This is a genomic window from Zhongshania sp., assembly GCF_029212375.1.
GTDB lineage: Bacteria > Pseudomonadota > Gammaproteobacteria > Pseudomonadales > Spongiibacteraceae > Spongiibacter.
Genome location: NZ_JARGNU010000001.1, coordinates 1 through 115343 on the forward strand (window position 1 = coordinate 1; position 115343 = coordinate 115343).

Consider the following 115343-nt stretch of genomic DNA (forward strand, 5'->3'; position numbering starts at 1 on the left):
AACATCTGGCGTGGTCTGTTGGTCAGAATACCCGAATGCAAATATTTCGATGCGGCAAGCCGTTTAACCGCGTGTTGTATTCCAAACTTACTTTGTAGGGATCTGATGTTTGTAGGGAATGTCAGGCTGAATTGTTCCCTTATAAGGTGATTAATTCGGTATAAGTAAGTTTTTTCAGTACAGATATCCCTAACAACTGAATCTACTCATGGAGAGTGTTAAACATGAAAAAATTAATTTCAAATTTAAAGTCGACTCAAAGCAGCAAATTTTTAGTTGCGTTTTTTGTTATTGCTAGCGCAATGTTTGCCGTCACCGCTTGTGAGAAAGGGCCAGCAGAGAAGGCGGGTGAAAGTATCGACCAAGGTGTAGAAAACACCAAAGACGCCTACCAAGAAGGTGTTGAAGAAGTACAAGACGAAATGGACGACCACAGCTAAGCGTAGTTTGATCTGTTTCTCGTTTCGGCGTATTTGGATGCGCCGCTAATCTCGGGCTGTGTTAGGGCGTAATTGCTTAAAGCACAGCCCGATTTTTTTGTCTGTGATATTCTGTGCCCATAAATAATGTTTGTGGGGAAAAGAATGCCTAAGCTTATTAGCCTAGCCATGATGGTTTTACTAGTGGCATGCACCAAACTACCCAGTGGGGTAGAGGCCGTACAAGGCTTTGATAAAACCAAGTATCTGGGGAAGTGGTATGAAATTGCCCGTTTAGATCAGCGTTTTGAGGCGGGTTTAAGTCAGGTAACGGCTGAATATAGCCTGCGTGACGACGGTGGCATTCAGGTGGTTAATCGCGGCTATTCTGCTGCCGATGGTGAGTGGCGAGAGGCCGAAGGGCGGGCTTACTTTGTTGGCGAGGAATCGACCGCCCATTTAAAAGTATCTTTTTTTGGTCCGTTCTACTCTTCTTATGTCGCCTTTGAACTTGGCTATGACGAAGAAAATTCCCAATCAGAAAAATATCAGTACGCTTTTGTTAGCGGTTACAACAAATCTTACCTCTGGCTCCTAGCCAGAACTCCGATGGTTAGTGATGAGCTAATTAGTCGCTTTGTAAATAAGGCGCGATCACTGGGCTTTGATACTGGCAGTTTGCTGTATGTAAAACACCCAAAACCACTGGTGGAGAACTGAGTTGCTTGCACTGCTACGCCTCGGTAACAATGCTCGCCGCCCGAATATAAATGGCCGTATCTTTGTCATCGCATAAATCACGCTTAGACCGTTTTATTAGTCGCCAGACTGGCATAAAGCGCGGTGACATTAGGGCGCTACTCGCGCAGCGGCGGGTGAGGGTAGATGGGCAAGTGGCCACTGATATAGCGCAGTTAATCACCCAGTTTTCCCATGTAAGTTTGGACGAATGCGCCCTGCAGGCGCAAAAGCCCGTGTACGTGATGCTTAATAAACCCGCCGGTGTAGTGAGTGCGACTAAAGACGAGGAGCATACGACGGTTATTGATTTGCTCGCGCGCGAGGATCGTTCGCAATTGCATATTCCTGGCCGCCTAGACTTTAATTCGACAGGGCTATTATTGCTGACCAATGATGGTCATTGGTCGCGCCAGCTTAGCTTGCCAGAGCGCAATATTGAAAAAGTGTATACCGTTACGGTTGCTAAGCCGCTCACCGACGATTACGTGGCGGCCTTTGCGGCGGGTATGTATTTTGAGTACGAGAACGTCACTACGTTGCCAGCGCAATTACGAATTGTGTCTGACTATGTGGCAGAGGTGAGTTTGCGCGAGGGCCGCTACCATCAAATCAAACGCATGTTCGGCCGTTTCCAAAATGAGGTTTTAGCCCTGCATCGCCATCGCATCGGCAGCCTTGAATTAGATTTAAGTTTGGCGCCGGGCGAAAGCCGCGATTTAGCACTCAGTGAGCTTGCGGCTTTAGCTGCGAGCGAACTCGGTTTGTAGCATCTCCCGCCTCGCGTCAAGCGTGCTGCAAACTGCTTTATACTGCGACCTTAGAAAAGCCTGTAATCACAACTCGGAGCCTATGCCAAGCATGGCTAACTTACCTATTGAAGCCCTAATTCCCGATATTCGCCGCGTCTTAGCGAGCGCAGATGAATTAGTGCTGGAGGCGCCGCCCGGCGCCGGTAAAACCACGCGGGTGCCACTGGCTTTGCTGGCGGAACCTTGGTTAGCCGATCAGCGAATTCTGCTGTTGGAACCCCGCCGTATTGCGGCGCGCTCGGCGGCAGAACGTATGGCCGAGGTCTTGGGTGAGCGGGTCGGGCAAACCGTGGGCTATCGTATGCGCATGGACAGCGCGATAAGTGAGCGAACCCGAATCGAAGTGGTTACCGAGGGCGTGCTAACCCGCATGCTGCAAGACGATCCCTCGTTGGCAGGCATTGGCCTGCTAATTTTTGATGAATTTCACGAGCGCAGCCTCGATGCGGATTTAGGTTTGGCGTTAACACTAGAGGGGCGCAGCCTGTTTGGCGATTTGCGCGACCGCCCGCTTAAGATTTTGTTGATGTCGGCGACCTTGGATGGTGACCGTATTGCCGATCTTTTCAACACGGAAGCAGAGTCTGCCGCGACAGTGTTGCGCAGCGAAGGCCGTCAGTACCCAGTGAGTTTGCGCTACGCTGAGCCGTATCGGTTTGACCAAAACACAGTGGATCGGGTGTGTCGAATAGTTTTGGATGCACTGCGTGATGAGCAGGGCAGTATCCTCGTATTTTTGCCTGGTCAGGGCGAGATCCGGCGCTGCGCGATGAACTTGGCAAATAGCGTTGGCGACGATGTTATAGTCGCCCCGCTGTATGGCGATTTAAGCTTGGCAGACCAGCGCTTGGCCATTGCGCCGTCGCCGGCGGGCCATCGAAAAGTGGTATTGGCCACCAGTATTGCTGAAAGCAGTTTGACTATTGATGGTATTCGCGTGGTGGTCGACAGTGGCTTGGCGCGGGTGCCAGCGTTTGATCCTCGCACCGGTATGACGCGGCTGAATACCAAGCGCCTGTCCAAGGCCTCGTCTCAGCAGCGCGCTGGTCGAGCGGGGCGTTTAAGTGAAGGCGTGTGTTACCGGCTGTGGAGCGAGTCGCAGCAGCATGAGTTGGCGGCCTATAATGAGCCCGAAATTTTGCAAGCCGATTTAAGTGCGCTGGCTTTGCAATTGCTGCGCTGGGGCATCGCCGACCCCACGCAATTAACATGGTTAGATTTGCCGCCTGCCGCCGCCTACCAGCAAGCTTTGGACTTACTGGTCGACTTGGGCGCGCTAGTACAACGGGATGATCGCCTGCAAATTACCCCACACGGCGAGGCTATGGCTGGGCTGCCAGTGCATCCGCGGTTAGCGCATATGTTACTAAAGGGTCGTGAACTCGGATCGGCGCCCTTGGCCTGCGCTATTGCCGCCTTGCTGGGCGAGCGAGATTTTGGTCCCCGCGACAATGCCGATATGCAATCTCGCTTGGCAGTATTGCAAGGTGAGCAGCGCGCCGAACGCCAGCAGCAAGGTATTGTCGCGCGCTTAAAAAAGCAGCAGCAACAGTACGCCAGAATATTGGAGCGTAGCGGCGGGGCGAAAGGTGCCCCAGTGGATATTGATCCGGCGGTGCTGCTGGCCTACGCCTACCCCGATCGTATTGCTAAACAACGTCGCGAGCGCGGCCGCGACTATGTGCTAAGTAATGGCCGCGCCGCCAGCTTGAGTGAGGCGGATGCACTAAATGCTGCGCCATGGTTGGTGGTTGCCAGCTTGGGGGGCACGGCGGGCGGGCGCAGCGATTATATTCAGCTCGCGGCAGCGCTAAATCCAGCGCATTTTAGTGGATTATTGGCAAGTCGCGTACACGCGGTTGAACGGGCCGACTGGAATGATGCCAAGGGTCGCTTTATTGCTGAGCGCAGTCATTTAGTTGGCAGCCTAGTTTGGCAGCGAGAAATTCTGAGCACAATTTCACTTGAGCAAAAGACCGAGGCGCTACTTGCCTTTGTGCAGCGTCGAGGTCTAGTGGTGTTTGAGTGGCCCGATCACGTTCAGCAATGGCGGGCGCGAGTGATGTTGGCCGCGCAATTGAATTGTCCGCCCGGTGGCTGGCCTGATTTATGTGATGATGCTTTGTTGAGCACGGTCGCTGCGTGGTTGGCGCCGTATTTATCTGGCGTTAATTCATTAAATGATTTTAAGCGCTTGGATGTGGGTGAGATTTTGGCGGCGACGCTTGATTGGCCCCAGCGCAAGGCGCTGGATAGCTTGTTTCCCGAGCGCTTTGCGGTGCCGTCAGGTTCTAATATTCGAATTGATTACAGCCAGAACCCGCCGGTGCTGGCGGTAAAGCTGCAAGAGATGTTTGGCTGCACAGTGAACCCTGCGGTAGGTAATGGCCGCCAGCGTTTATTGCTCCATCTGTTGTCACCAGCGCGTAGGCCTCTGCAAGTTACTCAAGATTTAGCGGGGTTTTGGCAGGGTAGTTATCACGATGTTAAGAAGGAAATGAAGGGGCGCTATCCCAAACATCCATGGCCGGATAATCCGCTAGAGAGTTTGCCCACGGCGCGGCTTAAACCCCGCGGGACATAAACTAAAAAACCGCCGGATTAACGGCGGTTTTAAGACGTTGCATGGGATCGTTTGAAATTAGAAACGCACAGCGGCGCCGAGTAAAATGCCGTCGGCATCGGCGTCATTATTATTTTCTTCGATACTGGAGTCAAAAATCGACGCGTAAAGCTCGATTTGCGGGTTGGGGAAGAAACTAGCATCAATACTGATTGTGTCGCTAGAGGCGTCACCTACATCGGTGATGCCAGCGTTTACGCCTATACCGAACATGGTATTGAAGTAGTATGTGCCGCCAACAGCGATTTGATAGCCACTATCGTTGTCGGTGTCGATATAGCCAACAGCCACGTCATAGGCAACAGACGCGCCTTGGTTCAGGGGGTTCACGCCGTGAAAGGCGACGTCGAGGTAGTCTACGTCGGCGTTGTCGTCATCTTCTGTGGTGTAACTTACAACAACATCAGTATTGTCGTTTAAATAAGTACCCACACCGACGCGGATAGAATCTGCATCTGAGTTGCCAGTATCTACTGTAGTCCAATCGGCTTCGATAATGAGCTTAGTTGCAGTAACAAAGCGACCGCCAATATTGGTGGTTTCGATTTCGTCTGCATTTGCAAAGTCTGGTTCAATACTGAGAAAGTTGAAATTGACGAAAGAAGACTTGTCGAGGAAGCTGGCTTCTGCCAACGGGCCTTTGCTGGTATCAACTTTATCAAAATGGAATTCACCCGCGATGCCAAAACCGTCGTAGTCGGTGTTGGCTGCCTCGCCTTGGGTATACACCGCGCCGAGTTCAAATTGATAGTCGGCATAGGCGTGGCTGGTTGCCAAAATTGCGATGGCACTGGCTAATAGCGTCTTTTTCATTTACTACATCCCCGTTATGAACAGTTGTCCGCCAATGTAAACTTGGCTAATGACAAACTCTTTATGATTGTGTGACGTTTTAAACACCTCTCTTGCACCATTATTAAGCTATATTTTTGTTTTGCTCAATAATGGTGCAAGAGAGGTTAGCACAAGCTTTTTAATTTAAATACCGTCGTACCTTGGAATTTTGGGGGTTAAATTTTGGAGGTATTAGACCGCTTGTGAGGGGGGCGCAAATTTGACTTAATCTTGTTGGCTGTAGTCGGCATAGCGGCTTAGCACCTCAGCCATCTCCGCCTGATTAAGAATAATGGGTTCGCCACCTTGCAGGCTTAAATAATAGTTGGCGGCCAATTCTTCGATGTCTTTAGCAAGTGCCAAGGCGCGCAGCGGATCTGCTGCATAAGCAATTTGGCCGTGATTGGCCATTAGGCAGGCGCGGCGTTGTTGCAGCGCAGTGCTAACGTAGGCAGACAGCTCCTGAGTGCCATATGCGGCATATTGGGCGCAGGGAATTGAGTCGCCACCGGCGATGGCAACCATGTAGTGAAAGGCCGGAATGGCGCGACGCTGGCAAGCGAGCACCGTGGCGTAGCGCGAGTGGCAGTGAACAATACCACCAGCTTCGGGGTGGTCGAGGTAAACCTGCCAGTGCATGCGCCATTCGCTAGAAGGCTTGCGCTGATTCTTGGGGATTTCGCCATCACTGTCGATATAGACAAGATCGCCGGGGCGAGTATTGCCGGCTAGCTGGCCGCTGGCTGAGATTAGCATGCCGCCATCGGCGGTGCGCACCGAGGCGTTACCGCTCGCGCCAGGGCTTAGGTTGCTATTGCTCATGCCGTGTAGGGCGGCAACCAGCTGGGAACGCTCTACAGTGAAGGCCATTATTGGCCATTCCGCAGGGCTTGGATGCGTTTTTCGAGTGGCGGGTGTGAGCTAAATAACGCGGCCAAATCGGACTTGCTCTGGCTGCTTATACCAAAGGCGCTCATTTCGCCTGGCAGGTCAGTGGGCAGCCCTTGTTGGGCTTGCAGGCGCTGTAGGGCGGCGATCATATCTTGGCGTCCGGCTAGGCTAGCGCCGGCGGCGTCGGCGCGAAATTCTCGCCAGCGCGAAAACCACATCACAATGGTCGAGGCCAAAATACCCAAGACCATCTCGGCGATAAAGGTGGTGATATAAAACGCAATGCCGTGGCCGCGCTCGGTTTTAAATACCGTGCGGTCAACGGTGTGGCCGATAATTCGCGCAAAAAACATCACAAAGGTGTTCACAACCCCTTGGATCAGGGTCAGAGTAATCATATCGCCGTTGGCAACATGGCCAATCTCGTGGGCGAGTACGGCGCGTACTTCGTTGCGCCGCATTTGCTGCAGTAAGCCCTCAGATACCGCCACTAAGGCGGCGTTGCGGTTCCAGCCGGTGGCAAAAGCATTAGCCGACGGTGAGGGAAATATCGCGACCTCGGGCATGCCAATACCGGCCTTTTGAGCAAGCTCGGCCACGGTTTCTAGCAACCAGCGTTCGTCGTTGGTGCTAGGAGTTGTGATGACTTGCGCATGGGTTGCCCGTTTGGCCATCCATTTAGAAATTAGTAGCGAGATCAGCGAGCCACTCATGCCAAACACTGCGCAGAAGATCAGCAGCGATGAGAGGTTGAGGTCGATGCCATTGCTAGCCATGATGCTTTCTACACCGAGTAGGCTCAGCGTAATACTCGCAACTAAAACAATGGCTAAGTTGGTGGCAAGAAATAAGAGAATTCGCATCATGGCGCAGACTTCCGGTGTGTTAAGGACGACTATTAGATGGTGGCGGAGCGAGTCAGTTTCAAGCTATTGAGCGGAAATATCGTCTTGCCCTAAATTAAGCTGGTCAGCCGCTGCTAGCTCTGCGGTTTCGGCCACCGCAATGTCGCCATCCCTAGGCTCGGCAAGTGCTGGAATAGGCGGCCCAGCCTTTACAATCGGCTGTTTGCTGTCGTCGAGCTCGCATTCTAGGGGTTGTGCACGCAGGTAGATATCTTTACTGCTTTGCTCAAAAATCACATTGACCGCTTCATCGCGGTGAACGGTGCGAAACAGTAAGCGCCGGTCGCGGCCATCGAGCCACTGTTGCTGTTTGCCAAGGTAATGGCCGTGCTGATTTTGAATGACGAAAATAGTGGTCATTGAAGCCCTTGTCTGGAAATAACGGCGGGCGCTGATTTTACCGTGTTTGCCCGCGCGGGTGAACCTGCCGTTTCAGCGGCCGCGCTTGCCGAGCAAGACGTCTTTGGCGTCGTTAATCTGGCTGGCCAGAAAATCGTTGCCGCCGCGATCGGGGTGAAATTTCTGCATTAGCTTGCGATGAGCCGCAATAATCTCTTCATTGCTGGCGTCAGCGCTCAGGCCAAGTACCGCCAGTGCTTGGCTTTTGTTCATGCTCGTGCTGGGGCGCGGTGGTGGCGCTTGCTCGTCCTGTTGCGAGCCTTGCTCCCGGTTATTACTGCCGGCATTGCCATTCAGGCGATGGTATATATGCTTTAGAATATATTGGCGAACAAAGGGCAGGGCGCCACCTATAAGGCCGGCAATCCAAGGAACGCGGCCGGTTAACGACAGTAATACCAGTGCCGCGGCCGCCAAGCCAACGACCAAACTTACATAATATCCGCGGCGTTGATTGGCGGGTTTGTTTTGTACGGTTTTTACAAATTGATAAATGCCATAGAGAATTAGCACGGCAAAAAGCAAACGTATTATCATTCTAAGTCCTTGCTGGGGTGCATTTGCCGGTGCAGCCGCTACCCGCGATTTAAGCTGTGCTAAAGTATAAAGCCTTGTGGGCTCCAGACCCATCAATTGTATGCAACGGATTTTTTCATGGCTTTAGGATCTTCTCCTGCTCAGCGCTTCGTGTTGTTTCAATCTTTGTATCAGGCCAGTCAGTCCGGTGACAATAATTGGGATCAGGTGGTTGCGCTGTTGAGCAAGGGGCAGCGCACTGCCCAGCGGGCGCAGCTCGACGAGCTGGCCGAGCAGTTTGCCAGTGGCCAGCGCATCGTGCTCGCCGAATTGCGCGATGGCGGCATGTTTACCCGCTGGGAGCTGCAGTTTATGCAGCTCGGTTTGGCGGTGGGAAATTTGGCAAAAATCTATTTGCGCTTGGCCGAGCACTACCGTTTGCTGGCGGAATTTCGTCGCAATCTGCGCCGTCAGCTATGGCTGCCGCTAGCTATTGTTCTGCTTGTGGCTTGCGCATTGCCCTTGCTGTGGCTGAGTCGCGGGCTTATGGCGGGAGATGAAGCGCTGAATGTTGCCCTTGCATCTTTACTGCCTCTGCTCGCCGTGTATGGTTTGCTAAAAGCCTTGCAATACTCGGCGCCCTTGCAAACCCTTTGCCTGCGTATAAGTTATCGTTTGCCGGGGGTGGGGCGCGCACTGAGCCAGTATCAGAGTTATCACTATATGAATCATTTGGCCGACTGTATTGGCGCCGGTTTTTCGCTGCCTCAAGCCTTAAAGCAGTCGGCTAGGCGATTGCCGGACGCGCCGATCAATGGGCGTTATTATAAGTTGGCCAGTGACGTTGAAGCGGGGGGGCGATTTTCTAGCGCCTTGCTTAGTAGTGGAATTCTGAGCGGGGTGGCCATGCCGTCGACCTCGGAAATGCTAGATGCCAAACAGGTGCCAGCCCTATTGGGCTTGGCGATACATCGGGTGTGTGAGGAGCAATTGGTGTTTTGGGCGGGTAGCTTGCCGTGGTTACTGCTGGGCTTGCTACCCTATATGGTTGTGCTTAATGCATGGTTTCTCGGGCGCTAAGTTTTTCCAGTTCTTCAATATAGTGGCGACGTCCTGATAGTTCACGCTCAATTGCAAAGCGTTCGGAATTATCTTGCCACTCGGCGTTTTTTAGCAGTTCCCAAAGTTTGCGGCTGCATAAGTTTTTTACATTCACATCGTTATTTTGTTTGTTCATCATCATTCTCCATTGCGCCGTCTGCGCCTTCTTCCTTTGTCATTCGTGGTTACTAATTGTTGCTGCTGCTTGCCACTATCGCTGTTGCAAATGACAGGGGTATGACAGCTTTTCGTTTTTGACAATTTTTTTGTGAGTATGCCGCCGCGAATTTTTAGGCTTTAAACTAAAGCGAATTCTTAGATCGCGAGGTGTTGTTGCTCACCGAATAAATTGTCTGGTTTTGCCGATTTGACCTGCTGTTTCAGGTCATTGATCTGGTGTCAGTTCGCAAGCGGGCATAACTGCGGGCTTGCTAGCTGCTTTTCCGTACGTGGGTGTTTACTACGCGGTAAAAGCTAATCCTGATACGACTAATCTCAACTATTGATCGGACACATTGAAGCTAGCAAAGTTCAGGCCAGTTGGCAATTATTATTTTTTTGTACACGGAAAATCGGTGATTTAGCCGTTTATTTTAAAGAAAATGGGCCTAATAGCTGGCAACTACCGCTAATTATTGGCGTTTCTTTATGTGTGGGGTGTTTTCATCTGAAATGGGGTGAATTGCCAGTCTGCACAATTAATTGTTTGGTGTGCACCGTAATGGTGCTCTTTTTAGGCTCTGGGAATTCTATGTCTGGGGGTTTAGTCCTCTGGCGCTTGATAAAGCAATAATGCGCTCGCAGCGGCGGCCAGTAGCTGGGCTTCGTCTGCGCCGAGTGCGTTGTGTAACCACACGCGTCCTTGGTCGATGGTTTCCACCGCGGCGAGGATTTGCTGATTGCGGCTAATTTGGTAGCCGATCACGCCCATGTTAATACTGCTGTTATTTGCGCTGTGGATGCTGTGTATGTGGTAGCTGGCGTCGTTGCTGTAGAGGGCGCCGCGGCGGTGCGTTTCACCGCCGCGCTGCCCCATGGCAATATGCCACTGCGGGCTGGTGTTATCGCGCTTGATTTCACAGCCGAAGCGGTTTTCTGCGGCCAGTAACCAGCTCCATTCTCCGCGTTGCGCACTGCCAAAATTCAGTGATTCGCTATTGTTTTGATGTTGGCAGTCGATGCGCTGTTGCTCGCCGCGAGGTCCTTGCAAGGTGTAGCGAAAGCCGCCGTGGCGGTCGCTGCTTTTGTAGTTGGCAATTTGGAGTTCGTTGCTACTATCCCAGTCGCGGTCGACAACATCGGTGTGATAGGGGCCAAAGTTAAGCCGTTGGCGAATTAGCAGGCCCTGTCTGCCGGTGACCGGATAGACGTCAGCATTCGCGCTGAACGCTGGGTCGAGGTCTATGCTTAAGGCCGTGCATGCGCTAAGCAAAAGTGCAGTGAAACCCAGTAGTACTTTGCGCTTCAAGTTACTTATCTCGCTTAGCGATGTCGTGGCCATATTGTTGCTCAGTTATGCTTCGTCAATAACCGCGTCGACAAAGTAATGGTCGATGCCATTCACTTTCTCTTTAACCAAGCCGTGGCAGTCGGTTTCAAAGCCTGGGAAGCGGGAGTTAAAGTCGCGCACAAATTGCAGGTAGCGGACAATAATATTATTGAAGCGCTCGCCGGGAATGAGTAGCGGAATGCCTGGTGGGTAGGGCGTTACCAGCATGGCGGTAATGCGGCCTTCCAGCTCATCTATGGGGACGCGCTCAACCTTGCGGTGAGACATTTTGGCCCATGCGTCGGCGGGGATCATTGCCGCTTCCATTTCCGAGAGATACATCTCGGTGGTGATTCGCGCAAGATCGTACTCTTTATATACATTGTGAATGTCGCTACACAAATCGCGCAGACCAATTTTCTCGTATTTTGGGAATTTAGCGGCGAACTGAGGCATTACCCGCCACAGTGGTAGGTTCTGGTCGTAGTCGTCTTTAAATTGCTGGAGCTCGGTCACCATCGAGTTCCAGCGGCCCTTGGTGATGCCGATGGTGAACATGATGAAGAAGGAGTACATGCCGGTTTTTTCGATGATAATACCGTGTTCAGCTAAATACTTGCTGACGATAGAGGCGGGAATACCGATGTCATCGAAATTGCCGTCAACATCCAAGCCAGGGGTAATAATGGTCGCCTTGATCGGGTCCAGCATATTAAAGCCAGACTCGATATTGCCAAAGCCGTGCCAGCGGTCGTCGGAGTGAATAACCCAGTCGTCACGGTCGCCAATGCCTTCTTCAGCCAATACTTCCGGCCCCCAAACCCGGAACCACCAATCGTCGCCGTAATCGGCGTCGACCTTGCGCATAGCGCGGCGGAAATCCAGCGCTTCCATAATGGATTCGTCAACTAGGGCTGTGCCGCCAGGTGCTTCCATCATAGCCGCAGCCACGTCGCATGAGGCGATAATGGCGTACTGGGGGCTAGTGGATGAGTGCATTAAATACGACTCATTGAAACGGTGGGTGTCGAGTTTACGCTGGGTGCCGTCTTGGACCAGAATCTGCGATGCTTGAGAAAGGCCCGCCAAGAGCTTATGGGTAGACTGGGTGGCAAATACTAGGGTGTCGTCGGAGCGCGGGCGACCGGCGCCGATGGCGTGCATATTGTGATAGAAACTGTGAAAGGCGGCATGGGGCAGCCAGGCTTCGTCAAAATGCAAGGTGTCGATGGTGGAGTCGAGAATGTCTTTGATTTCTTCGACGTTATACACAATCCCGTCGTAGGTGCTCTGAGTAATGGTTAGAATACGCGGTTTTTTGTCTTCGGCGTGGCGAGCAAAGGGGTGATCTTCAATCTTTTTGCGAATCGCTGCGGGATCAAATTCGCTCTTTGGAATTGGGCCGATAATCCCGTAATGATTGCGGGTTGGCATTAAGAACACCGGAATCGCGCCGGTCATAATAATACTGTGCAATATCGACTTATGGCAGTTGCGGTCAACTACGACTATGTCGCCAGGGGCAACGGTGGAGTGCCATACCACTTTGTTTGAGGTCGAGGTGCCGTTGGTCACAAAGAACAGGTGGTCGCAGCCAAATATGCGGGCGGCATTGTTCTCGCTGGCGCTAACGGGGCCGGTGTGGTCGAGTAACTGACCGAGCTCTTCAACTGCGTTACACACGTCGGCGCGGAGCAGGTTCTCACCAAAGAACTGGTGGAACATTTGCCCAACGGGGCTTTTTAAGAAGGCAACGCCGCCAGAGTGACCGGGGCAGTGCCATGAATAGGAGCTGTCGCTGGCGTAATTCATTAATGCTTGGAAGAACGGCGGTGCGAGGGCCGACAGGTATTTATTGGCCTCGCGAATAATGTGCCGCGCCACAAAGTCTGGGGTGTCTTCAAACATGTGAATGAAACCGTGCAATTCGCGCAGGATTTCATTGGGAATATGGCGCGAGGTGCGGGTTTCACCGTAGAGAAACACCGGAATGTCGGTGTTGCGTTGGCGCACGGCGGTCATAAATTGGCCGATAGATTCTAGCGCTTGGCTCACGGTTTCGTCGCTGCCGTCGCCAAACTCTTCGTCGTCGATCGACAAAATAAAGCAGGAGGCGCGACTCGCCTGTTGTGCAAAGGCGGTAAGGTCGCCGTAGCTGGTCAAACCGATGACTTCCATGCCCTCTTTGCTAATGGCGTCGGCGAGGTCGCGGATGCCGGAGCCAGAGATATTTTCTGAGCGAAAATCTTCGTCAATGATGACGACGGGGAAACGAAATTTCATTTATACGGCCATTGTTGGTGTTGGCTTTTCTCGGAGAATCTCCGAGTCCTATCGCACAGCTTAATGAGTCAAGCTTGCTGCGCGGCTTTGTAATATCGCTTTTGACAGTGGTAATGATATTACTTTATTGACTGCCTACCCTAACAATAATCCATGACAGCTGTCAGTCAAATCGGGCTTATTTTGACGGATAAGACGGACGGACGCACGGAAAGTTTTTTGTGGGGTTGTTTTCTGAAGTTGGGCCTTTACCCGCCAGAGTGTGCTTGGCGGGTAAAGCCTCAGTTGATGCTTTCTAGCAAATACTGAGGAAGCGCAAATGCGCCGATATGCAGGGCAGGATTGTAGTAGCGGGTTTTAATGCCGCTGGCTGCAAACCGTGCTTGCAGCGTGTTTAAGTCTTGGCTGCGAGCGCTTGGCTCATTGCTGGCCCAGGCAAAGGTCATAATGCCGCCAACATAGCTTGGCACCGCCGCTGCGTAAAACGCCGTGTCGCTAAACAGTGGCGACAGACGCTGGTGGCTGGTGCTAACTTCATCGGGTTGCATAAACGCCACGCCATTCTGGGCAGCAAAAATACCGCCGGGCTTCAGGCAGCGCTTAATCCCTTCGTAAAACGGCGAGGTAAATAATACTTCGCCGGGGCCGATGGGGTCGGTGCTGTCAGACAGAATCACGTCAAACTGGCGGTCGCATTGCTTAACAAAGTCGATGCCGTCGCCAATCACAATTTCAGCGCGGGAATTTTCATAGGCGCCAGCCGAGTGGTTGGGCAGGTACTTAACGCACATATCAATAACGGCTTGGTCAATTTCAACCTGCACGGCGCTTTCTACTTCGGGGTGCTTGAGCACTTCGCGAAGTAAGCCGCCGTCGCCGCCGCCAATAATCAGCACATTTTTGGCATTGCCATGGGCAAATAGTGGGGTGTGAGCCAGCATTTCGTGGTAAATGAATTCATCGCGTTCGGTGGTTTGAATAATCCCATCGAGCGCCATGACCCGACCAAAACTGCCGGATTCAAATATAATCAAATGCTGATGTTCGGTCTTGCTTTCAAACAAGACCTCGCGAATATGAAAACCTTGGTGGTAGTCGCCGTGGAGGGTTTCGTTAAACCACTCAGACATCGTCCATTCTCCCGCGCAGGTTTTCGCCCACCTCAATACGAGACGGTGAAAAGGCCTTTTGCAGGATCTCTACAGCCAATTCTGGTTTTGCGTCGCCGCACATGAAAACATCAAATGCAGCGTAGTCGCGCTCTGGCCAAGTGTGCACGCTAATGTGTGACTCGGCTAATACGGCAACTCCAGAGATTCCACCGTTTGGGGTGAAATGATGCATATGAATATGCAACAGCGTTGCACCACATTCATTGACACAGTCAATAAAGGCTTTTTCCATACGGGGGAGTTCGTCGAGGTGGGAAGCGCCCCACAGATCGATAATTAAATGCGTTCCAGCGTAAGCTACGCCGTCACGGATAATGAAGTGGTCGAGATTTTCGTCGGACTGTGTAATCGGGTTACACGTGGCAGCGCCGGCCTCCAAAGAAGGCATATGATCTAGGCTTTTCATTTAGCATAAATCCTCCGCATAGGTGAAAGAGCCGGCGATTTAAACGTGTTTTACCCCAAATAGCAATAAAAAATCCTGTTAAAATCCCCGTGCTGGCCATTTGCCAAAGTCATTGAAGGGCTTAAGGTTTTATCACTTTCCGGCGCTGGCTTGCGGGTGGTAAATCAGGGCATAGTAGTCGACTGTTTGTGGAAACATATAAGGAGTCTGCGCCATGAGTATTTTTGATCGCCACCGCACGCCAGCCGTCATCCCCACCGCAGAGCAAGCGCTGCCCGGCCGCAGCGAGAAAATGCCGGTGCCAGCCGAGCACACGGTGTTAAAAACCCCAATGGTTGGGCCATTCCCAGCCGACTTTCAGCAACTGGTGTTTGGCCTTGGTTGTTTTTGGGGCGCAGAGCGAAAGTTTTGGCAGCAAGCTGGGGTGTATACCACGGCAGTTGGCTATTGCGGCGGCTACACCCCGAATCCGAGCTACCACGAAGTGTGTTCGGGCATGACCGGCCACAACGAGGTAGTGTTGGTGGTGTTTGACCCCGCAATAATCAGTGCGAAAAAATTGCTGACCGTGTTTTGGGAGAGCCACAATCCGACTGAGGGTATGCGTCAGGGCAACGATATTGGCACCCAATACCGCTCGGGTATTTATTGCTCAGACGAAGCCCAGTTGGCATTGGCAAAAGCCTCCGCCGAGCAATATCAACAAGCGCTAAGTAAAGCTGGCTTGCCAGAAATTAGCACCGAAATTGTAATGGCCGCTGAGTTTTATTACGCCGAAGACTATCACCAGCAGTATTTAGACAAGAATCCGGGCGGCTATTGCGGTTTGGGTGGCACAGGGGTGAGTTGCCCGCTGTAGTGAGATTCGTCCGACGTTAGACGTCGGACGTCTGACGATTAGTTACCCCGCCATTTGGTCTGATATAGATCGTGACGACGATCCCGCAAGTTCTGCACGGTGCCGCTATTGCGGGCGACTCTCAGTGCTTCTGGCCGTAAATCGGCAATGGCCACGGTTTCCACGTTGGGGGTGGTGTCGGCGGCGATGCCGTCACGGGCAAAGTGGAAATCGCAGGGGGTGAGAATACAGCTCTGAGCGTATTGAATGTCCATATTGGCGACATTGGGTAAGTTGCCGACGTTGCCCGACATAACCACGTACACCTGATTCTCCACAGCGCGAGCTTGGCAGCAGTAGCGCACCCGCATATAGCTTTGGCGCTCGTCGGTGCAGAAGGGCACGAATAGAATTTCTGCACCCTGATCTACCAGGTGGCGGGCCAGCTCGGGAAATTCGGAGTCGTAGCAAATTAACACGCCAATGGGGCCGCAGTCGGTGTCGATAACTTGCAGTTCATTACCGCCTTCAATATTCCACCAGTACACCTCACTTGGTGTGGGGTGGATTTTGGCCTGCTCGTCAACTCGGCCATCGCGGTGGAAGACGTAGGAGATATTTTCCACGCGGCCATTGGCCACGCGGGTGGGGTGGGAGCCGCCGATGATATTGATGTTGTAGCGCACTGCCAAATCTTGCATGGCCTCAACATAGCGCGGTGTGTATTTTGTTAGGGCTTCTATCGATTGAATCGGGGTTAATTCCTGATCTTCAATCGACAGTAATTGCAGGGTGATTAATTCGGGGAAGACCACGAAATCACCTTTGTAGTCGGCAACCACGTCTACAAAGTATTCTATGAACGACATGAATTCAGTGAAGGACTGCACGCGACGCTGCATATACTGCACGGTGCCAACCCGCACGGTGTCGGGTTGACGGCCGCCGTGGCGTTTGGTGTGGGCGGCGGCAGCGGCAGTTTCAACCTTGGGATTATTCCACACAAGATGCACGCCGTAGCCCAGCGAATCTTTGTCGGTGCTTAAGTAATTTGGCACCAAATCGATTACTTCAAAATCGTTATGGAGCTGGAACGATAGCACTGGATCGCGAGTTTTTTGGGTAACGACGGCGTCTAGGTAGTTTGCAGCGCTGCCGTATTTTTTCATGCGCTTTGACAAGCTGGGCAGGCGGCCGACAAAGACAATGCCTTTTAGGCCCAGCGATTCACACAGTTTTTTACGGGCGTTGTAAAGCCGTTGGCCAATGCGATAGCCGCGCACGCTGCTGTCTACGCAAACCTCCATGCCATACATCCACTCGCCTTCAGGGTCGTGGCGGGTGCCGTAGCCGTTGGCCGTAATCGCCGCCCAGCTATGGGGCTTTAAGCAGACTTCGCCACTGATCCGGAACGTAGCGCAATAGCCAACTATCTCATCTTCCAAGGTAACAACAAATTTACCTTCACCAAAATTATTGAGCTGGCCGCGTAATTCCGCCCGGGTATAGGGGTCGATCCCTGTGCCGTCGTAGACCCGCTTCGACAGCGCGGCAATGGCTGGAATGTCCTTTATCATTGCGTTTCTAACCCGCAAAACTTTGCCGGTGGAGGCAATTTTTTTACCACCAGTGGTGTTTTTGGCCATGATTTTAACTCTTGATTGGGGCTAGGAGATTAGTCTTTGTTTTTACTGCTGGCGCTGCGCCGAACTGGGCCGGACTTTACGCTGTCTGCTGCGCCAGAGGTAGTGTTTGCCGTTGTGGTTTTTTCGGTAGTTTTATCACTATTTGCTGTCGTGCTTGGTTTGTCGCTAGCCGCTTTGTCGGCGGATTTACGGTTGGTCGCCAAGCCGCCCAATGATTTAAGTACTCGCGCCGATAAGTCGAGGGTTTTCATACCTTCTGTAAAAGCGGTTTTGGCCATGTGTTGGATCATTTCGGTATCGCCTTCGCCAATGCGTTTGTAGACCGCATCCCATAATGGCTGGGCGTCTGGCAAGCCGACTAGGCGGCGGGCTTCTTCTGGGCTTATTTCGACTTCGAGATGAATTTTCATGTTTTACTACCCCGCATTGTATCCTGTGAGTATGCCATCCGCAGTTGCCGGGTCAATCATTAGCGGCAAATGCGGTGGCGCTATTTAGTTATTAAGCTGGCTGAGTACATATTGCAGAATGCCGCCGTGGCGGAAATAGGCGAGTTCCTCCTGAGTGTCAATGCGCAGGCGGCCCAGCACCTCGTGGCGACTGCCGTCACTGCGCGATAGCACAATACGCACGGTTTGTTTGGGCTTTAGTTGCTCCTCGCAGGGAATGATGTCAACGCGTTCATCACCTTGCAGATCAAGCATTGCTCGGGGAATTTCCTTGTCGAACTCTATCGGCATAACGCCCATGCCGACTAAGTTGGAGCGATGAATCCGCTCAAAACTTTCGGCAATAACGGCTTTTACACCGAGCAACAAAGTGCCTTTGGCGGCCCAGTCTCGGCTTGACCCAGAGCCGTATTGCTTGCCCGCGATGATGACCAGTGATTTGTCTTCTTCTAGGTATTTCATGGCCGCTTTGAATATGGGCAGTACGGTTTTACCGTCAGGCGCGAGGGTATAGCCGCCTTCGCGGTCCACCAACTTGTTGTGCAGGCGGGTATTCGCAAAGGTGCCGCGGCTCATTACTTCGTGATTACCGCGCCGTGAGCCATAGGAATTGAAATCGTTGGGCGCAACGCCAAGGCTTTGCAAATAGTGCCCAGCAGGGCTGTCGGTGGCGATTTTGCCCGCTGGTGAAATGTGGTCGGTGGTAATAGAATCGCCAAAGACGCCCAGAATACGGGCGCTGCGCAACACGGGAAAATCCTCGCCAGCCAGCTGTGGCTTATCAAAAAAGCTGGGGCAGCGAATATAGCTTGAATCGACCTGCCATTGATAAGTGTCGCTTTTTTCAACTGCAATGGCCTGCCATTCCTTGGTGCCAAGGTAGACGTCTTGGTAAGCCTCGCGGTACATCGCGCCACTGACCGTTTTGCGAATCTCGTGAATTTCGGCGGTGCTTGGCCACAGGTCTTTGAGGAAAACTTCCCCGCCCTTGCTGTCGGTTGCGATGGCTTCTTCCTGTAAATTGAGCAGGGTCGTGCCTGCTAACGCGTAGGCAACAACCAAGGGTGGCGAAGCCAGCCAACTGGCTTTTACTTGGGGATGGATGCGGCCATCAAAATTGCGGTTGCCAGACAGCAGGGCGGAAACCACCATGTCCTTGCTGTCGATGGCCTTGGCGATGGGTTCGCGCAGCGGGCCGGAATTGCCAATACAGGTGGTGCAGCCATAGCCTACTAAATCAAAACCTAATGAATTGAGGTCGTCTTGTAGGCCACTGTCGGTCAAGTATTTACTGACGACTTTAGAGCCGGGCGCCAGTGACGTTTTTACCCACGGTTTTACCCGTAAACCTCGTTCCCGCGCTTTGCGGGCGACCAACCCCGCCGCAATCATAACGTCGGGATTTGAGGTGTTGGTGCAGCTGGTAATGGCGGCAATAACTACGTCGCCGTGGTGAAGGTTGAGCTTCATTTCCTCAATATTGGCGGTCTCGTTTAAATCGCGCTCGCTGGTAGCGAGATAGTCGCGCATGGCATTGCCTAGATCGCTAACCGCGACGCGGTCTTGGGGGCGGCTGGGACCGGCTAGGCTAGGCACCACGCTTGCCAAGTCCAAGGTTACGCTGTGGCTGAATACTGGCTGGTCGCCGGGGTTTCGCCACAGACCTTGGGCTTTGCAATACTGCTCGGTCAGGGCAATGGTTTGCGACGGCCGACCGGTTAGTTTTAGGTAGGCGAGGGTGGCTTCGTCTACTGGGAAATAACCGCAGGTTGCGCCGTATTCCGGCGCCATATTGGCGATGGTGGCGCGGTCAGCCACACTGAGTTCGGCGAGCCCGTCGCCAAAAAATTCTACAAATTTACCCACCACGCCCTCGCGGCGCAGAATTTCTACTACGCTGAGCACCAGATCGGTGGCGGTAACGCCCTCCAATAATTTGCCGCTCAGTTCAAAGCCAACAACGTCGGGCAGCATCATTGAATAGGGCTGACCTAGCAGTGCGGCTTCGGCCTCTATGCCGCCCACGCCCCAGCCGAGTACACCCAAGCCATTTACCATCGGTGTGTGGCTGTCGGTGCCAAGCACGGTGTCGGGATAGGCCATTTTACCGTCTTCGCTCACCCACACTACTTGCGCTAAGTATTCCAAGTTTACTTGGTGGCAAATGCCGGTGCCGGGCGGCACTACATTGAAATTATCAAAGGCGGATTGACCCCATTTCAGAAAGCGATAGCGCTCTTCGTTGCGCTCCATTTCCTTTGCCACGTTTTCGCCAAAGGCTTGGGGTGAACCGTATTGATCTACGGTGACGGAGTGGTCTATAACGAGGTGTACTGGGATTTTGGGGTTGATTGCGGTCACATCGCCGCCCCGCTTGGCAACGGCATCGCGCATGGCGGCTAAATCTACAATCGCAGGTACGCCGGTAAAATCTTGCATCAATACCCTAGCGGGTGAAAAATTGAGGTCTTCGCCGCTGCTGGCGTTGTCTAGCCAGCGCGAGAAAGCAACGATAATGTCGGCATTCACCGTTTCGCCGTCGAAATGGCGGAGTTGGTTTTCTAGCAAAATTTTGAGTGACTTGGGCAGCTGCGCCAAGCGCTCATCGCCCAATTTTTGTAAATCGTAATATTGGTAGCTCTGCTCGCCGCAAATCAGCTCTGAGAGCAGGTGTTTTGTGGACTGCATGGGTGAACTCCTTTGAGCTTAGTCGTGTGTGCATCGCTCACCCTAGCACAGACAGCTGAAAAAGCAGGTTTCTCCCAACGATAAAGTGCGCAATGGCGGTGGCATTCAATAGCCTTCGCCGTAAACGCCAATTATTGGTCGAGCTTGCGGCGCTCGGGACGACACTTAAATTATGCGCTATAGCGCCATTTTTCTAGTGAATTCTTAATCCTGCTGTGCTGTAATCGGTTCCGATCACGGGGTGTCGGCCCCGCTACAGTCCGGCACCTCGCTACCCAATAAATATAAATTAAGGGGGCGAATTGAAAGTTACTAATGTTAGCGACGCCGAGTATTTTCACAAGGTTGTCGATTGCCAATATGCCTGCCCAGCCCACACGCCGGTGCCAGAATATATCCGTTTAATTGCTGCGCAGCGTTATACCGACGCCTATATGATTAACTGGGAATCCAATGTGTTTCCAGGGGTCTTGGGTCGCACCTGTGATCGGCCCTGCGAGCCAGCGTGTCGGCGGGGGCGGGTGGAGGACGAACCCGTTGCGATCTGTCGTCTGAAACGAGTCGCGGCAGACAATAAGGGCGACATCAGCGCTCTAATGCCCATCATTCCTAAGAAAAAGAACGGCAAACGCATCGCCTTGATTGGCGCCGGGCCAGCCGCGCTGACGGTGGCCCGAGATTTAATGCCGCTGGGCTATAGCGTAGATTTATACGACGACCAGCGCGCTGGCGGCGGTTTTATGCGCAGCCAAATTCCGGCGTTTCGGCTACCGGAATCGGTGCTCAATGAAGAGGTTGATCGCATTCTCGACATGGGGGTGCTCACCCACTTTAATCATTATGTCGACAGCCTAAAAGCGGTGCTGGATAAAGACTACGACGCGGTGTTTGTGGGCAGCGGTGCCCCTCGTGGGCGAGATCTCGACATTCCCGGTCGCCAAGCTGCGGCGGCCAATATCCACATTGGTATTGATTGGCTGTCCAGTGTTGCCTTTGAACATATCGAGACGATTGGCAAGCGGGTCATCGTCTTGGGTGGTGGTAATACCGCCATGGATTGCTGCCGCACCGCAAGGCGTTTGGGTGGCGACGAAGTCAAGGTAGTGGTGCGCAGCCCCTTTGCAGAAATGAAAGCCTCGCCCTGGGAAAAAGAAGACGCCCAGCACGAAGGTATACCCATTCTAGACAATCACGTTCCTAAAGAATTTGTGTTGGAAGATGGCCGCCTTGTGGCCATGGCCTTTGATGAGGTTGAAGCCGTATATGACGCCGCCGGTCGTCGTAATTTGGTGTCGACTGGGCAGGCGCCCGTTATTGTGCCCTGCGACGATGTGCTAATTGCTATTGGCCAAGAAAACTCCTTTCCGTGGATCGAGCGCACAATCGATATTGAATTTGGCAAATGGGATATGCCGGTTGTCGATGAAGTTACCTTTCAGTCTAGCAATCCCAAGGTGTTTTTTGGTGGTGATGCCGCCTTTGGCCCTCAAAATGTGATTACCGCCGTGGCCCACGGCCACCAAGCGGCAATCTCGATAGATCTGTTTTGCCAAGGCGAATCGGTGACCAAGCGGCCACCGCCGGGCGTGACCCTCGTAAGCCAAAAAATGGGAATCCACGAGTGGAGTTACGACAGTGAAGTGGCTGCGGATGTGCGTTATCACGTGCCCCAAGCCGAGCTGGAAAAATCCCTAAGCAATCGCAAGCTTGAGGTGGAGTTAGGCTTTGACGCCGCCACCGCGTTTCACGAGGCCCAGCGCTGCCTAAACTGCGACGCGCAAACCGTGTTCACCGAAAAACTCTGTATTGAATGCGATGCCTGTGTCGATATTTGCCCCACCGACTGCCTCAGTATTGTGGTTAATGATGTGGACGAGGCGGAGCTGCGGCACAAGCTGAAAATGCCCGCTAAAAATACCGAGCAAGCCATTTATGTGTCGGCAGATTTAGCCACCGGCCGCGCCATGATTAAAGACGAGGATATGTGCCTGCACTGCGGCCTGTGTGCCGAGCGCTGCCCAACGGCGGCGTGGGATATGCAGAAATTCTACTATACCGTGAGCAAAGCAGGGCAGGGCGTTTGAGATGAAACGAATCGAAGCAGTTAACGACTTTGTTATTAAATTCGCCAATGTAAACGGCACCGGCTCGGCCAGCGCCAATAATATGTTTGCCAAGGCGGTGTTCCGAATGGGCTTGCCGGTTAGCCCTAAGAATATCTTTCCCTCTAATATTCAGGGCCTGCCCACATGGTATGAAGTGCGGGTCAGTGAAAAGGGCTATCTCGGTCGCCGCGGTGGCGTCGATATGATGGTGGGCATGAACCCCCAGAGTATGGCCAAGGATATAAAGGAGATTGATAGCGGCGGCTATTTTTTTTACGACTCCAGCAAGCCCCTCGATTTGCGCATGATGCGCAGCGATGTTCACTTTATTGGCGTGCCCCTTAAAGACTTGTGTCAGCGCGAGTTTAGCGATCCCCGTCAGCAGCAGTTGTTTCGCAATGTGATCTATGTTGGCGCCCTAGCCGCGCTGTTAGATATCGAATTTGATGTGCTCAGGGGCTTGGTGTCGGACCAATTTCGTGGCAAAGAAAAGCTTATTACCCCCAATGTGCGCGCCTTGGAATTGGGGTATCACTACGCTAGCGAACACTACAGCTGCCCGCTGGGTATTCGCTTAGAGCGCCGCGATGCGGTGGGTGAGCAAATTCTGATCGACGGTAATACGGCGGCTGGCCTTGGCGCTATTTATGGCGGCGCTACTGTGGCGGCGTGGTATCCCATTACCCCATCAACCTCGGTTGTCGACGGTTTTGATAAATACTGTAAGCGTCTGCGGATTGACCCTGGCAGCGGCAATAAAAATTACGCCATTGTGCAGGCCGAAGATGAGTTGGCGGCGATTGGCATGGTGATAGGTGCCAGCTGGAATGGCGCGCGGGCCTTTACCGCCACCAGCGGCCCCGGTATTTCGCTAATGAGTGAGTTTTTGGGTTTGGCCTATTTTGCTGAAATCCCAACGGTGCTGATTGATGTGCAGCGTGCTGGGCCGTCAACGGGTATGCCAACCCGCACTCAGCAGTCTGATATTTTAGCCTGTGCGTACGCCTCTCACGGCGACACCAAACATGTTTTGTTGTTTCCCGCCACGCCGCGTGAATGCTTTGAAATGACGGCCCAAGCCTTTGATCTTGCCGAGTCATTGCAAACGCCGGTGATTATGCTCACGGATTTAGATTTAGGCATGAACGACACGATGTCGCCGCCACTGGTGTGGGACGACACGCGGGAATACCAGCGCGGCAAGGTATTTAATGAGGAGCAGTTAGAGGCAATGAGCGAGCGCTTTGGTCGCTATCTGGATATTGACGACGACGGAATTCCCTACCGCACTTATCCAGGTACCCACCCCAGCAAAGGCGCTTTTTTTACGCGCGGAACCTCGCGGGATGAATACGCGGTATACACCGAAGACGGCGATGCCTACGAGAAAAATATGCAGCGTCTGCTTAAAAAGTGGGATACCGCCAAACAGCGGGTGCCCGCGCCTGAGCTGATTAAGGCGGGCAAGGGCAGCAAAATTGGCGTGATTCATTTCGGCACCAGCCGCTGCGCCACCCTTGAAGCAATCGATAGCCTGCAAGCCGAAGGCGTCGCAATAGACACTTTGCGCCTGCGGGGCTTTCCGTTTAATAAAACCGTGGATGCCTTTATCGAAGAACACGAAACCGTGTTTTTGGTAGAGCAAAACCGCGACGCACAAATGCGTACCTTGCTGGTGAACGAGTGCCTAATTTCACCGCGGCAATTCATTCCGATTTTAAATTACAACGGCACCCCGATAACGGCGAAGTATATTCGTGAAGAAATACTGTTGGTTGTGCGCGGCGACAATGTGCGCCCGTTGCGTAAACAACGCTCAGTGAAGGAGTCTGTGTAATGAGCTATATTCGTCCGGTCTTTCGTCACCCAGATTTACCTCGCAATGCCTTGGGCTTTACCCGCAAAGATTACGAAGGGGCTATCTCAACGCTTTGCGCCGGTTGCGGTCACGACTCGATAAGCGCCGCCATTGTGCAAGCCTGCTTTGAGTTGGCGCTACCGCCGCACAAAGTAGCCAAGCTGTCGGGTATTGGTTGTTCGTCAAAAACCCCGACGTATTTTTTAGGGAATTCCCACGGTTTTAATTCGGTACACGGCCGTATGCCTTCGGTGGCAACCGGCGCTAATTTGGCTAACCGTGAGTTAATCTATATTGGTGTGTCTGGCGATGGCGATACCGCATCTATTGGCATGGGTCAGTTTACCCACGTTGTCCGTCGCAATTTAAATATGATGTACGTGGTCGAAAACAATGGCTGCTACGGGCTGACCAAGGGCCAAGATTCGGCTACTGCCGATATTGGCTCGGCCAGTAAAAAAGGCGAACCCAACCACTTTGAGCCTATCGACTTGGCTAGCGTGGCACTGCAATTAGGGGCAACCTTTGTGGCGCGCAGTTTCTCGGGAGACCGTGCGCAATTGGTGCCGCTGATTAAAGCGGCAATTAGTCACCGCGGTTTTGCCTTTATCGACGTGATCTCGCCCTGTGTTACCTTTAATAACAACCCAAAATCCACCAAGGGTTATGAACATGTGCGCGAGCATTTAGCGGCAACGGGCACCGTGGATTTTGTGCCCTTTAAAGAAGAAATTTCGACTGAGTATGAACAGGGCGAGTCTAAGGAAGTTGCCTTGCACGACGGCTCAGTGGTGCATTTGCACAAAGCTGATCCTGAACTTGATATCACCAGTCGCCGCTCGGCGCTGCGTTTGATTAAAGACTACAAAGCCAAAGACCAAATTCTTACCGGCTTGCTGTATATGGATGAGAACTCCCAAGACCTGCACGAGATTCTGGGCACCAGCAAAACGCCTTTGCGGGATCTAGCCGCGGCGGAGCTCTGCCCAGGACAAAAGGTGTTGGATAAATTAAATGAGAGTTGGCGCTAGCGCGAGATAGCTCGGCATTGCGCTGGCCGTCCCAAGTTTCTGTTATATAGCTCAGCGCTAAAACACCTGTTACCGTAGGTTTAGCGCTGGCTCATTGCTTTTGCTACCGAGTTAACAGGCGCCGTACTCGGCCCATTGTTAGGGCTTCCTCGCCGCGCCTTTCTAGTAGTGGCGGCATCATCTCATTTATTGCATCAGCCACCTGCTGGCGAAGACTGACCATGGTCTTTTGCGCGAGTCGCTTGCCTTTATATTTGCTTAGGTCGAGGGGTGGGGCAAACTGGATATAACACTTCTGGGGTTTTGGAATTAAAGTGCCAAAGACACCGACTGGGACCGGCCCGAATAGATCGCTGCGGGTATTTTCGTTGATAATGCCTAGGCGTTTTAAACCGCGGCCAATAAGCGTGTTTGGCAGATCTGCGCCCTCAATCAGGTGGCCATAAAATTCTTCTGGGCCAACAATCGCCGTGGGCACAATGGTGTAACCGTGCTTGGCGGCGAGCTTTATAAAACCGTAGCGCTCTTTCCACATGAGCTTGTATTTGTCTTCAGCTGATTTGGTCGCTTCGTGGGCGCCGCCGGGGAAAACCAATAAATCGCTGCCGTTTTCCATTAGTGCAGCGCACACATCGGGGTGGCCAATAACAATGCCGTTATTGAGCAGCAAATTCTCGTTGAGCGTGTTCCACAGAAATTTGTCGCTGAGCGGTCGCAAAAAACGCTGTTGTTCGGTCAGCATTGGCAGGCCAATAATGGGGCCGTCTACCGCGTACATAGCGTGGTTGGCGATGAAAAGGCAGGGCTGCTGGGGGATGTTGTGGGTGTCGATAAGCTTAGGTTCGAACATCCGTTTAATTAGTGTGTCTAGCAGCCTTACCATAGTTGATGCTGGGGGCTTAACTTGCACGGCCTTATTAATATAGCGAACAAGATCGTCGCCGCTGTAGGGTACAGCGGTTTTATCGGTAAAAGCCATGAAATGATCCTGCTGCATAAATGGGCGCGAACCGCCATATTAGCAGAGCAGGGAAATGAATAGAAATTTAGCTGCGGACTAACTCAGCAGGCTGGGTTTCGAATGGCCGAAAGCGGCGTAGGGTGATTAGGCCGCGACATTTTTGACCAACACATACTCGCAATAGCGTTTTAGTGAGCTGAGGGACTTTTTGATATCAACAACCTCAGGGGTAACCAGCCATTGGTAGATAAGGCCGTAAATGCGACTATAGTAGTCAATCACAAATTGGGGGATATCGATATCGGCAGGGAAATCACCGCGCCTTACACCTTCCTCCACAATTTTAGTTAGCCCTTGTTGGGACTCGGTGTTGTAACGCACCAGCTCGTCGCTTAACACCGAGGGATGGCCCAGCGAGTCAAACCACAGGGTATACATTACTTTAACGTTATCGGCTTCGTTAATAATAATATGTTCAACGGCGTCAACACGGGTGCGTATCGCGTCGATGCCTGATTTGCCGTCTGTTTCCTGTAGGTAGCCATACCACAGTTTTCGGTGTTCGATGAGAATGCGTTTAAAGAGCTCTTCTTTAGAGCCGAAGCGAGCGCTGGCTAAACCGCGGCTGTAGCCAGCGCGTTCACCGACTTCTTTTAAGGTGGTTTTTTCCGTTCCGATTGCCAAAATAAGCTCATTCGCGACTTGCAGCATATTCTCGTCTGACTTGGCGACGCGTTCTGCTTGGGTTAGTTTTTGTTGGCTTTCGGGCGCTGTCATATACGTGGCTTGTTAAATGTGCAGTAGATGAAATTGTAAGCTGCTTCCGTCTTTGCGGCAAGATACTTGTTTGTTTTAAACAAATATCTTACCACGCTGGCATTATCGCGTACTAAAAGCTATACCTTTAGAGCATTGCTGGTTAGCGCTATGGGTAGTGGCGCCTAGCAAGAATGGCAAGCGATGTCCATATAACAGAATATTTAATTACAGGAGTTTTATATAACAAATTAAACTTGTTTGTTTCAAGCAAATAAGTTTACAAGGCAGTGTGCTAATAGTTAGTATGCGTAGTAAGAGTGAGACGAAGTGGTGGCAAATTAGTAATTGCTGTCACTTTTGTGAAGGTGGAATCGCTCTGGCTTCGAGTGTGAAAAATAAAATCATAAAGGGTTATTTATATGAAAAAATCATTAACGAAATTGGGAATTCTCTGCTTAACCATTCCTGCTGCAACACAGGTTTTTAGTGCGCCACGTGAAAGCACAATGCTCGAGGAAGTGCTCGTGACGGCCGAAAAGCGAAGCCAGAGCATTCAAGACATTCCTGCAAGTATATCGGCATTTGACGAACGCGCAGTGCGCGACGCGGGTATTGTTGACGTGTCTTTAGTTGCGCCGCGTGTTCCCGGTTTTTACGCGGGTGGTTTTGGTACCAGTCGGCCGCAGCTTTATATTCGCGGTATTGGTACACGTCAATTTGATCCAGGTTCAGAGTCATCGGTAGGGGTGTTTGTTGACGAAGCTTACCTCGGCCGCACCGGTGGGGTTTTGGGCACCCTGAAAGATGTTCAGCGTATCGAAGTGCTTAAAGGCCCTCAGGGCACCTTATATGGCCGGAATGTGATTGGTGGTGTTATAAATGTTGTCACCAAGGGGCCGAGCAACGAATTTGAGGCAGAAGCTGAAGTCGGTGCGGGTAATTACAACAGCAAAAATCTATTCGGCGCGGTGTCTGGGCCGTTAATTGAAGATAAATTGTCTGGTCGTGCGGCCTTGTGGCATAGCTATCGCGAAGGCTATATGACGAATTTAACGACTGGCGAACATCCCCAAGGTTTAGATAATAGTGGCGGTCGTTTCCGCTTATTGTTCACGCCAGCCGACAATCTTCGTATGGATTTGATTGCAGATTTTGCACGGGATACCGGTGACTCATTCCAAGGCGAAAGCATTGGTTCTACGGCTAACCCAGATGGCATTCTTTTGGGCGGCGGTGGTACGCCAAAGAAATCAGGCGATAAATTTAAACAGTTCTATACAACGGATACTGATTACAGTCGCGATGTTGATGCCTTAAACGCAAAAATTGAATACGACCTTGAATCTGGTACCTTAATCTCTGTGTCGACTTATCGCGAAATGTCTTACTCAGACGATCGGGATTTCGATAACACCAGCTTGGATGTAATGCGTCAAATCTCGGTAGAAGACTCAGAGCAGCTAACACAAGAAATTCGCTTTGTTTCAAGCCCAGACGGTCCGCTGTCCTTTAATGGTAAGGTCGATTGGATAGCAGGTATCTATTACTTTAGTGACGAAAGTTCGCATTTCGACACCTTTAAATATGGTCCCGATTCAGCAGTTTACGCGCCAACCGCCGATGGCAGTTACCCGACCGACGTTACTGGCGGCCTATTTGATACCACCAGTAATGCCTATTTTGGTCAGGCCACAATCCTCTTAACCGATCAATTAGATTTAACCTTGGGTTTGCGCTACACCAAAGACACCAAAGAGGCCGTATTGTCGGGAACAACAACAGATGCTCGGCCATTGGTAAGTGCAGATTTTACCGTTGTTAATCCGTCGCAAGACTTTACCTCAACGGATCCTAAGGCGGTGCTTAATTACCGCGTAAATGATGATCTGAGTTTTTACACCAGCTACAGCCAAGGCTTTAAATCGGGTGGCTATCAGTACACTTCATTAAACGCGTCACAGGCGGGCATTGTATTTGAACCAGAGGAGCTTGAAGCCTATGAAATAGGCTTTAAATCACAATGGCTGGACAGCTCACTGACATTTAATGGCGCTGTGTACCAGTTTAATTACACCGACATTCAAGTATCACGTGTGGTTCAACTTAGCGACGGCAGCACGCCATCGCTAATTGATAACGCGGGTGAAAGTGAAATTCGCGGCTTGGAAATGGACTTGTTATACCGGCCTACCGTGGCACTCACCTTGAACTTTGCCTATGCCTACACCGATGCCAAGTATCTTGATTATGTGGCAAGTAATGCCGTCGATTATTCAGATACTCGTATGGTTAGAGCGCCAGAGAACTCCTTCAACATTGGTGCGGAATACATTATTCCCCTCAAAGACGAAATGGAGCTGATTCTGCGTGGCGACTATTCCTATAACAGCGAGTTCTTTCACGAGCCAGGCGAAGCTGATGCTAAATACGGCACCACGGCGCCTTATACCAAAGAAGATGCTTACGGCTTAGCCAATGTGAGAGCAACGGTCAACATTGACAGTAACTGGCGCGCCAGCGTGTGGGCTAACAATGTGCTCGACGAAGAGTACCGCAGCACGATACTCGCCTTGCCTGGTCAGGTTATCAATATTTACGGTCTGCCAAGAACCTTTGGTGCCACCGTGGCGTGGACTTACTAAGTCCTGTCGGACCTATTATATAAGTCTAATGTTGCTAAGCAGGGTGCGTCGTTCTTTAGCGCACCCTGCTTTAAAACCGCTGTTTTTTTGGAATATTCAATAATGAAAGATAATTACCAATTTCTTAGCATTGAGCGCCGTGGGGATATCGATATTGTTAGCCTCAATCGGCCCGAGGCGCTTAATTCGCTAAATAAGCAATTGTTCAGCGATTTATACAATTACTTTCTCGGTTTGCAAAGCAATTACCATACTCGAATTGTGCTGCTCCGCGGCGAAGGTCGCGCGTTTTGCGCCGGTGCCGATTTAGATTCCAGTGCATTTGCCTCAGGTGAGGGCCGTGAATCTCAGCAGTACGAAGTGCAGCGCCAAGCATCGGCATTAATTAAATTAATGCGCAGCTGCTCGCAACCAATTATTGCTTTATGTCACGGCCCAATTTGCGGCGGTGGCTTTTCATTGGTGTTAGCGGCAGATGTTCGCTTAGCCGCACCCTGTACCAAGATGAACGCCGCGTATATCAAAGTAGGTTTAACGGGTACCGATATGGGCTCGGGTTATTTTTTACCAAGAATTATCGGCTTTTCCAACGCCGCCATGTATTTGTACACCGGGCGCTTCATTACTGCTGAGCGTGCGCTGGCCATGGGCTTGGTGTCGGAGTTGGTCGAAAAAGACCAGTTGCTCGAGCAGGGCTTATTACTGGCCGACGACATGTTACAAGCATCGCCCCTTGGCCTGCGCTTAACCAAAGAAGCGCTCACAGCAACAGTCGATTCACCAAGTTTAGACGCGGCGGTCGCCATAGAAGATCGTCAGCAAAACCTGCTGATGGGCACTGCAGATCATCAAGAGGCAGTAACAGCCTTTAAAGAAAAGCGTCGCCCAAACTATAAAAACACCTGATTTAAAGAGAAGAACCCTATGCAAGGATTAATGATGGACGTGCCGATGCTATTGTCTCGGCTCATCGACTACGCCGCAGACCACCACGGTGAAACCGAAGTGGTGTCGCGTCAAATCAATGGCCGTGTTGAACGCAGCAATTGGCGGGCCGTGCGCTCGCGCAGCAAGCAACTCGCCAAATCCTTGCTGGCCGCTGGCTTTAATAGCGACACCCATTTCTCGTCCCTAACGTGGAATACCATTAATCACCTTGAAGTATTTTACGGGGTGTTGGGCATAGGCTCGCCGCTGCATACGCTGAATCCACGGCTAACCGTGAATGATCTGTGTTACATGATCGAACTGATGGCAGATACGGTCTGCTTTTACGACGCAGATACCCAAGCACTGGCAGAAGAGATAGATCGCAATACCGATTTTATCAGCCAGTGGATTTACCTCGACGAAGGCGAAGCGCTGCCCGCAGCTAGCCTCAGAAAATACGGTTCTTTAAGCGCATTGAAAGACGGTGTGGATGATCAATTTGAATGGCCGGTATTTGATGAGCGCGATGCCGCGACGGTGTGTTTTACCTCAGGCACCACGGGTCGGCCCAAAGGCGTGGCGTATAGCCACCGCAGCTTAACGCTTTGCGCCATGAATATGACCATGGTGGATATGTACGGCAGTGCCCGTAATGGCGAATTGGTGTGTGCCATGCCCATTGCCCCCATCTTTCACGCTAACGGTTGGATGATGCCGTTCTCTGCGCCCATGAACGGCCATAAGCTGGTATTGCCAGGCCGGGATTTCTCGCCCGCTGGCGTCGTTGAATTAATGGCCCAAGAAGGCGTAACCATTGCCGGTGCAGTACCTACCGTGTGGAGCGATATTATGGCCACCGCGGATCGCAGCGAAACAAGCCTGCCATCGCTAAGTACCGCCTTGGTTGCGGGCACGGCCATACCCGAAAAGCTTTTTGATTTATTAGAGGGCCGCGGTATTGGTGTGCGCACCACATGGGGGATGACCGAAGTTCCCGGCGCGACCCGCGCGAGCTTGCCACCAACAGCCGGTGAAGCGAATAAGGCCGACATCCGTAAAATCGCGCTCAGTCGCCAGGGCCGTGTTGGTTTTCAAGCCGATTTACGCATTGTGGATGAGGAGGGCAATCGCCTTGCTCACGACGGTATCGCCTCGGGTATTTTACAAGTGCGCGGCCCAATCGTTGCCGCCCGCTATGTAGGTGAGAGCGAAGATCAAGCCGTCGAGTGGCTAGACACCGGCGATATCGCCACCATCTATCCAGACAGCACAATTCAAATCGTTGATCGGGCTAAGGATGTTATTAAGTCCGGCGGTGAATGGATAAGTTCACCACAGTTAGAGGCCGCTGCTGCGAGCCACCCTGCAGTCAATTTGGCGGCAGCGGTGGCGGCGCCCCACCCACGCTGGCAGGAGCGGCCCTTTTTATTATGTACCCTAAATGCGAACCAAGAAGTCTCGGCAGACGCGCTGCGTCAACACATGGCCCAGACTCTCGCAAAATGGTGGTTGCCCGAAGACATAAAATTCATTGAGGAAATGCCGTTAACCGCAACGGGTAAAATTAATAAAGTGCGTTTGCGCCAGCTGTATGTGCAAGCAAGCACCCTTGAAGAGAAGGGCTAAGTGCGATGCTATTAACCGAGCTTCAACAGCAAATAGCCGACGCGGCAAAGGCTTTTTCATTAAAAACGCTACTGCCAGAATACCAAGCGCGAGAGCGCCACGGCGTGCTAGATCGCGATCTTGTTAAACAACTTGGCGACTTAGGTTTTCTTGGTGTTGATTTGCCAGAGGCAGTTGGCGGCATGGGCTTAGATGCTTTATCGGCCGGTGTGCTTGCCGAGCAGATGGCCTACGGCGACTTTAATATCAGCGCCTTGCCAGTAAATGTGTCTTTGGTCGGCTCAATTCTAATGCGTTATGCCCATCCCGATGTTGCGGGGCAGTGGCTGCCAAAAATGGTAGCTGGCGAGGCGATTGTCGCTATTTGTTTAACCGAGCCCAGTGGCGGTTCCGACGCAGCAGCGTTAACAATGCGGGCTAGGCGCGATGGCGACGACTATATTTTAAGCGGCGAAAAAGCGTCTATTACCTTTGCCGATTGCGCCGATGCCTCCTTGGTATTTGCCCGCACCGGCGAGGGCGACAAGGCCGCTGGCGTAACGGCATTTTTTGTACCCCATGACTGCAAGGGTGTCAGCCAAACTCGCTATGACGACTTGGGCAGCGCCATTATTGGCCGCGGTTCGATCTTTTATGACGAGGTGCGCATACCCGCTAGCCATCGTGTTGGCGATGCGGGTAAGGGTTTTAGCCAAGTTATGCAGGGTTTTGATTACAGCCGCGCCCTTATTGGTTTGCAATGCTGCGGCGCCGCTCAAGCTTCATTAGACGAAGCATGGGCCTATAGCGTAGACCGTGAAGCCTTTGGTCGTCCTATTGCCCAGTTTCAAGGGGTCACTTTTCCCTTGGCAGAAGGCGAATCCCAAATCGCCGCCATTCGCCAATTGTGTATGCACACCTTAAGCCTGCGCGATGCCAATTTGCCCCACACCTCAGAAGCCGCAATGTGTAAGTGGATGGGGCCACGCTACGCCCGCGATGTTATCCATCAATGCCTGCTGACCTTTGGTCATTATGGTTGGAGCAAGGATTTTCCCCACCAGCAGCGTCTGCGCGATGTGATGGGTCTAGAAATTGGTGATGGTACCGCCGGTATTATGAAATTGATCATCGCCAGAGAGCGCGTGGGTCGTCATGCCGTGCAGTACGCATCTTCGTAAATACGATAAACCGAATTGAGTGAAAATTTATGGCCTCATTAGCTAATTTGTATATTCCAACCGCCGCCGAGGCGCCTAGCCCTGAGTATCAAGATCAGGATGATTTACGTCATCGGCCATTGCCTGGCGGAAAAATGCGCGACTCCCTGTTCTGGGAAATGATCATGCCTGACGAGAAGTTAGGCTTTCAGGCCTATCTTTATTTGGCGGGCACCGGCCAAGCGGGTTTTAATTTTGTGGTGTGGGGCGAAGATCAAGAACCCTATGTGCTGGACCTTGGTCATGGCGAAGTTGCCGACAGCATGGACTTTGATAACTTCTCCTTGTCGGGTTTGAGCCTGACCCAGCCAGACTTACGCAAGACGGCAGTGCTCAAGTACGAGAGTGACAATCTTAAATTGGAATACAATTTTACCGCTATTCACGATGCCTTTAGCTATCGGCAAAACCCCACCGGTTTACCCGAATGGTTTGCGCTAAATCGCTTTGAGCAGACCGGCCGCGTTACCGGCTTCTTAGAATTTGGCGACCGCCGCATTGAATGGGATCGCATTGGTCATCGCGATCACTCTTGGGGAACCCGCAAATGGGGCGTGCCTCATCATTGGAAATGGCTTATTGCCTACACCCCAAATGGCCGTCATATCGTCAATGCCTGGATCTATATCGCCAAGGGTGAAATGGGCGTTGCCGGCTATGTGGTTAAAGACGGCGAAGTGGTGCCGATCGACACCATTAAACATCACGCCAGCTACGACGATGATATGGGCCAGCGTCAAGTAGAAGCGGCGATCACCGATACTCGTGGTGGTGTGACCCATCTGCAAATGGAGCGCTTTGGCTTAGTGCGTCTACCAACCAATGACAAAATGGATACCATGATTATGGAGGCCGCCTGCACCGCGACCATTGACGGGCATGCAGCGGCGGGGCAGTTTGAAACCCACTGGCCTAAATCCTATGTTAATTACCTTGCTTCGCTGAATAAAAAATCATGAGCTGGGACTGGTGTGAAGCGAGTTTGGGGCGGCTACAGAATTTCCTTGCCGAGCAAGGCTTAACTGATGGCCCCCTCACGACGACGCGTATTGGCGATGGTCACTCCAATCTGACGTATTTGGTCAGCGACGGCAAGCATGAGATGGTTTTGCGTCGGCCGCCGCCGCCACCTTTACCGGTAGGTGCTCATGACGTTCTGCGTGAGGCGCGGTTGATTAAAGCGTTGGAAGACAGTGGCGTGCCCGTCGCCAAAGTACTGGCTGTGGAAGATGGTTTACAGGTTCTAGATGTGCCGTTTTATATTATGGAATACCTCGCTGGTGAAGTCATAACTGATGTAACACCGGCCAGTTTAGCGATTCCTGCCCAGCGTCAGTTTATGGCGGAAACCTTGGTCGATACGCTTGTTGCGCTACACAAAGTAGATTGGCGCGCCCGAGGTTTAGAGGGGTTTGGTAAACCAGACGGCTTTAATGCTCGGCATTTTAAGCGCATTAAGTCGTTGATCCCCGATGATGTAAATTTGTCTCCCGCGTTCGCGGAGTTGTCCCAGTGGCTTGCTGCGAACATTCCTATGGAGTCCGATGCTTGCATTGTGCACAACGATTTCCGCATTGGTAATGTGATGTGGAAGGCGACGGCGCCAACTCAGCTCCTCGCCGTTTTAGACTGGGAGTTGGCAACCCTTGGCGATCCGCTATTCGACCTTGCCTATTTTATTAACTGCTATCCCCGCCATGGAATCCCCCGCACGCCAACCCAAGACTTGGCCGCCGCGGTATTGGAAGACGGCTATCTAGAGCCAGCCGAGTTAATTGCGCGCTATGTGGCGGGCAGTGGCCGCGATGTGTCGAATTTAAAATGGTATCAAGTATTCGTCGATTGGAAACTGGCAATATTGTACGAATACTCTCGGCGTCGCGGTGGCGATGATTATTATCAGCAAGCTGGTTTGGTCGATAGGTTTTTGGCAGCGGCGACAAACACCATCGCGTCTTGAATTACGAGGAATAGAAAAATGGCAGAGATGGAAATAATTCCCGAAGGCTTTGAGCAGATTATGCCAGCGCCAGGTTTTGATGAGCACATTGGAAAAATTTACCAGAAGCAGCTAAGCGGAAGCAAAATTTTGGGTTTCCGCGTTCGCGATATTCACCTTAATAAGGCAGGCAGTTGCCACGGTGGGGTACTTACTTATCTTGCCGATATGCAGCTCGCGGCAGTTGAGAAGCAAATTCGCAGCAAGATTTTTCATTACCCAACCAAAAATTTGAATGTCGATTTTATCGCGCCGGTGCCTAAGGATGCCTGGGTAGAAGTCGAAGCAGATTTAGTACGAGAAACCAAAAGTACCCTCTATTCACAGGCCTTAATGAAAGTGGATGGTCGTATTGTGGTGCGCACCACGGCCTGTTACCACATTGCGCAGTAGTCGCTGCAAAGTAGAACACTAACTAAAAGTAATAAAGATAATATTGTGGAGTTGTGATGAGTCTTGAAAGCGCTAATGTAAGATCTGATGGCTATAGTAATAGTCGCTACCGCTATTACGCTTTAGCGCTGTTGACGACCTCCTATATGTTTAACTTTGTTGATCGGCAAATACTGTCGATTTTGCAAGAACCAATCAAGGCCGATTTGGGCTTGTCAGATACCCAGCTCGGTTTGTTAACGGGCTTCGCCTTTGCGGTATTTTATATTGTGATGGGTCTGCCTATTGCGCGCTGGGCAGATAGAGGCAACCGCAGAAACATTGTCGCGTATTCCGTCGGGCTATGGAGCATGATGACCGCCGCCTGCGGCTTGGCGCAAAATTACTGGCAATTGCTGCTAGCGAGAATTGGTGTAGGCGTAGGTGAAGCGGGTTGCAGCCCACCGAGCCACTCAATGATCTCAGATATCTTCCCCATGAAAGAGCGGGCAACCGCCATCGCGACCTATAATAGTGGCGTCAATATCGGCATGTTGGTCGGCTTTTTAATGGGCGGCTGGATTCAGGAATATTTCGGCTGGCGCATCGCCTTAATGGCGGTGGGCATTCCCGGCATTTTATTGGCTTTGGTCATTAAGTTTACGGTTAAAGAACCCCAGCGGCAGGTGGCTAAAGCACTGGAAAATCAGGCTGCAGAAGCCCACCCGACACTGCTGGAAACCATCACATTATTGTGGTCAAAGAAAACGTTTCGTTACATGGTTTTTGCTGGCGCACTCGCTTCATTTAGCGCCTATAGCTTGTATAGCTGGACGCCGTCGTTCCTGATTCGCAGCTTTGGTATGAGCACCGGCACCGTCGGTAATTGGCTGGCCCTAACCATTGGCGTGGGCGGCGCACTTGGCACTTTTTCCATGGGCTATGTGGCAGACCGCTTGGGCTTAAAAGACCGCCGTTGGTATCCTGGCACCATCGCACTGGCCTACGGCTTGCCGCTGCCTCTGGTGGCGGCAATGCTACTGAGTAGCGACGGCACCACCGCGCTGCTGTTCTTTATCATTCCCGCAGCCTTACAAGCGACTTACCTTGCGCCGCTGATTACCGTCACCCACAGTTTAGTAAAACCGAGTATGCGCGCGGTGTCCTCGGCGGTGGTGTTATTAATGGTCAACTTAATTGGCTTGGGTTTTGGTCCGGTGCTGGTCGGGGGCCTAAGTGACTATTTAGAGCCGACTTACGGGAATGAAAGTCTGCGCTATTCACTGTTGTTTTGGGTAAGTGCTGCGACTTTGGCGTGTTTGGTCTTGTGCGCATTAACGGCTAAGCATATTCGTAGGGATATGCCAGAACAGCTTGATTAAAAAATGCGGAAATCTTGCGGAGGTGTGGCTATTGCTTTTTGCAATGGCGCGCCGACGTTTTGCAGTTGCGTTATGAGTCGAGAGCGCCATTGTCGGCAAGCTTAGCGCAAGGCCATAAAGCCATTATTTAGCACAATTTGCTGGCGTTCCTTTGAGGAGGCGCGAAAGTGTATTCCTGCGGCGCTGCGCCAGCCTTCAATGACGAGGGTTTCGCCGGGGTATACCGGTGCGCTAAACCGCAGCCCAAGTGAGGCGATGCGGTTTACGTCGCCGTCTATGGCGCGGGTTAGTGCAAGGCCGGCGACGCCATAGGCGCAGAGACCGTGAAGTATGGGTTTGGCAAAGCCGGCTTGTTTGGCGATGGCGGGGTCGACATGCAGTGGGTTGCGGTCGCCATTGAGCCGATAAATAAGCGCGGCGCGTTCATCTATTGCAATTTCGCTAACGATGTCTGGCTCGCCGCTTGGCACGGCTGCGAGCGCGGCGGGTGCCTCGCCAAAGCTGCCACAGCCGCCATCGCCACGCAGTAAATAGCAGGCACGCACGGTGCACAGTAGTTCGTTATTGGCGGTGTTGTAGATGTCTTTGTCGAAATGCATAAAGGCGCCTTTGTCTGGGCCTTTATCAATAATCGCCGAAACGCGGTATTCGGCCCTGATTTCGCCGCTTGGTGGAATGCTGTGATAGAAGTCGATGCGCTGTTCGGCGTGCAGCAGTTTGACGAGTTTGATGTCAAATTGCGCGGCGGTCATCCACAGGCCGGGATGGGCTAGTACTGCGGTAATGGTGGGTAGGCACACCAGATTTTTCTCGTAGACTAGATTTAAATCTTGCTCGAGATGCGCGGGGTCGCCTGCACCTAGGCTTAGGGCGTAGAGCATGGTGTCGCGATCATTGTAGCTGACCGTTTTTGCGTCAAATTTATGTGTCAGTAGGGCTTGTAAGTTCATGCGGGAATGCTCTTGTTAATAATCTAAATTCGAGTGTGGCTCTTGGGGCTAATTATCTTATGCCAAAGGCGGTTCTATTGTCTGCAAAGGCGCTAATTTAGCGCGCTGTTTTACGTGTTAGAGGGCCGCAGTACGGCAGTGTTCTTGCCTATAAGGTTAGTATGCGTAATAAATAATCGGTTTTCCATCGTTTAGTTAGCCTGTCTTTAATCGCGCTATATATGTGCAATATCATGGTCTTTTTGTTGAATCACAGCGGCGCAGCTAGACAATATCTCTTAAAATACTATAAGCTAGATAACAATTAGCAATGTAACTTAATATCCATCGAACTACCAGTCTGCCTATAGCGCTGGTAAACGATAGCCAGCGTGGGAGTGAACATGCCAGATTTACTGAAGGATAAGGTCGTTATTGTTACCGGTGCAGGCCGCGGTGTGGGGCAGTGCATTGCCGAGTATTGTGCATTACAAGGTGCCAAAGTGGTGGTTAACGACTTGGCCAAAGATGACAATGGCGTCGCGATTGCCGAGCTGGTTGCCGAGAGCATCCGCAAGGCGGGCGGTGAAGCCATTTCGTCTACGGATAATATTGGCTTGATGGCCGAGGCCGTGAATTTGGTCAATATCGCCATTGAGGCTTGGGGCCGGGTGGATGGCCTAGTTAACAATGCCGGTATTCTTCGCGATCGTATTTTTCACAAAATGTCCGAAGAAGAGTGGGATCTGTCTATTCAGGTCAATCTCAAGGGCTGCTTCAACACCGCGCGTGCAGTTGCGCCGTTTATGAAAGAGCAGGGCAGTGGCGCAATGGTGCATATGACGTCAACCTCGGGCTTGGTTGGCAATTTTGGTCAGGCAAATTACGCCGCGGGCAAAATGGGCTTGGTTGGTCTGTCTAAGTCGGTAGCCCTCGATATGCAACGCTTTAACGTGCGTTCTAACTGTGTGGCACCGTTTGCAATGACGCCAATGGTGATGAACGGTATTCCCCGCGAAACCGAGGAAGACGAGGCGCGCTGGAAAGTCATTGAGCGTATGGAGCCAAACAAAATAGCGCCGCTGATTTGCGCACTTATCTCAGATGAAGGCGCCCACGTAAGTGGTCAGATTTTTGGCGCGCGCGCGAATGAAGTGTATTTGTTCAGCCAGCCGCGGCCGATCCGCACTGCCCATATTGGCGACGAAGCCGGTATCAGTGCCGAGGCGATTATTGACCGCGTGTTCCCGATGTTTAAAGGCGATTTCTACCCCCTTGAGCGTTCGATGGACGTGTTCAGCTGGGATCCGGTGTAAGCCAAAATCTAAAATTGGTTTAGGCGTGCGGCGCAAATATTAACGCCGGCGCCTAGCGCTAAGTCCAAATGAATACCCACGTCTAAGATCAAATTTAAGACCAGAAATGCAGATCGCCCTGTTGGCCATAGTCGCTGGCAGTGTCTTTGGAGAGATATATGAGTACAGCAATCGGGATTCGCTCCTTTGGAGCCTATATTCCAGCACGACGGATGCAGCGCAGTGAAATTGCCAAGGCACATGCTTGGGCGCTGCCCGGCTTGCGTGGTTTAGGCAAGGGCGAAAAAGCCTTCTGCTCTTGGGACGAAGATGTCATCACCATGGCGGTTGAAGCCTCGCGGGATTGTATGCGCGGCCAAGATGTAAACGCCCTGGCGCGGCTTTGCTTGGCCAGTACTAGCGCGCCATTTGCCGATGTGCAAAACGCGACCTTGATCGCCAGCGCCCTGGGTGCGCCGCGCAATGTGGCAACGAGCGATCAGACTGCATCAACCCGCGCTGGCCTGAGCGCGCTTAGTCACGCTTGCCAGAGCGGCGGTAGCCAGTTATTGGTGGCCGGCGAAAAACGCCGAACCAAGCTTGGCAGTGCTCAAGAAATGTTATTTGGCGATGGTGCTGCGGCGTTATTGCTGGGCAGCGGCGACGATTTGCTGGCCACGTATTTGGGTAGCGAATCTTTGTCTGTGCCTTTTGTAGATCATTTTCGTGAGTCGAATTCTGACTACGAATACGCTTGGGAAGAGCGTTGGATTCGCGATGAAGGTGTTGGCAAATTGGTGCCCGAAGCGGTAAACGCATTGCTGCAGCGCCTAGGTAAAACCGCTGCCGATGTTGGGCATTTTGGCTTGGCTGGCGGTGGCCCTCGCGCCGATGGTTTTGCGGCGAAAATAATTGGAATTGCCGATGCGTCCGTGCTGCCAGACCTGCGTAATAACGTGGGCGACACCGGCGCAGCGCATTCCTTGCTGCTGCTGACCGAAGCCCTAGAGCGGGCACAGGCCGGCGACTTAATTATTATTGCCGCCTTTGCGCAAGGCTGTGAAGTGATCGCCTTTGAAATGGGCGCCAAGGGCAGTGATACCGGCCGCAGTGGTTTGGCCGGTAATTTGGCGCGCCGCCAAGAAGAAACCGCGTATATGAAGATGCTCAGTTTCTCTGGCGAAATTGAGGTTGAGTGGGGCATGCGTTCGGAGACGGACCAAAAAACCGCACTGACTCAGCAGTATCGCGTGGCCGATCAAACCTTTGAATTTGTTGGCGGCAAATGCCGCGACTGCGACACCATTCAATTTCCGCGCCTGCCTAACTGCGTTAATTGCGGTGCCTTCGACACGCAATCGCCCGCGCCGCTGGCCGACGAAAAAGCCAAGGTACTCACGGTTACCGCTGACTGGCTGATGTTTTCACAATCGCCGCCGCTGTATATGGGCTTGTCTCAGTTCGACAATGGCGCGCGGATGTTAATGGAAATTGTTGATGTTGGCCCCGAGGGCATCGATGTTGGCACCCCGCTGGAAATGACCTTCCGCATTAAAGAGCTAGACAAGATGCGCGGTTATCGCCGTTATTTCTGGAAAGCACGCCCCATCGTTAGCGCCGCAGGAGAGTAAACATGGCAACAGGAATTAAAGACAAAGTCGCAATTATCGGCATGGGCTGCAGCCAGTTTGGCGAGCGCTGGGACGCCGGTTCTGAAGATCTCATGGCCGAGGCGTTTAACGAAGCGCTGGCCGACGCGGGCATAGAAAAGGCGCGTATTGGCGCGGTTTGGTATGGCTCTGCCGCAGACAAAATTAATGTGGGTAACTCCGCGATTCCGCTTTCTACCGCTCTGCGCTTAGACGGTATTCCGGTAACCCGCGTAGAAAATATGTGCGCTACTGGCACCGAGGCCCTGCGCGGTGCAACCTATGCGGTGGCATCTGGCGCCGTGGATATTGCGCTGGCGATTGGCGCTGAAAAATTAAAAGACACCGGCTACGGTGGCTTGCCACATATGCCTAAAGGCACGTTCAACGATTTGTGGATGCCTTATGGCTCTGCACCAGCGGGCTTTGCTCAGCTGGCGGCGGGCTATCGCACCAAGTACGGCCTAGAAAAAGACGTGCTAAAGCAGGCGATGGCGCGGGTGTCTTGGAAGAGCCACCAGAACGGCGCTAAAAATCCCAAGGCTCACCTGCGTAAAGCGGTAAGCATGGAAACCATTCTGAATGCGCCGCTGATTGCCGATCCACTCGGTGTGTTCGACTGCTGCGGTGTATCTGATGGCGCGGCCTGCGCGATTGTCACCACGCCTGAGATTGCCCGTTCGTTAGGTAAAACCAATTTGGTTACCATCAAATCTTTGCAGTTGTCGGCCAGTTCGGGGCGCGAGCAGGGCTTTAAAGATTGGGATGGCAGCTATGTGCCAAATACCCGCAACGCCGCCAAGGCAGCGTATAAAGAAGCGGGCATTACCAATCCTCGTAAAGAGCTTAGTGCGATAGAAGTACACGACTGCTTCTCCATTACCGAACTAGTCACCATGGAAGACTTGGGTGTTTCAGCAGACGGCCAAGCTTGGCGCGATGTGCTCGACGGTGTGTATGATGCCGACGGTGAGTTGCCTTGCCAGATTGACGGCGGCCTAAAGTGTTTTGGTCACCCCATTGCGGCATCGGGTTTGCGCATGGTGTATGAACACTATTTGCAAATGCAGGGCCGGGCGGGAGATCGCCAGTTGCCGAATCCTAAGCTAGGCTTAAGTCACAATCTTGGCGGCGTACCCTATAACGGGGTGTGTGCAATTAGCATCGTCGGTTTAGAAGGCGTGTAATCAGCATTATTATTGCGGCACACTGAGCGAGCTTGGAGAAAAGGGTATGACGGCTGTTTCTGTTGAGGCGCTAGCAAGTTTAATACGCGCCGGCGACAAGGTGTTTGTTTCTGGTAGCGCGGGCGAGCCCATTGCGGTGACCGAGCTGCTGGCTACTACGCCGGAGCTTGCCGCGGGCGCAGAGTTTTACTGCAGCTTTATTCCTGGGGTTAACCCGCGCAATTTGGCCAACGAAAACCGGCGGATGACCGTCGGTTTTATGCAGGGCGGATTCCGTAAAAGTTTGGCTGCAGGCCATGTGCGCTTTGCGCCCATGTCTTATACCGCTACGTTGCAACACTTGTGCAGCGACGGCGTAATTAACACCGTACTGGTACAGGTGTCGCCGCCAGATAGCGATGGCTATTGCTCGCTGGGCTTGCAAGGCGAGTTTTTGCCCCAGTTACTTAGCCGCAAGCCCCGTGTGTTAGCGGTTATAAATTCTAATATGCCAGTGCTGGCCGGCTCGGCTAAGTTGGCCATGGCCGACATTGACGCTTACTGCGAGAGTGATTTGCCACTGGCGACCTACGATCCTGGTAAGCCCAATGCAGGCGCGCAGGCAATAGCGGAACATGTTGCGGCCTTAATTCCCAATGGCGCTGCGCTGCAGTGTGGGCTGGGTAAAATTCCAAATCAGTTGATGGCGGCACTTGCTGATCATCGCCGGCTGCGTATTCATAGCGGTATGGCCAGCGACGGCATTGTGTCTTTATTAGATGCGGGGGCGCTGGACCTTGATGCTGCGGTAACCAGCATTGTCGCTTTGGGCAGCAATGAATTTTATCGTCGCTTGCCAGAATTCAAAAAGCTGAATATATGCGGCGTTGAAGCCTGCCACAGTGCACAGGCATTGGCGCAAGTGCCGAAGTTGTTTGCGGTGAATTCATCAATGGAGCTTGATCTGTTTGGTCAGGCTAATGCCGAAATGCTGGGCGGGCGCTTTGTTAGTGGCCCTGGTGGTTTACCCGATTTTGCCGCCGGTGCCAGAGCGCAACACGATGGCTGTTCGATCATCGCCCTGCCAGCGGCCGATCCAACTGGCGAGCAATCGCGTATAGTTGCGCGGTTGGATAGCGGTGTGCCCGTTTCCGTGCCACAGTATAATGTGGATGTGGTGGTTACTGAGTATGGCAGCGCTTATTTGCGCGGGGCCGATATGGTGACCCGTGCCGAGCGCTTGGTGGCGATTGCCCACCCGAATCATCGTGACCGACTTTATACGGAGTTTGAGCAGCGCTTTTTGGTGTGACGTAAACCGAGTGGCGGGACGGGAAAATCCAAGCACATTATTCGCAATAGAACGATATACATGCTAACATTATTCGCATGTATGATTACCAATACGATTGTTAAAGAGAGGCACAGGCCGTGGATATAAATCTCACTGATCTGCACAAAGAAATTGACGAAAGCGTACGTAAGATTTGCGCAGAATTTACCGATGATTACTGGATGGAGTGCGATGAAGAAGCGCGTTTTCCAGAGGAATTTTACAGTGCAATGGCCAAGTCTGGCTGGTTGGGTATCACCATGCCAGAAGAGCTGGGTGGTGCAGGCCTAGGCGTAACCGAAGCGGCAATTATGATGCATGCCGTGGCGGCAAGCGGCGGTGGTCAGTCTGCGGCCTCGTCAATCCATATTAATTTGTTTGGGCCTCACGCTATTGTGGTTCACGGCTCCGAAGAACAGAAAAAGCGCTGGTTAGTGCCCCTGATTAAGGGCGAGCAGAAAGCCTGCTTCGGCGTAACCGAGCCAGATGCTGGTTTGGATACCACCAGTATTAAAACCTTCGCGAGAAAAGTGGAAGGCGGTTACATTGTTAACGGTCGCAAAATGTGGACATCTACTGGCCAAGAAGCGCATAAAATTGTGCTGCTCACGCGGACTACGCCAAAAGAAGACTGCAAGCGCCCCACCGATGGCATGACCTTGTTCTATGCCGATCTCGATCGTACCAAAATCGAAGTTCGCCGTATTAAAAAGCTGGGCCGCAACGCGGTCGATTCTAATGCGACTTATATTGATGACTATTTTATTCCAGAAGGCGACCGTATTGGCGAAGAGGGCAAGGGCTTTTACTACCTGCTCGACAGCCTTAACCCAGAGCGGATCTTGGTCGGAATTGAAGCGATTGGTATTGGTCGTTCAGCACTAGACAAAGCTGCCAAATACGCCCAAGAGCGGGTGGTATTTGGCCGGCCCATTGGTCAAAACCAAGGTATTCAGCACCCACTTGCCGAAGCATGGACTTATCTCGAGTCGGCTTACTGGATGTGTTTGCGCGCTGCGGATTTATACGACAAAGGACAGCCCTGCGCGGCCGAAGCCAACGCCGCTAAGTTCCTCAGTGCCCGCGCTGCCTTTGATACCTGTACTAAAGCAGTACTTACCCACGGCGGTATGGGTTATGCGCGGGAATACCATGTGGAGCGCTTGTTGCGCGAGTCGGTGCTACCGCGGATTGCACCGGTTACCGAGCAGATGATCTTGTCGTATATCGGCGAGAAAGTGCTGGGAATGCCTAAGTCATATTAATTTTATAATTGCGTACTTTTTGCAAGTGCGCCGGTGATAGCCGATACAGCTTTCACTATTAGCAAAAGTTTACAAAGCGGCAAATCTTAGCCACTCACACTGGTAGGTTCCAGGGTGTGAGTGGCTTTTTTTATTGTGTTTTTCACTCCGTGAATCCCGCGAAAATAAAACGTGATCCCTGTACATCAGAAAGTCATTTATTCGCTTCTTTACGTTCTAACCTATTGCTGGCTAAAATCCGCCTAACAACGATTGTTGGTGATTCTAGGATGCCCCTGTCACCACGATATTTCGGTATATTGCTGTCGATATCTGTCAATCTCGTTTTTCCGGTGATATTTCGGCTCACTATGCTCTAGTAAAATTCTACTTCGCAATCGCAAGACTCTGTTCTTTAGTACGGTTTTTTCGCTGAGTTTTTGAACGACAATTATTCTCATGTTTTAAGGAGAATAAAAATGTCTAGTAAGAATAACTGCAGTGTGGTGCTAATGGCGTCAATGGTTGCATGTATGAGCAGTCAACTTCATGCCGATGAAAATCCCGAGAAGAAGAAAGGAAGCCGCAATAGATTACTCGAGGAGGTAGTCGTTACGGCCCAAAAGCGCGAGGAGGACTCTCAAGATGTCCCCATTGCAATATCGGCGTTTAGTGGTGAAAAGCTCGAGGCTTTTGGTATTCAAACTACCGCTGATTTACAAAAGATAACGCCAGGGCTGACATTTACCTACAGTTTTGGATACACCGTGATTTATTTGCGTGGCGTGGGAAGTGACGCATTTTTGCCTAGTGCTGACCCTTCAATTGCAACCTATATTGACGGTATAAACATTCCCGCATCACGAGGTAAAAATGATTCTCTTGGCCCTATACAGCGTATTGAGGTTTTAAAAGGCCCCCAGGGAACCTTGTTTGGTCGAAATGCCACCGGTGGTGCCATTAATATCATTACAGCCGACCCACCAATTAACGGTGAGCCTATAGCCGGTAGCTTGAGAGCTGATATCGGTAACTATGGGCGGAGAAAGTATCAACTGTATGCTGCAAGTAATATTGTCGGTGGCTTAGGCGCAACCATCTCTATGTTTCAAAACAGTGGAGATATCATCATGCCCAACTATATTAAAAATATTAGGGGTGAGGAGATACCTGGTCCTGAGCGTGAAGATATGGACGAGGGTGCCCGTATAAAATTGAAATGGGATATTAGTGATACCCTAAGTGCAGGCTTTATTGCATCTTACGTTAACCAGTTTAATGCCAGTTCACTCGCGATGGAAAATACTCGTCCGTCATTATTGGCAGGGGGAGATGGCACAGAAGTTGAGCCTGATCGACGTCTAGAGAATGATAGAGAAGGCGGTAACGCCATGATGAATTTTATCTACGGCGCAAATCTCGAATGGAGTCCAGGGCCAGTTGATTTGAAATTTACTGCTTCGAGCGTCGAAACTGATACGGATTGGGGGCAGTGGGATTTGGATGCCACGCAATCTAATCAAGCAAGTATGAGCGTGTACAGCGAGCCCTCTTTGCAAGATACTTTTGAATTTCAGGTTACTTCTAATCAAGATACTTGGATGAGTGACAAGCTGGAATGGGTGGCTGGTGTATATCATTTGACTGCTTCCTCGGGTTTTGATCGATTCTTTTTGACTGTTAATACAGGGTTAGCGACGTCTCTACTAACGAGTAGGTTGCCAGATGCATTAGAGGGGCCAATTGTTGCCTTGTTAACGGGTGCAACCGCAAATAATGATGTAACACTGGAATCAACAGGCATTCTAGATACCACTTCAGATTCGGTTTACTTTCAGGGTACATGGGAGTTTAACGAGAAGTTTAATCTGACCCTAGGCGCGCGATATCAGCAGGAAAATCGCGAGATGTCAGATACCTACGTAGATTTAGTAAGAACAATTCCTACAGTTCCTCCCCAAGAATATTACGAAGGCAATGACTATTCCAGAAATACTCGGCTATTTAGTTATGAGGGACAGGAAATCGACTTTGAGGCTACGTCTTGGCGTATAGCAGGCCAGTATTTCGCTAGTGATTTGGTTCAACTCTATTCGTCTTTGTCGAGAAGTTATAAAAGCCCAACGTATAATGTTATCAATTTCTTTACTCGCGCTGATGCCGTTAAGGCAGAAGAGGTAACCGCGTTTGAGCTGGGTGTTAAATCAGAAATGTGGGATGGCCAGCTTCGCGTAAATGGCGCCATTTTCAGATCAGTTACCACAGACTTTGTAACGGCAATTGTTTCACTGACTTCTGGCGGTGTTGTCCGGTTCTCTAATGCAAATGAAGCGATATCTGATGGTGCCGAAGTAGACTTTCAGTGGCAGCCAATGCCGGATTGGAACCCAGGTTTAGCTATCAATGGTGGTGCCACCTACCTTGATGCGAAATATACGGATTACAAAAATGGCGCTGGCTTTGATGATGATACTGGCTTGTATTTTGGTCCAGACAGCCTAACAGGTACGCCTTTGCAGGCTCCTCGCGATTTCACTGGTAATGCAATAGTGCGCACGCCAAGGCTCAGCTCCACCTTATCATTCAATCAATTCCTTGAATTTGAAGATTTTGGGAATTTGGAACTTGCTGTCGACTACTCCTATAAGGGTAGCTACAACGTCACACCGCAAGCCTCGCCTTACTATATTCAAGATCAGTTTGAGGTTTGGGGCGCTCGAGCCACATGGTTCTACGATCCACTAGGCATCCAAGTAACGGCTTATGTTGATAACGTTAAAGACAAAGATTATTACTCAACGATTTTGCAGCAAGATTTTGGCCGGACGGCAGCCCTAGCTAATCCGCGTTTTTACGGTGTTCGTCTGAAGTGGGATTACGGAATGATGTTTGAATAAGTGCATAGCCCATCTTGGCGCCGCTTATAAAGACTAGGCGCCGAGATTTTTTGGGCCGCGTTTAACCTAAATGTGTATCAATTTTGTGAGGAAAATAATGATGAATATACATATAAAGCACCTGTCGCTTGCCGCAGGTTTAGTCGTAGGAAGTGCACTTGCTTCAGCACAGGTACCGCTTGGCAGTTTACTGGGTAACGATGGTATTTTGGGGAATCAGGTTCTTGCGCTGGGCGATGTGTTAGGTGACGGTACTTTAGATGGCCTGCTAAATGTGACTGGCCTGACGTTATCTATCGCGCAAGGCCAAGTGCTTAGTGACCCTTTGGCCTTGGTGCCGACAGGTATCGAGATAGGATTAGTATATGCCTTTGTCCCAGTACTGGATGTGTTGTATAGGGATCCCTTGGGAATAGTTGATTTCCTGCTTACAGGAAATTCAATACTCTCTGAGTCTTTGTTTGTCGTTCCGGCTATACCGCTAGTGTCTTCGGACTTAGATCTGGGGATTCTAAATGCCGTGGATATCTTGGGTGTCGGCGACTTAAGCGTAGTTGGCTTGGCTGGGCTCAACGGTATTGGTGTGCTGTCACCGGCAGAGTTGCTACCTCAAGTACTAATTCCAGTTACTAGTTTAGGGATTTAAAGGCGGAGATCGAACTTTGCAATAAGGCGCATCTGCTGTAGTTTTTTGGCGCAAGGCGACATTTATAATGTTTTGTTAATTAATTTGTCGCCGGCATCAGGGTAAAACATTTAAATTTCTCGCTTTTGCTAAGGCAGCGGTGCGACTCGACACCCCAAGCTTGCCGTACAAGTTTTGTAAATGCCATTTAACGGTGGTTAGTGATACGTCAATACGATCGGCGAGTTGTTGGTTGCTCAAGCCCGCGGCAATAAAACTTAAAAGTTCGAGTTCGCGAGCGGTGAGTTTGCCAAGGAGTCGAGGCGGCTCATTGATTGCACTAATATCGCTAACGTCTGTGGCTTCATCATTCGGTAATTTACGGCATATTTCAGCGAAAAGCTGTCGTTCTTGATCAGACACAAAGCCCCAAGCCGAGGCTTTGCTCGCGCTGATGACGGCGTGCAATACTTCGACTTGATCAAGAAAAGGTCTGAGGATGCGTCGGCTTGCGGCTATACGAACGGCGCGGGTTATGTGGCGCACGGCCAAAGTATAATCTTGGCTCTGGGTGGCGATAACAGCGCTATTAAGCTCAAGTTCGACCTGTCTCGCATTGCAGCTCTGCTTTTTGGCACGCTTAAGGTCTTGGTTAATTAAGCTGGCGGCGGGCTTAAGACGGCCGAGCGCCAATTCGAGTTCGATCAGGGCACTGTTTATTAGGGTGTCTAGTAAAGGAATGGCCATTGCCTTTGTACCGCGTAGTTTTGATGTTTCTGCCGCACGTTGCAGGCCGGCGCGCTCGGCCTCGGCGCGGGCTTCATCAATGTGGCCCAGCACAATAAGGCGCTTAATAAGGAAGCACGATAGCATTAACGATAGGCGAGTAGGGTAGGCGTTGGCAACCTCCCACATGCTGCTTAAAGTTATGGTTTCGTCGCTGTGACCCTGCCAGAGTAATACTGCGGCATCTAGCCCACTGGCCGCCGATTCGAGAAATCCATGGGTACGGGCGGTTTTCATACCAAAGGCGAGCAGTTGATGGGCGTCTTGGTCTAGCCCCATGCCGACTGCACAGCGGGCTGCCACTAATGCCATGGTGCCGCAAATGCCGGATTCGTCGCCAAGTGCACCGCGGGTGGTGGTAAGTGCAGAGACTATCTCGGTATAGGTATTGGCGTAATTTCCTTCGTGTATGCCAACTAAAGCAGTGTAAGCGTACACCCAGCCGTCGACATAGGTGCTATTGGTTTGATACGCCGTTTCTTTAGCGGCCTGAAGGCACTGCCGAGCATCGCTGAAGTGAAAGGTGTTCATAAAATAGCACGCTACGATGCAGTTGGCGGCGGTTAAATTAAAGGAATCACTGCTGTCGCATTCTGTGTTTGCCAGCCATTGTTTGGCGCCAAGGTAGGCATCTTCGAGTTGGTCGCTAAGGCTGTCGATCGAGGTTCTTAATATTGCAATGCGACGATGCAATTCAGTTTCGCCAGCGGAGTTAGGCTTGCGCTGCTGGCGTTGCATGCGCTGGAAAAGCATGCTGATTTGCTTGCGCGCGTACTCGTAGCGGCGGTGAAAGGCCAGCGCCCACACAAACCAGTATTCGGCTTCTAAACTGACTTGCTTGCCTTCGTCGTGGAGAATTTCGATCCAGCGAATATATTGCAATACCGCGCCGCGATCGCGCACAAACGAGGGTGCGATTTGCTCCAATATCGGCATGGCCGTGCTGCTAGATTCGGCATCTAAGGCGTAGTTAATGGCGTCGCGCCAATATTGATTGCGCTGGCACCATGCCGATGCCCGCAGCTGAATGTCTTGGCGGTCTTGTTTGTTTAGGTGAAGGCTCGCTTCGCGTAGTAGGTGGTCGCGGAATAAGCCATGTAAGCGGTACCAGCTGCGATTGCGATCCAGCGGAATAACAAACACATTGCGTTCAATTAAGTCGTTCAAGTGTTCAGCTACGTGATCGCCGCCAATGGCGGCGCTGCACAGCTCCATATTAAAGGTGCGCAACTGAGATACAGCGAGCAGAAATTGCCGGAGCTCGGCCGAAAAGCCGGATAGCACCTGACGGTTTAAGAGTTGCGCGAGTGATTCGTCTGAGCCAGAAAACGCCGCGAGCGCGCTTAGTGGCTGTTCCGCTTGGCTTAATATAATTTGCGCCATGCGCACCGCGGCCGGCCAGCCCTCGGTTTTACGGGTGACCTCGGCAACACCTTGTTCACCAATTTGGCTTGTTAGTGAATCGCCGAATAGGCTAGTAACGTCTTCTTGGCTAAAGCTTAATTCTTTGGGGCCGATTTGTTGAACAAGGCCTTCGAGTTGCGCGCGGGGGTAGTCTAAGGGTAAGTCTTCGGTGCTGGATAATACGATCTGGACATTTGCGCGGGTTTTAAAAAGTAGCTGATCAAGAAAGAGGCCTAGGGATTCGTCGCGACAAAAATGCAAATTATCAATAAAGAGCGTGATGGCGAGGGGGTGGCTATTCAGTATCGAAAGCAGTTTGTCGATGCTGGTGTCGCGGGGCTCGTGGCCGTGAAAGAGCGCTTGGGTAGGGTGGGCCTGATTTTTGTCGCCGCGCAAGATCGAACCAAGTTCGTTTATTAGGCTCTCGACGGTATTGTCGCGTTCGTCGAGTGACAGCCACAGACATTGTTTACCCGCGTGGCGAAGATCGGCGAGTAGCATCGACATAAGTACGGTTTTGCCGTAACCAACGGGTGCTACTGCGCTTAGGCATTTGGCGCGCAAGCCGCTTGGCGTTTGTATATTGCTTAAAACGGGAATGCGCAGGCTTTGAAACAGGAAATTTGGCGGCTCATTGCGGCCTATTTGCTGGTCGATATGCTCGGCAGTGCGGCGAAATTGGGCAGCTTTATTGGGCAAGACTCTATCCTCTTATTATTGTGCGTGCATTATGGCCAAACAGGGCGCTTTTGATCGTGGCGGCCTTTTTTACTTCGCCATCGTGCATTTTGCGCCCACGCCCCATCCTTTATTATTTGGTCTTTAGCTAGGCCCTCCTAAAGTACGGCTTATGGTAATTAAAGCTGCCATAGACTGCGAGCTTAATCACAACTGCGTTATTTACGTGTCGGCGCTTACGTTGCTCGGTTCAAAGACCCCAGATGTTGTTGGCGACGCATTTGCTCGTGTCAGCGCCGAGACTGCTTGATAGCGCGCTGTTGCAATCGCTTTCAGCTGAACATGCGCAGAATGTTGAGAATATTTTGCGCAGCCCGTCCTTAGGTACGGGTTAGCGATCAGATTTCGCCCATAGACTGATAAAAAATAAAGGCGCGGTCTACCAGCCGCCAAAGGAGTACTGATATGAACGCCAATACATTAGATGCTGAACTTGCCAAATCACTGCCGCTAGAAGATTTTGATGTTAGTCAAACTGAGCTATTTGCACGCAATGGCCTGCACCCTTACTTTGAGCGTTTACGCCGCGAAGACCCAGTGCATTATTGTAAAGACAGTATTTATGGGCCCTATTGGTCAATAACCAAATACCGCGATATTGTTGATATCGACACCAATCACAAAGTGTTTTCGTCGGACGTGAGCGTTGGTGCTTTTGTTCTTGATGATACCACCCTCAATGCAGTAGACGGCGCAATGTACCTGCCCAACTTTTTGGGTATGGATCCGCCAACCCACGACGTTCACCGCATGGCGGTAAGCCCCATTGTGGCGCCGCAGAATTTGCTGCGCTTTGAAAAGTTGATTAGGGAGCGCACCAGCGAGGTATTAGATTCATTGCCCATTGGCGAAGAGTTTAATTGGGTTGATCTGGTCTCGATCGAACTCACCACCATGATGTTGGCCACGTTGTTGGCCTTTCCGCTTGAGGATCGCCGTAAGCTGACGCGCTGGTCAGATATTGTTACCACTCGTCCGGGTTACGGCTTGGTGGATTCTTGGGAGCAGCGTGAAGCGGAGTTGCTTGAATGTTTGGCTTATTTTCAGCGGCTTTACGACGAGCGCAAGGCGCTGCCGCCACGGCCAGATTTGATCTCCATGTTGGCACATGCACCAACGATGCAAGACCTGACCGCCACCGATTTTCTCGGTATGTTGGTGCTGCTTATTGTGGGCGGCAACGACACTACGCGCAGCTCTATGTCGGGCGGCGCCTTGGCCTGTCATCTTTATCCCGATGAATTTACCAAAGTTAAAAATAACCCGAGTCTGTTAGCGAGCATGGTGCCAGAAATTGTGCGCTGGCAAACCCCGATTGCCCATATGCGCCGCACCGCATTAGAAGACGTAGAGTTTCGCGGCAAGCAAATTCGCAAGGGCGACAAGGTGGTGATGTGGTATTTGTCGGGTAATCGCGACGACGAAGTTATTGATAGGCCAATGGATTTTATCGCCGATCGGCCTCGCGCTAGACAGCATTTGTCATTTGGCTTTGGTATCCACCGCTGCCTAGGCAATAGATTGGCCGAGCTACAGCTTAAAGTGCTCTGGGAAGAAGCTACTAAGCGCTACTCCCGTATTGAAGTGGTTGGTGAGCCGACCCGTGTGCCGTCTAATTTAATTAATGGTTTTATTGATATGCAGGTGCGCTTACACGTTTAACGTAGTGGCGCGCAGCATATTTTTTAACATTGCGAATAATGATACTGACTGGATTTAATCTTATGCCAAAGCTCATTTTTATTACCTCAGACAAACAAGAATACGCCGTAGAGGCCCAAAGCGGCGTGTCTGCGATGGAAGCGGCGCTAGATAATTTAGTGCCGGGGATTGATGGTGATTGTGGTGGCGTTGCCGCCTGCGGCACCTGCCATGTTTATGTGGATCAAACGTGGTTGGCGAAAACCGGCGCGGCTCAAGAAGGCATAGAGCAAGATATGCTGTCTTTAACCGACAATGCCGGCGCAAGTAGCCGACTTTCTTGCCAAATTATTATGAGCGACGAACTGGACGGTTTGGTGTTGACCATGCCCGAGAGTCAGCACTAATTAGTGTGAATTAGGCTTGTTGTCTTTGTAGCTTTGCGGCCTTGTACTACAGGAATACTAATAATGAATTTTACGCCGGACTATATCATTGTGGGAGCAGGCTCTGCAGGCTGCGTATTGGCTAATCGGCTGAGTGCTGACCCTGCGGTAAATGTTGTGCTGCTGGAGGCTGGCGGCAAAGACAGTAATCTTTTATATAGAATGCCCGCCGGATTTTTCCCCTTGATGAAATCTGGGAAGGGAAATTGGAATTACGAATCCATCGCCCAGCCGGGTTTGGGCGGGCGCACCATGTACTTTCCGCGGGGTAAAGTTCTCGGCGGTTCTAGCTCAATTAATGGCTTGGTGGTGTCGCGGGGCAATGCCGGCGACTACGATCATTGGGCCGATTTGGGCAATGAAAATTGGTCGTATGCAGACTGCCTACCATACTTTAAAAAAGTCGAGCGCATGCCGGGCGGTAATCCTGAGCAGCGCGGCTTAGATGGCCCCGTTGGCGTTACCGTTACACCCATGGACAGCATGAACCCGAGTTCGCGGGCGTGGATAGACGGCGGTGTGCAAGCGGGCCATCCTTTTAATAAAGACATGAATGGCGGCGATCCGCACGGCATGGCGCAAATGCAGGGCAATTACGCCGATGGCCTGCGGCAGAGCGCCTCGGCCTGTTATTTAAAGCCAGTATTATCCAGGCCCAATTTAAACGTAATTACCGGTGCTTTAGTTAAGCGGGTGGTCGTTAGCGATGGTCGCGCCACTGGAGTGGAGTATGTTCATCGCGGTCGAACTCAGCAACTCGCCGCGCGCCGCGAAATATTGTTATGCGGCGGGGCAATCAATAGCCCGCAAGTTTTGCAGTTATCGGGGATTGGTGATCCTGCGGATTTAGCGCCTCATGGAATTGAGCTCAAGCTGCCGTTGTTAGGGGTGGGTAAAAACCTAAAAGATCATATCGCCATTGCCGTTAAACAGCGCAGTACCAAGCCGTATTCACTATTGGCCGACTTAAAGCCGATGGCGATGATTTCTGCCTTGAGTAAATACCTGTTGTTTCGTTCTGGGCCGACTTCTGTTGGGGCGCTGGAGGCGTGGGGGCATCTTAAAACCTCGCCGGATTTAGCCTATCCAGATTTGCAAATCTACTCGGTGCCGATTATGTATAACGATCATGGCCGCGACATAATACAAGAAGAAGGCTTTATGGCGGTGATGAACGGCTGCCGGCCCCGCAGTGCAGGCACGGTAAAAATACAATCTGCCGATGCGAGTGTAGCGCCAGCCATTGATCCTCAATATTTTACTGACCCAGACGATTTGCGGGTGTTGCGCGACGCAATTAGATTAACGCGCAAAATTATTGCGCAGCCAGCTTATGATGATTTTCGTGGTATTGAATACGGTCCTGGTTCGCATTGCGATGATGAGCAGGGCTTAGACCAGTATATTCGCCAGCACGCTAACTCGCTCTACCACCCTGTGGGCACCTGCAAGATGGGCAGCGACGACATGGCGGTTGTCGATGCCCAATTGCGAGTTCACGGGGTGCAGGGGCTGCGGGTTGTTGACGCGTCGATTATGCCTGAGATTATCAGCGGCAATACCAACTTCCCGACAATGATGATTGCCGAAAAAGCGGCCGATATGATTATTCGTGGCGCTACTGCTTAACCGATAAGTAAATTGACTAAGCAGTTTAACTAAATTCAGCAGTGTCTTGAATGCCCTTGCTTGGCCACTTTGAAAGTGGTCCTTTTTGCGTTTTTTATCAATTCCTTAAAAGGCTTTACGCCACGCAACATCAACTGACGCGAGCTTGTTGCTCAAGGTAATTTGCTGCCCGCTAGCCAGCGGGTTGTTGCCGTTGATAGTTTGCTTGGGGACATAGTTAAACGTGAGGTCGATAGTATCTATCTTGTTGAAAGACCAGCTGATCCCCGCATTGTAATGCTCGTCAAAAACCGCGGTTGAGATCAGATTGTTAATTATCTCTTGTTGGTTTAGGGGCTTCTTGTGCACATCGCTATAGCCAAACCGCAGGGTGATTTGTTCGTCTACTCGATAATGTAGGCCCAACTTCAGTACGCTTAAATCACTCCAGCCAAAGCCGGGGCCGTTATCGTCGCCGTAGAGGCCTGGAGCGCTCCCAGAGTTGGCGTAGGCTTTAACCTTGGAGAAATAAATGCGCTGATAATCAACGAGTACGGTCAATGAAGGGTTCGCTTGCCATGCGAGTCCGTAATGAAGGTAGGGGGCAATATCTAAATCGCCTTGCTCGGCTAATAGCCCGCGATACTCTTGGTGCTTTTGCATATAGCCTTTGGATTGCAGGGTAAGGCCGGCAGTTAATTTATTGTTTATTGCCAAGCTTGCGCCTGCCTTTATACCGTAACCAAAACTTTGGGAATGGCCATTGTTGCTGAGTTTATCTGGTGCAGAGGAGGCTGGTGAAAATAGTTGAAAGCCGTTTACTTCTATCGTTTGGTAAATCAGCTCGGGGCTGATGCCGATGCGCAGTCGCTCATTCAGTTGATGTGACCACGTGGGGGCAATGAAAATTTGGGCGATATCAGATCCAGTGTCGCCGAAACACAAATAACCTTGTTGCGGCGTATTTGCTGGGCAGTTTGGATTGTCAAAGGCCTTGTAGTTGATATTGATACCGCCGTTGCCATAGACAGCAAGGCCAATTGCATTACGTTCATCTACTCTGTGATGTATTGCGCCAAAGGGAACAGGGAACACACCGTGAACCTCGGCGGGCACATCGGGCTCGGCTCTGCGTTGACCTGGGGCGAATACAAAGGCGCCGTTGGTTTGGCTATTAGCTGCAGGCGTATTTGCGTAAGCGGTTTGTCCAGCAGACAGAAAAATACTGCCCAGCACCCAGCCGTCTTTCTCTAAAGATAAAATTCCAGCTGGATTCGTTGCAATTACCATACTGTCTTCGGCAAAAGCGACACCAGCGCCAGACAATGCGCGATTCGTTGCACCGGCACCATTTAAATAACTGCCGAGTCCGGCGTGGGTGCTTGCGCTAATAGCAAGGAGTTGACAGCTGAGCAAAAGGCTCAGTATTTGTGTTGTTCTTGTCATGGGTGAATTCCTATTTTATTTTTTTAGTTTTTTTATAGAGCTTAGGAGCTTAGGTGTGCCGCTATCTGATGCAAAAATACCTTATTTAGAAATGACAAAAGGGCAGCCAATTGGCTGCCCCGCAAGCGTGGGTAGTGTTTGGGAATACTTAGGCGCCAGACATCTGCGCTTGAGTAGGATTGCTTTCGCGGTCAGCAAACCAGTCGGGCCAGCCAGCTTTACGATTTTGCTCGCGAGCAAGTTCTTGCTCTTCGGCGCTGGCAAAGTTGAGATCCCAATCTTTTAGCGCAGGCATGATGATCATGCGGTGCCAAAGTGGTGGAATTAAGGCAGTGAGGAAGCAGACAAACACATTAGGCAATACCACTGCAGAGGTGTCTGGCTTTAAGCGGTAAAAGGGGATGTAAGCATCCAAGTGGTGGTCGGCGTGATTGGTGATTTCAAACGCCACTACGCGGCTAATGGGGTGCAAGTGATTCCATACGTGGCGGCGACCAATTGGCTTGCCGGGTACGCGCACTTGGCCGTAGTGCTGAAAGTAGTTGAAGGTTTCTACCCAAAGCCGTGCTGCTGCTGCGCCGCCAAGACCAAATGCTAAGGCTGGTAAACCGCCAAGGGCGAACATGGCCAGTGCAAAAACGGTTAATGCGATTAAACCTTTCCACAGCTGGTGATGAATAGACCAGCGGCCATAGCCGCGTTTTACAAGGGCTTCGCTCTCTAGGCGCCATGCGGTTTTGGTGCTTTCGTATACGGCGTAGGGTGCAAATGAGTACAGCGTTTCACCGCGCGCTGCGGTGTCGCAATCATCTGGGGTGCCAACGTCGAGGTGGTGGCCAACCATGTGCGCAATATTACGGGTGGCATCAAGGTAAATAACTTGGCAATAGGTGCCCACAAACTTCATGAGACTGCCTTGTTTGTGATACAACTCGTGGGTGGTGGGTACGCCGATAATTACACCCAGCCACGAGGCAGACAGCGCGCCGCCAAGCATGGCCATAAAGCTCATATCGCCTTTGCCGATCTGCCAAGCCAGAATCATATACAGGCCCACAGAGAAAACGGCGCCCAACCAAACCGGAATTAGGGCAAGAGATGCATTTTTAATACTGCGTTGTTTGGTGTCGCGGGGCAAAACGCCGTCGATTAAAGCAAACAGCAACAGTGTAGATAGGCCGGTCCATGCGTAGATGCCGCCAGCACAAATGCCTACGGCTGCAGCGATCTGCGCCAATGGGCCTGTGTAATATCGTAAGTAATCAAACATGAGCAATCACCTTCCTGCATCAAATTATTGTTAGTGAATGGCGCAACGGAATGGCATGTGCGCCGAGCATTGTCGCTGATGACCAGTATGGAACTGTACAAAAATTAACACAGGTCATTTATTGCCAATATAAGGTCATTTGTTGCCAACCTGTGTTAATCGCGTAACAATCCAGTAATTGAGGTGCGTAATGGCAGCCACTTAGTGAGGGTGAGGATGGAATTTTCTGACAGTACCATGACAGTAGCGGGTATCCCGATGACCTACTCGCGGGTGGCGGCCAGAGCGCTGGGGCTTAGTGAGCGGCAGTTAGATGGACTCATGGCGGGGTCGGGAATGTCGGGGCGGGATTTGCTGCGCGATGATCTCTATCTCAATGGTCGTCAACAGGTGCAGATACTGAGCAATGCTTTGGATATTGCTGGCGATGAGAGCTTTGGTTTGTTTTATGGTCAGCAAATTACGCCATCTACGCACGGCCCAATGGGCTTTTTGGTGAATAGCAGCCCGACGCTCTTGGAAGCGCTAGAGGGTTTTCGCGATTATTTACCGTTGCGCATGAATCTCACGGCGGTGTCGGTGCGCAAAAAAGACGATTGGCTGGAGTGCCGCCTAGGGGTGAGCCCTGGGGTGACGCAAAAGGTCTATCGCTTGTTCATTGAAACCCTCAGTCTCGGGCTGCTTGCCATTGCTGAATCCATTTTGGGGCGGCCGCTATCAGAGGGGCGGCTGTGGCTGAGTTACGAGGCTCCCGCGTATAAAGACCAGTACCAAACGGCCTACCCCTGCGCGGTGAGTTTTTCAGCGAGTGAAAACCTGCTGCGCATTCCGGCGGCGCTGGTCAATACGGTGAACGCGTCATCAGACTCTCGAAATTATGAACAGGCGCTGGACCAGTGCCGGCAATTATTGCAGCAAATGACCACTGATCGGCACAGCGTGGCAGGTCAGGTGCGTCGATTATTGCTGTCTAGCCCAAATCACCAGCTCGTGGAGGCGAGTGTTGCTGCGGCGCTGTTTGTCAGTAAACGGACTTTGGCGAGGCGGCTGGAACAGGAGGGAACGGGCTTTCGAATTGTGCGTGATCAGGTGCTGTCGTCACTGGCCGAGGGCTACCTCCAGAACACTCAGCTGAGTGTCGATGTAATTGCCACGTTGCTTAACTACCACGATAGTTCAAATTTTCGTCGCGCATTTAAGCGTTGGCACGGTATGTCTCCAGACACCTTTCGTAAGCGTGTTAATTAGCCTGGCTCGTAGGTTTGTGCTGCGGCTAATGTGGTTCGTTAGCTGTGGCTTGGCTTAATGGCTTGATTTTGTTACTTATCCTACTTGCAATGGCGCGGCGGGAAGCCCCGTATTTAGTAGTTTTTAATAGGAAAATAGACATACATTTAGCTTGGAAATTGTTACTATATGAATAGTTAAAATTTAAGGTGTTTTAAGTGCCGATGAAGCGGCAAATTAGGGGTCTGTGATGGCAAAGGTGGCAAGTTCTAAAGGGTATGACGAAGCGTTATCAGGTGACCTGCAGGTTTCTGATGAAGATGCAAAAATTCGTCTGGGATTTTTGATTCACGACGCTGCGCGTTTGCGCCGTATTGTGATTGATGAAATTTTTAAGCCACTGCGTGTTACGCGCTCGCAGGCTTGGGCGCTTGCCTATCTGTCGCGACGCGACGGGCTTACCCAGTCAGACTTGGCTGACGACATGAATTTAGGCAAGGTCACCTTAAGCGGTTTGATTGACCGTTTGGAAGATGTCGGCATGGTTGAACGCCGCGCAGACCCTGGCGATCGCCGTATTAAGCGTATTTTTATCACCAAAGAAGGTCGGCGCGTTATTAAAGAAATGCGCATCCTTACCTTGGACTGCAATGAGCAGATGTTAGACGAGATTAGTCATGAAGAGGTGGTGCAGGTGGTTGATGTGCTGCGTAAGCTGAATCGCAATATCAAAACCATGAAAGCCAATATGGCGATTAAAGACAAGTAGCGCTTGCTCTCGCACCCCAGCAAAGGCTTTGCTGGGGTGGTTTTTTTGACTGCCGTTCCGGTGGTCGACGCTCCCTGCGAGTGCAATTCCCTTGTTTCGTGTTTCTCCTGTCTGTCCGCTGTGGCTGTTTGGCCTAGTATTCCTTTCGATCCCCATGTTATTTCTGAGCTTTATTCCACATAGCGACTGTTTTCGGTAGTTCGGCAGCGTTTGGTCTGCGGTTTCGCATCGTGGTTTATACCTAGTTTACGTGTAGAAATTTTAAGCGCTAGCTGTTGACAGAATTCTCAAATATAAATACAGTGCGTTTACACGGTTTGTTTGTGCCTTGTGTTATCGAGGCCTCAACCCCAATAATTAAAAGGGCAGATATCCATGCATGTTCCATTTTTGTATCGCCAGCTCAGTTACGTTGCTCTGAATGTAAGCGATTTGTCCCGTTCAACCAGTTTTTACTCAGATTTACTCGGTCTTGAATTGAGTGCTGAGCAGTCTGGCGAGTGCTCCGCTTTGCGCTGCGACAGTCACGCGGCAAGCTTGCTTTTGTACCAAGCTGACGAGCCGGGCCTGCGTCGGGTGGCATTTCAGCTGGCGTCGCGGGCCGATCTGGCGGCGGCCGCCACGCATTTTGAGTCTCGCGGTTATGAGATATGGCCAATTCCCAGCGAAGAGCTACCGTTTTTGCGGGTTGCCGGTGGCTTTCGTCTCTATGAGCCAACAACGCAGGTAACATTTGAGTATTTTGCATCGGTAATGGATTTGGGCAAGGCATATCAGCCAACGGTCGCCAATATTCAACGTCTAGGGCATGTGGTGTTGCGAGTAGTCGATTTAGACGGCTGCTGGGAAGTGCTCGAGCGCGATTTCGGCTTGCTTAGTTCAGACTTTGTTGAAGACAAGGCGGTATGGGCGCGGTGCTACCCCAACCCCTTTCATCACAGCTTTGCCTTGGTAAAGAGCCCCGAGAATGGCTTACATCATGTGAATTTTATGGTTAGTGAAATTGATGATATTGGCCGCGCCCGAAATCGTTTGATGGACGCGGGCGTGGATATCGTATTTGGCCCCGGTCGCCATAAACCCTCGGGCAGTGTGTTTCTCTATTTTCTTGATCCCGATGGTATGACCGCCGAGTTTAGTTTTGGCATGGAAGAGTTCCCCGAAGAAAATGCGCGAGAACCGCGTATGCTAGAAAACTCCTCAACTACAATGGATCTTTGGGGTGGCAAACCAAAACCGACGTTTTCTAGCGCTGGCGTTATTGCCGGCAAGGATCGCTAAGCATGGTTATGCAATCTTTATCGGGCAGGCTTGCCATCATTACTGGCGCCTGCAGTGATATTGGCAAGGCAATAGCGAGCTGCTTTTTAGAGGCCGGCGCAGATTTAGTTCTGGCCGATCTCGATATTAAAAAATTGGCTGATCTGCAGGCCAGTCTCGCCGTGCTCGCAACGGCGGAGCAGCGCATTGCGGTGAAAGCCGGTGACTTGTCGCTGCAGGCGGATGCCGAGGCCTTGATTCGCGTTGCCGAGGAGTTGGGCGGCGCCGCAATACTCGTGAATAACGCCGGTGGCGGCATAATTAAACCGTTTATTGAGCACACGCCAGAAACGCTTACCCAAACCGTTAACCGCAATTTGTGGACGGCGCTGTGGTGTAGCTGGAGTGTATTGCCTTTTATGAAGGCGCGGGGCTTCGGACGAATTATTAATATTGGCGCTGATTCAGTGCGCAATGGTTTGGCAGATCACGCGGCCTACAATGCCGCTAAGGGCGGCGTTCACGGTATGACCACTGGCTTGGCGAGGGAGTTTGCGCGCGACAATATCACCGTGAATACGGTAGCGCCCTGCGCGGTTCAAACTGCAGCGCTCGCGCATTTTCTTGAAAAAGATCCCGCTACTGCAGAAAAATTTCTCAATGTTATTCCCATGGGGCGCGCCGCGAAAACGATTGAGGTTGCCTCTATGGTGCGCTATCTCGCCAGTGACGATGCCGCGTTTGTAACGGGCCAGGTGATAAGTGTAAACGGTGGCTCAACAATGCTATAAGCATGATTGAGCAGTTTGTAACCGAATTGGAGAAATATTATGAGTAGTGATGTTATCGCTAAAGACGATCATCAAACTGAGGAGTGGGCTTTTATCTGCAAAGTGGCGGATCTGCCGCGCGGCGATATTGGTACCGCTAAGCATCCTGGTGGCCGTTTGGATTTAGCGATTTATCAGCTCGACGGCGAAATATATGTAACCTCAGATCGTTGCACCCATGGTGCCGCTTCATTGAGTGAAGAGGGCGAGCAGATGGGACATATTGTGGAGTGTGCTTGGCATAATGGTCGTTTCGATGTGCGCACTGGCGAGGCATTAACGATGCCGTGCCGCGCGCCGCTACCATTTTTTGACGCCAAGGTGGTCGATGGTGATATTTTCATAAATCCCAAACCTAAGCGGTTTAAAAAACCTGAATAAGCACTCTTAATCTTTATTCAAAAATAAGTAATTTAAATTATTCGGTGGAGAAAAGCATGAGCGAAACCAATCCAGAAATCGGCAAACGCGCAGAACTACGTGGTGGCTACGGCGCAAATTATCTAGAGGCCGGCGACAAGAGTAAGCCCTGTGTGATTTTGCTGCACGGCTCAGGCCCCGGCGTGACTGGCTATGCCAACTGGCGCCTATTACTTCCTGAATTACAAAATGATTTCTATGTGTTGGCGCCAGATGTGGTGGGTTTTGGTTACACCGATCACCCAGAAAATTTTGAATACAACATGGATAATTGGCTGAAATTCATGTGCGACTTTATGGATGCGGTTGGCGTGAGCAAAGCGCACTTTGTGGGCAACTCCTTTGGTGGCGCCCTCAGCTTGGCAATGGCCGCGCGCCATCCAGAGCGGGTTGAGCGTTTTGTAATGATGGGTGCCGCGGGAATTCACTTCGAAATTACCGAAGGTCTGCGTTTGGTGTGGGGCTATAAGCCCTCGGTAGAAGCGATGGCCGGACTGATGTCGGTATTTGCGTACAACCAAAATTTAGTGAGTGACGCAATTATTGAGTCGCGCTACGAGGCCAGTATTCGTCCGGGTTATCAGGAAGCATACGAGCAGTTATTCCCTGAGCCAATGCAAGAAAAGCTCAACGGTCTGTGTATTCCCGAAGACGAAATTCGTTTGATTAGTCATGAGGCGCTGGTCGTTCATGGTAGAGAAGACGTCATTGTGCCAATGGAAAACTCCATTAAGGCACACCGTCTTTTGAAAAACTCCGAACTGCATACCTTCGGTGAGTGTGGTCACTGGACTCAGGTGGAAAAGCCGCGCGCCTTCGCCGATCTGGTGCGTAATTTTTTGATGCGGGTTTGATCTCCATACAGGGTAGTAAAATATGTCGTTAAAACAACGTGCTGCAATCATTGGATCTGGGAATATTGGTACTGATCTGTTGATGAAAATGTCCCGTTCCGAGTGGCTGGAACCCGTGTGGATGGTGGGCATAGACGCTGCTTCAGAAGGCTTGCAGCGCGCCGCTGCAATGGGTGTTAACACCACGGCAGATGGTGTTGATGGATTGCTCGAGGCAGTAAAGCGCGACGGTATTACCATCGCCTTCGACGCCACCTCGGCCTACGCCCACGCCGAAAACAGTCGTAAATTGACCGAGCTGGGGGTAACCATGATTGATTTGACGCCCGCAGCAATTGGTCCGTTCTGTATCCCGCCGGTAAATCTTGCGTCCCTTGCCGGAGCGGGTTTAAACAATGTGAATATGGTGACCTGCGGCGGCCAGGCAACTATTCCGATGGTAGCTGCAGTGTCGCGGGTACAAGCGGTGAGCTACGCTGAGATTATTGCCACGGTCGCGTCAAAATCGATTGGCCCTGGCACTCGAATGAATATCGATGAGTTTACTCGCACCACAGCCAGCGCGGTAGAACAGGTTGGCGGCGCGGCTAAGGGCAAGGCGATTATCGTCGTTAATCCCGCTGAGCCACCACTGATGATGCGGGACACCGTACACTGCTTAGTGGAAGGTGAAACCAAGCAGCAAGAGATTATTGACTCGGTACACGCCATGGTGGCTGAAGTTAAAAAATACGTGCCGGGCTATAAATTGGTAAACGGTCCGGTATTCGACGGTAAAAAGGTATCTATCTTTTTAGAAGTTGAAGGCCTGGGCGATTTCTTGCCCAAATACGCAGGCAATTTAGACATTATGACGGCAGCAGCACTGCGCACTGGCGAAATGCTGGCACAGCAACGTGCGTCCGGTGCGCAAGAGGGTGGAGAATAATATGCAATCATCATCAGTAGCAGTAAAGCTCCACGACATGAGTCTGCGCGACGGCATGCACTCTAAACAGCACCAGATTAGTCTAGAGGAAATGGTCGCGGTATCCACCGCATTAGATGATGCGGGAATGCCGCTCATTGAAGTAACCCACGGTGACGGCCTTGGCGGCGCATCCTTAAATTACGGTTTTCCTGCACACAGCGACGAGGAATATCTCAACGCAGTGGTGCCTAAGATGAAGCAGGCCAAAGTGTCGGCGTTGTTATTGCCTGGCATTGGTACGGTAGATCACCTGCGCATGGCAATAAATTGCGGTGTGAGCACCATTCGTGTTGCCACCCACTGTACCGAAGCCGATGTGAGTCAGCAGCATATTCAGTTTGCTGCTCAGCAGGGCTTAGACACAGTTGGCTTTTTAATGATGGCCCATATGGTGACGGCCGAGCATTTGCTGGAGCAAGCTAAGCTCATGGTTAGCTACGGCGCAAACTGCATATACTGCACCGACTCAGCGGGCTATATGTTACCCGCCGAGGTCAGCCTTAAGATTAAAACCCTGCGCGATGCACTACCCGACAACGTGGAGATTGGTTTTCACGGTCATCACAATATGGCCATGGGCGTTGCCAACTCTATTGCCGCTATTGAAGCCGGTGCGCGCCGTATTGACGGTTCGGTGGCAGGCTTGGGTGCCGGCGCGGGCAATACGCCTTTAGAGGTGTTGGTGGCAGTTATGCATCGCATGGGCATGGCGACGGGCATTGATCTGTATAAAATTATGGATGTTGCCGAAGACCTTATTGTGCCCATGATGGATCACCCGATTCGTATTGATCGGGATGCGCTCACGCTTGGCTACGCCGGTGTTTACAGCTCGTTTTTGCTATTTGCTAAACGCGCCGAGCAGCGCTACGGCATTTCGGCTCGCGATGTATTGGTTGAATTGGGACGGCGCGGCACGGTCGGTGGTCAAGAAGATATGATCGAAGATCTCGCCTTAACCATGGCTCGCGAAAGGGGCACCTTGACTGGGGCCGCGTCGTGAGCGGCGCGCAGGCGCCGTTGATACTCGCCGACCAGCAGCGCAAGCTGCGTATGGCGGCGCGGGCGCTGAGTCGGGCGGGTTTGGTACACGCCTTTGGACACTGTAGTTTTCGCGAAAATGAAGACTATTTCTGGGTGGGGCCGTCGATGCCTTTGGGCTGTGTGCCAGTTGGCGCTGAAAATCAGCGAGTGCCGGTGCGTGGCCCGTTGCCCGATGGGGTGCTGGGCGAAGTGCGTATTCATCAATATCTATACGCATCCCGCCCCGACGTTAACGCAGTTGGCCGTATTATGCCGCCGGCGGTAATGGCGCTGTCTACCCAGGGTTTAACACCGCGTTGCCGCCACGGTCTGAGTGCCTATTTTGCAAATGACATTCCGTTGTGGCGCGATCCACGGTTACTGCGCAATGACGATGCCGCAAAAGCCTTGGTAGAACTCATGGCTGAGCGACCGGCCTTAGTGATGCGCGGCAATGGTGTGGTGGTTGCGGCTGCGTCACTAGAAGAAATGTTGAGTTACGCTTGGTTTCTTGAAGACACCGCACGCCTAGAATTACAGATTCGCGCAGCCAATTTTGCGCCTGAGCAGGGCTGTTTAGATAAAGACGAAATACGTGACCGTCACGTCACCACGGGCAATGTTTTTGGTCGTATGTGGCAGTATCTCACCTTGGGTGATCCGGAGTATGTTGCTTAATAATAAGCAGCTTAAAATTCCATATAAATGCATACACAAACATAAAAAGAGGATGAAGAGTCATGAGTGATCCGCTAATTATTGACGATCTTGAACGTGGCCAATTTAAAGTGGCAAGGCGCAGTTTTACTAGCCAAGCCATTTTTGAACAAGAGCGCGATAAAATTTTTCAAAATTGCTGGCTGTACCTCGGGCATGAGTCTGAACTGCGCGAGCCAGGTGATTTTGTTAGCCGCACGGTAGCAAATCAAAACCTGTTGTTTGTGCGCGGTCGCGACAATGAAATTCGTGCCTTCTTTAATGTTTGCCCCCATCGTGGCGCCACCGTTTGCCGTGAGAAAAAGGGTAAAGCCAAAAGTTTTCAGTGTATGTATCACGGCTGGGTATTTAAAAATACCGGCGAGATCGCTCACCTTTCTGGCGAGCCTGCTTACGCCAAAGATTTTAAAGACGAGGGCAATTGCAATTTGCGCTCACTGCCGCGCCTAGATCAGTATGCCGGATTCTATTTTATAAGCTTTAAGCAAGATATTGAGCCGCTGCCTGATTATTTGGCGGGCGCTAAAGACTATCTTGATATCGTTGCCAATCAATCGTCTGCCGGCATGGAAATTGTTGGCGGCACGCAAGAATACTCGATTCGCGCCAATTGGAAATTACTGGTGGAAAACAGCGTAGATGGTTATCACGCTGAATCAACCCACGCAACGTATCTTGATTATTTAATGAATACCAATGGCAGCTTGTCGGCAACAAGGCTTGCCGGTAAAGGCTACGACTTGGGCAATGGTCATGCGGTGATTGAATACAGCGCGCCTTGGGGGCGGCCTATCGCTCAATGGATTCCCATGTGGGGCGAGAAGGGGAAAGAAGAATTAGATCAGGTATACGCCGAACTTGTCGAGCGTCTTGGCGAAGATAAAGCCAAGCAAATGGCGACGCTGAATCGCAATATGATTATTTTCCCTAACTTGGTTATTAACGACATTATGGCGATCACGGTACGGACTTTTTACCCCACCGCGCCTGATGAGATGATGATTAATGGCTTTGCACTTGGGGTGGCGGACGAAAGTGAATGGCGTCGCGAATATCGCCTGTCTAATTTCCTTGAGTTTATTGGCCCAGGTGGTTTTGCAACCCCCGACGACGTTGAGGCCTTGGAGCATTGCCAGCGCGGTTTCCAAGCGGCGGCCAATGCGCCGTGGAATGACATTTCTAAGGGCATGAAAGCCAAACAAGCGTCCTTTGACGACGAGTTGCAAATGCGCGCATTTTGGCGAGAGTGGAATCGCAGACTGAGTACCGAGGAGGGTGTCGGCCATGAATAATATTGCATCCCAAGCTAATTTAATGCGCTTTTTTCAAGTGCAGCAATTTCTAAACTATGAAGCGAGTCTGATCGATAGTTGGCAACTTGATACTTGGTTAGATTTATTTACAGAGGATGGTAGTTATTTTGTACCGCCCACCGATGTGGCTGCCGATGAGGCCGATCCAACCAAACATTTGTACTACATTGCCGACAACCGTGGACGTTTGCAGGAGCGGGTAATCCGCTTGGAGAAGAAAACCTGTCACGCGGAATTTCCGCGCTCTAAGGTCCAGCATTTAGTAAGCAATATTTTGCTCCTCGGCGAAGACGAGCAGGGCCGCGTTTTGGTCTCAGCGGCGTTTCTTGTTTACCGAACCAAGAATGGGCACAGCGATGTGTTTGTGGGCAATTATCGCTATGTGCTGGAAGAGCGTGACGGCGATTTGAAGATTGCGAGTAAGACTTGCAATCTTGCCCTAGACGGGCTTCGTCCCCAGGCCAAGATCAGCATCATCCTGTAATCAGCCTGCATACTCAAAACGAAAAAGCAAAACGGAAATACATAATGGAACAGCAAGCGTTAAAAAAAATAAGTGATGAGTTGTATCAAGCGCTGCGCACAGGCGTGGCGGTGTCGCCATTAACCGAACGTTTTCCGGCAATCACTATCGACGATGCTTACAAGGTGTCTTTGAATATGCTGGCAATGCGCGAGGCCGATGGCGAGCGCTTGATTGGTAAAAAAATTGGCGTCACCAGTGAAGCCGTGCAAAACATGCTCAATGTTAGGCAGCCAGATTTTGGTTTTCTTACTGACAAAATGCAGTTCAGTGAGCGCTTGTCGCTAACAGGTATGATCGCGCCCAAGGCTGAAGGCGAAATTGCTTTTTGTTTAAAAAGTGATTTAACCGGTCCAGGAGTTACTGAGGCGCAGGTGTTGGCGGCGACCGACTACATTATGCCCTGTTTCGAAATTGTAGATTCGCGCATTGCGAATTGGGCAATCAAAATTCAAGACACCGTGGCCGACAACGCCTCATGTGGAAGTTTTGTGGTGAGTGAGGCCAATAAAATCGACCCGCGCCAACTTGATCTGCCAGCGTTAGAGATGAAAGTCTACAAAAATGGCAAGCTGCTTAGTGAAGGCCTTGGCGCCGCGGCCCTGGGTAACCCACTTACCTGTGTGGCGTGGCTGGCCAATACCTTGGGTGAATACGGCATTAGCCTACTTGCCGGCGACATCATTTTATCGGGGTCATTGGTGCCACTGGAACCGATAAAGGCGGGCGATGAAATGTCGCTGGAAATTTCGGGGGTCGGTTCGCTGGCGGTTGTTTTTGAGTAAGGGAGAATAATAATGAATATGCAGGAAAATATTGCGCTTTGGGAAAAGGCAGCCAAAGCTATTGATTGGTTTCATTCACCTACGATTACCCTCGATGACAGTCGGGCACCGCTATACCGCTGGTTTAGCGACGGCCAGTGTAATACCAGTTATAACTGTCTAGATCGGCATGTGGCGGCCGGTCGCGGCGATCAAACCGCACTGATTTACGACAGCCCAGTTACCGATTGTGTGGAGCACATTAGTTACGCGCAATTGCTAAAGCGAGTAGAGCATTTTGCTGGCGCATTAAAAGCCCTTGGCATAGAAAAAGGCGACCGCGTCGTTATTTATATGCCTATGGTGCCAGAGGCCGCCGTGGCGATGCAGGCCTGTGCGCGCATTGGCGCTGTTCATTCCGTGGTGTTTGGGGGCTTTGCCGCTAATGAATTGGCCTCGCGTATCGATGACTGCGAAGCCAAGCTGGTGATTTCGGCGTCTTGCGGCATCGAGCCAACTCGCCTAATTGCTTACAAACCGCTGTTAGACGAGGCTATTGAATACTGTAAGCATCCGCCAGAAAAATGCATCATCCTGCAGCGACCACAGTTGCAGGCGGATATGAAGGCCGGTCGGGATTTGGATTGGCACGATTGTGAAAACAATGCAGCGCCTGCAGAGTGCGCTGTGCTGCAGGCCACTGATCCGCTGTATATTATTTATACCTCCGGCACCACCGGTAACCCCAAGGGTGTTATTCGCGACAACGGTAGTCATTTGGTTGCGATGGACTGGAGCTTGGAAAACATCTACGGAATCGATCCCGGTGACGTGTTTTGGGCGGCCTCGGATATTGGCTGGGTAGTGGGCCACTCTTATATTGTTTACGGCCCGCTTATTCGCGGCGCAACTGCGCTGATGTTTGAAGGCAAGCCGGTGGGCACGCCAGACGCGTTTAGCTACTGGCGCTTGATTGAACGCCATAAAGTGAAGGCAATGTTTACCGCGCCCACAGCGATTCGCGCCATTAAACAACAAGATCCCGAGGGCCACGGCCCAGAAGACTTTGATCTTTCCAGTTTGCAAAACCTGTTTTTGGCGGGGGAGCGAGCTGATCCCGATACTATTCAATGGGCTGAAAAGCAGCTGAATATTCCTGTAATTGACCATTGGTGGCAGACCGAATTAGGTTGGCCTGCAGTGGCTAATTGCGCTGGCCGTGGCTTATTCCCCGTTAAATACGGTTCATCGGGCAAGTGTGTGCCGGGTTTTGATGTAGTGGTACTCGACGAAGCGGGTGACACTTTGCCAGCAGGTGAGATGGGCGCGCTGGCGATTCGCCTACCGCTGCCGCCAGGGACATTGCCGAGCTTATGGAAAAACGATCAGGGCTTTATCGATAAATACCTGAGTCACTATCCCGGCTTTTACAACGCCGGTGACGCAGGCTATATCGATGAAGACGGTTATGTGTTCATTATGAGTCGCACCGATGACGTGATTAATGTAGCTGGCCATCGTCTTTCGACAGGCCGCATGGAAGAAGTGCTCGCGGCCCACCGCGACGTGGCAGAATGCGCGGTATTTGGTGTGAATGACCCTATGAAAGGCCAAGTGCCGGTGGGCTTATTGGTATTGAACGCCGGTTTAGCGCGAACAGCAGAGGATGTGGAGAAAGAGGCAGTTGCCATGGTGCGCGACCAAATTGGTCCTGTGGCCTGCTTTAAACGTGCGGTTGTTGTAAAGCGTTTGCCTAAAACACGGTCTGGCAAGATATTGCGCGCCACTTTGCAAAAAATGGTTAACGGCGATGCCTTTAAAATTCCGGCGACCATCGACGATCCAGCAATTCTTGATGAAATCAGTTTAGCGTTAGGCTTGTCGATACCGGAAGGCAGTGACGATGATTTTCCGGAGTACTACTGGCATACGATGTTTGTTTGATTACTGAACAGTGAAATAGGTGCAGTAATAACCGGCGTTAATGCAGTTAGTTTTTATGCATAATGCCGGTATTAGGGCATAAAGTCGTGGTCAGCGGCCCTAGAGTCTTGTTTGTCGAGGTCAATTTCCTTGGCAAGCTAGGCTCAGTGTCGTTACGAATAATATCGTTTTTGGTAAGGGGCTTGACATAGGCGTGAAATAGTACAAAAATAGTTTCTCAGTAAATTACTTATAAACTATAAGAGCGGCGCTAGGCGATGCCAAGATGAGTAATTGAGTATGAATTTTTGTATTAAGTTTTTCGTCAAGCACTCACCCTTGCTGACGGTTCGGCCGCCTTGGTGTTTGGAGGTGGTCTTTTTTAATTAAATGGCTGAATTTGAAGGTGTTGTTTTACGTTACACGCCTAAAATATCAGTGTGAGTCTATAGTTATCTTGGCTTGACGGCATTGTGATTTCCCCAATACCATTACCAGTTTGCTAAACAGCGAAGAATTGGAATTGGGAGCGCGTTGGTGAGAGGAATAGATAGGCTGCGGTCAGTGGAGCGTACGACTGAGCCGCTGACAAAAGCACTGCCTGAGTTGCCCAAGCAACAGACAATACTGGTGCGTTTAGTAAGAATCGCCGCCTATGGGCTGGGTGATTACTTTACGGGGGTATTTAGTGAGCTTGGCCTGACTGAACACAGCTACCATGCTTTGTGTGTTCTGGTTGCGAGTGACAAAGGCCGAGCGTCTCCTAGTGAGCTGAGTGAACTGGTGGGTACGAGTCGTCCGAATATGTCAAAGGTCATCGTTACCCTAGAAAAGGCCGGTTACGTTTGCAAAGAGGCGGGAAAATTAGACGGCCGTCGCGCGGTAGTCGCGATTACTAAACTCGGTAGGCAGGTGGTTAGCAAGGCCACCCCGAGTGTTGCAGGCCCAGTGAATAATGCCTTTTCAGGGCTCGATGCTGATGAGCAGGCAGAGTTAGATCGATTATTACGAAAGGCAATTGTGTCTTTTGATGAGGCCAAGTTTCGCTAGAAAGAGCTGAGCTTGGTGTTATTACAACAAGCGAGGTATAGAGCGATGGATGAGAAAACCGCCTTTCGGCATGAATTAATTAGCGCATGGTGCGGCCCAGCCTTCTTAATTAGCTTTATTATTTTTTGGGTTATTCTTGGGCAGAATTTCCCTAACCCTTCACCGGCCTTAACGGCTGACGCACTGCAAGCGCGCTATGCAGAAAATCTTGGCTCTATTCGGCTTGGATTTATTATCTCGATGATTATTGTGGTTTTTTACCTGCCATGGACCGCCTTACTCAGCACCCAAATGGCACGTATAGAAGGTCGTTTCCCAGTAATGGCCTACCTCCAGTTACTTGGCGGTGGCTTAACCGTGATGGTGGTTTCTTTTAGCGCGTTTTTCTGGGTGGCGGCGGCATTTCGTCCCGATCAAGACCCAGCTACCACACAAATGCTAACGGATTTAGGTTGGTTGTGTATTGACCTTCAATACGCCTGTACCACCTTGCAGATGATTGCAGCGGCCTTGGTTGGCTTGGCCGATAAGCGTGAAGTACCACTTTTTCCAAGATGGGCATGTTACGTCACCATCTGGTGCGGTCTTAGCTTCCTGCCTGCGAGTTTGACGGGGGTTCTTAAGACCGGCCCCTTTGCTTGGGACGGTATACTGAGTTACTACATTCCTTACGCTTGCTGGCTTGGCTGGTACACAATTGCCAGTACTTACATGATCAAAGAAGTGAACCGCCGTATAAAAGCAAGTGAAGGTGCTGCTGTAACTAGCCCGAGTTTGTCTCGCGCGTAGTAAAATCTGCTGGCTCGGTAATTCTATTAATTTAAAGAGTTTTCCGAGCTACCGATCAGCTGCTGATTAGAATAAATATCCGTTCGTGGCTGATCGGGATCCTTGATCTTAAATAAAGGGAGTAGTGCGTGAGCGTTTCTACTATTGAAAAAGAAAGAGCGCCGGCTGTAGAAGAAGGCATCTTAATATTTATTTTTGCTGATATGTGTATGTTCGCCTTGTTCTTCATCACCTACTTGATGGAGCGTAATGCTGATCCTACAGTGTATATAGCTTCGCAAGCGAAGCTAAATCAAACCTTGGGTGCAATTAATACACTCATACTCTTGCTTAGTTCTTGGTTTGTGGTGCTGGCGGTAAAAGCACTTAAACGAAATGCTCAGCAGGCTTGCGCTGTATTTCTTGCGTCAGCATTTTGTTGTGGTGCAGTTTTTATTGTAAATAAGGCGATGGAATACAGCGCGAAAATTCAAGATGGCGTGACCATTCTGAGCAATGATTTCTTTATGTTTTATTACATTATTACCGGTATTCATTTGGCGCATGTGGTCGGTGGTATGGTGATTTTGCTGGTACTTTTTATAAACACTCGGCGAGGTAAGTATAGCGCTAACAATATTGCTGCCGTTGAAAGTGGTGGCGTTTATTGGCATATGGTTGACTTGCTGTGGATATTTATTTTTCCGCTAATCTATTTTTTGGGAGCGTGAATATGGCGCTGTTTCGCGATAATAAAAATCTGGTCGCCATGGGTTTGTTGCTGGCAACGATTGTGTCGTGGTTCACATTTGAAGAATTTCATGGCTATGTGATTGCATCGGTAGTGATAATTTTGATCTCTACGGTCAAGGTTAAGGCGGTTATGAGCTCTTTTATGGAGATAGAGGCAATGCCTGGGCCATGGAAATACATGATGAACGGCTGGTTGGCGGTGGTTTGTCTGTCTATGCTGATAGCCGAGTTAATGTAATGAATCCTGCGTAACTCATTGATTTGTAGTACTTATATAATAAAAGTAAAAGTGTATTGATGCGCGCCTGTGGAAATTTCTGTGAATTGTGCAGAGTATCCCATGAGCTTAACTGCTTTGTTGTTGTTCAAAATTACCAATCAGTAACCTAGTGCTTGCAAATACATAGTTTCGTGGTAAATTATATTGAAATTAGTTAGTTTGCGAAATATGGTTTTGCGAAGTAGTTATAAAAATAATCTTGGGGTTCTAGAGAGGATTTATATATGAAGAAGATTGTAGCCCTTGTTGGGGCTTCCCTGTTGAGTAGTGGCTTTTCGTACGCGCAAGATGTGAATACACCTGCGCCAGCGGTTAAAAAAAGCAGTAATAGATTACTTGAAGAGGTTACGGTTACTGCTCAGAAGCGTGAGGAAAACTCGCAAGATGTACCTATTAGTATTTCTGCTTTTAGTGCCGAAAAATTGGACGCGTTTGGTATTGAAAGTACCGCAGATTTAGCACGTATAACCCCAGGTTTAACGTTTACGTTTACCTACGGTTACACCTTGATTTATTTGCGTGGTGTCGGTACCGATGCATTCCTGCCCTCGGCTGATCCAAGTGTTGCAACCTACATTGATGGTATCAATATTCCGTCTAGCCAAGGTAAAAATGACACCTTAGGTCCAGTTGAACGGGTCGAGGTATTAAAAGGCCCGCAAGGCACACTGTTTGGTCGGAACTCCACCGGTGGCGCGATCAATATTGTTACTGCAAATCCACCAGAAGAATTCGTAGGCTCGATTAACGCGGAATACGGCGTTTACGATTTAGATAGTATCGATCAAACAGTAGACAAAAAATCGTATAGCTTATATGTGGGTAGCCCTATTACGGAAGATGTGGGCTTTACCTTTGCCTACTTTGAAGAATTGCCAATGATCATGGGCAAGAACACCACCGATGTTGGGGTTCCAGCGCCTGAGCGTAAAGACTTCACCAAAGGTGGTCGTTTGAAGTTGCGCTGGGATATAAGCGATACCTTTAGCGCAACGCTAATAGGGTCTTATATTCATCAGTTTAACGGTAACTCGTTGGTTAACGAAAATACCCGCCCGTCTGGCCTTGTTACTGGCGCCTATGAACCCGATACGGCCGATCGTAATTGGCACAATGACGTTCAAGGCGGTAACGAAACCGAAAATGCTATGTATGCTGCCGTTTTGGAATGGAGCCCAGGTCCGATAGATATGAAGTTTATCTATGCAGACAACTCTATCGAAATACCCTTTGCTGCGTATGATTATGATTCAACCGAAAATAATCAGGTAACCTTCTTTACCTTCGATGGCCAGTTTAACGAGCAGAAGACCTTCGAACTCCAGTTTACCTCGAATTCAGAGACTCCAGGCAGCGATAAGTTTGAATGGGTAACGGGTTTATATAGGCTTGAAGCGGAAGGCGGCTTCGATAGCCTGTTCTTTACCGTGGGTGGTGGCGGTTTTGCGGAAAATATCTTGCCGATTGATTCTTTGGTGGCCGCTGTTCCGCTCCTAAATGGAATACTGTCTGATCCTGCGCTTAATGTGACGCTTGAGGCGGGCTCAGTGTTATATACCGACTCAAATTCGGCGTTCTTCCAAGGTACGTATACGTTTAACGAAGAATGGAATCTGACCCTTGGCGCGCGCTACCAGTCTGAAACCCGTGGTATTCGTGATTCGTTTCTTGACGTTGTGCTGGGAACCAGTGGTGACCAGAATGATCCTTACTACCGCAGCAGAAGTCGGGAAAATAACCAGCGAGTTAGTACCTTTAGCGTTCCGGATGTTAAAGAGATTACGATGTCGCCGCGGATAGCGGTGCAGTATTTGCCGAATGAATCGACCCAAATTTATGCGTCGGCTTCGCAAGGTTTTAAAAGTCCAACATATAACACCATTAACTTCTTTTCTGATCCAGATCTAGTAGGCAAAGAAACCGCAACGGCAGTTGAGCTTGGTATTAAAACTGATTTGCTTGACGATACCTTGCGTTTAAATGCGGCTATTTTCAAAACCAGAATTAAAGATGTGTTAACCGCTATTGTATCGTTGACGTCCGGCGGCATTGTGCGTTTTCAGAATGCTGGGCAATCTGATATCGAGGGTGCTGAAATGGACTTCCAGTGGCAGCCTATGTCAGATATCAACCCTGGTCTAGCCGTTACTGGCTCGGTAACGCTTTTAGATGCTAAATATACCGAGTACACCAATGGTGCAGGCTTTGACGATGACTCCGGCTTGTATTTTGGACCAGACAGCCTTGTTGGCGACACCGCGCGGGACTTTTCCGGCAACGATGTAGTGCGTACCCCAGACATTAGTTACACGCTAGCGGCGAACCAGCGGATTAGCTTGGGTGACGCTGGCGATCTTGAAGTGGGTGTTGACTACTATTACAACGGTGGTTACAACACTACACCACAAAACTCGCCATTCTTTGAACAGGAAGCTTACGGTCTTTGGAATGCACGGCTAAGCTATTTTTATGATCCCTATGGCCTGCAGCTAACAGCTTTTGTAAACAATGCATTAGATGAAGAGTATTTTGGCACAATATTACAGCAAGACTTTGGCCGCACCGTTGTATTGGCGCCACCGCGCTTGATGGGTATGCGAGTGAAGTGGAATTTTGACCAGATGTTCTACTAATAGAATGTCATTGGTAAAAACGTCTTGGCTTTTATTTGCGCGAGTTTAGGTTTAATGACATATATTGGCATAGTAATAGTGTTAGATGATAAGGGTTTCACAGAATCCAGTCTTTCATAAGTGTAACTTTGCTATGCCAGTCTTTGCTTGTTTGACGAAATAAATTACTTTTAGGAGTATGAAATGAAAATAAAATCTTTGGTAGTGTCTACTTTACTTGCGGTCTCCGGTTTATATGCCGGTGCTGCAACTGCACAAATTGGGGGCTTGCCAGTTGTTGGTATTCTTTCTGGTGGTTTAGGGGGCGGTGGTATTCCCGTGCTCGGCTCACTGAGCGGGGGTGGTATCCCAGTGTTGGGTTCACTAGATGGTGGTATTCCAGTTTTGGGCTCACTTGGCGGAGGTGGCATTCCGGTGTTAGGTTCGTTAGATGGGCTCCCTCTTATGGGCAATCTAGACGGCGTTGTGCCTGAATTACCAGGCTTGGACGGCATAATAGATGTCGCAGCGGTGCCAAATATTGTTCCTGGGCTGCTTGCGGATTTACCGCGTAGTTTAGGCCGAAATGCGGGAGGGGTTTCTGGTGTAGTTGGACTGGTAACTCAGCTTAATCCATTGCAGTCTTTCGGTACGGTTGCTGGTATCGGCGGTAATCTGGGTGTGGGTGCTTTATATAGTCTTGTGCCGGTGATTGACGTAGTGGTAAACGATCCCTCGAACATTGTTGAATATCTTTTGGGTAATGGCACTATTCTTACCCAGTTTGGTATTTTAGGCGATCTGCCCGATATACCACTTGTTACTGCGCCCCTTGGTTTGGGCTATGCAGAGGGAATTCCGGTTTTAGGCGGCTTGTAATTGTTATGGCAGTTTTGACTTGTGAACTGCCTTAATAACTCGTTACTCTAAAAAGCGTGCACTTTAAAAAGTATACGCTTTTTTTATACCCCTAATTTCATGCATAGTAGATCACCCGTAACGGACTTCAGGTTATTTATATGATTACTCCAATAATGAATAATACAAAATCATCGTCCCCACCAACTGATAAAAAAATATTTTGTGGCGTGTGTGAGTCCTCCTGTGGTTTAGTGGCCACCATTCAAAATGACGAACTCATAAAACTCCGGCCTGATCCTGACCACCCAAATTCAAAAGGTTTTGCTTGCTCTAAAGGTCTTGCCTTTGGTGCGGTTCGGGACGATAGCGATCGCGTATTGCGTCCTTTAAAGAGAACCGATGATGGTTCTTTTGTTGCGGTCTCTTGGGAGCAGGCGCTAGACGAAATTGGCGAGCGCTTAAATGCCATTATTAAAGTGCATGGCCGTGAATCTATTGGCTTGTATCAAGGCAATTCTGTTGCTTGGAACTTCGGTGCCTTTCTCAATTTGTTTGGCATGGCGGGGGCTTTAAAAACCAAGCATTTGTACAGTGCCGCCTCTATCGACATCAATGGTTATTGGCTGGTCAGTCAATTGCTTTATGGCAGTAATTTTTTAAACCCAGTACCCGATATAGCCCGCACCGATTTTATGTTGTGCATTGGCGCTAACCCCGCGGTGTCTCATGGCAGTATGGCGAATATTGGTCGCTTCCGAGACACCATGCTTGGTGTAACAGCGCGGGGCGGTAGGGTGGTGGTTATTGACCCACGGCGCTCAGAAACCGCAGAACTTTTCGAGCATCTACCTATTCGCCCCAATGGTGATGCTTGGTTGCTCGCGGCTATGTTAAAGGTTATTTTTGATGAAGGTTTAGCAGACCTCGCTGCATTACAGCGCCAAACTTCGGGTTCTGGAATTATAGCGGATTTGTTAGCGCCGGTTTCATTGGCGCAAGCGTCCGATGCAGCAGGAATCCCTGTTGCTGAAATCCAGCAATTGGCGAGGGATTTTGCTGCCGCCCCTTCGGCCTGTGCTTACGGGCGCTGCGGTATGTCAATTGGGCCATTTGCCACCTTAAGCAAATATCTACTTGATGTGCTTAATATCGCCACCGGCAATTTAGATCGCGAGGGCGGCTGGTGTTTTGCTCGGCCATTTATTGACCTAGAAGCGCTGATGCATCAGTTGAAATCAACGGGTTATGATCGCTGGCGCACTCGGGTGGATGGCTTTCCCGAAGTGGCAGGCACGGCGCCGGTGGTAAGTATTCCTCGTGAAATTACCACCCCAGGCAAAGGGCAGTTGCGGGCAATGATGGTCATTGGCGCGAATCCGGCCACCAGTAGCCCGGCTGCTGGGGAGTTGCGAGATGCCTTTAAACAGCTCGATTTACTCATTTCCCAAGATATTTATATTACTGAAACCAGCCGTATGGCGGATTATATTTTACCGCCAACCACGTGGTTAGAGCGCGAAGGCTTTCCTATTTTTACCCAATCGCATTCTGGTGTACCCCACGCTCAATGGGTGGGCCCTACTCTAAAAGCGCGGGGCGATGTTCGCGATGACGCGTGGATTATGGATGAAATATCTAAGCGCATTGGTATTGTGCCGGCAGATTTTCCCGGTGCTCAGCTATTGGGTAAATTAGGGCTTAGACCCAGCCCCGCATTTTTGATGGACGTGGGCTTGCGCACTGGGCCGGAGGGGGATTGGTTTGGCTTGCGACCCTCAGGTTTGAGTCGCAAAAAGCTGCTAGGCAACGACGGCGCAATTAAACTTGCCGATGGATTGCCCACCGGTATTCTGAAAAAGCGGATGTTTACCAAAGACAAAAAAGTCAATCTTGATCATGGTGTGTTTAGAACTGAAATGACGCGCTTATTGGCGAGCTCTTTTGCGCAGGATGAAAACTATCCGCTAAGCCTTATTAGCCAGCGGGAGCTGCGTTCGCAAAATACCTGGCTGCACAATATTTCAAAATTGGTGGTGGCCGACCGTGTTCAGCGTTTGCGTATTCACCCCAGGGACGCCGCGCGCTATGGTATCGAAGAGGGCGATCCAGTCGAAATAAGTTCGCCCTATGGGCAAATTCGGGTGCCGGAAGCGCGTATTAGCGACGAGATGATGCCCGGTAGCTTGGCGCTCCCTCATGGCTGGGGTCACGAGGGCGGCTGGCAGCGAGCAGTTGCGGTGGGCGGTGCTGGCTACAATCAACTTACCACTAATCGTGCAGACTCGGCAGACTTGCCCAGTGGCAATGCCACGGTTAATGGGATTAGCGTGCGCATTCGTTCTCTGCGCGATGTGGTGGAGATGGCGTCATGAGCTATGTGATTACCGCGCCCTGTGTGGCAGATTATTCATGCGTTGAAGTGTGTCCTGTGGACTGTATTAGCCCTATGCCTGATGATTCTGGGTTTGACGCAGCAACGCAGCTCTATATCAACCCTGTGCTGTGTGTCGATTGCGATGCTTGTAGAGAGGCTTGCCCTGTAAACGCGATATTCGCCGAAGACCAGCTCCCAGAAAAATGGCTGGATTATATCGGCATTAACGCCGCGCACTTTCAATCCCATACTCAAACCGTTGCGGAGGTTCGTCATGATAAGTGAACGCCCCCTACGCATTGCTATTGTGGGCAGCGGCCCAGCGGGAATGTATGCCGCTGGGCATTTATTGGAAGGCCCTGGCGGCACCTTTATTAATGGTGGTTTAAACCAAATTGTTCGGCGCCCCGTTGAGGTGGACGTGCTTGAACGGCTGCCTACCCCTTGGGGCTTAATTCGCTCTGGCGTTGCGCCGGATCACCCCGATAAAAAGCGCATGGCCGCGATTTACGACAGTATTGCTAGGCGCCAGGGCTTTCGGTTTATTGGCAATGTGCAGGTGGGTAGGGATGTTAGTCCCGCAGATTTAAGCCAGTGGTACGACGGCGTTATTTACGCCGTGGGCGCAGACGATGAGCGTCGCTTGGGTATTACGGGTGAAGATCTGCGCGGCAGTGATTCAGCTCGTGCGTTTGTGAGCTGGTATAACGGCCACCCCGACTTTAGTGATTTACAGTTTGATTTACGTTGCGAGCGCGCGGTGCTGGTTGGCAATGGCAATGTGGCGATGGATGTGGCCAGAATTTTATTTTCGCCCATTAGCGCTTTGCATAATACCGATATTGCCAGCCATGCGCTGGACGCACTTGGCAAAAGTCAGCTCAAGGAAATTGTCATTCTTGGCCGTCGCGGGCCGGAGCACGCCGCATTTAACTATCCCGAGTTAATGGAGCTTGGTGAGCTTGCCGATACCGCGATAAGTGTTGAGGGCGCTGATTTATCCTTGACTCCAGAAAACGCGGACTATGAAACCCAATTAAAAGTGGCCGCCTTAGCGAAGCTGTGCAAGGAAAAATCTCAGGGTAGCCGTAGAATTGTATTTCGCTTTAATGCCGCGCCAACCGCCATTGTTGGTGGGGGGCAAGTTGCACAAATTAACGTTGTAGATAGGCGTGATCAGTCTGAGCAGGTGTTAAACGCCGGCTTGGTGCTGGCGGCGATTGGCTATCGCGGTTTGGCAATTGATGGCCTGCCTTTTGATGACGTGCGAGGTGTTATCCCCAGTTGTGACTCGCGCATTGTTGATAATGGCATTGCGATTGCTGGCGCTTATGTAACGGGTTGGATCAAGCGCGGCCCTAAAGGCATTATTGGTAGCAATAAAAAATGCGCGCGCGATGCTGTGACGGCGGTGATGGTCGATGTCGACAGTAATTTATTGCCTATGGAAGGAACGCTGTCGGCGGCGCAAGTACTTGAGGCAATCAATGCGCGGGTGAGTGTCACGCTTGGTTTTTCTGGCTGGCAGAAAATAGACAGGCAGGAGCAGTCTGATGGCCGAGCACAAGGCCGGCCCCGCCTTAAAATGACGGCGACCGGCGCTATGCTTGGTTTAGTCACTGCGGGCTAGGCTTGTTCTCCACGGCGGGCCTTTAAGGCGTTTATAAACGCGATATAGCCCGCCATATCACCTTCGATAGCATCTTTAGTGAGGCCAAATTCTTCAAGCGAATATTTAAATTTACCCTTGCTGTGGATGGGGTTGTTGTCGTTCCAGCTGTGCACTTTTTGTTGCGTAGCGTCAGTAAAACTTATACCAGCGAAACGGTAGATTTCTTCAATAACGGCGCCAGTGTCTTGCACCACGTCTTCAAAGGGGATGTCCAATATGGTGATGTTGGCATGCTCTGTACGGTTGTGTAGATGGAGCTTTAGCAGTTCAGCTAAATTCCCTTGCAGACCAATAGGGTCTACCCGCGCATCGTCAAAGGGCATGTGAAAATATTCTAATAATTTACAAATCGACGGCACGGTGGCTAATGGTGTGCGGTGGGTCATGACGAGCTTCGCATCGGGAAACACGCTCAGTAACTCCGGTTCAAATCCGTAGTAGGTCGGTGCCTTTAATCCCCAAGGTTTGTCGGGGCTTGCCAGCCCCTGCCATTGCAGGTATTTCAATACGTCTTTTAGAAACTCAAAATTGCGAATCATGCCCTGGCTGCCCAGTGCCATAAACCACGCCATATAGCTGGGTACTTCTGAGTAGGCAAAGAATGACGGCGCCACAAAACACTGCTCGGTAAGCAGCGAGTCCTCCTCGGCGGCAAAGGTCTCGAAGCTGTGGCCGGTTTTGCTCTCTGGCGCGGCTTGATCTAGCCAATGGAGGTAACTGTCGGCGGCGTCTATTCTCGGCTGGGGTGATTCGCTGGGGTCGCCGCTAAACAAGGCGGGATACTGTACCTGCCAGTAAGGCATGTAGTTAAAATCGCCGGTACTGGATAACACGCGATGAGTTTTAGTGGTGCCGCTGCGAGCCATGCCTAAGACAAAAAGCGGATTGTTAATTTTTTGATCGGCAATTTCTGGGTGGGCGGCAAAGTCGCGCATCATTCGCAGCCGATTGCATAATAGGCGTAATAATTTGCCTTGCATGGCGAGGGCGCCAGTTTGGTGTAAGCGGCTTTCGGTATTGAGGGAGTAAAGCAGTACCTCGAGTGGTTCACGTACCTCGGTGTCGATAATATCAATACCGCTGAGGCGCCGTGCCTCGACCAGTAACTCATTCATGCTCAAGGGAATGGGGTAGTGAGTAGTCATTGGCAACTTCCTTATTATTGTTGGTGGGGTGCACTGCTGCGCAGCGGCCCCATTTCTGAGATCAATACAATACCTGGCTTGGCGTTTATGACATCGGGAATACGGTTGAACAGGCAGCCCGCGGTGGTCAGGTCGCTGTCTTTGCGATTGTTGCGAAGTTCATTGCGGGGACTGCCGTCTACCGCCCAATAGACATGCTCTTCCTCGCCATCTTTGAATAACCGCAGTTCAATATTGAAATGGGCGCTAACACCCTCTTCGGTATGCGTGGTGCCAGAAATTCGGGTGCCTACCGATGTACCGGCGGGGATTGCCTCGTTGCTCCACGGGTTGGTGATCGGCCTGTCATACAGTACCGGCGCTATGCTGACTTCGCTGCGGCTAACGGTGTAGCCAACGGCGCTAAGCACATGCTCGCAAATAGTTTTGTAAGAGTTGCCGAAAGGGGCTTTGTGCAGGCCCCGTTCATAGAACGTGGCTTCGCTAATGCCGATGCCGACAAAGGCGGCTTGCTCAAAGCTACTAACTTGGCCGTATACGTCGGTAATACTGCTGTGCTCAAGCGACTTTATTTGGGTGCAGGGGCCGAGCAGTAAAATACCACTCCAAATACGCGACATATCCCAGATACCGCCGCCGCTAAAGCTCACCTTGTTTTGCTTTGCCAAGGTGTTGAGACGGGCGGCGATAGTGGGGTCGCAACCGTAGGGGTAGTAGGATTCAGAACCGTGGCACAACACATTTATACCGGCGCCAAGTAGGCGTTGATGAGCGCTAAAATTAACGCTGAGTAAATTGCTGACGGTGACAATACCAATATCCGCATCGAGATCAGCGTAGCTAGCGGTGTCGCAGTCTTGAATAATAACACCGAGCTCGCGACCTAAACCCGCCACAGGGCCGAGGTCTTGGCCTACTTTATGGCCGGCTCGATTAAAGGCGGCCACTATGGGCCAGCCGCGTTCAGTCGCGAGTTTGGCAATATGGCAGCCGTACTGGCCGGTGCCGTAAATAACGATACGGGGCGGTGGTTGTTTGGGCGTGGTCACGGCGAAATCCCTTTGCCAGTGCGCTGATTAGCAAAACCCTGCTAATCGCTTTTGGCTATTATTGTTCGATAGCGTATTTTCATCACAAGAACAGATTGGGGTCAAGAGCTACATTGGTGAGAGCTGGGGCTTAAAAGCGGATTTTGTGGCGGGGCAGCAATGTTCTTGCTTATCGCTATTCTAGGTTTTGTAGCGAGTGCCGCTTACAGGCAGTATTAAGTGGATACCGCCTGTAAGCGGCCTTGGCTAGATCTTGACCGTGGCGCTAACCATACTTTTCCAACGTTGTACCAAGCGCCGATATTGCTTGGGATTTTCGCTGATGAGCATTTTAACCACATAGCCTCTAACCAGACAAAAGCTGATATTGAGGATGTCCTCGGCAAGTTCCTTTTCCCAGCCGAGATCGACTAGCTTGTCGATCCAGGCTTTTTCGACTAGTGAGCGGCTGCTTACGGCAAGCTGGATCTGTTGCCCGCGCAATTCTTCATTTTTGCCGCCGGCCATTAAAATATCCAGTGCAACCATGAAATAGTCAGACATAAAAAAGTCTTCAGCGTCTTTCATTGCGGCGTCAATGGGATCGTCATTGGGCTTAAAAGCGGCGATATTGCGGGTAAAAATGCTATAGGATTGCTCGTAAGCATACTGCATTGCCGCCAAAGTCAGGTCATTTTTGGTGGGGTAGTGGTGTAATTGCGCGCCCTGAGAAACGCCGGCTTGCTTGGATACTGCTGAGGTGCGGAAATTGGCAAAGCCAACATCTTTGATAACGTCGAAAGCGGCTTTGGCCAAACGATAGCGCATGATGGCGGTGCGCTGTGTTTGCGGAACCCTCGCTTTTTTGGGGATTGCGGTCAAGATTGGTGTCCTCGCCATACTGCTAAAGGCTGCATTTTTTTATAAACCCTAATTGTTGTCAAACCCACGTTGTTTAAGCCAGTAGTCGCTCTGGATGGCACAGTATACTAAAAATAGTAGTGCTACTGGGTGGGTGCGCGCTAGGGGGTGACCTTGGGGGCTTTTGGCGCGTTATTGACAGGTTACGCTAGTAGTTGACGACTAGTTTAAAATGAAACTACACTGAATGCTAATTGTTAGCTAGGTAATAAAATAATAGTCATGAACGCATTTTCTAGCCATCAGCATCAATTCGCACAAGATATTATGGGTCGCTCTGGGGCAAATAATTTTTGCCTGTTTCTGTTCTCGGCGCGGCCAGCGCAAGCGGGTGTTCATTTTTTTTGCCACTACGGCATGAGCGCACAGATTAAAACAGTCTACAGTCAGCGCTTGTGGGCACATGATCCATTTTTGAATCATATAAAGCAGCAAGGCGCGAATACTCAGGCAACGGTATTGGATCGCGGCCAGCTTGAAGGCAATGATAACCAAGGCGACAGTTATTGGAACTATATTAATCGGGTCGGATATCGCGATATTGTGTCGGTGATACATCCATATACACCTGAGATTTTCTTGGTAGGCGGCCTAATGGGGCAAGATCGCGGTCGGCAATACGGTGAAGTAACTGCCACACACAGCGTGATCGACGACTTGGATAATTTTGTGGGAGAGGCAGCGTCGGAATTAATCTCGTCGCTGATCGCGCCCATGCTCACTATTGAACCTGTTGGTGCCGCCGCAGGGCTCGCACTAACGTCAAGGGAGCGGGATGTGATAAAGGCTCTGCAGGTGGGTTATGGCAATAAACAAATCGCGGCGATGTTGTCGCTGTCGGAATACACCGTCGAAAATCACTTTAAGCGTCTGTTTCGCAAGTTTGCGGTACACAATCGCACGGCATTGCTTGCCACTGTGCAGCAGTTAGGTTTGGTGTAATGAGATTTTTATTTTTAGCGTAGCACGAGTAGGCTCGCTTGCCGAAATTAGGCATTAGTCGTTATTGGTGACTATATTAATGGCTAATTTCGGCGGAGATGAGGTTTACACGGTTATGCAAATTTTGCCGAGATGCTGCCCAGAGAGTTGGTAAGCAAATGCTTCTGCCAACTGCGCTAAGTCAAAGCTGCAATCAATAATCGGTTTGAAATCTGCGGTTTCTAAAAAGTCGACCATTCTGGTTTGCATTTCACGACTTCCGACCGCGATGGGGCGAATACGCAGTTGTTTGAGCATTAACTGGGCGAGATTAATATTTGCTTCAAGTCCACCCAAAATGCCGACGAGTATCAGGTTGCCATTTACTTTAGCTGCGCTAATAGATTGCTCGAGGGTAGTGCTGCCGCCTACGTCAAGAACGTGGTCGATGCCGCCGCTAAGCTGGTAGATGGTTTCTCCCCAGTGTGGGTCGCTTCGGTAATTTATAAGGTGATCTGCGCCCAGTTGTTTAAGGCGTTCCATTTTCTCCTCGCTAGAACTTGTCGCGTACACGGTTGCGCCAAATGCTTTGGCTAGTTGAACGGCGAAAATCGAAACGCCGCCGGTGCCTTCGATGAGCACGCTGTCACCGGCTTTAATATCGCAAACTTCAACTAGGGCTCGCCATGCAGTAAGTGCCGCGCAGGGCAGCGTTGCGGCTTCGGTGTAGCTGTAGTTTTTGGGAATACGGCTTACGCTTTTTGGTTCTACAATACTGATTTCAGTGGCACAGCCGTCGGTGGAATCGCCACCCAATCGGGTGGTGTTTGCTAGGCTGGGCTCGCCGTCGTACCAGTCGGGGAAGAATGAGCTCATAACGCGATCGCCGCACTGCCAATCGCTTACGCCGTCACCCACTTCAATGATCTCACCTGCGCCGTCAGACATCGGAATACGGCCATGCTCAGTTGGCATCATTCCGCTGGCAACGGCATAGTCGTGGAAATTCAGTGACAGGGCGTGCCAGCGCACCTTCACGTTACCTGCTTTAATGCTGGGCTCGGTCCGCTGCTCAATGACAATTGAATCAAGGCTGGCGGGTAAGTGAATGGCTGCGGTTTTCATGGGTAATGATCCTTGTTTTTTGCTATGCCTGAATAATGGCAGGGCCTTCGGCTAAGCTTTGGTGCTAATTTTGGGGCGCTAATTGTACGCTATTAAGCCGCTCCACCCATTAGCTGAAATTGGTCCATTGCCGGTTTTTCCCTAGTTGCTATGCTTAGTAGGATATTAAGTAAATAAAAAAGGGATACCCCATGCAGCGCGCGTACACCACCGATATAAAGCCACTCGACCCTATTCACGATAATCGTCATAAACTTGGCAGTGGGCCGCTGGCACGAGAGTCGCTAGCCTATTTATTACAGCTGCCGGAAGAGGGTGTGGCGGGTATTGTTTACACTTGGGTTAACGGCGAAGGCAAGGCGGGTTGCGCGGTAACCCTTTTTGGCCCTGGTATTGGGCCAGAGCCGTTGATCGAAAGTTTTGATGGTATTGTGGTACCCGCCGAAATGGATTTTTTTGACTGGCGCGTCGCGGGCTTGCAGCTGCGCTTGGGCACCTTGCTAGAAACTGCCCACATTCGCTATCAATCTGATAAATTCGAAATCGATTTTCATTTCACCGCTAGCCAACCGGCTTACGCTTATAGCTCTCATAAGGGCGGTTGCCCCCAGTGGATAGCTCATGACCGCTTTGAGCAGCAGGGCACCCAGTCTGGTTCGATTCGATTTAATGGTAAAGAGATTACGCTGCGCGGCTACACCCAGCGCGATCATTCTTGGGGTACCCGTGATTGGGGTGTGAATCAGCATTGGAAATGGATACACGCCCAAGCGGGGCCAGAGTTGAGTGTGCATTTTTGGAAGCTGGAGTCCATGGGCCAAACGCTGATTCGCGGCTACGTTGATAAGAACGGCCATATCGCGCAAGTGGTTGACGTGGATATTGATTTTGAGATGAATGACGACATGACCACGCGTGTTGTCAACGCGGATATCGTCGATACCGCGGGGCGATCAACTCGCTTTCAAGGGGTTCCGTTCGCGACTTTTTATCTTTCACCTGATCCGATGATTACGCTTTTTGAATCGCCGATTTCCGCTTTTATCGACGGCCAGCCCGGCGGTGGCTGCTGCGAAGTGATGTGGACTAATAGCCTGATTAATTACGTTAAAGCAAAAACCGAGGTGGCCAAATGAGCTTGTCTAGTGTGGCGGCGAGCTTTGAGTTGGGTCGCGATATTGAACCTAGCGTGGTGGCGATGTTACAGCAGGCTGCGAACAATAAATCCCAAGGGGTTTATCAGTCGCTGAGCGCCGAGCAGCTGCTGCCTATGTTAGAGGCTTTCATTCGCGCTCAAGGTTTGGCTGGGGCCGAGGTGAAAGGTCTGCGCCGGATGGGTGGCGGCGCGTCTAAGGAACAATTTGTTTTTGATTTACATTCTGAAGCCGAGCCTGTCCAGCGCTGCGTGTTGCGTATGGATCCCTTAGAAAGCGCGGTGGTGACTGATCGCCGCAAAGAGTACGAAGTGCTCAACTGCATGCAGAGTGTATTGCCGGTGCCGCCGGTGTTGTGGGCAGACATCGAGGGCGCTGAGCTGTGTCGGCCGGCACTGATTTGCGGCTTTATTGGCGGTGTTACCAAGCCCAGTGGCGACAGTGGTAATGTGTCGGGCTTGGGTGCGTTATTGCCTGAGCGGTTTCGCGAGCGGCTCTCGGTACAATTTATTGACTACTTGGTGGCCATGCATGGGGTGGCCGTGGATTTTAAACCTGAGGTGTTTCAGGTGCCGGATGCCGACCCGCAGCAGGCTGCGCGCTGGCAATTAAATTGGTGGAGCAGTGTATGGCGGGACGATGCCATTGAAGGCTCGCCGCTGATGGGCTTGGCCGAGCGCTGGATGCGCGACAATCTTCCCGGCGCGCGGGAATTGGTGGTGGTGCACGCCGACTACCGCACCGGCAATTATTTATTCGACGAAAACAGCCAAGAAATTAGCACGGTTTTAGATTGGGAACTGGCTCATATTGGCGACTACCACGAAGATCTGGCGTGGATTATTTGCCACAAAGGCGTGACCGAAGATGGTCAAATCATGGCGTCGGGTCTAATGACGCCCGAGGCGCTGAGTGAGCGCTACAGCGCGGCGACTGGGCGAATAGTCGATGCCGAAACTTTGCATTTCTATAAGGTATTGAGCGTGTACAAGTGTGTGGCAATTTGCCTTGCCACCGCGGCGCAAACCGCTGGTCGTAAGCACAGTCATCAAGATGTATTGCTGAGTTGGCTTACTGCTGCAGGGCACTCCTTCTCCGCCGAACTATTAAGCCTGCTTAAGGAGGTTCAGTAATGAATCCATCTAGCGCACTGCGCATTGATACCATGATGCGTACTCTGCAAGACACCATTATGCCCGCGATTCGCGATGATCAGCCCCTTGCTAAAGAGCAAGCGGGCCTAATGTTAGGTCATCTTGCGGCGTTGCAGCAGCAGGCTAATCGCGAGCATGCGGTTGATGATTACTGCCAGGCGCTGTTGCTTACTTTGGCAGATGAGGTGCTTAGGCTTGGCGCTGAAGAGTCGAGTATTGCGGATTTGCTGGCATCGCTCGATACGGCACGTAAAAATGGAGAGCTGATCGCCCTAGGCTTCCATATTGAGCGTATTCTGGCGAGTAGTGACACCAGTGCGGTGTTTAAACGCGAGAGCAGCAAGGTTGCCATGCAATACGCGGCAGATCATACCCATATGGGGCGCGCGTGGTTTTTGCCAATGGGTTTTGATGGTAATCCTAAGGCGCTGCCGACGGTGGCCGAGTTGCTGGCCGAGTAGATGTATGGCATGCGTAATTAAAATGCAAAACGGCAGCCCGAGGGCTGCCGTTTTGGGTATACACCGCCGCGTTGCCGCGGGTGCCGCATAGATTATGCGTCTGGGTTTTCCAGCAGTATTGCGCTGCCTTGGCCACCGCCAATACAGGCCGAAGCAATGCCGTATTTCACACCGCGACGTTTCATTTCTTTGGCAACGGTGGTGGTGAGGCGCACACCAGTAGCTGCTAAAGGATGGCCGTAAGCGGTTGCGCCGCCGTTGACGTTCAATTTGTTCTCGTCCAAATTTAGCTCGCGTGCAACTGCAAGGCATTGGGCCGAGAACGCTTCGTTAATTTCGAACAAGCCGATATCGTCAACGCTTAAACCAGTGCCTTCTAGCAGAGCTTTGATCGCTGGAACAGGGCCAATACCCATGTAGTGGGGATCGACACCTGCGGCTGAAGCAGCTCTGATTTTGGCTAAGGGTTTAAAGCCATTGCGATCTGCGTAAGCTTTGCTGGAAACCAAGGCAGCTGCGGCGCCGTCAACGATGCCAGAGCTGTTGCCGCCAGTTTGTACGCCGTCCTTGGTAAAGGAGGGGCGCAATTTAGCTAAGGTGTCTAAGGTGGTTGGGCGAACATGTTCGTCTGTTGCAAAGCTCTCAACACCACGTGGCAATTTAAATTGCTTGGTTTTTAGGCCTTCGCATTCAAATGCTTGGTTAACCAGTGTGAGTATTTCATCGGCGAGCACGCCAGATTTTTGCGCAGCCAACGCCCGCTCAAAGCTAGTCATCGCGAACTGGTCTACTTCTAGGCGGCTCAGATTATACTGTTTAGCGAGATTCTCGGCGGTGATACCCATTGGAATCTCTGCGGCGGCGTCGTACAGCAACTCAAGTAGGTAATCGCGGAAATCGACTTGGCCCAGTTTAAAGCCGCTGCGGCCGGTGAAGCTGGCGACGGGCATACGTGACATTGACTCAGTACCTACGCAAAGCATAACTTCTGCTTTGTTCAGCTGACGATAATCAGCAGCGGCGGCAATAAGCTCAAAACCTGAACCGCAAAGACGCTGTAGCATTAACGCTGGCGCGCTTTGGGCAAGGCCAGAGTACAAGCCAATGTGGCGTGGTAAATAGCCCGCGTCAAAGTCTGAGGGCGCGAGGTTGGCGGCAAACAGGCAGTCGATGTCTAGGGGGTTGATCTTATTCTCGGCAAGAAAGCCTTTTACTACGGCAATACCCAAATCGGTTGCCGAGATATGAGAAATAGTGCCATTTACTGCACCAAAGCCACTGCGGCGGCCGTCGATTAGCCACGCGTCATCGTAGGTTGTGATCATTGTAAAACTCCGATTGGTCTATTGAATGTTAGCTAGCGTAACAAAAAACGGAAAATAATTCCTGTATAGTTACCGATCTACCCGATACTGCGCCCAGAATCTTTCCAGTACGGCGCCCGTAAATCTTTTTTCGACACCTTGCCTGCACCTGTGCGCGGAAAGTCGTCGACAAAGGCCACTGATTTTGGGCATTTGTAGCGTGCTAAGCGCTCTTTGCAGTAGTCAATGATATCTGCTTCGCTAGGGTCGGTGTGCGGGCGGCGAATGATTAGGGCTTTGACTTCTTCCCCCCATTTTTCACTCGGGATGCCAATAACTGCAGCGCCGGCAACGTCGGGGTGCAATGATAAGCAGTTTTCAACCTCGGTGGAATAGACGTTTTCACCGCCAGTGACAATCATGTCCTTCGCACGGTCGACAATATAGAAGTAGCCTTCGTCGTCGAAGTAGCCAACATCGCCAGATTTATACCAGCCATCTTTGAACACTTCCTGCCAAGCATCGGGTTTTTGCCAGTAACCTCTTGCCACCGATGGTAGCTTAATGAGCATTTCCCCTGGTTGATTGGCGCCCAAGGCATTGCCGTCGGCGTCAATAATATTTATTTCGATTAGCGGGAGGGGCTTGCCACAGGAGGTTAAGCGGTGCTCGTTATTGAGGTCGTGGTCGTCTGGGCGCAGCAAGGTGATTGCACCGCCAGACTCGGTTGATCCATAAAACTGCATAAATTTGCAGGGGATCTTTTCCATTGCACGCTTTAACAGTCCAACCGATATGGCCGAGCCGGCATACATGATTTCGCGCAGACTGCTGAAATCTGTGCTTCCGGTTTGAGGGTGGTCTAGCAACATTTGCAGCATAACCGGAGCAACACCAGCTAAGCTTGGCTTTTGCTCATTGATTAGCTGCAATACTTCGGTAGGGTCGAACTGGGTGGCGATAACAATCGTTGCACCGTTGTACATAGCTTGCATTGACAGACCAAGGCCAAGTAAATGAAAGCTCGGTACGCAAAACAGAAAGCGATCTTGAGCGCCCCATGTATACGCTGGTTCAAGGTGTTCACACAGGCGCATATTCATAATGCCAGCTTGGCAAAATTCTACGCCCTTGGGAATGCCGGTGGTGCCTGAGGTGTAGATTTGCCATGTGGTGTCGTCAAGGGCGCACCACGCTGCGGGGTCGCTGCTGTCGGCGCCATCAAACCATTGCCAAAGCGGGTTTTGCTCGCGCTGCCCAGCCACCATTGCAACAACAGGAATGTCGATATCGGCCATGCCACGAGCGCTTTCCCAAAGGTCTTTAAAGCTGTTTTGGACAATGGCCAGTGCCGGCTTTGCATCTTGGATGATGCTGGCTGCTTCGGTGCTAGACAAGCGCCAGTTCATTGGAATGAACACGGCATTAATTTTTGCGCAGGCGTAGATGGTAAGAAAGTAGTCGTCAGCATTGCCTGCGTAGTAAAGCACGCGGTCGCCTTGGCCTACGCCAGCGCCGAGCATGGCATTGGCCATTTTGCTGGATTTTTCATCAAATTCAGCCCAGCTTAGGGCGTAACCCATAAATTGAGTGGCTGCTTGCTGGGGGTAATACTTGGCGTTGTAGCGAACAATGTCTGCAACGTTGCGAATTTCTGGAAAGGCCCACATATTGTCGATTCCCTGTTGGTATTATTTGTAGTGGAAGGTCACTTTTTCTTTGTTGGCTACGGCAAGCACCGCGTTCCACGTGTCGTCGGTGCGAGTGCACTCGGTCAGCGCCCGCGATTCCATTTCCATTTGGCCCTCAAGGCCATTACCGAAACTACTCAGAAATAAATTTTTGTATTGACCAAAGGTAAAGGTTGGACCAACGGCCAGCTCTTGTGCAAGTTTCTCGGTGGCCTCGGCAAGCTCCTCTGAACTGAAAAGTTCAGTGGCTAGGCCGTATTCCAGCGCCTGCTCGGCACTCCAATTCTGGTTGCGAGCAAAAAAGGAGAATGCCTTGCGGCTGCCAACTCTGCGCGGCAGAAAATAGGAGGAGCCGCAATCGCAGGAAAAACCAATTCCGGCAAAGGCCGCATAAAACTTGGCGTTGGGGCCAACAAGTACAAAGTCCGCCGCGGCGGCAAGGGCGACACCGCCGCCAGCGACCAGCGCGTCGCAGCTGAATATCACCGGTGCATCCATACGCGCTAACCGAGAAACACCCATGTGCATATCGGCAGTTGCGGTTTTAATAAAGCGCGGTAGCGCTGGGCGCTCACCATTGGCGAAGGTCTTTAAGTCGCCGCCAACGCTGAAGTAGGGACCTTCGGCGTCGATGATAACGGCGCGAATGTCGCGGTTATCATCGCATTCGGTGGCGATTAGGTTGAATTCGCGACAAAATGTTGAATCAAAGGGATTGCCCCGCTTACCCTGACTAAGGGTGATTCGAGCAATACCGTTCTCTATTTTGAATTTAAACGCCGATAATTCCATGATCTTTTCTCTTATCTTTGGGTTTATAGTCGTTGTCTTAGCCTACGGAGCGTTCGCTTTTTTCTTTCTCGGCAGAGGCCTTGATGTTTTCGCGAATATTGCCCCAGTCTTCGTCGCTCAGATCCGATAGGCTGGCAAAGGTGCTGGGCGCCGCCAAGTGGTGGGCGCCGTCAATGGCAATGGTTTGGCCAGTTAAATAGTCGCAGCCGTCGGCTTGCAAGAAAATCATCAAATTAGCCAGTTCTGGCATTTCGCCGTAGCGGCGCATTGGCACGCTGGATGAGTCAGTGGCGCCACTTGATTTGCCTGTTGGATTTAGCTTCTCCCATGCGCCTTCGGTGGGGAAGGGGCCTGGTGCAACGGCGTTGAGGCGAATGCCGTAAGGGCCCCATTCCACTGCAAGGGATTTGGTCATTGAGTCAATGGCGGTTTTAGACATTGCTGACGGTACGACGTAAGCCGAGCCAGTCCATACCCAAGTTACCAGATTGCTTACGATGCTGCCGCGAATACCAAGATTGATCCAGCGTTTGCCAACGGCTAATACGGTGTAGAAAGAGCCGTCCATAACAGTGGAGCGAATCGCTTGGTAGCCCCGTGGCGATAAGTCTTTGGTGGGGGAGATGAAGTTGGCCGCGGCGTTGTTAATCAAACCGGTGAGTGGGCCTTCGGTGAAAATCGATTCCACCATGTCGTCGATTGATTCGGGGTCGCGAATGTCGCAAATTCGGTAGTGAATTTTGCCACCGGTATCTTTGCTAAGCTCTTCGCAGGTAGTTTGTAGTACGTTTTCCCGTCGGCCACAGATATACACTTCAGCGCCGCTGGCCAGTAGCCCTCTGCTGATTTCTTTGCCAAGGCCTGTACCGCCGCCAGTAACTAATATCCGCTTATTGCTGAGGGTGCTGCTATTAAACATGGTAGAGCCTCTTTTTGGGTTCAAATATGTGCTGCTGTTATGTGCTTTTATGCCGAATCGGCGCGGGTGATACCTTATTTTAGCTTGGTATATTTTCCATAATGATGTTAATAGTACGCGTGCGAAGTAAAATGGTAAATAGCCAGTGCTTATATAATTGAAAAACCCAGCCTGTTATTGGTTTTAGCTGAGCGGTGGTCTAAATCTGGAGGAAAATATATTGTCAGATGTATTCTTAAAAATACACTGAATTACGTATTTTCTTACCTTGACATTAATGGTTCGCAAACGTAAATTAAGTAAAGTTAACTAATAATAGCAGCTGGGTTGCCAAGTGTGGCGGCCTGCTCGCGATAAATGAGTCTGTAGGAGTCCATGTGTCATTATTCTCATTTTTAAAGCCCTCTGCCAAGCGGGTTACTGTTATGCCGGCTGGGGTGAGTTTTGATGTTAACCCAGGTCAGTCCATCCTTGAGGCTGGGTTGGCGGCGGGTTACGCCATGCCCCATAGCTGCACTGTAGGCACCTGCGGTACCTGTAAGTGCAAGATGACCGAAGGTAAAGTAAGGGAATTAACCAATTTTGCTTATGTTCTCGATGCCGATGAATTGCAAAACGATGTGATCCTGACTTGCCAAGCCGCATTGAAGTCTGATGCTGTGATCGAGATTCCAAATTTCGAGTTAAAGCATCTGACCCCACCAGAAGATTTTGAGGGTGAAATCGTTAATTACGAAGATCTTACCCACGACACCCGCAAAGTTACTATTCACCTAGATCGGCCAGTTAAATTTGATGCGGGACAATACCTGCAGATTCACCACGAAGAAATTTTTGGTGCGCGCTCTTATTCCTTTGCCATGGCGCCAGCAGAGGGCGGCTGCCAAGATGTTGAGCTGTTTATTCGCAATGTGCCCGGTGGTGAATTTACCGGTATGTTATTCGACGACAAGCTAAAGGGCGCTAAAGTCGCTGTTCACGGCCCGGCAGGTAATTTTTGGCTGCGTGATGGTCGCGGGCCGATTATCTGCGTTGGCGGTGGCAGTGGTCTAGCACCTATTGTTAGTTTGTTGGAACAAGCGGCCAAGCAGCCTCATGGTCGTCCCTGTGTAATGTTCTTTGGTGCTCGCAGTCAAGCCGATTTGTATTGTCTGGATCGTATTGCGCAAATCGGTGAAGCTTGGGATGGTGCTTTCCAATTTGTACCAGTGCTTTCTAATGAGCCTGAAGACAGCGACTGGCAGGGCTTGCGGGGCTTTGTAAATACCGCCATTGAACCCGTTGCGGGGCAGTATTTATCTGCAGAGACCCAGGTATATTTATGTGGGCCGCCGCCAATGATCGACGCGGTAACAGCAACTGTGCTAGAACTGGATATTGACGAGAAAAATGTTCACGCGGACAAATTTCTGGATGCCAGTCATGGTATTTCTCGGCAAGATTAAAGTGTGTTTTCCGGTGATGTCTTATAGGCATCACCAACTCGGAAATTAATAATAAACGGAGATAACGTATGAATTCCCTTAGTGATATCAGTGTGCCCTCGGGCAAAATGTTGATTGGTAGTGACTGGTGTGACGCGTATAGCGGCGAAACCTTGAATGTTGAAAACCCTGCTAACGGTGAGATTTTTACGACTATCGCCGCCGGCGGTGCCGCAGAAATTGACGCAGCCGTAAAAGTAGCGCGTAAGACATTTGAATCAACTGCATGGTCGCGGATGCGTCCTATCGATCGCAGCCGTTTACTTGAGCAGGTTGCGCTCAAAATTGAAGCCCACGCTGAAGAGTTGGCCTTATTAGAGAGCTTCGATAACGGCAAGCCAAAGCATCTGGCGCTGATGGTCGATGTTCCTTCGTCGGTCGAAGTGTTCCGTTATATGGCGGGCTGGTGTACAAAAATATACGGTAAAACGCTGCCAATTTCTGGCGATGGCCGCCAGTATCACGCTTATACCCTGCGTCAGCCGGTTGGTGTTGTCGGCGCTATTGTGCCGTGGAACTACCCATTGCCTATGGCGTCGTGGAAAATTGCATCGGCGCTGGCTGCGGGTTGTACTGTAGTACTTAAACCATCAGAAGTTACGTCGTTGACTACCTTGCGATTGGCAGAGCTGATGTTAGAGGCAGGTGTTCCGCCTGGCGCTTTGAATATTGTAACTGGCGTAGGTGAAGTAGCTGGTGAAGCCTTAATTACTCACCCAGATGTCGATAAAATTGCCTTTACTGGGTCAACGCCGGTCGGTAAACACATTCTGCGTAGCTCAGCAAATGACATGCGTCGCGTTAGCTTAGAGCTGGGTGGCAAGTCGCCGACCATCATTATGCCAGATGCCGATTTGGATAAAGCCATACCCGATGCGGCAATGGCGATATTCTTCAACTCTGGGCAAACCTGTTTTGCAGGCTCGCGGCTGCTCTGCCATGAATCGATTTATGATGTTGTGGTGGCCGGTATCAATGAAGTGGCGAAGAACCTGCCAATTGGCGCAGGCCAAGACCCAACGACAATGATCGGCCCTGTTGTAAATAAGAAGCAACGAGACCGCATTGAAAATTACATCAAAATCGGTCAAGAAGAAGGTGCCGAGCGCATTTCACCTGATGGCGATTTGCCAGGACAGGGTTATTACGTTAAACCCACTATTTTGTCTGGGGCGTCGTCGGATTCACGAGTGTTTAATGAAGAGATATTTGGGCCGGTGCTTACCGCAACCAAATTTAGCACCGAAGAAGAGGCCGTTAAACTGGCTAACCAGAGCCAGTTTGGCTTGGGTGCTAACCTGTATTGTAAAAATGTAAAAACTGCCCACAAAATGGCCGCAGCTATTCATGCTGGAACTGTGTGGATCAACACTTACTTTGTGGTTGATGCGGCTATGCCATTTGGTGGCTTTAAAGAGTCGGGTATCGGTCGTGAAGTGGGTGAAGACGGCGTGTTGATGTTTACCGAGTCTAAATCTGTGTGTGCTTTGTTGGACGACTGATTTTCAATAAACCTCGTTATAAGTCGAATTAGGAAGATAAAAATGCAGATAACAGCAGCCGTAACCCGGTCGGCCGGGTCAGAATTTACAATTGAAAATTTGGAGATTGAAGAGCCGAGAGCAGACGAGGTTCTGGTTCGGATTTTGGGTGTAGGGGTGTGTCACACCGACATCGCAGCACGGGACCAATCGCTTCCTGCTGAGCTGCCTATTGTGCTTGGTCACGAAGGTGCTGGTATTGTTGAAAGAGTTGGCTCGGGGGTAACTTCAGTAAAACCCGGCGATCACGTGGTGCTGTCTTACACTTTTTGTGAAAAATGCGCCCCCTGTGATCACGACCACAAAAATTATTGTCAGCAGTTTGCGCCGCTCAATATGGTCGGTATTCGCGGTGATGGCAGTAAGGCTTTATCAGACAGCTCCGGCCCCGTGAGTAGCCACTTTTTCGGTCAGTCTTCATTTGGAAGCTACGCCCTGTGTTATGAAAATAACGTCATTAAAGTACGCGACGATGCACCTCTGGAGCTGCTTGGGCCACTTGGTTGCGGAATTCAGACCGGCGCGGGTACATTTATGCGCTCAATGGCCTGCGAAGCGGGTTCAGCGGTTGCAGTAACCGGTGGTGGCGCAGTTGGTCTTGCGGCCGTATTGGGCGCAGTAGTGCAGGGCTGCTCGACAATTATTGTTGTGGAACCCCATGAAAACCGTCGTAAGCTAGCGTTGGAGTTGGGTGCTACTCACGTTATAGATCCGATGGCTGGCAATATGACCGAAGCGATTCGTGCTATTGTGCCCAATGGTTTGAACTACGCACTAGATACTACTGGCAAGAACGTCGTGTTTGGTGGGCTTGTTGCGGCGATGGCGGCGGCAGGTACCATTGGTGTGGTGGGAGTGCCCAGCACCGAAGAAGACGCAACGTTAAAGCTTGATGTGCTTAGTCTTTTGCTTTGCGGTATTAAAGTGAAGGGCATTTGTGAGGGCGATGCCGATCCTGCTGAGTTCATACCGGTTATGGTCGATCTTTATATGGAAGGTAAGTTTCCCTTTGATAAGCTTTGTGATTTTTACGCGTTTAATGACATCAACCAAGCGGTTGCTGATCAGCACAGCGGCAAATGCGTTAAGGCTATATTGAAATTGTAAGTTGCCAAAATGCCCTGCGTTAATTCGGTTGGCGATAGCTGGCGGCGTTGACCAGGGCTTGTTTTAGTGCGGTGTTAGCACCAGATTTTTATTAAGACATCGTGCGCTTGTATTTTTACTGTTCCTAAATCTAGGGAAAGTTCACAGTTATTAAAAGCACAGTGAGAAAATATTTGACACAATAGTTAGCTTATGAATAAATAGCATACATGAGGTTAGCAAGAATATCGTCGTCGCAGAAATCGGCGGATTCTAAAAATAATCGATAAATACAAAAAAATATCAAGGCAAGGGTGAATAATATGAAAAAAAGTGTTTTGGCTGCTGCTATTGCGGCTATACCGCTAATGGCGAGCGCGACGTATGCGCAAGATAATGGGGACGGTACCCAAAAGAAACGGACCAACCGTTTGCTTGAAGAGGTCGTGGTTACGGCCCAGAAACGCGAAGAAGACTCACAAGACGTTCCTATCGCGATTCAAGCATTCTCTGGCGATAAACTCGACGCCTTCAACATTGAAGATACCGCCGATTTACAGCGGATCACACCGGGACTCACTTTCACTTACACCTTTGGCTACACGCTGATTTACCTGCGCGGTGTAGGTAGTGATGCGTTTCTACCCAACGCCGATCCAAGTGTGGCGACTTATATTGACGGTATTAATATTCCAGCGAGCCAGGGTAAACAAGATACTTTGGGTCCAGTAAAGCGGGTTGAAGTACTTAAAGGCCCCCAGGGTACCTTATTCGGCCGAAATGCAACGGCCGGTGCGATTAGTATCGTTACTGATGATCCACCAGTCGACGAGATTGTTGGTAATATCAAATATGTGCAAGGCAATTATGGTAGCCAAGAATACCAAGCATATTTGGGTTTTCCGATTGTTGATGGCTTGGGTATTACCTTAGCGGCCTTCAAAGATGGTCACGAAAATTACGGTATGAATTATAGTAATGGCGTGGAAAGACCGATTCGGGAGGACTTCTCGGAAGGTGGTCGCGTTAAAATTAAGTGGGATAGCGACGATTTCTCGGCGACCTTAATTGGTTCTTATGTTAACCAGTATAACGGTAATTCATTAACACAAGAAAATACTCGGCCCTCTCTACTTCTTGGCGCTGGGGCAGAGGTAGATGAGCCAGACCGCGACTCACATACTAATTTGGAAGGCGGCAATGGCACCATTAACACCATGTTTGGTGCGATTCTTGAGTGGCGTCCAGGTCCAGTTGATTTGAAATTTACCTATGCCGATCAGTTGGCCGATGTTGACCTTGGCCAGTTTGACTATGATTCGACTGATGAAGATCGCTCAGGTTTCGTTACTTATGATCAATACAACGATCAGCAAACCTATGAGTTTCAAGTACTGTCGAATTCAGAACCCCTGGCTCGGACAGTTTTGAGTGGGTTGCGGGTTACTACCGGTTAGAAGCAGAAGGTGGCTTTGGTCGCTTGTTCTTCTTTGTTAATAGCGGCATTGCATCTGGCTTGCTCACAAATGTATTAGACTCTGCCACAGTGCCTTTGCTAGGGTTAAATACCGGTAATTTGGTGGCGGGGCTTCCAAGGGTTACGCTGGAATCGGGCGGTTTGCTTTATACCGAATCTGATGCTGTTTATTTCCAGGGTACCTATAGCATTAATGAAGACTGGAAGCTTACTTTGGGTGCTCGCTACCAAGAAGAGACTCGGGAAATTGGCAACACCAATTTGTACTTGGTCGACACACTTAGCCCAGGCATGACTCAGGCTTACTACGAAGGCAACGACTATTCACGAAATACGCTTATTTCGGAATTTGGTGGAGAGCCACTTGTAGAGGAAACGTTCTCGCCAAAAATCTCGCTGCAGTGGTTTCCTGATGAAACAACACAGATCTATACCTCTTTACAGCGCGGTTATAAGAGCCCTACCTATAACATCGTAAACTTCTTCGGTAACCCCGATGCAGTTGAAGGTGAAGAAGCTACGGCAGTTGAGTTGGGCTTTAAGTCTGAATGGCTAGATGGCACCTTGCAGCTTAACGGCGCAATTTACGCATCTGAAACTAAGAACTTGCTGACCGGTATCGTGTCGTTTACCTCTGGTGCAATTGTGCGTTACGCTAATGCGGGTGCAGCAGAGGCTAAGGGTGTTGAGCTCGACATGCAGTGGCAGCCAATGCCTGATTGGAACCCAGGCTTGGCAATTACCGGCGGTGCTTCTTATGTAAACTCAGAGTTCACCGACTATACCAATGGCGAAGGCTTTGATGATACAACAGGCTTGTATTTCGGACCTGGTGGCTTAGAAGATATCCCGCTTGGCTTATTGGGCATAGAACTGCCAATATCGACTGGTGGCGTAATCAATGGTCCGCGTGATTTCACCGGTAACCAAGTGCCTCGGGCACCTAAGCTAACCTCGTCAGTATCGGTTAACCAGTTCATAGATATTGGTGATTTTGGTGGCCTTGAATTTGCAGTTGATTACTCATACAAAAGTGAGTATTTCACCACCCCGCAGAACTCGCCATACTTTGTACAAGATCAGTATGAAATCTGGTCCTTGCGCACTAGCTACTTCTATGACCCTTGGGGTTTGCAGTTGACCGCATTTGTTGATAATGCGAAAGACAAGGATTACTACGTATCTATACTACAGCAAGATTTTGGTCGCTCAGTTACCCTTGCGCCGCCGCGGCTGTACGGTCTTAAAGTTAAGTGGGACTTTGATGCCTTCCTAAACTAAGAAATGTTCCATTGCCGCCCAATAGGGCGGCTTTTTTTTATTGCAATATTTTGAATAGAAATGGAAAATCACTCGCAATTTGAATTAGCTTGGTGAATGATCAAGCCTACGAAAAAATAAATTACCATATAAAAATGAATAGGAGTTTTACATGACTGCTACCAATATAAAGCACGGAATATTTTTGATACTCGGTATTGCCGCGCTGCTGTTAACATGGCCCCATGCTTTCGATTGGATGGCGAATGGCGGCAATATATTTAATCCAATTACCTTTTTTACCGACGCCATTGACGCAGGTGAAACTGCGGCCTTTCTTAGTATTGATATGATGATCGCTTGGGCAGTGTTCATGATCTGGGTTGTATATGATACAGATCGAATTGGTATGGGGAAAAAATGGGGTTGGTTCTTTGTTGCGCTATCGTATATCGGCGTATCCTTTACTTTTCCAGTTTATTTGATAGTGCGCGAGCGCTATATTGATAAGCATCGTTCTGAGTGATGGCGACTAATTTTTGTTTAAGGTTTTGAGAAAAAATAGCGGTTAATCGCAATATATAAAAAAGCCCCGTCATTGCGTGGAAATGCAGTGACGGGGCTTTTTTAATTCTGTTTAAGTTTAAGTTTAAGTTTAAGTTTAAGTTAAGCGATTGAGTAAAGCGCGGCGGGCTACGTCGTATTCGCTGCTGAGTCTAGCAATTAGCTCGGCGGTTGATACGATTTCTTTGACGGCGTTTATGCCTTGTCCGCAGCCCCAGATATCCTTCCAAGTATTAAAACTTTGGCTGGTTTCACTTACGTCGATGGCTTTGTCAGCATCGCGTTTTAGTGATTTTGGATCTAGCCCTGCGCGCTCAACGGAACCGACTAAAAAGTTTGCGGGCACGCCGCTAAAGGCGTCGGTGGTGATGATGTCTTTGGCGCTACCGTCAACAATCATGGCTTTATAGTCCGGAACTGCATTTGCTTCTTTGGTCGCAATAAATGGCGAGCCAATGTAGGCAATATCTGCGCCGGTGGCCAAGGCCGCGAGAATATTCTGGCCGGTGGCAATGCAGCCGGAGAGGGCCAGCGGGCCATCCCACCACTCTCTGATCTCAGACACCAGTGCAAAGGGTGATATGGTACCGGTATGGCCGCCTGCGCCCGCCGCAACGGCTATAAGGCCATCAACGCCGCCTTCAACAGATTTTTTAGCTTGGCGATTTGAAATTACATCGTTAAGCACAATGCCGCCGTAGCTGTGGACTACTTCGCAAATTTTGGGGGCAACATACAGGCTGACGATAACAATGGGAATTTTGTATTTGGCGATAATATCCAAGTCACCCATTAATCTGTCGTTGCTGGGGTGAGATATTTGGTTGATCGCAAACGGCGCCGCTGGTTTATCTGGGTTCTGGCGGTCGTATTCGGCCAGCTCGGCTTGGATTCTTACAATCCATTCTTCCAGTTGGCTTTGGGGGCGAGCATTTAGCGCGGGAATCGAGCCAATGATACCCGCTTTGCACTGTTCTATAACCAGCTCTGGTGTTGAGGCGATAAACATCGGCGCCGCCATAACGGGCAGGCGAACGTTTTTGGTGAGTATTTCGGGAAGGGCCATAGTTTATTCCTCGTTATATTGAGCGGCTAATGAGATCTTTCATGATTTCTGATGTGCCGCCGTATAGACGCATCACGCGGGCATCTCGCCATAGGCGTGCAATTTCGTATTCCTCAATATAACCATAACCACCGAAGAGCTGTAGGCAATCGTCTACAACTTTGCAGCGTAGCTCGCTGTGCCAGAGCTTGGCCGCGGCAGCTTCGTGAGTGGCGAGTTTGCCATCAACCAGCGCTTGTATGCAGGCATCCAAGTGTGCCCAGCCAACTTGTAAATTGGTTTTGAGATTGGCCAAAACGAAACGGGTGTTTTGAAAATCGAACACCGCCTTACCAAAGGCTTGACGCTCTTTAACGTAGTCTACGGCAATATCGTAGGCGTGTTGGGCGGCGGCTTGACAGGAAATGGCGATGGACAGGCGCTCTTGCGGTAGCTCGGTCATCATGTAAATAAAGCCCTCGCCTTGTTTGCCCAGCATGTTTTCCTGCGGAACAAATACATCTTCAAAAAAGATTTCCGCGGTGTCAGAAGAGCGATTGCCGACCTTGTCGAGTTTACGGCCTTTGACAAAGCCGGTTTGGTCGCAGCCGCAAACAAACAGCGAAATGGCTCGCGCGCCGCTATCGTCGCCAACCCGCGCGGCGATAACAGCAACGTCGGCGTTCAAACCGTTGGTGATAAAGGTTTTGGAGCCATTGAGTAAAAACCCGCCATCGACGGGCGTGGCCTTGGTGCGGATGTTTTTTAGGTCGCTGCCGGTACTGGGCTCGCTCATACAAATGGCGCCAATGGCTTCGCCGCTGGCCATTTTTGGTAACCACTGCTGCTTGACGGTCTCGGTGGCGTAGTTGTTGATGTAGTGGGCTACGATATCGTTGTGAACGCCAAAGGCGGGACCAGTAGTGCCAGCGAGGGCGGTTTCTTCTAATAGAATGGCATTAAATTTGAAATCCAGTCCGCCGCCGCCGTAGGCCTCGGGAATATCCGGCAGGAGCATGCCATTATTGCCACAGGCGCGCCAAAATTCACGGCTAACAATGCCATTAGTCTCCCACTCTTCAACATAGGGAGTAAGTTCTTGGGCGTACATTTTTTTCACGCTCTCACGGAACATGGCGTGGTCTTCGTTATAGATACTGCGCTCTATCATGATGATAATCCTGTTACCCTAATTTCAGCTCAGAGATTGACAAAATTTAAATATTCCGTCTAATGATATTTATTCTGTATTAGTCGCAAAAGGAATATCTATTGAACCCAAATAAACTGCGCCATATCGTTGCCGTGGATCGCTGTGGCTCACTCACTGCGGCGGCAAAACAGGTGCATATTACGCAATCGGCGCTGACCAAAAATATTGCCGATATCGAAGACGAAATTGGTTTTGCGCTTTTTGAACGCTATGCACGCGGTGTGCATGCAACGGCGCAGGGTAGGGCGTTCATCGATCGCGCGGCGCGGATTGTCGCCGATTTAGATCAGCTAGCGACGGATGCAAAAATGGGGCGGCAATTGACCAGTTCGCGAATACGGGTTGGGGTTTGCCCGCCATCGCTGGTGTCTTTGCTGAATACTGCGTTGACGCAAATGTTAATGACCCATCCCGAGGTGCGGATTGAGCAAACGTCTGGCTGGATAGAGCAAAGTATCCATCATTTGGTAAATCGCGATATCGATCTGCTCGTTGGTCCAGCTCCAGCGATTATGCTCCATAAATCCCAGTTTACTATACACCCCTTGCCGCCACTGGAAATCTGCTTTTTTGTGCGCAAGGCTCACCCGTTGAGTGGTCGGGTTAAGATCGGCATTGACGAATTAAGCCAGTTTCCGATGGCGCTAGCCGACCGCAGTGTGGCGACCGCAGAACTTATAAATCAGTTGTTTGGGGCACCGGTGATTCCCCCTGAAAAGCAATTGCACATTATTGGCCATTTTTCTGCGGCGTGTAAAATTGTTGCGAATACGGATACCATCGGCACGGTGGCGGCGTCTTACCGCGAGAATGATACTTTTCTGGAGGAGTTTTCGTTTCTAAATATTATCGACGAGGTCGCGCCCATTCCTTTGGCGGCGGCGTATAGCTCTAAATTTTTGCCGAGCGAACCGATGAAAACCTTAGTCAGCATGCTGGAATCTTAAGTGACGTGATAAGTTTAGCTATGGATAAAAAGCCGCGTGGCATATTTGTTACCGTAAACTGAGTTTTCATTGCACTTAAGTTGGCTGCGATCGGAGCGTGGTTTTTGTATTAAATGATCGCTAGCGAACTTTACTTTTGCAAACTAATAGCTATACTAGCTATTCAAGTTGTTCTGATTGTTCACATTTTTGTTGAGGCAAGCACAGGGCGCGGTGATTCTGAGTTGGCGAGTAAATTTATGAAGAACATAACAGTGGCTACGAATGCAAGTGGCGTTATGGTGGCAACGCTGGATATGCCTGGGCGCCCCTTCAATGTATTCTCTGAAGCGATGATGGCTGATCTCGCCGCGTTAATCGACCGGATTGAGAGCGATACGGCCGCGGGCAAAGCGCCTGCTGGTTTGGTAATGACCTCGGGTAAATCAACCTTTGTTGCCGGCGCCGATTTGGCCATGATTCAAGACTTTGGTGCAATGCGGTTTTCTGCTTCGTGGCAGGATATGCGCGATCGCTATAGCTATTTAGGTCAGTTATTTCGCCGCTTAGAAAAATTGCCAGTGCCAACAGTGGCCGCGGTGAACGGTCTGGCGCTTGGTGGCGGCTTGGAATTGGCGATGGCTTGTCACGGTCGAGTGTGTGCAGATTCTAAGTATATTCAGCTTGGCCTTCCCGAAGTCGTGCTTGGCCTTTTGCCTGGCGCGGGTGGCACCCAGCGCTTGCCACGTTATGTCGGCACTGAGCTGGGTACTAAAATGTTGTTGGACGGCAAGCCGCTAACAGCTGACCAAGCGCTGGCAAGTGGCTTGGTCGATGCACTTGCAGCGCCAGAAGAGCTCATTGCTGTGGCCACCGAGATGGTCTTAAGCATGAAGGCTGGCGCGCGATGGGATTCGCCAGCGTTTACGATGCCTGCCGACGGTCGCTCAGCAGCGGATGCGGGCTTTCGGGAATGGGCTTGTGAAGTGGCCGGCGTTAGTGCGCGCGACGCCCAGCTTTATCCTGCGATAGACGCCATAATTAACTGCCTTACCGGCGGTCATGGCAAATCAATTGACGCTGCCTGTAATGTTGAATGGGATATATTCGTCGATTTGATGAGTGATCCCGTTTCCTCAAATATGGTAACAACGTGCTTTTTGTCCAAAACGGCAGCGACCAAACAATCGCTTGTGGGCTTGCCTGAGGTTACGGCGCCGGCGAGCGTCGCCTTGATCGGAGATCTCGATTTAGGTAAAAATCCCTTCAAAAAAATAGCGCAAGAAACCGACGCCGATTTTTATCTTGCCGACGCGGTATTAAGCGATGAACGTGCTGATCTACTTGTGCAGGATTTGCGTCTTGCACCAAGCATTGCAAGCGCTAAGCCCGTGCTGCGGCTGACTGCGTCCTTCGGCGAGAGTGAAGTGCTTGAACTGGCAGCAGGTAAATCTACTGACGACACCGCGCTTGCTATGAGCGTGCTGCAGCGCAGCGGTAAAGCCATTGTGTTGAGCCGTAGCGCGCAGAGCGTCAACGACGTATTAATTGCTGGAATGCGTTCTGCTTATGCTCGCTCTGGGGTGTCGGCGCAGAATTTTTATACCCAGTGCGAGGCAGTCGGTTTGGAGTATTTGGCGCAAATCGCGATTGACGAGCTTGCCGAACCCGCCCGCAGTTTACAGACGCCAGATCAGGCGCTGGGCTTGCCGCTGTTGCTGAATTTGTCATTTGATGTCTATACGTGGCTTAAGCCCCAGCTTGATGGCCATTCGAATACCGTCAGCGATGGCTTGTTAGCGGGTATAGATCTTGCGGCCGTATACGGCGTTAAATTTCCAAAATGGAGCGGTGGACCTTTGTCTTGCTTAACCATGTTTCAGCGCGGCGAACTTAAATACAGCGGCGCTCAGGCATTGCTGACACAGCTAGAGTGGCGCTTTAAAAATGAGTTGGGCTACAAACTAGTTGCGGCCTGATTTAACGTAAAAATTTAGATATTTAGTTAATACACGAAAATTGCGATTGTGAAACAAATAATTGGTGGCTCACTATGATAGAAAGAACGCTCTTTAATGAAGAACATAATATGTTTCGTGAATCGGTTAGGCGGTTTATTGACAAGGAAATCGCCCCTTATCACGAACAGTGGGAAAAAGATGGCATTGTGCCCCGCGAATTGTGGTTAAAAGCGGGTGAGGCGGGGATGCTCTGCTGCACCATCGCTGAAGAGTACGGCGGTTTGGGCGCAGATTACCTCTACGACGTTGTGGTATTTGAAGAATTGTTCCGCTCCGGTTACTCCGGTCCTGGATTTTTGATTCACACCGATTTGGTTGCTACCTATATCAATTCATTTGGTACCGAAGAGCAGAAGAAGCGTATTCTGCCCAAAATGGTATCTGGTGAGTGGATAGGTTCACTCGGTATGACTGAACCCCACGCTGGCAGCGACCTGAAAAATATCCGTACCAAAGCGGTTCGCGACGGTGATGATTTCGTTATTAACGGCCAGAAAGTGTTTATTTCAAATGGTCAGAATTGCGATATTTTGGTTTGCGCGACTAAGACTGATTCAACCGCCGGTGCCAATGGCGTTACCTTGTTTATTGTTGAAGGTCACATGAAAGGCTTTGTACGGGGCCAAAACCTCGACAAGCTTGGCATGAAGGCGCAGGACACGTCAGAGTTGTTCTTTGAAGACGTGCGCGTGCCTGCTACCAATATGTTAGGTGAAGAGGGCAAGGGCTTCAAAATTATGATGCAGAAGCTCGCTCAAGAGCGGCTTGCGCAAACGATTCGCAGTGCAGTTGTTACTGAAACGGTTATTGAATGGACTAAAGATTACGTGTCGCAGCGTGAAGCCTTTGGCCAGACTATTGCCGACTTCCAAAACACCCAGTTTAAATTGGCCGAGCTATATGCAGAGGCAGTAGTTGGTCGGGTGTTTACCGATAAGTGTATCGAAATGTTCCTCGACGGTAAACTTGACTCAGTAACCGCAGCTATCGCTAAAATGCAGCTGAGTAACCTCCATTGTAAAGCTGTAGATGAATGCTTGCAGTTGTTTGGTGGTTGGGGCTATATGTGGGAATATCCGATCTGTCGCGCCTATGCTGATGCACGGATAGTGAAAATTGCTGGTGGCTCCATTGAAATAATGAAAACGATCATTTCTAAGGAAATGTTCAAAAAATGATCTAAACTTTCACTAGGGGAACTGTGCATTACGCAGAGTTTTCCCTAGGCATGGTATGTAAACATAAGGCACCGTAATAAGAGGGTAATAACCATGTTTGATTATGCGCGCTACTATTTTTCGCCGTTAATTCAGCTACTCACCGCTATTTCGATTTTTGTTGGCGGGCCGTGGGTATGGTTCGGTATAGCAACGCTACCTGCGCTGGCTTTGGCAGATTACATATTGCCGATTGATCTAAAAGAACGGCATATTAATAACCGCACCTTGGCAAATATCCCAATCTGGATTAGTTCAGTGGCGGGACCGTGTTTGCTATTTATGTTGGCATGGAAGATAGGTGGCGGCGCACTCAGCACGGTCGATATCATTGGTGCCACCTTGTCGGTTACTTGGCTGTCGGTAATTGTCGTGGTGCCAGCGGCGCACGAGCTGTACCACCAGCGCGGTGCAATGCGCCAGTTCGTTGGAACGTATTGTCAAGTTGTGTACCTTGATTGCACGCGGAATATCGCGCATATGTCTGGGCATCATTTGGATGTTGGTACTCCGCTAGACAGCGATACTGCTGCGCGGGGCGAGTCCTTATACTCTTTTGCATTGCCAGCGGTATACCACAGTACACTTTGTGCTTTTAGGCTTGAAAGTGACGCTCTAGAAAAGCGCGGCATGGGCCGGTATTCACTAAAACACCGGATGTGGCCAGCGGTTATTGCGCAGTTGGTTTTTCAGGGCATTATTTTTGCGATAGGCGGCCCAGTTGCCTTGGTGTGCGGTATTGCTTCGGTGTTGATCGCTCGCATGTGGGTTGAAACCTTTAACTTCTTCCAGCATTTTGGTCAGGTTCGGGTGCCCGGTAAGCCGATTGGCCGTCGTCATGTTTGGAATCATTTGGGGCCAATGACGCGAGTAATTGCCTTTGAAATAACCAATCATGCTGATCATCACCTCAATGCTTATACGCCTTACTACAAGCTCAAGCCGGACACCACGGCAATTAAAATGCCAAATGTATTCATTTGCTTTTTGAGCGCGTTGATTCCGCCAGTATGGAATAATTTGATAGCCAAGCCTGCACTGAAGCGTTGGGATTTGGAGTTTGCGAGCAGCGAAGAGCGCGAGCTTGCTAAAGCCCAGAACGAGCACGCAGGTTGGCCAAACTGGTTTGGTGAACCCATAGAGAATAAAGCTGCGGCGTGATGAGTTAGTTTTATTTAATTATTCAAAAACGAAAAATGCCGGCGCTAGCGCCGGCATTTTTCGTTAAAAGTCAGCTATTTTGGTAAATAGCCGACTTGGTAAGTGCATAGAAAGCGGTCGGCGTTTCTTGCAAGAGGCACTAACAAGAGCCTTCTAGCTATACGCAAGGGTTTCGTCTAAACGAGCGCGCTCAGATAGCCGCTTGGTATCGCTAACCGACGCCAATACGCGAATATTGGCGGTGAGATAGCGCAGCTCATTTAGCCATTGCTGGCGGCGCTCAATGATATCTTCTGATACCTCGAGCAGATTTAAGCTCTCTGCAATTTTGATGGCATTCTCAAAATACACCGACGACACCGATTCTTCGCAATGAATACGTTGTTGTAAAACCCGTTGCTTACCTAGGGTGAGGGCGCGCTCGATAAGTACTTTGGGCTCGCTGTTGCGCGCCGCCGCTTCCATCCGCAATGTGCGTGCGATGAGTAAGTAAGCTTCAATAAAGGGCCGGAGGGTGCCGTGACCAATGAGCGGGCTTAAGGTTTTAATAATCTGGCGGCTCGCGTCTTCACCTTTGCGAACAAGGCTTTTCCACTTTGGTACCCGCAGTGTCATTTCCTGTTCTAGGCTCAGAATAAAGTCGTCGCTGCCCTCGAAGAAAAACTCGTACTTCAATAAATCGCGAATGCGCAGTGCTTCGTTGTGAAACTCAGTAATGGCCTGTTCACCTTCACTGCGTACGCCGAGTAGCGCCAGTTCTGCGATGGCGCTGGTGGTAAGGAAATGCAGTATTCCATTGCGGTAGTAAGCGGCCTTGCGGCCACTGTCGTGGGGAATCATATAGATCGATTCAATACCGTCGTTTACGATATTAATAACGCCGGTTTCGCCCAGTTGCTGCAGATACTGGCGCAGAGTAGCCTCGCTAAAATGTTCAACTTCACTACTGACGTTGAAACTGAGCAACTTAGACAGTGTGAGTAGGGACGCGATGCCCTCGCTCAGCTCTTTGAAGTTAATGGCGCGATGGCCGTTTTCCAAAAGTACATAGCAAATTAAGCCGTTTACCGTTACCGGCGTAGCGCGGTTTACATCGACGGCGAGGTCAAAGGCCAATTTTTGAATAGCGCGGGGCTCGACCACTGGGTTGGATTGGTCGATATACCGGCTGATCGGAACACCTTCACCAAAACTGACGTGGATCTTGCCGTGGGGATTTTTCAGGCTGTTAACGTATTCCATAAACCACGAGGCCGACTCGGGACGTTTGCTGCCGCCACCTTGCAGTGCGTCATAGTCGGCAATTTCGGGCACTTGGTCATAGCAGATGGAAATGGGCATCATCACCAGATCCTGAGCATCGTCGCGGGCGTAGGCGCTGGCCACGTAGTTAATGAGGCCGTAGCGCGGCGGCATTAACTTACCAATACGCGAACGGGTGCCTTCTAGGGCCCACATGACAGGGAAGCGCTTTTCACCGAGGTAATCGATGTAATTTTTGAAGACAGATTTATACACTTCATCATTGCTGAAACTGCGACGGATAAATATGGCGCCGGAGCTGCGTAATAATGTCCCTAGCCCAGGTAGGCTCATATTGATGCCGCCAAAAATGTGCGCGGGCGGAAGATTGTATTTATGGAATAGCCAGATCAGTAAGAAACCGTCGATATGAGACTTGTGGGTAAACAAGAAAGCAACGGGTTTTTCTTTCAAGAGTTTGCGAATGCGCTCAATTTCTTCGGGGTCAATATCGATATTGGGATCAAAGCCGCGGGTAGACATGAACTTACCCAGCGCTGCCGCGAGATCATTGCCCATTGGTGTTGGCGTGGCGGCCATTTCCACCAAACACTGATGCGCGTATTTTTCGAGGGCGGCAAGCGGCTTGTTGCTGTTCTTTTGAATAGTTTCCAGTGCGGCGCGCATTGTTGGGCGATTGAGTACCTCATCATTGATAAGATGTGGAATTCGATACCGCGCACCGCTAACATTGCGCTGGGCTTTTTCGAGCGCCAATAGGGCCGAGCGCTCAATAAAGGCGCCGAGATCGGCATACTGAAAACCCTGCTGCTGCTTTTTGGCATACTCAGATTTTAAGCTTGAGAGTGATGCCCCGCGACCGACAACAACGCCATTATCGAGGCCTCCGGTAAGCCCAGATACGAGCTGATGGAGCCGGTTCGGGTTGGTTGTTCGGCCTGAAATAAAGTCGATGAGTTCTATTCCGTCCTTCCGTTTGTCCTTTGGCACCCAGTTGAGTCGAACGGGTACTAAGAAACAGTCTTCGTGCTTGCCCACCGCTAGGCAAAGGTCACCCTTGCGCAGCTTGTGTTGCTTGCTATTGCGCAATGGCCGATATACCACCTCGTAAGTGCTGCCGCTCGGTTGATATTTTGCTATGTAGCTATTTATCAGTTTCATTTCGTGTTTGTTGCTGCAGTCAGCGATAAACACGATGGCTTGATCTACATCGGTTGGCCAAGGATTTTTATTAGTTTCTGTCATGCCAAAATATTCCTTTAAAATGGTACTAGCGCATTAGCAAGCCAGCGTGAAAGATTGCGGTTGCTATTGCAGCATTAAATATAGACTTAATATACGTATTTATTAGTGATAAACCCCATTTTGGATGTGCTCAGTGGTCACTTTTGGCGGTTTTTTTGATCCGTGTCAGTGTTCTAATAATTTACATAGTGGCTATTTTACATGTTTATTTAGCCACTCCGCGAGGTCGCGGTAAATTTCGTACTTGCACGATTCATGAAAAATTTCGTGATAGAGCTTGGGGTAGATGACTAACTTCTTGTCGGCCGAGGATATTAAATTGTAGAGGGTTCGTGAGCCATTTGGATGGGCGAGCGCATCTTGCTCTCCATGCAACAGTAGCATGGGGGTTTTAATGGATTTGGCCCTTGATAATGCCCGCGCGCTGCCAGATAAGATTTCGGCGATTAATTTTGCGCTGCCTTTGCCGCTGAGCACGAGAGGGTCATTGATATAGTCTGCCACTACCGCTGGGTCGCTACACACTAGTTTTGGATCAACCGCAAAAATTCGTAGACGCGGGAATAGCGCGGCAATCACTTTTAAAATGCGTTGTTGGAGTGGGCCGATTGCTTCATCGGTTGCCAGCGCAGGACCAGACAGCACGCAGCCGTCAACTAACTCTGGGTGCTCAATTAGCACATTGGTGGCAATGACGCCACCCATGCTGTGGCCAATTAAAAAGCAGGGTAAATCGGGCGCGGTAGCGCGCACCTTCGCTATAAACTCAGCGGCGGTGTCGACAAAAATGGCGAAGTCGTCAATATGGCCTTTTTCGCCGTCAGACAAGCCGTGTCCGACGTGGTCGAGTGCGTAACAGCTATAGCCACTATCATTTAAGGTGGTGGCCAGCGCCTGATAGCGCTCGCCGTGCTCCCCCAACCCATGCAGTATAACAATTTGGGCCTTGGGTGCTGGCGTCTGCCAGCTTCGGGTGTGTATGCGTGTTCCAGTGGCATTAGTGAAGTTTTCTGCTTGTGCTGCCATCTTAAAACCGCTCCTTAAATTGCTAGATTCAATATTTACTGAGAGTACAGCATTTGAGAATCGAGTTCCGTCAGAATTTGATCCAATATGCGGCTGATATGGGTTTGCAGGCGAATCCGTTCAATATGTGGCCAAGTTGCCTGTTCGCCAGCGTTGATCAGTGCTAGCGCTTCTTCGCTGCTGCGACCCGCCAATAAGGCCATTGGGTTGTGTATTCGGCTGGGCGGTAGAATATTAATATCGCCGGTATAGGTTTGTGAGAGCACTTGGCCGAGCATGGTCGCGGCGCTATTAAATGCAGACTGGTTTGCGCCAGGATGGCGGAGTAGTTTATTACCCGCCAACAGCCACTCTCTTGTGGTGTTCTTAAACGCACGTTTAATGACAGCTAGCCCAACCGAGGATTTTTCGCGGTGAATAAAGGGCAGTGCGGCAGGGTTGGTTTGGCTGACGATAAAGTGGTTAACGCCATATAAACGGGTAATACGCTTTATTGGCATATCGTCGGAGATTGAGCCATCAATCCATTTGCGGTCTTCGAGGTAGGGGCGAATATTGCCGTGCTCGTCTTTGGCCTGAAGGGTAACGGCGGGAAAAAAGCCAGGAAACGCACTTGACGCCATTACCGCGTCGCGCACCAGTACGTTGGGCGAGGCGATGGCATTAAGGAGTCGCGATGATTGGTGTTTTTCCACGGGCGCGACCGACACATTTAGCTTGTAACCGGTTAATTTCTGGGCTTCTTGGAAGGTTATTTCGGGGATTAGGCGGCTGTATAATTCGGTTACCACTTTGAGTGAGATTGGTTGCCGGCGCAGCAGTCCAAAGCTTGGCAGTGCGCCGTTGTTTTGCTCAACTTCGAAGCGAATATATTCTGGGTCAAAGATTTTTTCGAGTTGTTCACGGGAGTGGGTGCCAACCAATGAACCTATTAACGCGCCACCGCTGGAGCCGCTAATAATCTTGGGCAGTAGGTCTTGCTCCCACAGTGATTTTACAACGCCTAAATGAAAATAAAACAGCGTGCCAGAGCCACTAAGCATTAGCGCAGACCGGCCGAAACAATGGCTGGCGCGCTGAAAAAAGTCTGCCTTTTGTGCCAAAGTGATGTCGGTGACGTCTTTGCTTGCGAGGTGCAATAAGGCCTCGCCGATTTCGGTGGTGTATTCGTCGATCAGCAATTTGGTGCCAAAGGCGGCGCGCTTGTATAGCAGCGCGTTGCCCATGCCCGCCATATTGCCGTGAATTCCTTCGTTTAGGGCAAATAAGAGGCCTTTGGTGTCTCCTCCGGCCCGCTTTTCTCTGAGCTTGGTCAGCCTATTTCGAATTGAACGGTAGTCGTACAAACGGCTGCTTTCCGCTTGCCGCCAGCCGATCATGCCGGTTTTGCGATCGCGCTCAATTGCGGCTTCACGCCATTCATTGTAGTTGCTAGCTTGCGTCATTGGTGATCCGTTCGTAATGGGTGAGCTGAGTGCAGTGCTGCGGGAGCGAGTGCTATTGTGCCTAGCCAATTTTGAATCGCTATTTCAATAGTTGGCACAACAGCGCGAACTCCGCTTGTAAGCAGTTCACCATAAAATCGTCGTCGGGAAGAATATCTTCTGTGGTGGTGATGGTAACGCTAAGTGCGCCGTTGTAGCTCATCACCACAAAAAACAGGCCCATATGATCACCTAACGGTACCATACCGTATTGTTCTCGGCACTGGGCGCCGCGTAAATAAAAGGGTTTTGCTGGCCCAGGCACATTCGAAATGGCGAGATTGCACATTTTTCCGGTAACGCCAGACGCAAGTAGTAATTTGGTGAACGCAGCCATCCCTAAACTGGGCAACTGTTGGCTTAGATCGGTGACCATTCGCGCGGCTAGGCCGGTGCGTGCGGCCTTGGCATCTTGGGTGGTTGCAACAATAAGCTGCAAGCGCTCGATGGGGTCGCTAATTTGGCTGGCCAGATTAATGGCCATAGCGCTGATATTATTGCCGTCGTCGGCAGCGCCACCGGGGCTGCGTGCGTTAATGGGTACCCATGCGACCAGTGGCGTATTGGGTAATTCACCGTGATGGTCTAGATAGCGGTTCAGGGTGCCGCTGCAGAGGCCTAATATCACATCGTTTAAGGTGGCGCCAGGCGCTAATTTGCGCAGGGATTTGAGTTGCTCTAGTGAAAAAATGTGCGTTGCAAGCTTTTTGCTCGGGCTAACGGCTTGGTTAAAACGGGTTTTCGGCACCGGCGGCTTTTTCACTGGCGGAAGGTTTTCGGTTTGGCTTTTGTTAACGCGCCGTGATTTTAGCTGGGTAAAAACGCGATTGGCGGCATTAATCGGTGAGTTTAGGTAATTATTGCCCGCAGTGCGCAGCAATTGTTGGCGGCGCGGGTAGGGGTAGGCTTGCTCGACGGCTTCGGCATTTTGGGGGGTGTCGGGCACATCGGGGCTGTCGTCGTGCAAGCCGAGAAACAGCTGCATTGCCGAGGTGCCGTCAATGGCCGCGTGATGAATCTTGATGAGCAGAGCGAAGCTGCCTTTTTGTAAGCCTTCAATATTGTCTAAACCACTAATGAGATGAATTGCCCACGGTGGACGGCGCAAATCCAGCGGCCGAGAATGGAAGTCGGCGGCGGCCTTGTTTAGCGCTGCACGATCGCCAGGCGCCGCTGCGCGGGTCTCGCTAAGATGGTTTTCAAGCTTGAAATGCGGATCTTTTGCCCAGTAGGGGTAGTCGAGATTCATCGCAACTGACTTGATGCGGTGGGTGAAAATAGTGCTTAGATGAAGTCGATTTTGTAACTGTAATTTGATCGCTGCCAGTGGGTCGTAATCTGCTTGGCCCGGCTCGAGTGTCTCGGGCGGTGTGTACACGCAAATCATGGTGGCGTTAGATAAATTATTTTCGGTTTCCATATAAAGAAACTGAGCGTCTTGTGGCTTAAGCTGCTTCATGTTGTCGCCTTCTTGATGCGTGGAGTCCTTTTGATTGGGGTCGGCTGCGCTGGAGAGTGAGTCGATTTTTTCGCTGCAGGTAATGGCGCAGCTGTGACCTGGCTTGGCTCTGGGCTTGTAAAGCCCAGCGCTTGCAAATACTGTTGCCTAACGTCGGCAATGTGGGTGTCGAGCTCTGCTCGCTTCCAGTGACTGGTGTCGATGGGCGGCAGAATTTCGACGGTGACCTTGGCTGAGTGATAGAGCGAGTCGCCCTTAGTTTGCACATTTAGGGAGTTATGTATTACCACGGGAACGATATTTACTTTTGCATCTAAGGCTAGGTGAAATGCACCTTTTTTGAACGGGCCAGGTTTGCGCGTACTGCTGCGAGTACCTTCTGGGGCCACTGCGACACTGCGACCCTCTTTGGTGATGGCTTCTATTAATGGCGCCATACTGGCAATAGCGCTCTTGCTGTCGTCGCGGTCGATGGGAATCACTCCTGCAAACTCATAGGCATCTGATAATAAGGGTACCTTACCAAATGCGCGCTTGCCGATTCCCGCGTAATTTTCGCGCAATAATTTGAGAATAATAAAGCCGTCGGCGTTACTTTGATGATTGAAAATAACCACGCTGGCGGGGTTGTCGCGTAAATAATGTTCGTTGATTAGTTCGATATCCATGCCGATTAATTTGCACACGCTGTCTGTGAAGTGCTTCAGCATAAAGCCGCGGCCGCGTTTGCGGTCGCCTTCAAG

98 protein-coding genes (1 of these 98 running past the window's edge) are annotated in these 115343 nt (G+C 50.7%); 64 read left to right on the forward strand and 34 right to left on the reverse strand.

The window, feature by feature from the left end; all coding sequences use genetic code 11:
* Positions 1–224: 224 nt before the first annotated feature.
* The 4 genes from P1U47_RS00005 (at position 225) to hrpB (ending at position 4553) form a co-directional block, all read left to right on the forward strand.
* Entirely contained in the window at positions 225–440 is a 216-nt protein-coding gene (locus tag P1U47_RS00005; protein WP_301026445.1) for a hypothetical protein, read from the forward strand.
* A gap of 144 nt (positions 441–584) precedes the next feature.
* The gene (locus tag P1U47_RS00010; protein WP_301026447.1) at positions 585–1139 is read left to right on the forward strand and encodes a lipocalin family protein; all 555 of its coding nucleotides are present in this window, start codon (positions 585–587) and stop codon (positions 1137–1139) included.
* A 50-nt stretch (positions 1140–1189) separates the two neighbouring features.
* The gene (locus tag P1U47_RS00015; RefSeq protein ID WP_301026448.1) at positions 1190–1927 is read left to right on the forward strand and encodes a 16S rRNA pseudouridine(516) synthase; all 738 of its coding nucleotides are present in this window, start codon (positions 1190–1192) and stop codon (positions 1925–1927) included.
* A 91-nt stretch (positions 1928–2018) separates the two neighbouring features.
* On the forward strand, positions 2019–4553 hold the full coding sequence (hrpB, locus tag P1U47_RS00020) for an ATP-dependent helicase HrpB (RefSeq protein WP_301026449.1): 2535 nt from the start codon (positions 2019–2021) through the stop codon (positions 4551–4553).
* Positions 4554–4610: 57 nt separating this feature from the next.
* On the opposite strand, the gene P1U47_RS00025 is transcribed toward hrpB, so the two are convergent.
* From P1U47_RS00025 to P1U47_RS00045, 5 genes are all read right to left on the reverse strand, one after another.
* Positions 4611–5405, reverse strand: a complete 795-nt coding sequence (locus tag P1U47_RS00025) for a putative porin (RefSeq protein WP_301026450.1) — start codon at positions 5403–5405, stop codon at positions 4611–4613.
* A gap of 246 nt (positions 5406–5651) precedes the next feature.
* Positions 5652–6296, reverse strand: coding sequence for a class II aldolase/adducin family protein (locus P1U47_RS00030; protein WP_301026451.1), 645 nt, complete (start codon positions 6294–6296; stop codon positions 5652–5654).
* On the reverse strand, positions 6296–7183 hold the full coding sequence (htpX, locus tag P1U47_RS00035) for a protease HtpX (RefSeq protein ID WP_301026452.1): 888 nt from the start codon (positions 7181–7183) through the stop codon (positions 6296–6298). The genes P1U47_RS00030 and htpX overlap by 1 nt, the downstream gene beginning before the upstream one ends.
* 63 nt (positions 7184–7246) lie before the next feature.
* The gene (locus P1U47_RS00040; RefSeq protein ID WP_301026453.1) at positions 7247–7582 is read right to left on the reverse strand and encodes a hypothetical protein; all 336 of its coding nucleotides are present in this window, start codon (positions 7580–7582) and stop codon (positions 7247–7249) included.
* Between the two features lie 72 nt (positions 7583–7654).
* The gene (locus P1U47_RS00045; protein ID WP_301026454.1) at positions 7655–8158 is read right to left on the reverse strand and encodes a DnaJ domain-containing protein; all 504 of its coding nucleotides are present in this window, start codon (positions 8156–8158) and stop codon (positions 7655–7657) included.
* Positions 8159–8275: 117 nt separating this feature from the next.
* Here P1U47_RS00045 and P1U47_RS00050 point away from each other — a divergent pair, with 117 nt between their 5' ends.
* A complete protein-coding gene (locus P1U47_RS00050) occupies positions 8276–9217 on the forward strand; it encodes a type II secretion system F family protein (RefSeq protein ID WP_301026455.1) in 942 nt (313 codons plus the stop codon).
* On the opposite strand, the gene P1U47_RS00055 is transcribed toward P1U47_RS00050, so the two are convergent.
* The 5 genes from P1U47_RS00055 to speD form a co-directional block, all read right to left on the reverse strand.
* Complete coding sequence (locus P1U47_RS00055) at positions 9192–9374, reverse strand: hypothetical protein (protein ID WP_301026456.1); 183 nt, start codon at positions 9372–9374, stop codon at positions 9192–9194. The two genes, P1U47_RS00050 and P1U47_RS00055, sit on opposite strands and share 26 nt — an antisense overlap.
* 627 nt (positions 9375–10001) lie before the next feature.
* The gene (locus P1U47_RS00060; RefSeq protein ID WP_301026457.1) at positions 10002–10739 is read right to left on the reverse strand and encodes a hypothetical protein; all 738 of its coding nucleotides are present in this window, start codon (positions 10737–10739) and stop codon (positions 10002–10004) included.
* 12 nt (positions 10740–10751) lie between these two features.
* Complete coding sequence (locus tag P1U47_RS00065) at positions 10752–13010, reverse strand: Orn/Lys/Arg decarboxylase N-terminal domain-containing protein (RefSeq protein ID WP_301026458.1); 2259 nt, start codon at positions 13008–13010, stop codon at positions 10752–10754.
* 281 nt (positions 13011–13291) lie between these two features.
* On the reverse strand, positions 13292–14140 hold the full coding sequence (gene speE / locus P1U47_RS00070; RefSeq protein WP_301026459.1) for a polyamine aminopropyltransferase: 849 nt from the start codon (positions 14138–14140) through the stop codon (positions 13292–13294).
* Positions 14133–14588 (reverse strand): adenosylmethionine decarboxylase, encoded by a 456-nt coding sequence (gene speD / locus P1U47_RS00075; RefSeq protein ID WP_301026460.1) that lies wholly within the window; start codon positions 14586–14588, stop codon positions 14133–14135. The genes speE and speD overlap by 8 nt, the downstream gene beginning before the upstream one ends.
* 214 nt (positions 14589–14802) lie before the next feature.
* On the opposite strand from speD, the gene msrA reads away from it, so the two are divergent.
* On the forward strand, positions 14803–15447 hold the full coding sequence (gene msrA / locus P1U47_RS00080; protein ID WP_301026461.1) for a peptide-methionine (S)-S-oxide reductase MsrA: 645 nt from the start codon (positions 14803–14805) through the stop codon (positions 15445–15447).
* Positions 15448–15485: 38 nt separating this feature from the next.
* Here msrA and P1U47_RS00085 read toward each other — a convergent pair whose 3' ends face one another.
* The 3 genes from P1U47_RS00085 to acnA all read right to left on the reverse strand — a co-directional run bounded on the left by P1U47_RS00085 (position 15486) and on the right by acnA (position 20209).
* A complete protein-coding gene (locus tag P1U47_RS00085; protein ID WP_301026462.1) occupies positions 15486–17072 on the reverse strand; it encodes a carbon-nitrogen hydrolase family protein in 1587 nt (528 codons plus the stop codon).
* A gap of 29 nt (positions 17073–17101) precedes the next feature.
* Positions 17102–17482 (reverse strand): DUF6489 family protein, encoded by a 381-nt coding sequence (locus tag P1U47_RS00090; RefSeq protein ID WP_301026463.1) that lies wholly within the window; start codon positions 17480–17482, stop codon positions 17102–17104.
* A gap of 84 nt (positions 17483–17566) precedes the next feature.
* A complete protein-coding gene (gene acnA / locus P1U47_RS00095) occupies positions 17567–20209 on the reverse strand; it encodes an aconitate hydratase AcnA (protein ID WP_301026464.1) in 2643 nt (880 codons plus the stop codon).
* Between the two features lie 302 nt (positions 20210–20511).
* On the opposite strand from acnA, the gene P1U47_RS00100 reads away from it, so the two are divergent.
* The 3 genes from P1U47_RS00100 to P1U47_RS00110 are packed head-to-tail and all read left to right on the forward strand — an operon-like array spanning position 20512 to position 25203.
* Positions 20512–22293, forward strand: coding sequence for an FAD-dependent oxidoreductase (locus P1U47_RS00100; RefSeq protein ID WP_301026465.1), 1782 nt, complete (start codon positions 20512–20514; stop codon positions 22291–22293).
* Between the two features lies 1 nt (position 22294).
* The gene (locus P1U47_RS00105; RefSeq protein WP_301026466.1) at positions 22295–24151 is read left to right on the forward strand and encodes a 2-oxoacid:acceptor oxidoreductase subunit alpha; all 1857 of its coding nucleotides are present in this window, start codon (positions 22295–22297) and stop codon (positions 24149–24151) included.
* A complete protein-coding gene (locus P1U47_RS00110; protein ID WP_301026467.1) occupies positions 24151–25203 on the forward strand; it encodes a 2-oxoacid:ferredoxin oxidoreductase subunit beta in 1053 nt (350 codons plus the stop codon). Before P1U47_RS00105 ends, P1U47_RS00110 begins: the two co-directional genes overlap by 1 nt.
* Positions 25204–25306: 103 nt before the next feature.
* Here P1U47_RS00110 and P1U47_RS00115 read toward each other — a convergent pair whose 3' ends face one another.
* Both P1U47_RS00115 and P1U47_RS00120 read right to left on the reverse strand, forming a co-directional pair.
* A complete protein-coding gene (locus tag P1U47_RS00115) occupies positions 25307–26182 on the reverse strand; it encodes a lysophospholipid acyltransferase family protein (protein ID WP_301026468.1) in 876 nt (291 codons plus the stop codon).
* Positions 26183–26308: 126 nt separating this feature from the next.
* Positions 26309–26941 (reverse strand): TetR/AcrR family transcriptional regulator, encoded by a 633-nt coding sequence (locus P1U47_RS00120; protein WP_301026469.1) that lies wholly within the window; start codon positions 26939–26941, stop codon positions 26309–26311.
* A 401-nt stretch (positions 26942–27342) separates the two neighbouring features.
* On the opposite strand from P1U47_RS00120, the gene P1U47_RS00125 reads away from it, so the two are divergent.
* From P1U47_RS00125 to P1U47_RS00160, 8 genes are all read left to right on the forward strand, one after another.
* The gene (locus P1U47_RS00125) at positions 27343–29565 is read left to right on the forward strand and encodes a TonB-dependent receptor (protein WP_301026470.1); all 2223 of its coding nucleotides are present in this window, start codon (positions 27343–27345) and stop codon (positions 29563–29565) included.
* Between the two features lie 102 nt (positions 29566–29667).
* A complete protein-coding gene (locus P1U47_RS00130; protein WP_301026471.1) occupies positions 29668–30471 on the forward strand; it encodes an enoyl-CoA hydratase/isomerase family protein in 804 nt (267 codons plus the stop codon).
* 18 nt (positions 30472–30489) lie between these two features.
* Positions 30490–32121 (forward strand): AMP-binding protein, encoded by a 1632-nt coding sequence (locus P1U47_RS00135; RefSeq protein WP_301026472.1) that lies wholly within the window; start codon positions 30490–30492, stop codon positions 32119–32121.
* A 5-nt stretch (positions 32122–32126) separates the two neighbouring features.
* A complete protein-coding gene (locus P1U47_RS00140) occupies positions 32127–33281 on the forward strand; it encodes an acyl-CoA dehydrogenase family protein (protein WP_301026473.1) in 1155 nt (384 codons plus the stop codon).
* Between the two features lie 29 nt (positions 33282–33310).
* Complete coding sequence (locus P1U47_RS00145; protein WP_301026474.1) at positions 33311–34279, forward strand: hypothetical protein; 969 nt, start codon at positions 33311–33313, stop codon at positions 34277–34279.
* Complete coding sequence (locus P1U47_RS00150) at positions 34276–35280, forward strand: phosphotransferase family protein (RefSeq protein WP_301026475.1); 1005 nt, start codon at positions 34276–34278, stop codon at positions 35278–35280. Before P1U47_RS00145 ends, P1U47_RS00150 begins: the two co-directional genes overlap by 4 nt.
* Before the next feature lie 18 nt (positions 35281–35298).
* Positions 35299–35712 (forward strand): PaaI family thioesterase, encoded by a 414-nt coding sequence (locus tag P1U47_RS00155; protein ID WP_301026476.1) that lies wholly within the window; start codon positions 35299–35301, stop codon positions 35710–35712.
* 56 nt (positions 35713–35768) lie between these two features.
* Entirely contained in the window at positions 35769–37073 is a 1305-nt protein-coding gene (locus P1U47_RS00160) for an MFS transporter (RefSeq protein ID WP_301026477.1), read from the forward strand.
* A 101-nt stretch (positions 37074–37174) separates the two neighbouring features.
* Here the strand turns inward: P1U47_RS00160 and P1U47_RS00165 are convergent, their stop codons facing one another.
* On the reverse strand, positions 37175–38023 hold the full coding sequence (locus P1U47_RS00165; protein WP_301026478.1) for a MaoC/PaaZ C-terminal domain-containing protein: 849 nt from the start codon (positions 38021–38023) through the stop codon (positions 37175–37177).
* 383 nt (positions 38024–38406) lie between these two features.
* Between P1U47_RS00165 and P1U47_RS00170 the strand changes: the two genes are divergently transcribed.
* The 7 genes from P1U47_RS00170 (at position 38407) to P1U47_RS00200 (ending at position 48232) form a co-directional block, all read left to right on the forward strand.
* Complete coding sequence (locus P1U47_RS00170; RefSeq protein ID WP_301026479.1) at positions 38407–39318, forward strand: SDR family NAD(P)-dependent oxidoreductase; 912 nt, start codon at positions 38407–38409, stop codon at positions 39316–39318.
* Between the two features lie 158 nt (positions 39319–39476).
* Entirely contained in the window at positions 39477–40928 is a 1452-nt protein-coding gene (locus P1U47_RS00175) for a zinc ribbon domain-containing protein (RefSeq protein WP_301026480.1), read from the forward strand.
* Between the two features lie 2 nt (positions 40929–40930).
* Entirely contained in the window at positions 40931–42133 is a 1203-nt protein-coding gene (locus P1U47_RS00180; RefSeq protein ID WP_301026481.1) for an acetyl-CoA acetyltransferase, read from the forward strand.
* 46 nt (positions 42134–42179) lie between these two features.
* Positions 42180–43424: an acetyl-CoA hydrolase/transferase C-terminal domain-containing protein gene (locus tag P1U47_RS00185; RefSeq protein WP_301026482.1), complete on the forward strand. Its 1245-nt coding sequence runs from the start codon at positions 42180–42182 to the stop codon at positions 43422–43424.
* Positions 43425–43543: 119 nt separating this feature from the next.
* The gene (locus P1U47_RS00190) at positions 43544–44710 is read left to right on the forward strand and encodes an acyl-CoA dehydrogenase family protein (RefSeq protein WP_301026483.1); all 1167 of its coding nucleotides are present in this window, start codon (positions 43544–43546) and stop codon (positions 44708–44710) included.
* 458 nt (positions 44711–45168) lie between these two features.
* Positions 45169–47586: a TonB-dependent receptor gene (locus tag P1U47_RS00195; protein ID WP_301026484.1), complete on the forward strand. Its 2418-nt coding sequence runs from the start codon at positions 45169–45171 to the stop codon at positions 47584–47586.
* A 100-nt stretch (positions 47587–47686) separates the two neighbouring features.
* Positions 47687–48232: a hypothetical protein gene (locus P1U47_RS00200; protein WP_301026485.1), complete on the forward strand. Its 546-nt coding sequence runs from the start codon at positions 47687–47689 to the stop codon at positions 48230–48232.
* 96 nt (positions 48233–48328) lie between these two features.
* Here the strand turns inward: P1U47_RS00200 and P1U47_RS00205 are convergent, their stop codons facing one another.
* Entirely contained in the window at positions 48329–51100 is a 2772-nt protein-coding gene (locus tag P1U47_RS00205) for a LuxR C-terminal-related transcriptional regulator (RefSeq protein WP_301026486.1), read from the reverse strand.
* A 151-nt stretch (positions 51101–51251) separates the two neighbouring features.
* Between P1U47_RS00205 and P1U47_RS00210 the strand changes: the two genes are divergently transcribed.
* The 4 genes from P1U47_RS00210 to P1U47_RS00225 all read left to right on the forward strand — a co-directional run bounded on the left by P1U47_RS00210 (position 51252) and on the right by P1U47_RS00225 (position 54855).
* Entirely contained in the window at positions 51252–51389 is a 138-nt protein-coding gene (locus P1U47_RS00210; RefSeq protein WP_301026487.1) for a hypothetical protein, read from the forward strand.
* 155 nt (positions 51390–51544) lie between these two features.
* A complete protein-coding gene (locus P1U47_RS00215; protein ID WP_301026488.1) occupies positions 51545–52801 on the forward strand; it encodes a cytochrome P450 in 1257 nt (418 codons plus the stop codon).
* 62 nt (positions 52802–52863) lie between these two features.
* The gene (locus P1U47_RS00220) at positions 52864–53187 is read left to right on the forward strand and encodes a 2Fe-2S iron-sulfur cluster-binding protein (RefSeq protein WP_301026489.1); all 324 of its coding nucleotides are present in this window, start codon (positions 52864–52866) and stop codon (positions 53185–53187) included.
* Between the two features lie 63 nt (positions 53188–53250).
* A complete protein-coding gene (locus tag P1U47_RS00225; RefSeq protein WP_301026490.1) occupies positions 53251–54855 on the forward strand; it encodes a choline dehydrogenase in 1605 nt (534 codons plus the stop codon).
* A 105-nt stretch (positions 54856–54960) separates the two neighbouring features.
* Here the strand turns inward: P1U47_RS00225 and P1U47_RS00230 are convergent, their stop codons facing one another.
* Entirely contained in the window at positions 54961–56280 is a 1320-nt protein-coding gene (locus P1U47_RS00230; RefSeq protein ID WP_301026491.1) for an outer membrane protein transport protein, read from the reverse strand.
* 148 nt (positions 56281–56428) lie between these two features.
* Entirely contained in the window at positions 56429–57550 is a 1122-nt protein-coding gene (locus tag P1U47_RS00235) for an alkane 1-monooxygenase (RefSeq protein WP_301026492.1), read from the reverse strand.
* 216 nt (positions 57551–57766) lie between these two features.
* On the opposite strand from P1U47_RS00235, the gene P1U47_RS00240 reads away from it, so the two are divergent.
* The 22 genes from P1U47_RS00240 to P1U47_RS00345 all read left to right on the forward strand — a co-directional run bounded on the left by P1U47_RS00240 (position 57767) and on the right by P1U47_RS00345 (position 80471).
* Positions 57767–58798 carry an AraC family transcriptional regulator gene (locus tag P1U47_RS00240; protein WP_301026493.1) on the forward strand — a complete coding sequence of 344 codons (1032 nt, stop codon included), beginning with the start codon at positions 57767–57769 and terminating at the stop codon, positions 58796–58798.
* A 229-nt stretch (positions 58799–59027) separates the two neighbouring features.
* Positions 59028–59546 carry a MarR family transcriptional regulator gene (locus tag P1U47_RS00245; protein WP_301026494.1) on the forward strand — a complete coding sequence of 173 codons (519 nt, stop codon included), beginning with the start codon at positions 59028–59030 and terminating at the stop codon, positions 59544–59546.
* Between the two features lie 375 nt (positions 59547–59921).
* Positions 59922–60827 carry a VOC family protein gene (locus P1U47_RS00250; protein WP_301026495.1) on the forward strand — a complete coding sequence of 302 codons (906 nt, stop codon included), beginning with the start codon at positions 59922–59924 and terminating at the stop codon, positions 60825–60827.
* A 2-nt stretch (positions 60828–60829) separates the two neighbouring features.
* Positions 60830–61597 (forward strand): SDR family oxidoreductase, encoded by a 768-nt coding sequence (locus tag P1U47_RS00255; RefSeq protein WP_301026496.1) that lies wholly within the window; start codon positions 60830–60832, stop codon positions 61595–61597.
* Positions 61598–61636: 39 nt separating this feature from the next.
* On the forward strand, positions 61637–62017 hold the full coding sequence (locus P1U47_RS00260; RefSeq protein WP_301026497.1) for a non-heme iron oxygenase ferredoxin subunit: 381 nt from the start codon (positions 61637–61639) through the stop codon (positions 62015–62017).
* A gap of 56 nt (positions 62018–62073) precedes the next feature.
* Positions 62074–62910 (forward strand): alpha/beta hydrolase, encoded by an 837-nt coding sequence (locus P1U47_RS00265; protein WP_301026498.1) that lies wholly within the window; start codon positions 62074–62076, stop codon positions 62908–62910.
* A gap of 22 nt (positions 62911–62932) precedes the next feature.
* A complete protein-coding gene (locus tag P1U47_RS00270; protein WP_301026499.1) occupies positions 62933–63838 on the forward strand; it encodes an acetaldehyde dehydrogenase (acetylating) in 906 nt (301 codons plus the stop codon).
* Between the two features lies 1 nt (position 63839).
* Positions 63840–64883, forward strand: coding sequence for a 4-hydroxy-2-oxovalerate aldolase (gene dmpG, locus P1U47_RS00275; RefSeq protein WP_301026500.1), 1044 nt, complete (start codon positions 63840–63842; stop codon positions 64881–64883).
* Positions 64880–65581: a class II aldolase/adducin family protein gene (locus P1U47_RS00280; protein WP_301026501.1), complete on the forward strand. Its 702-nt coding sequence runs from the start codon at positions 64880–64882 to the stop codon at positions 65579–65581. Before dmpG ends, P1U47_RS00280 begins: the two co-directional genes overlap by 4 nt.
* A gap of 62 nt (positions 65582–65643) precedes the next feature.
* On the forward strand, positions 65644–66912 hold the full coding sequence (locus P1U47_RS00285; RefSeq protein ID WP_301026502.1) for an aromatic ring-hydroxylating dioxygenase subunit alpha: 1269 nt from the start codon (positions 65644–65646) through the stop codon (positions 66910–66912).
* The gene (locus P1U47_RS00290) at positions 66905–67417 is read left to right on the forward strand and encodes an aromatic-ring-hydroxylating dioxygenase subunit beta (protein WP_301026503.1); all 513 of its coding nucleotides are present in this window, start codon (positions 66905–66907) and stop codon (positions 67415–67417) included. The genes P1U47_RS00285 and P1U47_RS00290 overlap by 8 nt, the downstream gene beginning before the upstream one ends.
* Positions 67418–67461: 44 nt before the next feature.
* The gene (locus P1U47_RS00295; protein ID WP_301026504.1) at positions 67462–68241 is read left to right on the forward strand and encodes a fumarylacetoacetate hydrolase family protein; all 780 of its coding nucleotides are present in this window, start codon (positions 67462–67464) and stop codon (positions 68239–68241) included.
* A 12-nt stretch (positions 68242–68253) separates the two neighbouring features.
* Positions 68254–70164 (forward strand): AMP-binding protein, encoded by a 1911-nt coding sequence (locus P1U47_RS00300; protein WP_301026505.1) that lies wholly within the window; start codon positions 68254–68256, stop codon positions 70162–70164.
* Between the two features lie 543 nt (positions 70165–70707).
* Positions 70708–71193, forward strand: coding sequence for a MarR family transcriptional regulator (locus P1U47_RS00305; RefSeq protein ID WP_301026506.1), 486 nt, complete (start codon positions 70708–70710; stop codon positions 71191–71193).
* 45 nt (positions 71194–71238) lie between these two features.
* A complete protein-coding gene (locus P1U47_RS00310) occupies positions 71239–71982 on the forward strand; it encodes a hypothetical protein (RefSeq protein WP_301026507.1) in 744 nt (247 codons plus the stop codon).
* Positions 71983–72110: 128 nt separating this feature from the next.
* Positions 72111–72692, forward strand: a complete 582-nt coding sequence (locus P1U47_RS00315; RefSeq protein WP_301026508.1) for a cytochrome c oxidase subunit 3 — start codon at positions 72111–72113, stop codon at positions 72690–72692.
* Positions 72693–72694: 2 nt separating this feature from the next.
* A complete protein-coding gene (locus P1U47_RS00320) occupies positions 72695–72952 on the forward strand; it encodes a cytochrome C oxidase subunit IV family protein (protein ID WP_301026509.1) in 258 nt (85 codons plus the stop codon).
* 266 nt (positions 72953–73218) lie between these two features.
* Positions 73219–75627 carry a TonB-dependent receptor gene (locus tag P1U47_RS00325; RefSeq protein ID WP_301026510.1) on the forward strand — a complete coding sequence of 803 codons (2409 nt, stop codon included), beginning with the start codon at positions 73219–73221 and terminating at the stop codon, positions 75625–75627.
* Between the two features lie 183 nt (positions 75628–75810).
* Entirely contained in the window at positions 75811–76485 is a 675-nt protein-coding gene (locus tag P1U47_RS00330) for a hypothetical protein (RefSeq protein ID WP_301026511.1), read from the forward strand.
* 155 nt (positions 76486–76640) lie between these two features.
* Entirely contained in the window at positions 76641–78839 is a 2199-nt protein-coding gene (locus tag P1U47_RS00335) for a molybdopterin-dependent oxidoreductase (protein ID WP_301026513.1), read from the forward strand.
* The gene (locus P1U47_RS00340; protein WP_301026514.1) at positions 78836–79126 is read left to right on the forward strand and encodes a ferredoxin family protein; all 291 of its coding nucleotides are present in this window, start codon (positions 78836–78838) and stop codon (positions 79124–79126) included. Before P1U47_RS00335 ends, P1U47_RS00340 begins: the two co-directional genes overlap by 4 nt.
* A complete protein-coding gene (locus P1U47_RS00345; protein ID WP_301026515.1) occupies positions 79116–80471 on the forward strand; it encodes an FAD-dependent oxidoreductase in 1356 nt (451 codons plus the stop codon). Before P1U47_RS00340 ends, P1U47_RS00345 begins: the two co-directional genes overlap by 11 nt.
* Here the strand turns inward: P1U47_RS00345 and P1U47_RS00350 are convergent.
* From P1U47_RS00350 to P1U47_RS00360, 3 genes are all read right to left on the reverse strand, one after another.
* Positions 80468–81658 (reverse strand): sulfotransferase, encoded by a 1191-nt coding sequence (locus tag P1U47_RS00350; protein ID WP_301026516.1) that lies wholly within the window; start codon positions 81656–81658, stop codon positions 80468–80470. The two genes, P1U47_RS00345 and P1U47_RS00350, sit on opposite strands and share 4 nt — an antisense overlap.
* 14 nt (positions 81659–81672) lie before the next feature.
* Positions 81673–82707: a hypothetical protein gene (locus P1U47_RS00355; protein WP_301026518.1), complete on the reverse strand. Its 1035-nt coding sequence runs from the start codon at positions 82705–82707 to the stop codon at positions 81673–81675.
* Positions 82708–82953: 246 nt separating this feature from the next.
* Entirely contained in the window at positions 82954–83568 is a 615-nt protein-coding gene (locus tag P1U47_RS00360) for a TetR/AcrR family transcriptional regulator (protein ID WP_301026519.1), read from the reverse strand.
* Positions 83569–83829: 261 nt separating this feature from the next.
* Between P1U47_RS00360 and P1U47_RS00365 the strand changes: the two genes are divergently transcribed.
* Positions 83830–84549: a LuxR C-terminal-related transcriptional regulator gene (locus P1U47_RS00365; protein WP_301026520.1), complete on the forward strand. Its 720-nt coding sequence runs from the start codon at positions 83830–83832 to the stop codon at positions 84547–84549.
* 105 nt (positions 84550–84654) lie between these two features.
* Here P1U47_RS00365 and P1U47_RS00370 read toward each other — a convergent pair whose 3' ends face one another.
* Positions 84655–85653 (reverse strand): NAD(P)-dependent alcohol dehydrogenase, encoded by a 999-nt coding sequence (locus P1U47_RS00370; protein ID WP_301026522.1) that lies wholly within the window; start codon positions 85651–85653, stop codon positions 84655–84657.
* 191 nt (positions 85654–85844) lie between these two features.
* On the opposite strand from P1U47_RS00370, the gene P1U47_RS00375 reads away from it, so the two are divergent.
* From P1U47_RS00375 to P1U47_RS00385, 3 genes are read left to right on the forward strand one after another with little or no spacing between them, the layout of a single operon-like run.
* On the forward strand, positions 85845–86789 hold the full coding sequence (locus P1U47_RS00375) for a hypothetical protein (protein WP_301026523.1): 945 nt from the start codon (positions 85845–85847) through the stop codon (positions 86787–86789).
* Positions 86786–87940: a phosphotransferase family protein gene (locus P1U47_RS00380; RefSeq protein WP_301026524.1), complete on the forward strand. Its 1155-nt coding sequence runs from the start codon at positions 86786–86788 to the stop codon at positions 87938–87940. Before P1U47_RS00375 ends, P1U47_RS00380 begins: the two co-directional genes overlap by 4 nt.
* Positions 87940–88422, forward strand: a complete 483-nt coding sequence (locus tag P1U47_RS00385) for a hypothetical protein (RefSeq protein ID WP_301026525.1) — start codon at positions 87940–87942, stop codon at positions 88420–88422. Before P1U47_RS00380 ends, P1U47_RS00385 begins: the two co-directional genes overlap by 1 nt.
* A gap of 92 nt (positions 88423–88514) precedes the next feature.
* Here the strand turns inward: P1U47_RS00385 and P1U47_RS00390 are convergent, their stop codons facing one another.
* The 4 genes from P1U47_RS00390 to P1U47_RS00405 all read right to left on the reverse strand — a co-directional run bounded on the left by P1U47_RS00390 (position 88515) and on the right by P1U47_RS00405 (position 93128).
* A complete protein-coding gene (locus P1U47_RS00390; RefSeq protein WP_301026526.1) occupies positions 88515–89747 on the reverse strand; it encodes a thiolase family protein in 1233 nt (410 codons plus the stop codon).
* Positions 89748–89824: 77 nt separating this feature from the next.
* Positions 89825–91396: a long-chain-fatty-acid--CoA ligase gene (locus tag P1U47_RS00395; protein ID WP_301026527.1), complete on the reverse strand. Its 1572-nt coding sequence runs from the start codon at positions 91394–91396 to the stop codon at positions 89825–89827.
* 21 nt (positions 91397–91417) lie between these two features.
* Positions 91418–92209, reverse strand: coding sequence for an enoyl-CoA hydratase/isomerase family protein (locus P1U47_RS00400; protein WP_301026528.1), 792 nt, complete (start codon positions 92207–92209; stop codon positions 91418–91420).
* Positions 92210–92246: 37 nt separating this feature from the next.
* Positions 92247–93128, reverse strand: coding sequence for an SDR family oxidoreductase (locus tag P1U47_RS00405; RefSeq protein WP_301026529.1), 882 nt, complete (start codon positions 93126–93128; stop codon positions 92247–92249).
* 377 nt (positions 93129–93505) lie between these two features.
* Here P1U47_RS00405 and P1U47_RS00410 point away from each other — a divergent pair, with 377 nt between their 5' ends.
* The 6 genes from P1U47_RS00410 (at position 93506) to P1U47_RS00435 (ending at position 100502) form a co-directional block, all read left to right on the forward strand.
* Positions 93506–94573, forward strand: coding sequence for an NADH:ubiquinone reductase (Na(+)-transporting) subunit F (locus tag P1U47_RS00410; RefSeq protein ID WP_301026530.1), 1068 nt, complete (start codon positions 93506–93508; stop codon positions 94571–94573).
* A gap of 68 nt (positions 94574–94641) precedes the next feature.
* On the forward strand, positions 94642–96114 hold the full coding sequence (locus P1U47_RS00415) for an aldehyde dehydrogenase family protein (RefSeq protein ID WP_301026531.1): 1473 nt from the start codon (positions 94642–94644) through the stop codon (positions 96112–96114).
* A 42-nt stretch (positions 96115–96156) separates the two neighbouring features.
* On the forward strand, positions 96157–97260 hold the full coding sequence (locus P1U47_RS00420; protein ID WP_301026532.1) for an NAD(P)-dependent alcohol dehydrogenase: 1104 nt from the start codon (positions 96157–96159) through the stop codon (positions 97258–97260).
* A gap of 302 nt (positions 97261–97562) precedes the next feature.
* The gene (locus P1U47_RS00425) at positions 97563–98696 is read left to right on the forward strand and encodes a TonB-dependent receptor plug domain-containing protein (RefSeq protein WP_301026533.1); all 1134 of its coding nucleotides are present in this window, start codon (positions 97563–97565) and stop codon (positions 98694–98696) included.
* A 23-nt stretch (positions 98697–98719) separates the two neighbouring features.
* Positions 98720–99997, forward strand: a complete 1278-nt coding sequence (locus P1U47_RS00430) for a TonB-dependent receptor (protein ID WP_301026534.1) — start codon at positions 98720–98722, stop codon at positions 99995–99997.
* A 151-nt stretch (positions 99998–100148) separates the two neighbouring features.
* Positions 100149–100502 (forward strand): DUF2834 domain-containing protein, encoded by a 354-nt coding sequence (locus P1U47_RS00435; RefSeq protein WP_301026535.1) that lies wholly within the window; start codon positions 100149–100151, stop codon positions 100500–100502.
* Between the two features lie 135 nt (positions 100503–100637).
* On the opposite strand, the gene P1U47_RS00440 is transcribed toward P1U47_RS00435, so the two are convergent.
* Both P1U47_RS00440 and P1U47_RS00445 read right to left on the reverse strand, forming a co-directional pair.
* Complete coding sequence (locus P1U47_RS00440) at positions 100638–101606, reverse strand: nitronate monooxygenase family protein (protein ID WP_301026536.1); 969 nt, start codon at positions 101604–101606, stop codon at positions 100638–100640.
* A gap of 13 nt (positions 101607–101619) precedes the next feature.
* Positions 101620–102756: an acyl-CoA dehydrogenase family protein gene (locus P1U47_RS00445; RefSeq protein ID WP_301026537.1), complete on the reverse strand. Its 1137-nt coding sequence runs from the start codon at positions 102754–102756 to the stop codon at positions 101620–101622.
* Between the two features lie 101 nt (positions 102757–102857).
* Here P1U47_RS00445 and P1U47_RS00450 point away from each other — a divergent pair, with 101 nt between their 5' ends.
* From P1U47_RS00450 to P1U47_RS00465, 4 genes are all read left to right on the forward strand, one after another.
* Positions 102858–103745: a LysR family transcriptional regulator gene (locus tag P1U47_RS00450; RefSeq protein WP_301026538.1), complete on the forward strand. Its 888-nt coding sequence runs from the start codon at positions 102858–102860 to the stop codon at positions 103743–103745.
* Between the two features lie 239 nt (positions 103746–103984).
* Positions 103985–105703 (forward strand): enoyl-CoA hydratase-related protein, encoded by a 1719-nt coding sequence (locus P1U47_RS00455; protein WP_301026539.1) that lies wholly within the window; start codon positions 103985–103987, stop codon positions 105701–105703.
* A 74-nt stretch (positions 105704–105777) separates the two neighbouring features.
* Positions 105778–106923 carry an acyl-CoA dehydrogenase family protein gene (locus P1U47_RS00460; RefSeq protein WP_301026540.1) on the forward strand — a complete coding sequence of 382 codons (1146 nt, stop codon included), beginning with the start codon at positions 105778–105780 and terminating at the stop codon, positions 106921–106923.
* A gap of 93 nt (positions 106924–107016) precedes the next feature.
* Positions 107017–108123 (forward strand): alkane 1-monooxygenase, encoded by a 1107-nt coding sequence (locus P1U47_RS00465; RefSeq protein ID WP_301026541.1) that lies wholly within the window; start codon positions 107017–107019, stop codon positions 108121–108123.
* A 153-nt stretch (positions 108124–108276) separates the two neighbouring features.
* Here the strand turns inward: P1U47_RS00465 and P1U47_RS00470 are convergent, their stop codons facing one another.
* The 5 genes from P1U47_RS00470 to P1U47_RS00490 all read right to left on the reverse strand — a co-directional run.
* Positions 108277–110631, reverse strand: a complete 2355-nt coding sequence (locus tag P1U47_RS00470; RefSeq protein ID WP_301026542.1) for a 1-acyl-sn-glycerol-3-phosphate acyltransferase — start codon at positions 110629–110631, stop codon at positions 108277–108279.
* Between the two features lie 192 nt (positions 110632–110823).
* A complete protein-coding gene (locus P1U47_RS00475; protein ID WP_301026543.1) occupies positions 110824–111657 on the reverse strand; it encodes an alpha/beta hydrolase in 834 nt (277 codons plus the stop codon).
* A 35-nt stretch (positions 111658–111692) separates the two neighbouring features.
* Positions 111693–113102 (reverse strand): DUF3336 domain-containing protein, encoded by a 1410-nt coding sequence (locus P1U47_RS00480; RefSeq protein WP_301026544.1) that lies wholly within the window; start codon positions 113100–113102, stop codon positions 111693–111695.
* Positions 113103–113181: 79 nt separating this feature from the next.
* Positions 113182–114600 carry a wax ester/triacylglycerol synthase family O-acyltransferase gene (locus P1U47_RS00485; RefSeq protein ID WP_301026545.1) on the reverse strand — a complete coding sequence of 473 codons (1419 nt, stop codon included), beginning with the start codon at positions 114598–114600 and terminating at the stop codon, positions 113182–113184.
* Positions 114597–115343, reverse strand: partial view of an HAD-IB family hydrolase gene (locus P1U47_RS00490; protein ID WP_301026546.1) — the 3' portion only. Its footprint extends 795 nt past the window's final position; only the last 747 of its 1542 coding nucleotides appear in the window; its start codon lies beyond the right edge, outside the window — the gene reads right to left on this strand; its stop codon occupies positions 114597–114599. The genes P1U47_RS00485 and P1U47_RS00490 overlap by 4 nt, the downstream gene beginning before the upstream one ends.

Coding starts and splice junctions, on each gene's coding strand:
- P1U47_RS00125 (WP_301026470.1), top strand. CDS start 27,343: ATGAAAAAATCATTAACGAAATTGGGAATTCTCTGCTTAACCATTCCT.
- P1U47_RS00320 (WP_301026509.1), top strand. CDS start 72,695: ATGGCGCTGTTTCGCGATAATAAAAATCTGGTCGCCATGGGTTTGTTG.
- P1U47_RS00395 (WP_301026527.1), bottom strand. CDS start 91,396: ATGTGGGCCTTTCCAGAAATTCGCAACGTTGCAGACATTGTTCGCTAC.
- htpX (WP_301026452.1), bottom strand. CDS start 7,183: ATGATGCGAATTCTCTTATTTCTTGCCACCAACTTAGCCATTGTTTTA.
- P1U47_RS00485 (WP_301026545.1), bottom strand. CDS start 114,600: ATGAAGCAGCTTAAGCCACAAGACGCTCAGTTTCTTTATATGGAAACC.
- P1U47_RS00390 (WP_301026526.1), bottom strand. CDS start 89,747: ATGATCACAACCTACGATGACGCGTGGCTAATCGACGGCCGCCGCAGT.
- P1U47_RS00240 (WP_301026493.1), top strand. CDS start 57,767: ATGGAATTTTCTGACAGTACCATGACAGTAGCGGGTATCCCGATGACC.
- P1U47_RS00155 (WP_301026476.1), top strand. CDS start 35,299: ATGGCAGAGATGGAAATAATTCCCGAAGGCTTTGAGCAGATTATGCCA.
- P1U47_RS00465 (WP_301026541.1), top strand. CDS start 107,017: ATGTTTGATTATGCGCGCTACTATTTTTCGCCGTTAATTCAGCTACTC.
- P1U47_RS00175 (WP_301026480.1), top strand. CDS start 39,477: ATGAGTACAGCAATCGGGATTCGCTCCTTTGGAGCCTATATTCCAGCA.
- P1U47_RS00405 (WP_301026529.1), bottom strand. CDS start 93,128: ATGTTTAATAGCAGCACCCTCAGCAATAAGCGGATATTAGTTACTGGC.
- P1U47_RS00185 (WP_301026482.1), top strand. CDS start 42,180: ATGACGGCTGTTTCTGTTGAGGCGCTAGCAAGTTTAATACGCGCCGGC.
- P1U47_RS00380 (WP_301026524.1), top strand. CDS start 86,786: ATGAGCTTGTCTAGTGTGGCGGCGAGCTTTGAGTTGGGTCGCGATATT.
- P1U47_RS00195 (WP_301026484.1), top strand. CDS start 45,169: ATGTCTAGTAAGAATAACTGCAGTGTGGTGCTAATGGCGTCAATGGTT.
- P1U47_RS00180 (WP_301026481.1), top strand. CDS start 40,931: ATGGCAACAGGAATTAAAGACAAAGTCGCAATTATCGGCATGGGCTGC.
- P1U47_RS00335 (WP_301026513.1), top strand. CDS start 76,641: ATGAATAATACAAAATCATCGTCCCCACCAACTGATAAAAAAATATTT.
- P1U47_RS00300 (WP_301026505.1), top strand. CDS start 68,254: ATGAATATGCAGGAAAATATTGCGCTTTGGGAAAAGGCAGCCAAAGCT.
- P1U47_RS00225 (WP_301026490.1), top strand. CDS start 53,251: ATGAATTTTACGCCGGACTATATCATTGTGGGAGCAGGCTCTGCAGGC.
- hrpB (WP_301026449.1), top strand. CDS start 2,019: ATGGCTAACTTACCTATTGAAGCCCTAATTCCCGATATTCGCCGCGTC.
- P1U47_RS00375 (WP_301026523.1), top strand. CDS start 85,845: ATGCAGCGCGCGTACACCACCGATATAAAGCCACTCGACCCTATTCAC.
- P1U47_RS00250 (WP_301026495.1), top strand. CDS start 59,922: ATGCATGTTCCATTTTTGTATCGCCAGCTCAGTTACGTTGCTCTGAAT.
- P1U47_RS00290 (WP_301026503.1), top strand. CDS start 66,905: ATGAATAATATTGCATCCCAAGCTAATTTAATGCGCTTTTTTCAAGTG.
- P1U47_RS00060 (WP_301026457.1), bottom strand. CDS start 10,739: ATGGCCACGACATCGCTAAGCGAGATAAGTAACTTGAAGCGCAAAGTA.
- P1U47_RS00115 (WP_301026468.1), bottom strand. CDS start 26,182: ATGGCTTTTACCGATAAAACCGCTGTACCCTACAGCGGCGACGATCTT.
- P1U47_RS00150 (WP_301026475.1), top strand. CDS start 34,276: ATGAGCTGGGACTGGTGTGAAGCGAGTTTGGGGCGGCTACAGAATTTC.
- P1U47_RS00140 (WP_301026473.1), top strand. CDS start 32,127: ATGCTATTAACCGAGCTTCAACAGCAAATAGCCGACGCGGCAAAGGCT.
- P1U47_RS00090 (WP_301026463.1), bottom strand. CDS start 17,482: ATGAAAATTCATCTCGAAGTCGAAATAAGCCCAGAAGAAGCCCGCCGC.
- P1U47_RS00340 (WP_301026514.1), top strand. CDS start 78,836: ATGAGCTATGTGATTACCGCGCCCTGTGTGGCAGATTATTCATGCGTT.
- P1U47_RS00255 (WP_301026496.1), top strand. CDS start 60,830: ATGGTTATGCAATCTTTATCGGGCAGGCTTGCCATCATTACTGGCGCC.
- P1U47_RS00285 (WP_301026502.1), top strand. CDS start 65,644: ATGAGTGATCCGCTAATTATTGACGATCTTGAACGTGGCCAATTTAAA.
- P1U47_RS00325 (WP_301026510.1), top strand. CDS start 73,219: ATGAAGAAGATTGTAGCCCTTGTTGGGGCTTCCCTGTTGAGTAGTGGC.
- P1U47_RS00310 (WP_301026507.1), top strand. CDS start 71,239: ATGGATGAGAAAACCGCCTTTCGGCATGAATTAATTAGCGCATGGTGC.
- P1U47_RS00345 (WP_301026515.1), top strand. CDS start 79,116: ATGATAAGTGAACGCCCCCTACGCATTGCTATTGTGGGCAGCGGCCCA.
- P1U47_RS00165 (WP_301026478.1), bottom strand. CDS start 38,023: ATGAACTTACAAGCCCTACTGACACATAAATTTGACGCAAAAACGGTC.
- P1U47_RS00105 (WP_301026466.1), top strand. CDS start 22,295: ATGAAACGAATCGAAGCAGTTAACGACTTTGTTATTAAATTCGCCAAT.
- P1U47_RS00260 (WP_301026497.1), top strand. CDS start 61,637: ATGAGTAGTGATGTTATCGCTAAAGACGATCATCAAACTGAGGAGTGG.
- P1U47_RS00045 (WP_301026454.1), bottom strand. CDS start 8,158: ATGATAATACGTTTGCTTTTTGCCGTGCTAATTCTCTATGGCATTTAT.
- P1U47_RS00400 (WP_301026528.1), bottom strand. CDS start 92,209: ATGGAATTATCGGCGTTTAAATTCAAAATAGAGAACGGTATTGCTCGA.
- P1U47_RS00200 (WP_301026485.1), top strand. CDS start 47,687: ATGAATATACATATAAAGCACCTGTCGCTTGCCGCAGGTTTAGTCGTA.
- P1U47_RS00265 (WP_301026498.1), top strand. CDS start 62,074: ATGAGCGAAACCAATCCAGAAATCGGCAAACGCGCAGAACTACGTGGT.
- acnA (WP_301026464.1), bottom strand. CDS start 20,209: ATGCAGTCCACAAAACACCTGCTCTCAGAGCTGATTTGCGGCGAGCAG.
- P1U47_RS00270 (WP_301026499.1), top strand. CDS start 62,933: ATGTCGTTAAAACAACGTGCTGCAATCATTGGATCTGGGAATATTGGT.
- dmpG (WP_301026500.1), top strand. CDS start 63,840: ATGCAATCATCATCAGTAGCAGTAAAGCTCCACGACATGAGTCTGCGC.
- P1U47_RS00085 (WP_301026462.1), bottom strand. CDS start 17,072: ATGGCCAAAAACACCACTGGTGGTAAAAAAATTGCCTCCACCGGCAAA.
- P1U47_RS00440 (WP_301026536.1), bottom strand. CDS start 101,606: ATGGCCCTTCCCGAAATACTCACCAAAAACGTTCGCCTGCCCGTTATG.
- P1U47_RS00235 (WP_301026492.1), bottom strand. CDS start 57,550: ATGTTTGATTACTTACGATATTACACAGGCCCATTGGCGCAGATCGCT.
- P1U47_RS00065 (WP_301026458.1), bottom strand. CDS start 13,010: ATGAAATTTCGTTTCCCCGTCGTCATCATTGACGAAGATTTTCGCTCA.
- P1U47_RS00330 (WP_301026511.1), top strand. CDS start 75,811: ATGAAAATAAAATCTTTGGTAGTGTCTACTTTACTTGCGGTCTCCGGT.
- P1U47_RS00480 (WP_301026544.1), bottom strand. CDS start 113,102: ATGACGCAAGCTAGCAACTACAATGAATGGCGTGAAGCCGCAATTGAG.
- P1U47_RS00040 (WP_301026453.1), bottom strand. CDS start 7,582: ATGACCACTATTTTCGTCATTCAAAATCAGCACGGCCATTACCTTGGC.
- speE (WP_301026459.1), bottom strand. CDS start 14,140: ATGTCTGAGTGGTTTAACGAAACCCTCCACGGCGACTACCACCAAGGT.
- P1U47_RS00455 (WP_301026539.1), top strand. CDS start 103,985: ATGAAGAACATAACAGTGGCTACGAATGCAAGTGGCGTTATGGTGGCA.
- P1U47_RS00145 (WP_301026474.1), top strand. CDS start 33,311: ATGGCCTCATTAGCTAATTTGTATATTCCAACCGCCGCCGAGGCGCCT.
- P1U47_RS00220 (WP_301026489.1), top strand. CDS start 52,864: ATGCCAAAGCTCATTTTTATTACCTCAGACAAACAAGAATACGCCGTA.
- P1U47_RS00005 (WP_301026445.1), top strand. CDS start 225: ATGAAAAAATTAATTTCAAATTTAAAGTCGACTCAAAGCAGCAAATTT.
- P1U47_RS00370 (WP_301026522.1), bottom strand. CDS start 85,653: ATGAAAACCGCAGCCATTCACTTACCCGCCAGCCTTGATTCAATTGTC.
- P1U47_RS00435 (WP_301026535.1), top strand. CDS start 100,149: ATGACTGCTACCAATATAAAGCACGGAATATTTTTGATACTCGGTATT.
- P1U47_RS00420 (WP_301026532.1), top strand. CDS start 96,157: ATGCAGATAACAGCAGCCGTAACCCGGTCGGCCGGGTCAGAATTTACA.
- P1U47_RS00295 (WP_301026504.1), top strand. CDS start 67,462: ATGGAACAGCAAGCGTTAAAAAAAATAAGTGATGAGTTGTATCAAGCG.
- P1U47_RS00015 (WP_301026448.1), top strand. CDS start 1,190: ATGGCCGTATCTTTGTCATCGCATAAATCACGCTTAGACCGTTTTATT.
- P1U47_RS00460 (WP_301026540.1), top strand. CDS start 105,778: ATGATAGAAAGAACGCTCTTTAATGAAGAACATAATATGTTTCGTGAA.
- P1U47_RS00055 (WP_301026456.1), bottom strand. CDS start 9,374: ATGAACAAACAAAATAACGATGTGAATGTAAAAAACTTATGCAGCCGC.
- P1U47_RS00025 (WP_301026450.1), bottom strand. CDS start 5,405: ATGAAAAAGACGCTATTAGCCAGTGCCATCGCAATTTTGGCAACCAGC.
- P1U47_RS00425 (WP_301026533.1), top strand. CDS start 97,563: ATGAAAAAAAGTGTTTTGGCTGCTGCTATTGCGGCTATACCGCTAATG.
- P1U47_RS00415 (WP_301026531.1), top strand. CDS start 94,642: ATGAATTCCCTTAGTGATATCAGTGTGCCCTCGGGCAAAATGTTGATT.
- speD (WP_301026460.1), bottom strand. CDS start 14,588: ATGAAAAGCCTAGATCATATGCCTTCTTTGGAGGCCGGCGCTGCCACG.
- P1U47_RS00350 (WP_301026516.1), bottom strand. CDS start 81,658: ATGACTACTCACTACCCCATTCCCTTGAGCATGAATGAGTTACTGGTC.
- P1U47_RS00475 (WP_301026543.1), bottom strand. CDS start 111,657: ATGGCAGCACAAGCAGAAAACTTCACTAATGCCACTGGAACACGCATA.
- P1U47_RS00385 (WP_301026525.1), top strand. CDS start 87,940: ATGAATCCATCTAGCGCACTGCGCATTGATACCATGATGCGTACTCTG.
- P1U47_RS00130 (WP_301026471.1), top strand. CDS start 29,668: ATGAAAGATAATTACCAATTTCTTAGCATTGAGCGCCGTGGGGATATC.
- P1U47_RS00215 (WP_301026488.1), top strand. CDS start 51,545: ATGAACGCCAATACATTAGATGCTGAACTTGCCAAATCACTGCCGCTA.
- P1U47_RS00010 (WP_301026447.1), top strand. CDS start 585: ATGCCTAAGCTTATTAGCCTAGCCATGATGGTTTTACTAGTGGCATGC.
- P1U47_RS00160 (WP_301026477.1), top strand. CDS start 35,769: ATGAGTCTTGAAAGCGCTAATGTAAGATCTGATGGCTATAGTAATAGT.
- P1U47_RS00110 (WP_301026467.1), top strand. CDS start 24,151: ATGAGCTATATTCGTCCGGTCTTTCGTCACCCAGATTTACCTCGCAAT.
- P1U47_RS00365 (WP_301026520.1), top strand. CDS start 83,830: ATGAACGCATTTTCTAGCCATCAGCATCAATTCGCACAAGATATTATG.
- P1U47_RS00050 (WP_301026455.1), top strand. CDS start 8,276: ATGGCTTTAGGATCTTCTCCTGCTCAGCGCTTCGTGTTGTTTCAATCT.
- P1U47_RS00170 (WP_301026479.1), top strand. CDS start 38,407: ATGCCAGATTTACTGAAGGATAAGGTCGTTATTGTTACCGGTGCAGGC.
- P1U47_RS00210 (WP_301026487.1), top strand. CDS start 51,252: ATGGTAATTAAAGCTGCCATAGACTGCGAGCTTAATCACAACTGCGTT.
- P1U47_RS00135 (WP_301026472.1), top strand. CDS start 30,490: ATGCAAGGATTAATGATGGACGTGCCGATGCTATTGTCTCGGCTCATC.
- P1U47_RS00030 (WP_301026451.1), bottom strand. CDS start 6,296: ATGGCCTTCACTGTAGAGCGTTCCCAGCTGGTTGCCGCCCTACACGGC.
- P1U47_RS00470 (WP_301026542.1), bottom strand. CDS start 110,631: ATGACAGAAACTAATAAAAATCCTTGGCCAACCGATGTAGATCAAGCC.
- P1U47_RS00120 (WP_301026469.1), bottom strand. CDS start 26,941: ATGACAGCGCCCGAAAGCCAACAAAAACTAACCCAAGCAGAACGCGTC.
- P1U47_RS00245 (WP_301026494.1), top strand. CDS start 59,028: ATGGCAAAGGTGGCAAGTTCTAAAGGGTATGACGAAGCGTTATCAGGT.
- msrA (WP_301026461.1), top strand. CDS start 14,803: ATGAGTATTTTTGATCGCCACCGCACGCCAGCCGTCATCCCCACCGCA.
- P1U47_RS00445 (WP_301026537.1), bottom strand. CDS start 102,756: ATGATAGAGCGCAGTATCTATAACGAAGACCACGCCATGTTCCGTGAG.
- P1U47_RS00230 (WP_301026491.1), bottom strand. CDS start 56,280: ATGACAAGAACAACACAAATACTGAGCCTTTTGCTCAGCTGTCAACTC.